Below are 85,221 nucleotides of genomic sequence, written 5' to 3'. Positions count from 1 at the left end.
ATTGTTCGACAGGCACACACGGCCGTCATCGAGGAAGCGCGTGAACGATGCCCAGCGCTTGAGCATGTAGTTCAGCGCCTTGGCCAGGTCACTCCCCTTCGATAGCTTGGCGAGTTGGGCTTCCATATAAGGTTTGAGATCGTCTATCAGCGGTTTGCTCAGCTCTTGGCGGACCGCTTTGCGCTCCTCTGGTGGCTTCCCATTGATGCCGCGCTCGATCTCGAACAGAGCATCGATGCGCTTGACCATCTCCAAGCCGATGGGAGAGATGACGACAGGCTTCTTGCCCTCGGCTTTGCGGCGCGCGGCGGCTTCGTAATCGGCAACAGCAAAGAATGGTCGGCGGGCGTGGACCCAACAGGCAGCTTCATAGATCGGGCCGGGCTGCCTCGCCGGCAGATAGAGCTTATTGTAACCGGCATAAGCGTCGGCCTGGAATAATCCGGTCCAGGTCTTCAAGTGCAGAAGGGGATGCTCTTCTGTTCGGTCCCTTGAGTAATAAAACATCGCTGCGGGTGGAGACGTCCCTCCGAACGGTTTATCGTCCCGCACATAGCCCCATATCCGGCCTGTGATCGTGTGTCCTCTGGCTTGAACAGGGATAGTCGTATCGTCGCCGTGAAGTCGCTCAGCTGCAAAGACATGGCGCTCAAGCGCACTGATCAATGGCTTTAGGGTCGCGCAGCATGCACCAACAGCGTCGGCGGCCGTTGAGATCGAGATATCAACGCCTTCGTTCCGGTACTGGTCGAGCTGCCGATTGAGTGGCTTATGCTGACCAAACTTCTCGACGAGGATCATGGCCAGCAGGCTGGGGCTGGCCCAGGCGCGCGGAATGGCGTGGAACGGCGCCGGCGCCTGGCTGATCTTCTCGCAGTCCCGACAGCTGAACTTCTCGCGCACGTATTGCAGGACGCGGAACTGACGGGGAATGACATCGAGGCTCTCGGTGATATCCTCGCCAAGCTTACGCAGGCGATCCCCACCGCAGCAGCCGCAAACCACAGGCGACGGTACCAGAACACGCTCGCGCGGCAGATGGTCGGGGAATGGCTTCTTGACCGGCTTCTTGCGCTCGAAGCCGGCAACGTTTGTCGTCTTGGCGGCCAGGGCCTGGGAGATCAATTCGTCCTCGGTAGCGGTGGCTTCGATCTCTTCGAACTCGAACTCTTTCTGGTCGAGGAGCCGGGACTGGCGCTCGGAACGCCAGCCGCGCAGTTCGTTCTGCAGTTTGAAGATGACCAGATTCTGGTGCGTAATGGTCGCCAGATCGTCAGCGTTTTGAGCCTTGGCCACGGCCAGTTCGGCGTTCTTGACGTCCAATGCCGCCCGCGCGTCCGCCAGCTGCGCCTGAAGTGCGGCAATGGATTCTGGGGCATGATCCGACGCGGTTTCCATACCGCATGGAATCATAAAACCCTTATTCTGTATAGGCTTTTTTGCAGATGGAGAGCCGTTTCTCGAGACCTTTAGCCCGCCGTCTCAGGCCGCCAGGTAATCTGCGGATTGCGCCAATCAATGCCTTCCAGCAGATAGCCGAGCTGACCGGCCGAGATGCTCACCGACCCGTCCCGAACGGCGGGCCAGATGAACTTGCCGCGTTCCAAACGCTTATAAAACAGACACGCGCCGACGCCGTCGTGCCAGATGATCTTGATCCGGTCACTGGCCCGGCCGCGGAAGACAAACAGGTGTCCGCGAAACGGATCCTGCTTGAGGACTTCCTGGACCATGAGCGCCAGGCGATTGAAGCCACAGCGCATATCGGTGTGCCCGGTAGCCAGCCATACGCGGACGTCGGAACGGATCGGTATCATCGAAGGGCCCTCAACGCCGCCGCCACTAGTTCGGCGGACGCACCGGAAGAAATGCGCACGCGCGCTCCGCAGGGCATATCCACCGAGATGTCAGCATCCGTACTTGCGGGAACCTCCTCGCTGACAGGTGACGATGACGTCACGATGGCTTCAACGAAGCCGACAGAGCCTGGCGCCTCCATCAGCTCCTTGCGCCAAGTGTAGATGCGGCTCGTTGAAACATCATATCGGCGGGCAACCTCTGACACGACAGCCCCGGGCCGAAACGCCTCGGCTAGGATCTCTGCCCGCAACCCGTCGGGCCAGGATCGGCGCCGCTCAGGCCCCGTCAGTATCATTGTTCGTGTCATTTAACCGCTCGGAGTGCTCTTCAGACCGCTCCTAAGAGCGCGCTTAGCTGCACTCTGTCAGATCAAGCCCAATCAAAACAAGGCGGTCCTCGGCGTAGGGTTACTCTGCAGCCAGCATGTTCCACGACAACAGCTCTTCAAGCCTATCTTTCGGGTGATTGGCCGATCGAACCACTTTCTAACCCTATCAAGCTCCCCCTTTGAGGCGACTGCGGACAGAAGCATGTAGCCGCCGAACGGATCAGGGCCTACCATCATTGACACCGTACGTTACAGAAGAGCCGTCCAGCTGATCAGACGATTCGGGACTTCCACGATTTTCCCAAGCGCAACATTGGTTGTTCTACTAAAAACCAAGATATCACGGCCATAGCGACACTGCCAGCCAAAGCAACTATAAATCCCATCCAACCTGCCAAGCCCAGCATTATGACAAGATTTAACAATGGCATGTGAAAAAGGTAAAGACCGTATGAGAAATCGTTTCCTTTAAATAATTTACGTCCAACATTTGGAAATCGATATGCGACCGACAAAACTAGAGCGGCCATAGATATCATATTGAGAAAGCCAACGTCATTACCGTAGGGATTTAGGAGGCCGGGTATTCTGATGAAGTAAGATATCGCAGTGATCGATAAAAATGCAAATACTGATCCAATTATATTATCGCGAAGGAGTTTTATTATTTTATCGAACCATACGCAAGACAATGCACCTACAATAAACATCCAAATCCATGTTACAAAAGACGCCGGGGAAACAGTAAGGAGCTTATATATTGACTGTCCGTGAGGAATTTTGTCGGTTGGCACGCAGTGAATTAGAATACTTATGGAAAGAGACAGTATTAGTACACTAACCAACACGGTATTAATGGCTCTAAGTCGTGCACCAAGTAGGCTAATCAGTATGGCTGCGCCATAGAATATAAACTCAACTGGAATTGTCCATAGCGAGGCGTTGACCACCCCTATTCCGTAGCTTCGTAGGAAATCTGGATTCCAGCTTGTAAGCAAGCACAGCTGTGCTGCCAACCAAATAAAAAGTGTCAAAATGTGATTTCTAGCTGGTTCATTATACGTAAATAATATAATCGATAACGAAAATATAATTGCAAGGTATAAGGCGGGAAATATTCGTGTTACACGTGATATCATATATCTGCAAATATTTGGATCTCTTTGCCAAGAACCAGTTATCAAAAAGCCGCTGATAAAAAAGAATACCGGCACCCCAGGAAAAAAAGACAAAATATTTTTTATTAGTTCTATATTTGACAGCCCGGGCATATGGCTAAGAAAGTGAAATAGGACAACCTGAGTTGCTGCAATAATTCTGATTAGATCTATGGAATTATTGGAATATTTTATGGGTGCGTCTCCACTTATGGACATATGATCTTGACCCTCGCTAATATCGCCATATTTGTCTTTCTCAGCCTTTCTTAACCTTTTGTCGAGTTATTTTCGAACCCCCCATTGGTTTTATTGGGGGGGGGCGGCTCTGCAGTGTCGCCAACCGTCTTTGTCTAGCGGAGATAGATTCGACACGTTGCGCATCAATTCAGTGAGCAGGGCACGGTTGCGCAGCGCTTGCGCTGGATCAAAGGGTGATGAGTGCGGCAAGGCGCCGAACCGACGACATAATACGTAAACATCAATTAGTGATTGTCCCGGGAATTGGGCCAAGCGGTACAAAAGTTGTAACGGGTTTTGTAGCCACTCCATTTGGGCCGGCCGCCTGTACAAGCATTGTCAATTCATTGATATGCATTAAGAAATGCGGCGACAAATATTGTTCTCTTCCTAATCTTAGTTCCTCCGCCATTTCAGCGATTCCTACAAATTTGTCTTGTGAATATACTTCTCGCCTGCGCACCCATTCAATCAATTTCCTAACAAGGGAAGACTTGATCTGCTGGTCTTTCTCAACCGCAATCGACTTCCAGTTTTTTACCAGTTTGATCCTGCGCCCCCCAATACCAAATAGGCGTCCTAATAAAGGATGACTGCGCAAAGTTTTGAATTTTCTAGCATTAAGGCTGGTGCTTGTGTAACGTTCTAGGTAAACTGGTGACTGGTACTGACGGTAACTATCGCCGACGACCTCACCGTCACGCCCTATCACACGCAGGCGGTGATCTCGAGGTGCAACAAAGCTACAAGTTATTCTTGCGACAGCTCCACTTGCGAAGTTAAGGCACGCAACTGAATAGTCTGGCGTACCCACCATTCCAGGCATCCCTTTTGTTTTGTCGGCAATAAGTTCGCTGGAAAAGGCTGTAACCGATGTTGCCGGGCCAAGTAAACCGCAAATCCACACTAGATGATAGCCCAAATGTTCGTAAGTACACCCCTCCTTGAGTTCTTCCTCTAATGGCCAAGGCGCTCCTGTTGGGCTTGTCACTTTGTCAAAATTCATAAGGTGAATGGGGCTGTCATCAAGCTCAGCATATACAAGTAGTGGCTTTCCAATCGCTCCATCTTGGACAGATTTGAATATAGTGCGCACCATGTCACTGAAAATGTTGCATGGCGCCGCATAGAGCCGCACACCATTCTGTTTGGCAATATCAAATAAAATTGCTGATTGCTCGACGCTTTTGGTTATCGGCTTTTCGGAGTAGACGTTTTTACCAGCTTCCAGGGCCTTTTTGCTGACTTCGAAATGCGCGCTAATCCAGGTTAGGTTGATTACGGTGTCTACGCCCGGATCAACAAGTATTGCCTCGTAGCTGCTATATACATTGAATCCGTAATATTCGCCGACGCGCTTTGATCGATTTTCATTTATATCAAACACACCCTTAATATTAATTTCCGGATGAGCTTGAATGGTACGCATATATATGTCGAATACAAAGCCGCAGCCTACAATTGCGATGTTCATTCACTGAGCTTTCAATTTTTTAGCGTGGAAACTTGAAAAAAGCGCCTGTATAGAAACAGTAAAAAGGCAACATTTCTCTCAAAAATTTAAATTATTATTTCTTTAAGGTGATCGACATTCGTGGTGCCGAGTAGTGCTAGGGTTACCCCACGACGCGTTGACGCCTCATCCATTCGCGCCGCCACCGCGTCACCAAGAAGTATCTTTTTGCCAATAACATTTGGCCCCCCCAGAACCTCGCGGGCGACTATGGCGACGCCGCGACTGTACGCGGTCTCAATAATCTCATCATATTCATTTGAACTAGGATGCAGGGGGATTTGTAGCGCTTCAACTCGGTTGTCATCCAGTGCTACCTGAGCCGCGACCGGGTCATCAACTGAAACGCCAATAACTCCAATCTTACCCTCAGCTTTCAGGGAAGCTAAAGCACCAATAGCGTCCCCCCTCTGAAGAAACTCATGAGGCGGGCTATGAAGCATTAATACATGCACGTGATCTCTCTGCAAGCGCCTAAGGCTGCTTTCAACTGATTTTCTAATCTTCGCTGGATTCCAATCTGAAGGTAACCCATTCGAACGTGCTTGTCGCACGCCGCCTCTTACGGCTTTATTTTTACTCGCAAGAAATGAAATGATGGGCTTGAAAGGGACAATAAGCTGCTTAGCTAACGGAAGGTATTTTCCCACCTTAGTGCAAATCACAACATCCGGCACACCCTTTGTCACCTTACCTAAAATTCGCTCACTCTCACCTTGAGCATAAATATTAGAAGTATCGAAAAAATTTATCCCATTATCTAAAGCTACTTTTATGAGCTCTTCTGATTTCTCATGGCGCGCACCTAGAACAGATCCAAGGCGGCTGCACCCTAACCCAATTGGGGAAACCAATAATTCGGATGCGCCAAACGCTCTCTTGCAGTTCATCTATTTCTCCTTAGTTAAGGGCGCTTCGAAGGTTAAATAATAATTCTTTTCCGGCATCAAGAACAACTTTCGAAGGCTCTCCGCGACCAAACCAAGTCAAAGTATGGCAGTATCCAGCGTATTTTTCAGCGGATACAGTTATTCTGTTTGCGGGAGATCGCCTTCCGTAATATAGAGCGTGCTCATCTTTAGTCACATTGTATGATGTGACGCCGGAAATAAAAGAAATGTTCGCGTGTATTGATTTTTGTAGATGCTTTAGTTGAAAACCGCCAGGACAGGGTTCAAGTAGCCATGATTCGGGCAGCAGCCAATTGACTTCGCAATTTCCTTCTCCTTTCCAATAGTCTCCGACTAAAAAGCCTTGTCCATCGAAGATTTGAACCCCTCGGGCTACAATGCCAGGTCGATCTCGAAACTTGCCCGCGATTACGCTGTCATCAAGGTTATTTGTGGAAATGAGTTCAGCTTGGGCGGTTCTACCTACCTTGAAGCATCCTAAAAAATCAACAGGTTCGTACCCCTTCCAAGTGGGGCCGTTGTGTGCCGCCGCGCTACGCTCTCGAGCACGCTCTGGACCTGAATTATAGCGAGACGTGCCTGGATCTACAACAAGGCGTTCATTGTCAATTGAGATTTCAATTGACAGAAAGTCAGAATGCCCGTGACCGGGATTCCAACTTGGCCCGAGGGGGCCGGCATCAAGTAGGCAGAAATCGCCACCGGCATAAAGGCGTGCATAGCCTCCCTGCTCAAGGACAATGCGTCTACCTGAAGGAGCGCCGCCCTTGTAGTGAGGCACTTCCCCATCCCACGCGTCATTAAACATCGCTACGCCTCCATCAGGATGGCAAAGATAAGAAAAAGCCTTACTTACAGAGCTGTGTGTATCTCTTAAATGGTGACGAGTTTTTGCAGTTAGAAACGTAGCATCCTTGATGACATCAAGTGATGCCATACTTAGTCCCTGATACATTGGTGAGCGCTCAATCTGTACACCATCAGATAATATTGTTTTCATAACGATGTGGGAAATGTAGCGTTCTATTTTACAGGCAAATTTAGCTGGTACTTTATCAACGTAAGTAAAGTATAGGCTTATTGCTGCTAGATTTCGTTCGACATGGTTATTGCAGAGTTCGTGTTCTATGTTGTCAATTAAAAATGCTACATTAAGCCGTATGAATTCTTCAACAACCTTAGAAACATCAGGCCTGATTAAGCCCCTGTTTGTCGCTATTAAATAAGCAGAGCAAATTGACAGAATTCGATGAGAGGCCGCGTAAGGAAACCAAAACGAACGAAATGCACCCGGACTAGTCATGCTTGTTTGGCTATGGGCGCTACTTACTATTGTTTTTATGGTATCCTGATAATCTGGCTTCCCCTCAAGTATCATGGCGGCCACAAAGCCCATATGTGCGAGTTTCGTATTCCAAAGTTGGTGGTCTCCTTCGTCTGGAAGGTTAATGTCCCATTCGATGGTACTGGGTGAGCCAAAATCAATTTCCCTGCCCAAAAAAGTAAGGATACCGTCTTTGACCTTGGGGAGAATATTGACGTATTCGCTATGATAAAATTCACCAATATTAATTAAACTACTACGCAAGTTAATCGGACTCTTTAACTTCGGTAGGTTATTTTCAATGTTTTGAATGCGATTACGGTAAATATTAGGTAATATTACAGCCAAGCGGTTGCGCAACGTGCGACGCAGCATATAGATTGCCATACGAGGGGAAATTCGACTGACGGCCAACATCAATATTTTATATTTTCTATACATCTTACATTCTTTCTTAGTACAGAGAATAATATACATTGTATTCTTGCTACACTTGTATATATTCATATATTAAATGGATGCCCTACTTAGTGCGGTCCATACTTAAGTCGGATCCCATTCAGTGTTTTATTAGTTGGGCGTTTATATTTTTTATTGCGAAGCGCAGGTCTCAACGTAAGCCGTTTTCTTTTCAAATTTGTTGAAGTTACGTTGATGTATATTTTGCCAGATTCTTGCGCGACAGGGTTAAAAATAGGGGAAATAAATTCTGGGCATGGTAGGCGCAGAAAAATCGCAGATGTTCGCTCAGGATCATAGCTCAAGTCGGGGGCGGCGGGGAGATTCAGGCAATCTCCAAGTGCTTTCAGATTGCCCTGAAGCCGACCCCGACGGTCGGCCCACGGTTCCTGACTAAATTGTTTCAGCATACCTGAAAACACATTTTGCGCAAAGCGCACAGTGCCGATGCCAAGCGAAACACCACCCTTTTGAATCATGTAAACAAAGTCGGCGACTTGGCTAAAGTCAAGCTTTTGGTTAGGGGCGTGTCTTGACTTCGATTCAATATTGATACCGTCACACGATTGGATCTTATGGTTTTGCCAATTGGAATTAGATGTCTTGAAAAGTTGACATCTTCCCACCGGCCATAGAGTGGGGGCGCCTCATCAAAAGGTACCTTGTTTTGGCGTGTAGCCGCAATTAGCATGATCATGTTACATCTGCACGCATTGAGGGCTGCTGCAAGTATCTCCATGGGCGCCTTAGGCAGTTCCCGATTATCGTGGGTGCCAACTCGAACGTGATGCCACGGCTATTTATGTTGTCGGCCATAACATAAGAGGTTGAAATTTCAACTTCAGAATGTGCATCATAAAGCGCTTCGGTTTCGTTTAGAAAATTGCAGTCAGATAAGAAATCATCATCAAAGAATACTATGCTTGTGAGCTTTGCATTTGACGCTGCATTCTGCTTCCGGGCGTGCAGCGAGCAGATTAGACGGCTTCTGTAACGGGCGGTGTCAAATCTGCGTCCTGGGCAGTCTTACAGCGGATATCACGGATGATGCATTACAGTTGTATTTTTTGCATTGATGTGTGCTTTGCCGCACTGCGGCTTTGTGGCCGCTTCTCCAGATCGACGACGCAATGATGTGAGCGGGTTGGAATTGTCGCCGAGCCAGCTTAATGGCGACGCGCGGTAGTTCTTGAACTGACCATCTTATCAGGAGGATGGCCGCTATTTATACCCAGTTGTTCGTGGGGCGCTTTTTTTTTAAGAAACGGATTTTGATTGATTCCCCAGCGCCAGACCCATTCCATGGGGCCATAGCTGAACCGCTTATGCCACAAGTGAGCGAACCATAGTTGGAAAGCGAAGAGGCCAAGACCTGCGACGGCCAGGACTTCGGTGTTCAGGGTTTTATAGAGCCCCAGACCGCAGCCATAGAGGATCGGGACGAAGACGGCCGATTGCATGATGTAGACAGTCAGGGTCATACGCCCGACTTCTTCCAGACCTATGATGTAGGATCGCTGTATGCGCGTATAGACCCATGTCAACGCTATGACCGTAAAGGTCACAGCAATCATGTTGAAATAGCCGGCCGACAGCGCCTTGATGATGCCAACTACCGGCGTGATCTCATGCGGATTGATGGCGGAGTCGCGTAAGAGATATTTTGAGAGGGCGATGACCGGAAGGCAGACAGCAAGGACTATAAACAGACGGACATGTTTGCGGATATGGGACATGGGATCCGCACAGAAGTTGACACGCCCCAGATAGATACCCAGCAGAAACAAGCCGAACGAGCGGTACAGGCGTCCACTCGAAATCATGTACCACCATTTGTTGGCATTGCCTTCGGTGAGGTTCGTCCAAAGCACCTGTGGCCAAGTGCCACTTTCGTAAACCTGTTGCAGATGGTTCTGGATTCCGATGATGGCTGAGCCATTGGTTTGCAGATATTTCGCCGCAAAGTCGGGCCAGATCGCCGCAACCGGCGCCGAGGCCAACAGAGGCAACTGCAGACAGAAAACAGCCGAAACGCCGAGGATCCAGCGATTGTCTTTTACATTCGCGGCAAACACCAAGGCCATGCCGAGAACAGCCAGGACCTGAAGGACATCGCCACCAAAAATGAGCGAGTTTAGCATGCCGATGATAAACAGAAGGCCGTAACGCCATACACCCGTCCACACCAGGGACTCGCCGGTCCGGCGAGATTTTTCTGAGAGGAAATGATAGCTCAGGCCAAAACACAACGCCAGGATAGCGAAGGACTTGCCGGCGAACAGGATATGGATGAGGCGATGAAGCGTGTCGAGCAGTCCCGGGCCTGCCGTGAGACCAAAACGGTCTGTAACATGGACCATCAAGATTCCAAACACGGCAAAGCCGCGGTAGAAATCTACGATCGTGTGGCGCGCGGGAGCTTTGGGGGTCGGCTCAGGCGATAGCATGCAAAATCCTATTGAGACAAAGGCAGAGCGCTTCTCGCTTTGCCGGTGTTAGTTTAGATGTAGAGCCCTCTCGTCTTCCCCAGGAAACGAAGCGCCCATTCACAGGTCGATCAAATACTTACGCTTAAGACTTACAAGACTCTAGGTAATCGCTATGCCAGTGCCACAATAGCGTGGCAATCTAGCAAACTAGGAGGTTGCAAATGTTACTCTGTCCTTTTGGGAATATACCCAATAAGGCGTTACGGTCGGCGTGTTAATCTAAGGCTGCAGGATCGCATCAGATTCCCTTAAGGTTGAAACCTTGTGATATTCCGTTGCGCACTTGATGAGTTGCTGAACGTGATACTTCAGTTTGTCCCCCCATGAGGCCTTTGGCGCTAGCGGAGCGAGCTCAGGATAGGTCTTTAGCATGACCTTATAAGGCTCCTGCCATTTCCGGCCCCACGGCAAACCTGAATGCAGCCAGGGCCGCGGGTTAGACATGAAGTGGTATATGATAGGACGTACAGCTCTCTCGGCCTCTGTACCGATCAGAAAGCCGGGAAAGTTCCATCTATTGGGGATGTAAAGGCACTTGTCGCCCACGGCCAGGTTCATGGGGTCCTGGTCACCAAACTTGAAGGCGTCGCCCTTGGCGCGGATCGCCTGTAAGGTCGCTGCCGACAGGTTTGTCCAGCTCGTCCGGTCAAAGACCAAAACGCCCGTGTTCAAATAATTGTTGTAGTCACCGCTCAGGCCCGCCTGCACACGATCCGCTTTCGTGCGCGCTTCCCAGTCCGGGGAGATGCGCGCAAACAGGGAGGCGGGATCGCGAACCGCGAGGAAATGGCCCTCAGGGATGAACACGTCCAACAAAGGACGCAAGGAACCAGCGATTTGCGTGTCGCCATCGACATAGGCAATCCGTTGATAATGCTCTGGCAACAGACTGTTGATGAAGAGCCGTCCGAACATCGGATGCATATGCTCAATTGCATCGGTGCCAAAACGCAGAAGTTTAATACCCATGCGACTGGCGACCGACGTGGCCAGATCAATCGCCGCAGAGGCCTCGGCGATGCAAACAATGACCACGTCCCCCGTATCGAGGGGCGTGAACAGTCTGGCTTGATAGGCACTCAGTAGCGTCGGGAACAGGTAATTGTCGTCAATCACATAGCAGACGCAATTGGGCATGTTTTTAGAAGACACGGTCACGCGGAGATGCCCGTTCTCATATAAACGACATCGTCATTCACGAGCTTTTTCTCAGGGGTCGGGACGGAAATCTCATCCTGGTGAATACGCCACTTGGCCTCGACGAGCGTCCTGAATTCGCGGCGGAAGCGTTCGGTCGAGAAACGCAACGCGTGTTCACGGATTATGTTGCGATCAAAGTTGTGGCGTATCGTTTCGAAACGTTCGGTTGCCGCAATGATGGCAGGCACCGTCTGCTGGTGAAAGTGCACGCCTGTAACGCCGTCCACGACGGTCTCGGCAGCACCACCGATCGAGTAGGCAATGACGGGTGTGCCACAGGCCTGAGCTTCAACGGGCACGATGCCAAAATCTTCCTCGGCAGCAAACACGAAAGCACGCGCGGTTTGCATTTTTTCTACAAGCACGGCGTCTGGCTGATAGCCCATAATCTGAACGTTCGGACCCGCGATGGACTGAAGGTGGGCAAGGCCGGGGCCTGCACCGATCACCACCAGCTTCTTGTCTGGCATCTTGTTGAAGGCCTCAACAATAAGCGACATCTTCTTGTAAGGCACGATGCGTGACGCAGCGAGGAAGAAATCCTGCGCAGGCGCGCCGATGGGGAAATTGTCGGTCTCGACGTTGCAGTGGATGACCGTCGAGTCGCGACGGTAAACCTTGCGTATGCGCCGGGAGATATACTTCGATACAGCTACGAAATGGTCGACGCCATTGGCGGTTCGGGTGTCCCAGATGCGGATCTTGTGCAGGAACCAGCGCGCCATCCAGTTACGGAACACACCGAATTTAGAATTCTCAAGATACTGATCCTGAAGATCCCAGGCGTAACGCATAGGCGTGTAGCACATGCAGATATGCAACTGGTTGGGGCCCGTAATAACGCCCTTTGCAACCGCGTGACTGTTGCTGATGATGACATCATAGCCCGACATGTTCAGTTGCTCGATCGCAAACGGAAAAATCGGCAGAAGGCTGCGGTAAAACTTCCGGATACCCGGAATTTTCTGCAGGAAGGTCGTCTTGATTGGTCGCTTCAAGAATTCGGGACGCTCATTCTCAGGAATGACGTCAACCAGAGCAAAAATATCCGCATCGGGATATTCCTTATGCATCGCCTCGAGCACTTTTTCCGATCCGGCGAAGTGCGTGAACCATTCATGTACAAAAGCGACTTTCATAAAGACCTCTTCGTTGACGCATTTTGACGTCTATTCGTGCTGACGATGTAACGTCGTATGGAAATCCCCATTTTAGGGGGCTGTGGGGTAGATTTTCAGACCAACAGACCTGAAGACTTTACGCGACGGGATAGGTACTTACGCTGCATCGTGCAAGATCCTTGCCAGATGCTCACTTGCTGCACTCCAACTGTAATTCGCAGCCCTATGTTGACCTGCGATTGAATAGTGCGCGCGTAGGTCGTTATCTTCAACAAGTTTATCAATAGCCGCGGCCCAAGCTTCAGGATTACTGGCCTCCGCACTCATCGCATCGTCACCGCAGAGTTCAGGCAGCGCGCCCTTGGGCGCGACGATCGCCGGCGTCCCCAAAAGCATCGCTTCGAGAGGCGGCAGACCAAAGCCTTCCGTCAACGAAGGAAACGCAAAAGCTCTGGCCCCTTCAATGACGGCACGCATTTCCTCGTCACGTAAACGTCCCGCCAGAATTATATTGGATCCCAGATCTATCCCGGCGGCTTTGAAGTCCGCCTCAGTCGCGCTCCCGATCAGCACCAGAGGTACATCACGGTTCTTCATGATATCTGCCGCGCGAATGATGGTTCGGACGTCCTTATGGTGCTGGACGCTGGACATGCCGACCAAATAAGGTCGATTAATCAGGCCGAGCGTCGACAGTATAAGGGGGTCCGATGTCACGTTTTTTATGTGATCGACACCATTATGCAACACTTCGATCCGCTCAAGTGGCGCAATGCCTGCTTCCGCAAGACAGGAGCGTGCGTATTCCGAGACGGTGAGAATCCGGGATGCCTTGTGCGCGAGGATGGGAAGAATGGTTTTGTACCAAACGCGGAACGCTTTGGAATAGGACTCAGGCGTTATGAAAATCTGAGCGTCATGAATCATCAAGACGTCGCCCGTGCGACTGACCGGACCGACATTCCCTAGGTTAACCAACAAACCCTTACCGGCCATCGCGGGTAATTCAAACTGCTCCCAAGGAATCCCCTTAAGATGCTTGCCCACCAGATTTTCCAGGTCGAGATGGCTTGTCACACCCTTAGGGCTCGCCATCGCCAAGTCCAGACCAGCCAGAAGAGGGTCTCCAGATCGCTTGCGCGCGATCACGCCACTTATTAGGGCGTGGGCGACGCGCTGAACCCCAGTGGCCTTCTGCCCCTGAAATTTTCCGTTGAAGACAATACGGTGCATATTCTGTTTAAGCCTCAATGAGTCAGGACGCATCGCGTGAGGTCTGGAAATCAACCAAGGTGCCGTCGAGGTAAAAGGCCGCGGTCAACTTCAAACCTTCGGACAGCGAAATCGTTTCTTCGAAGCCTGTCAGAGCTTTAAGACGCGTGAGGTCAGGCAGACGGCGCTTGACGCTGCCTACGGGAGACGGATGCAGCTTGATCTCCCCTTCCATGCCGCGCGCCGCCATCATCTCCTTGGCGAGATCAAGCATGGTGATTTCGCGACCACCGCCCAAATTGACGATCTGACCTTCGCACGCAGGCGTTTCGGCGATTAATCTTGTGCCACGTACGGCGTCATCCACATAGAGGAAGGCGCGTGTGTCTTCGTGGCCGAAGAGTTCAAACACACCTTCCTTGGCGCGGATGTAGAAGTCGGGGACAACATGTCGATCACCCATGCGCGGACCATAGGCGTTGTGGTAGCGAATGATGCTGTACGGCATTTCAAAGCTGCGACCGGCCTGGGCGACGACGACCTCACCATGCATTTTGCCCATGGCGTAAGACCAGCGTGGATTGGTCACATCGTCGACACACAAAGGCACGTCCTCAGCCGTCGGCACGGGCCAGTTAAAGCGTGTCACCGTGGACGCGTAGCTTTCGCTGGTCCCGGCATAGACGAAACGCTGTAACTTCGAACCACGCCCGTAGTGCTCGGCCAGGTAAAGCGTGGGCAAGGTGCAATACTTGATAACGTCCATGGGACGTTCGTAGAAGTTCTGCGTGCCGTTCATGGCGGCGAGGTGATAGACGTAATCCACATCCGTCGGCAGTTTCGCCACCTGGACCGGATCGGACAGGTCCGCCTCGATCAGATCTACGTTCGGCTGACTGACCAGGTTACGCAACGCCTCGTCATGTTCGCCCCGCACAAAATTGTCGACGGCGATAATGTGGTTCTTCACGTCGCCAGCCAACAGCCGTGCCAGGTGAAAACCAAGGAAGCCGGCTGCGCCGGTGATCAGAATACGGGGCATTAAATCATCTCGCGTGTAACATTATAGGCGCCAAGTGCTGCATAGCGCACGCCTGACGGAAGTTCGGAGGCCATCAGCATGTCATGCTGATGGTGGATTTGACGCTCCAGGCGCTCATTCAGACCCACTTCTGAAAAATGAGCCCTCTTCTTGTCCAGACAGTCCAGAATGTACTGGTTCGTCTCAACGCCGTGGATTTGAAGGCCAGCATCCGCCATAGCAACGGTCAATGTGAGGCCGACATGGCCCATACCAATAATGCAATTTTTTTTGTCTTTGTAGTTATTGGGTAGCATCAACGAGTCCTGAAATGGATTTAGACTAGGGAAGGTTGCAAATACTGGGCCAGAATTCTCAAGCCAGACGCTTGGCTAAAAATGCCTGACACAGACATTTAAACCTAATTGTTTTAAGATTTCGATAGTTTAGGCGTCGAATTAACGTAACAGGCGAATTTTTTGCGATCGCTGATGCCACATCGTTTGGTCTTTTTAATCTTTGATTAGCATCAAACAGTGCTGAAATAGCCTTACAAAGGGGGGGGCGGTGTAGAAAGGTAAAGCCCTAACCTCCGCACCTGCGTGTCCGTGTTGGACCACGAACTTTAACCAGAATTGTTATAAGATTTCTATAGTTTATGGGAAAAACTACCGTCTCGTGAGAAATTTATCACAAATCTATGGCTTCATCTGCGCGATCCGGATAGGTGTGCGTAACATGGATGCGATACTGAATGATATCGTCCGTGAGGGACGTTTTTTCTTTATCTTGCCATAATTTTGTACGATTCATTAGGTGTTTTAGGTGCGGTGCCAAAGAAAGTGTCGCGTTTCGAAACGCTTGCCTTATACGGCAAGGCCTGGACAAATAGTGCAGTGCAAAGTATCTCTTATAAAATATAGGCAATTATTTATATTTGTGTGCGAATAGATCTGTGGCGGGGTAATTGCAAGGCAGCGCTCCGAGGCCGTTTTTGATGTATTTGGGAAAGCCATTATGAGAGTTGCGCTAGTTCATTACTGGCTTGTGGGAATGCGCGGCGGCGAGAAAGTGCTTGAGGCGCTCTGTGAGCTTTACCCGGAAGCGGACATCTTCACCTTGGTGGCGGACAAGTCCAGCCTGTCCAAGACCATTCTAAGCCACAAAATCACCACTTCATTCTTGCAACACATTGGCGGACTCAAGAACTACCAGAAAATGCTGCCGCTGATGCCGCTAGCGCTGGAATCGTTCGATCTCTCCGGATACGACCTGGTAATTTCATCAGAATCCGGTCCTGCCAAAGGCATTATCCCGCCGCCCGATGCCCTGCATGTGTGTTATTGCCATTCTCCCATGCGCTATATTTGGGACCTTTATCCTCAATACCGTGCAAGCGCTGGGTTCATTGGCCGCTTCCTCATGTCGCTGACAGCGCCTTGGCTTCGGGCCTGGGACGTCACCACCTCCATGCGGGTTGACCATTTTATTGCCAACTCCAGCTACGTGGCGAAGCGGATAGAGCGCTACTACCGCCGCCAATCGACCGTCATCAATCCCCCCGTGGCTGTGAATCGATACGCCATTTCCGACGAGGTAGAGGATTTCTATCTCTGTGCAGGGCAGATAACGCCTTACAAGAAGATCGAACTGGCTGTGGAGGCGTTCACACGTCTCGGCAAACGTCTTATTGTTGTGGGCGGAGGGGCTTCATCTGCCTTGAAAAAGATTGCCGGACCCACGGTCCAGTTCACAGGTGTCGTCGACGATGCGAGCTTAGCGCGCTACTTCGCCCGGGCAAGAGCCCTGGTCTACCCGGGCCTAGAGGATTTCGGCATCATCCCGTTGGAAAGCCTCGCCAGTGGTCGTCCGGTCATCGCCTTTGCCAAGGGCGGTGCCCTTGAGACGGTGTTGGAAGGACGGACCGGCATCTTGTTCGAAGAGCAGACGGTTGAGCATCTGATCGCAGCGGTTGAACGCATGGAGCTCGAACACGGAACCTTCGATCCTGAGGCGCTTCGTCGTTTTGCCATGGAGTTCGAACGCTCTAAATTCGTATCTCGTCTGAAGAGCCATCTGGACCAGCTCCTTACGGCTCATCGTGGTCGCGGTGGTGCGGGCAGGGAACGCAAGATCACTGCCCCGGTCTCCCCAAAACTTGCGGCGTCTGATGGACAGCTTGCGCGCGTGATCTAACAAGGCTTAGGGTTTGCGGAGTAGGAGCGAGACTTTTGTCAGGCTCATTTGGATGGACAGCGTATTGCTAATGTGCTCACGATTGTCGAGACGGCCAAGATGCGCGACCATAATCCGGAAACCTATTTCACGCACCTCCTGACCGTCATCCGGGATTATCTTAAGGAGAGGCTTGAAGAACGCCTACCGTGGAACTGGGGCCACCATGTCGAAACTGCCGCTTAAGCTACGCCGCCTGGACGCAAAATTGCGTCAATATGAAGGGCTATTACTCTCGGAACTGGATGGTCTCCTGGCCGGATTGATTGTCTGTCCCGAATTCATCATGCCGAGCGAATGGTGGCCGTGCGTATGGGACAGGGAAGATGACGAGGACGATCCCGTCTTCGAAAATCCAAAAGCGCTTCAGGAAACGCTTCGCCTGGTCATGGAACATTACAACCAGATCATTACCGATCTGAATGCCGAGTACCACATACCCATATTCGATGGTATCGAAGGCGACGATGAGGCTACTTTTTGGCAAAACTGGGCGAGCGGCTTCTTGGATGCCGTGGCCCTAAGACCGGCAGCATGGGACGTCTACATGCGTCATGAGGATGAGGTGGTCGTCAACGCCTTCTCCATGCTCGTGACCCTCGGAAACATATCCGAAAGCGGCGAAGACATCGACCATCCTAACTATGAGCTTCTCAAAAACGAGGCGCTTGACCTTATCCCTTCATGCGTTCTCGTCCTATATCAGGAAAGACTGCGGTCCCAGCAAAGCCCTTTTGCGGAACCAAAGGCGAAGCCTGGACTGAAAACGGAGCGCAATGAACCCTGTCCATGCGGATCAGGAAAAAAGTATAAAAAGTGCTGCGGGCTCAACTAAATCGACAAACATCAGCTCACGCGACGCTCACAATGAAGGCGGTTCGCACCACCGAAAGCTACAAGGCCTGCCTTTCGTTGATCCGTCCCTCACGTCGCTCTGGCAAAGAGAGGGGCCGTGGCACAATATGCTTTCTGATCCAACTGGCGAAGTTTTCCGCGCTCAACTCGCCATTGGCCACAACCAAAAGGCCAAGAAAACAGGTCGTGTCGTCGGCGCTTAACGCGTAGCCATTGAGCGACAGTAGAAGCTCGATCGTCGTCAGCGCCGTCGGCAGGTTGGCGTCGAAGAACAACTGATCATGCGCCAAGGCGTAGCCATAACAGGCCGCGAGGCTGGCCAGATCGGTGGCCTTGCTTTCATTGAGCGCCTTCACCCGGGCGTGCATCAACTTCATCAAGCTTCGCTCACGCAACCCCCGTTCAGTACCCATGTCACCGCTAGGGCTACAGGCATGCTGGGTAGCCATCTCGGCCTGCAAGGCTTCAATCACCCCGTCGCGGATCAGGATAAACGGCATCTATTTGCTCAGTTCGTGGAGGACATTGCGGCGCGTCTTCATCAGCTCGCGGGCCTGCTCCATCTGTTCGGCGAAGACAGGATCGTAGGGGGCGATGCGATAGCCGTTCGGCGTCTCGGTGATGAACAGGGGATCGCCCTTGTCGAGCCGAAGGCGTGTGAGCAACTCCTTGGGAAGGATAACACCCAGTGAATTGCCGATCTTGGTGATTTTCAGTTCCATGGCCCCGCCTCGATATCGGATTTTCGAAGAGCCTAGGGGTTAAACGTCAAAATTCAGTGTACGTACGCCTGTAAGTACGGTTATCGCGTACAGGCTTGCGCCGCGTCGGTCAGGCTGTCCATACCAGCGCCTTCCAGGGCTCTCAGGTCGTCCACGGACGGGGGCGTGGCTTGCGTGAACGTGTCCTCCAGCGACTTGCCCAGGGCCAGGGTTGACTCCGCCAGCACCTGATAGTCTGCCACCGTCTTTTTATCCTTGTCCGAGGCGTTCGCACCCAGCTTGTCTTTCAGAAGCGCGGCGACCTCCGCTTCCGCCTTGCCGAGACGCATGAGCGTTTGCCCCACGGCCCGGCAATGCGTCTGCTCAAGTGCAGTGAGCGTGGCGGCGTGCGCAGGCGAGACCGCGAACAAAAGAGCGACGAGGGGGAGGGCTTTGAACATAGGGTCTATTCATCCGTCATGTGGCGAGGGTCGCCGCCGAATTCGGCGATATTGGCGGAAATCCAGTTTCGGGCCGATTGTTTGTCCGCGTCGCGCGACAGGGCACGCGCATTGATCGAGACGAAGACATGACCGCGTTTTACATGGCCGGCCGCTACCTTTTCAATATCTGACGCATTGCCGCGATCCGAGACCACGACCTGAGCCTTGGTCTTGCCCGGTGGTGCCCAGACATTCAGCGTCAGGCAGTCGGTCGTCGTGCCGCAAACTGGACCAAACGCCTTGCCATCCCGGTTTTTCGTCCAGGGCGCGACCGTATAGGGAATGCCCCTGAAGGCGAAGACGTCCTGATCCACCACGCCCGCCAACGGTCCCGATTGCGTCTGGACCAGTACCCGCTCAGGCTCTCTTTCGTCTGAACAGGCGGCAAGGCAGAATGTAGCGATGAGGACGAGCTTGCGGTTCATAGCGCCAGTCTAAGCGCGACCGGCCGGCTATTGCAAACTCTGATCGTCTCCCACAGCCTTATAGAGCGCGACCAGATTGGTAGCGCGCAGGGCCTGCAGACTGATCAGGCTCTGTTGCGCCGTGTAAAGTGTGCGCTGGGCATCAAGCAGGGTCAGGTAGCTGTCGACACCACTGTCATAGCGTGCCTGCGACAGGGTCAGGCTGCGCTGGGCGGCGGTGGTGGCAGCGGCCTGGGCGCTCAGGCGCTCATCAATGCGCGCGCGCACAGCCAAAGCGTTGCTCACCTCTGAGAAGGCCGACTGGATGGCTTTCTCGTAGGCGGCTGTGGCGATGTCGCGGCTCGCTGTGGCGCTTTGCAATCCGGCGCGGTTGGCGCCGCCTGCGAAGATCGGCACCGAAATCGATGGCACGAAGCTCCAGGTGCCGTTGCCCGATTTGAACAGGCCGTCGAGATCGGAACTGGACGAGCCGGTCGAGCCGGTCAGGCTGATGCGCGGGAAGAAGGCGGCACGGGCGGCACCGATATTGGCGTTGGCCGATTTGAGATCGTGTTCGGCGGTCAGTACGTCGGGACGATTAAGCAGGACATCTGACGGCAGGCCAACGGGCAGGGAAGCCGCGACCAGATTATCCTTCAGGCCATCCGGAAGCAGATCAGGGGAGAGGGGCGCGCCAACCAAAAGGGTGAGGGCGGACTTATCCTGATCGACCACGGTTTGCAGTCGGGCGACGTCCGCGCGGGCTGTTTGCGCCAACACCTCGGCCTGGGCGAGATCCAGATCACTGAGCACGCCGATACGGGCGCGGCCTTGCGCGATCGTCAGCGTGTCCTGTCGCGCCGCGTAGGTCTGGCGGGCGAGGTCAAGGGCGTCCTGATCAGAGGCCAGGTTAAGCCAGCTTGTCGCAACCGAGGCAATCAGGCTGATCTGGACGGCGTTGCGGTTCTCACGCTCGGCGAAGAAGCTTTCCAACGCTGCGTCCTTCAGCGAACGGACGCGACCAAACAGATCGACCTCATAGCTGGCCAGCCCCAGATTGGCGCTGTAGCGTTCATTGGTCTCGTTGCGGCTTTGGCTTAAGGTCGCACTGATGTCCGGCAACAAGGACGAACGGGTGATGCCATAGGTAGCGCGCGCCTTGTCGATGTTGAGTGCCGCTATACGCAGGTCGCGGTTTTGCTCCAGCGCCAGCGATATCGTCGATTGCAGGCGCGTATCGGTCAGGAGGTCACGCCACTTAAGCTGCGCATCTGACGTCGTAGTCGCCTCGACAGGCCAGTTGGCGACCACCGGCGAGGCCGGCTGGACGTATTTCGGCGCCAGGGTGCAGGCGGACAGGGCCGATGAGGCCAGGGCGATCAAAGCAAGGCGCTTCATTGTTTTGCCTCTTTAGCGGCCTGTCTGGCGGCAATATCCTGTGGCAGATTATCCATACGAAACAGCTTCTGTACCAGTACGAAGAACAGTGGCACGAAGAAGATGGCCAGGAAGGTGGCCGACAGAACACCGCCGATCAGCCCTGTCCCGATGGCGTGCTGCGAGGCTGAACCGGCGGAATTGGCCAGAGCCAGCGGCAGGATACCGAAGGTGAAGGCTAGCGACGTCATGATGATTGGACGCAGCCGGATACGCACCGCTTCCAGCGTGGCGTCGAGCAGTGTACGGCCCTCTTCGTGCAGCAGCTTGGCAAACTCGACAATCAGGATGGCATTCTTGGCCGACAAGCCCATGGTGGCGAGCAGGCCGACCTGGAAATAGATGTCGTTATCAAGACCGCGGAACCAGGTGGCCAAGAGGGCGCCGAAGACGCCCAGCGGCACCACGAGGATGACAGCGAACGGGATTGACCAGCTTTCATAAAGCGCGGCCAGCAAAAGGAATACCACGAGGATCGACAGGGCATAGAGGGCAGGGGCCTGGGCGCCGGATTCCTTTTCCTGCAGCGAAATGCCGGTCCATTCAAAGCCAACGCCCGCCGGCAGTTGTTTGGCCAGTTCTTCCATCTTGTCCATGGCTTTGCCGTTTGACTGGCCCGCGGCGGCAGTACCCTGGATCTCCATCGAGCCCGCACCATTATAACGCTGAAGCTGAGGGGCACCGAAGGTCCATCTTGAGGCGCCAAAGGTCGAGAAGGGCACCATCTCACCGGCAGAATTACGCAGATACCAGCGGTTGATGTCCTCTGGCTGGCTGCGGAATTCGCTATCGCCCTGCACATAGACGCGCTTGATGCGGCCGCGATCGATGAAGTCGTTGACATAGGTGCCGCCAAGCGCGGTGCCGAGCAGGGAATTGACGTCCGCCACCGAAACGCCCATGGCGCCGGCGCGGGCATTGTCGATATCGAGCTTCAGTTGCGGCGTATCGTCCTGAATGTTGGCGCGGACATTGCTCAGAAGCGGATCTTTCGCCGCCATACCGATAAGCTGGTCACTGGCCGCCGCAAGGGTGTCGTGACCGACGCCGCCCACATCCTTAAGCTGGAGGTCGAAGCCCGACGAATTGCCGAGTTCACGCACCGCCGGCGGGATCATCGGGAAGACGCGCGCGCTGTGGATCTGCGAAAACTGCTTGTTGACGCGTTCGACGAGCGCAAATACCTTCATACCGTCGTCGTGACGCTCCTTGAAATCTTTCAGGCGCACGAATGACATGCCCTGGTTTTCACCCGAGCCGGAGCCGCCGAAACCGGCGATGGTAAAGACATATTTGACGGCCTTGTCTTTCTGATAGACGTCCTGAACCTGCTTTAGCACAGCTATGGTCTTGTCGGTCTTGGAGCCGACCGGCAACTGGACCTGCGTCATCAGGGCGCCTTGATCTTCATCGGGCAGGAACGAGGTTGGCAGGGTCATGGCCAGACCCACCACGGCCGCGATGATGCCGGCATAGACCACCATGAACAGGCCGGGCTTGCGGATAATACCCTTGACCGATTTCTGATAGCGGTTGGAAAAGACCTGGAAGCCGCGGTTAAAACCAGACAGGAAGCCCTTGACCTTGACGTCCTGTTCGGGAGCGTGCGCATCATGCGGCGCCGCGCCTTCAACCTTTTTGGGCGCCTTCAGCAAGGTGGCGCAAAGAGGCGGGGTCAGGACCAGGGCGACGATAACCGACAAAGCCATGGCCGAGACGAGGGTGACCGAGAACTGGCGATAGATGATGCCCTGCGTGCCGCCAAAAAAGGCCATCGGCACGAACATCGCGGCCAGGACCGAGGCGACGCCGATCAGCGCACCTGTGATCTCATCCATCGATTTCTGCGTGGCTTCAAGCGGGCCTAAGCCCTCCTCGTGCATGACGCGCTCGACGTTTTCGACCACGACGATGGCGTCATCGACCAGAAGACCGATCGCCAGCACCAGACCGAACATGGTCAGGGTGTTGATCGAATAGCCAAAGACGGCAAGGATGCCGAAGGTGCCTAAGAGAACCACCGGCACGGCAATGGCGGGTATGAGCGTGGCACGCCAGTTTTGCAGGAACAGGAACATGATCAGGAAGACCAGAACGATCGCTTCGATCAGGGTCTTGACCACGTCCTCGATCGCCAGCTTGACGAAATCGGTCGAGTCGTTGGGGATGGCGTATTTGACGCCGGCAGGGAAGGAAGGTTCCAGTTCAGCGATCTTCTTCTTGACCAGGTCTGCCGTTTTCAGCGCATTGGCGCCAGTGGCCAAGGTGATCTGCATGCCCGACGCCGTATGGCCGTTCAGGCGGGCGATATTGCCGTAGGATTGTGGCCCAAGCTCGACGCGCGCGACATCACGCAGATAGACCGGCGTGCCAGCCGTGTTGTTCTTGACGATGATGTTCTCAAACTGCGCCGCTGTCTGGAGCTGCGATTGCGCCGTGATGGTGGCGGTCAGCGCCGTATCCGGCTTGGCGGGCTCGGCGCCCAGATTACCAGCTGAGACCTGCGTGTTCTGGGCCCGGATGGAAGCCAGGACATCTGCGGGCGTCAGGCTGAAACTGGCCAGCTTGTCGGCATTGAGCCAGATGCGCATGGCATATTGCGAGCCGAACACACGCGTGTCGCCCACGCCTTCAATACGCGAAATCGGGTCATTCAGGTTGGAGGCGATCCAGTCGCCCAGGTCGGCATTGGTAAGGCTTTCGTCTTCTGTATAAAGCGAAATCGCCATCAGGGTCGAGCCGGAGGCCTTGTTGACGCGCAAACCCAGCGTCTGCACATCGGTGGGTAAGCGGCGCAGCACCGAATTGGCCTGGTTCTGGACCTGAACCTGAGCGACGTCGGGGTCGGTGCCGGCCTCGAACACTAGCGTGACCGAGCCTGAGCCCGTTGAAGAGGTCGAGGTCATGTATTTCAGGCCGTCGAGCCCGGTCATGCCCTGTTCGATCACCTGTGTCACCGAGTCCTCAACCACCTTGGCGGAGGCACCTGTGTAGGTGGCGGAAACCGTCACCTGCGGCAGGGCGATCTTTGGGTATTGCTCGACCGGCAGGGTGAAGATGGCCAACGCGCCGGCAAGCATGATGACGATGGCAATGACCCAGGCAAAGATCGGCCGGACGATAAAAAAGCGGGACAGCATGATCTATTGCTCCGTTGCCGGCGCGGCGGGCTTGACGGGCTTGGCCTTGATATCACCCTTGTCCTTCAGCTTCATGGCGCCCTCGGCGATCACCTTGTCGCCGGCCTTCAGACCCTCCATGACCTGCCACTGGCTGCCCTGCATCTGGCCCAGCTTGATGACCTGCTTGTGGGCCTTATTGTCATCGCCGGCCAGCAGCACGCTGGCGCCGCCCTTGGCGTCGAGCACCACTGCGCCCTGCGGTATCAGGATGCCTTGCGCGACCGTCCCCTTGACGATGCGGGCGCGGACATACATGCCCGGCAACAGCAAACCTTCAGGGTTGGCGAAAATAGCGCGCAGGGAGACCGCGCCAGTCGAGGCATCGACGCTGACATCGGAGAATTCGAGACGGCCGGTGAGGGGGTAGGCCGAGCCGTCATCGAGCGTCAGGCTGACATCGGCATGATCAGCCGCGCCCAGTTCGCCGCTTTTTAAGGCACGCTTGAGCTTTAGAAGGTCGGTGGCCGACTGGGTAATATCGACATAGACCTTCGACAGGTCCTGCACGGTGGCCAGGGCTTGTGTCTGGTTGGCGGTAACGAGTGCGCCGGGCGTCACCGTTGATTTGCCGACGCGGCCGGATATCGGCGAGGTCACTTTGGTGTAGTTCAAATTGATGCTGGCGGTCTGGACGGCGGCCTTTTGCAGGGCAAGTGTCGCTGCGGCGGTCTTCAGCGCCGTCTGGGCGTCGTCATAGTCCTGCTGGCTGATGGCCTTGATGGCGATAAGCTGGCTGTAACGGTCGGCCTTCTGCTTGGCGGCATCAAAATTGGCCTGGGCCTGCGCCTGCTGGGCCTGGGCGCTCGAAAGCGCGGCCTGGTAGGTGGCCGGATCGATCTGATAAAGCGACTGGCCGGCGGTGACGAGACCGCCTTCAGTGAACTGCCGTGCCTTGATGATTCCGCCGACTTGCGGGCGCACATCGGAGACCAGGTAAGCCGAGGTGCGACCGGACAGATCCTGCGTCACGCTGAAGGGCTGAGTCGAAACCACGACGTAGCCCACCGTCGCTGGGCCGCGCGCGCCCTTCGGGGCATCATCCTTTTTGGAGCAGCCAGAAAGGGCGATCGCTCCCATAAACAGGGCGGCGAGGGCTGGGGTAACAGGTTTTAACACGGAAGACCTCATACATATCTGGTTTACTAACGTATCAGCAAGGGAAGTCCGGCGGACCTGATGCAGGAAAAAATCGACACAATGCGCTGGTCTCACGTGTCCACTATGCGCTTTTTGCAGACAACGCCACATTTTCGACCGTTATGCATGACCAATTCTGCTTAGTTGTGACAGCCTGATTCAATTTAGGCTCGAAATAACTTGCAGCGCCTATTTTTCGGTCGCGAAGAAAAAAAAATACTAGTTTAATCGTTGAATTGCCGGTAATAGGGCGGCGGATTTTTCGTGCCGCTAAGGGCGATCCTATTGAAGGTCTAAAAGTTGAAAAAGGCTATAAACGACTTACGCCGCGGGCTATTACTATACCATGTTTGGGTTTACCAAGCATATCATGAAATATCTGCAAAATATAAGCGCACTGTATTGGGGTCGATATGGATCTCCGGTGCGATGGTTGCAACCTCAATCGCGCTTGCTATAGTTATGGGGGGCATACAAAAGCAAAGCCTGCCAGACATTCTCCCATATATTATGGCGGGCATATTATGTTTTTATCTGCCTGGGTATGTTCTTACCGAGGCGCCTGAAGTCTATATGTCGTCGTCGAACATTATTAAGAACCACGCGTATCCATTCACCTATTACGCATTCGAGAGTGTCACGAGGGTATTTCTGGTCTTTTTGCATAATCTGGTCGCTTATTATTTAGCGATGGCCATTTTGACGCGGTTAGCAATTCCAGACTGGACCATACTGCCAGCGCTTGTGTTGGTTTATTGCAACTGCTTGGTGTGGGGGACCCTGGCGTCCATGGTGGCCGCTAGGTTCCGAGATTTGCGGTTTTTGCTTCCGTTTATGTCTCAGATTATCTTCTTCATGACCCCTGTATTCTGGCATCCGAACAATATGGACGGTTGGCGGGTATGGTTGGTTCGCGTAAATCCATTTTATGGTCTCATGGAAATCGTCCGATCCCCTTTGTTGGGAACGACGGCACCGTCGCTGGCGTGGGAACTGAGCGCAGCCAGTTTAATAATAGGTTCTCTCTTGTGGCTGTTCTTTTTCTCAAGATTTCGCTCCAAGATTCCTTTTTGGATTTAGGATAAAAAATGTCGGTGCTTATACGCTTAAATTACGTTGATCTTGTTTATCCTGTGTACTCCGTTAGAGCACAGTCATTGCGCAATATGATGGTTAATTTGTCTGTGGGCGGTAAACTGCTCAAGGACGGAAGCGATATCATACATGTTCAAGCACTCTCGCGCCTAAACTTTACCCTCAACGTGGGCGACAGACTCGGAGTAATTGGGCACAATGGCGCTGGGAAGACCACGCTTCTAAAGCTCGTTGCCGGAATTTATGAGCCTACGCGAGGTCATATTGAGGTGAACGGCCGCATATCATCCATGATTGATGTGGGCCTGGGGCTGGATCCGAATCTCACGGGTCGGGACAATATTATTAACATGGGCCGAATGCGTGGGTTCACCACACGTCAAATTCAGCTTCAGATGGACGAACTGATCGAATTCTCTGATCTCGGTAGCTTCATTGACTTACCCGTGAAGACTTTCTCCGCAGGGATGGCATCCAGGCTAGTCTTTGCCGTGTCAACAACTTTGGATCCCGACATTTTACTATTCGACGAGTGGTTGAGCACGGGAGATGCCGATTTCATTGTTAAAGCCAAACAAAGGATGGATAGTCTCTTAGACAAATCCCGCGGTATGATATTGGCATCACACTCCTTCCCAATGATTCAACTGATGTGTAACAAATTGCTTGTCTTGGATGCGGGCGAGCAGGTGTATTTTGGCGAGGTCGATGGCTGGGATTTTAATTCACAAAAGCCTGTCGCGCGAGATGTTGAAGGCCAGATGTCTTAATCTGTTTCGAGTTGCGTTGGATCGACCGAGCGTTCCTTTTTCCCTTATTTTGAGGTTTTTAATCTACACCCTACGATCCTAAGGTCGTGAATATCGCTGATCGATCTAAAGGCGAGGTTGCAGCTCTTTGTGGAAAAAGCGATAGATTATATCGGGGGGACGTCTACAGAAACTGAAATAATTTACCCAAGACTCTGCGGTCTAATGGCCATCGACTTGAGTGGGGGAGAGGTGCCAAGCGACAGAGATGTTTGATCTGCCTAAACTGTCAAGACCGGAATAAATTTCCGCCAAGATCAAGGGGCTACCTTTGACGCCCCAAACAGGACTTCGTAACGACCTCATACCACCGGCGTTGGTAGAACCGAAAGCCCAATTGTCGAAGACAAATGCACGTGACGTGTCAGGGCAGATTGATGCTTCTGTTCCAAGCCCGGCAACAAAAGATCATATGTGTCGACGAAATGAAGACATGGGAACGACGTCGATCATCTGAATCAGGGGCATGCGTTAACTTCGGCGAGGCACCTTTATGGCGGCGGTGCCTCGTGCCATCCGGACCAACGATAACTAACCGCTAGGTCCAGGCGTCTAGTATTCACTGTTCGACACCAACGGCGATGGCTGCATCCTTCCGATGTCTGCCGGCGTACTCAAAGCTCAATTACGAACGTTGCCGCGCAACTGTCGTTTGGCGGTATGTTCTTTCAAAGGACCTTAAACCCGACGCATCGACTTCTAATCGAAACCCTCTTTCAATCGCCAACGCATCTCATTCCAAAGAGCAAAGCAACTGAAACAGCGTTCGTCAAATCTGCGAAGTCATCGGTGAAACGCCAAGTCCGCGGCCTCGCACAATTTTGCCGAGAGTTCCCATCGATTGTGACAAAGGGATGAGTTTTCGATTTGAACCTGTGATGCGGAAACCAACTGGCACGAAGCCTGGCTCCCGCCTGAACGCAGAAAAGTTGGAACCTTTCCTGCGCCCAAGCGGAACAACTATGCTTCTTCCGAGTCTTGTAAGTAATAGGCGGCCGTCTTCTTCAGGCCCTCTTCAAGTGTCCACTCAGGCTCATAGCCTGCGATTTGTCGCAACAGCGATATGTTTGGAGCGCGACGCTTAACGCTACCTTTGGGGGACGGGTGAAGTACGATCTCGCCCTCGAGGTTCGCTGCCTTCATGATGGCGTAACCAAGATCACGAATTGTCATCTCGTCCTCAGAGCCAACATTTACAACCTGGTCTTTCGCACCGTCTGCGTATCCCAGCGCAATGGTAGCCTTGGCAGCATCCTCGGCATATATGAATGAGCGGGTATCTTCATGGCCAAAAAGCTCGAAAACACCGCTACGCGCACGCACCAGGAAATCTGGTATAACGTGCTTATCTCCCATCCGCGGGCCATAGGCATTGTGAAATCTGACAACAGTAAAGGGAATGTCGAAGTGTCGACATCCATTGACCGTCGCTATCTCGCCGTGCATCTTCGATGCACCATATGACCAACGTGAGTTAAAGATGTCGTCTATGCCAAGAGGCACGTTCTCGGCCGTAGGGACCTCCCAGCCAAAACGCGTCACGGTTGACGCATATGCCTCAGACGTTCCAGCGTAAATCCATCGCTTCAGTGTATTAAGCGGACCATATTTTTCAATGAGGTGCATCGTCGGTAAGGTGCAGCACCGTACGACCTCAAAAGGACGCTCGTAAAAATTCTGAGTTCCGTTCAGCGCAGCCATGTGGAAAATAATTTCAATATCGTCCGGCAGCAACGCCACGGCCGCGGAGTCGTTCAAATCTGCCGTTATGGCCTGAACATTCTCCCGACTCGTCAGTTCCTGATACAAACTGTCGTTTTCGCCGCGAATAAAATTATCGACACAGACAACCAAATTGTTGGGGTCTGAGGCAAGCTGTCTCGCGATAAAGAAGCCGAGAAAACCAGCTGCTCCGGTGACAAGTATTTTAGACATGAGACTTCCGTTTTTTTTTTAATAAAGACCACAAAATTTGGCTTTTTGCCAAATCAGCGGCGGAGCAGGCCGTAACTTAGCTTTTGGTGTCAGCGAGACCAGCGGTTCCCGAAATTGACGCCAAAATACGAGTTCCCAAGCCAAAATAAACTGTGTCATCCCGAAGATGGAGCATTTCAGAATCATATTGATTCCACATGTCGTAAATTATCGCACCCGGCGCTAACGACTGACTGAGTGCGGATAAATCCAGGGACTGAAAAATCACGTTGTTATTCTGATAAATAACAAAGCTGGCCCCTTCAAAAGCTTCCGACGCCGATGAGCTTACCTCAACGCCCAGGGACTCAACGTCAGAGTCTGGTACGGAGGGATCGTATGCGACCAGCTTCACATCAGGGAAAACAGTTTTTAATTCTTTGATTAGCGGTATCGCTAAGGTGCCACGTAAGTCGGAGGTCTCGGGCCGGCCTTTGAATGCCACTCCCATGATAACACCTTTCTGAATCTTTTCAGAAGGGCCCCGTTCCAACAACTCATCGAAAACGATCTTGGCAGTGCGGGATGGGAGTGCCTCGTTGACTTCACGTCCCAGAAGCGGCATGCGGACTTCGCCTCCACGAGCCGTAACGCCTTCTGCCAAGATATAGGGATCCTTTTCAAGACAAGGACCGCCGACTGGTCCAGGGATTGGCATAGATGCACGCGGGTAACCCATGTTGCCCGCTTCTATCACCTCAAGAGCGGATACGCCGATGGCGTCACACATTTCCGCAACCTCGTTTGCGAACGCAAACATAAGATCTCGTTGCGTATTGTTGATCAGTTTGATCATTTCCGCCGTCTCGAGATCACGCACTCGAATGGTGGTCGGTGTCAGAAAATTGAAAAACTGGCTGGCCCGCATGGTCGAGGCTGGCGTCAGACCACCTATGATTTGCGGGAGAGTGCGTAACTCGTGAAGGGCTTTTCCCTCAAGAGTGCGTTCGGGACAGAAAGCGAGATCGTAGGGCAAGCCCGACGTATCCAAGGCGGCCTTAACGATATCCCGGCTGACACCTACGCGCACCGTCGAACGGAGAAGTATGAGGTTGTTTGGGCGTAAATTCTCTGACAAACGCTCAGCAACGTGACGAATGGACGTCAAATTCGTTATTTTCTCGCCAGCTCCCAGCGGTGTGCCGACGGTCACAATATAGACGTTTGAAGTGCCAGGTGCTGGCCAATCCAGCGAGGCCGTCAAATTTCCTGCTGATACTTGAGCGGCAAGTCTCAAGTCCAGGCCTGTCTCTTTAAAAGGGGCCCTCCCACTTTGAATGACCTCGACAGTCTTCGGGTTCAGCTCCACACCATGAACTTGGAAACCAACCTCTGCCAGCGCAACTGCAAGCGTCAAGCCCACATAACCAAGGCCAATTACACATACATGACGGTCAGGATAAGTGTTGGCAACTCTCATTTTAGCCTCATAATTACGTAGATTATTGCGTATAGCGAGAGCGGGCAAACGGCGCAAGGCGGATTATGGCGGTAAATCGATTCCACCCAAAATTGTCTGGAAAATACCGCAGATTACGCCATTATTACGCGCCAGGCGCCGATGTTCCTTGCACTCGAAACTGGAGCATAACAGGGCTATCTCGATGCCGATACATGTCTGCGTCGACCGGTACGGGCAAGGGTGGTTGGTTGTTAATCAAGGCGGGTCGGCACAACTTGGATGCCACTCAACTGGATATCGGCATGTCTATCTACCCAAATCCTAAATTCTACCCTAGAACTATTTCTTTCTAAGCTAAATGCGAGTTGAGCGATGACGTTGGTGTTCTCCTCTTTATCCAGTGGCTTTTGAATGAGAACATGCTCGTTTACCGCCACATCTGCGTACGAGCTCGTACCTGGATCGACGACTGATCCTTCGAAAACTACCAAATAGTCTCCCCGTGGCAGATCGCAAAAGGGTCCGTAGGTCAAAAACCCGTCTGCGCCACTTGAGGCCTTCACACTCCCAAGCGGCTGGCCGGTGGTAGAAAAGAGGCGTACATCGGCGGCTCCATAGCGTTTAGCCTCAGACCATTTTATTACATTGACGGTGAATCCATCGGATGCAAACCCGAAACTCGCCAGGTCACTATCGCCTTGCGCCAAAATAAATCGTAGATCGTAAGGGCCCGGCTGGTAGGGCGCCTTGATGTTGATATTGGCAACAAAAGAAGATTGCGCGTCAATCCTGTCGATGATGAAGTGGGGTTTTGGAGCGTCAACCCAGCTATTGTCGCCCGCCATCATCCATTCGTGTTTCAGTTGCAGTGGCTTGTCAATCGTGCCAACCCAATCATGTAGCGAGCGGTTCACGATCTCTACTGGCACCCAAAGTGTTTCATTGGGGTGCATTTTCTCAAACGTTCCGCTAACCGCGGTAAAACCTGTTGCGTCGTCAAAATCCACAATCGGGTCAGAGCTGATCTGATGGCATAGGAATTTTGCCGAGAGTGCGGAATATCCTTTGGTTTCGACTTTACGATCAACTTGGACGCGGAAGCGCAAGTCGTAGTCTACACCACCGAGGTGATGTGAAGAGCCATTGTCGAACTCCTGGAAAGAGAATCTGACAGAGTATTCTCCCTCCGGCAGGTCAGGAACCAGATAAAAATGCGTTTCGTAGACGCCTGGGCACAAATTTGTCGGTGAGGACGAAGAGAGATCAGAGGAACTCTCGAAGGCCAGACGTCCCTCCTCGTCGTAAATAGATATTATTAAGTCGATTTTCTCGATGGACAATTCAGTAGAAAAGGACAAAGAAAAATCTAATATCTCCCGGCTATCAAGCACATAAGATTCAGGCTTTAACTTAACTGCAACAACTTGAATTGTTTTAGGCTTTTCGGTGGGAAGGTGAGGCTCATTGTAAACTTCCCATTTGCGCTCTACTATGTTTTCAACCTTTCGTTTCGAATTGGCGTGAAAATTTACGCTCTTCAGTTTCTGATAAAACTGGAGGTCCAAATTGTTCAGTTCAAAAAGGCGTTCGCGGAGGTTCGTAGAGATCTGCGTTATTTCAGGACGAAAACTAGTTATATTTGTGTGCTCGAGCTTGGTCGCGACGGGAATTTTCAAAAAATTTGAGATGTTGCGAGTAAATTGAGGCAGGTCACCAAAATCACCAATAACGTCGTATTGTTGAATATTTTGCAGCGCCAGTTCCAGCTTCGATTCGTCTGTCATCTGGGCCGTGGAACTAATCGATGAAAAATGATTCACATAGTGATTGTTTAGGTGATAGGGAATCATTTCACCCAACTCATCGCCGGTTCGTAAAAAGACCTCGGCCTGTTCCCATAGGCCTGGCGTCAACTCGTCGGGCCGGTGATTATTTACGATAAAATGAAGCCAAGAGACGGCTCTCTCCACAGGTTCGCGTATGTTCGTGAAGTATGAGTAACGAGGATCTAACCCCGAGCCTTCGAATATGAGGTGTCCGCAAATAATTGGGTGTAGTCCGCCATGCAGACGTAATATGTCGTCGTGTTTGCCGACTAGGTTGCCTGTGACAGTGCCCGTGCCCAATTCCCTCTGCAACCATAAGCGAATGGCTTGACCAGCAGTTTTTGGTACATGATCGTACACTATACGACCGGAAAAAAAACTCTGCTTCCGTTTTACACTCATTATTACTCCAAAAAATGCAGAATGACGCGGATATACTGAATCTTAAACGCTCATATTTTCAGGCGCAAGGTGCTTGGAACACAATCCGGTAAACTAAATGTAATTACGCTATGTGCGATGGATTAGCGACCGGATCATCACACCTAATGCGACCCGCTGATCGGCAGAACGCAGTCGGGCCAAATTAGGTGGTGACCTACTTTGACGCCTTACTAGTGAAATTCTCCACATCGCCCAAACCGGATTTCAATTGGGAAATTCCGGTTTTACGTGAGCTTATCTTTGGGAAAGTCTGTCAAACTTTACCCGAAGACGGGCATTCTATCCCCCGTTTTCGAGTGGAACTCGACAGATAAGTCAAGTTAAATCGGCAGACCTTTCCGAGAAGGTGGCATCACTTCATCGTCCGGACTTTCGTTGTACTCAAGCAGTGAGGTACTTTCCTGGCCGTTTTTGCCTAGCCAGTATCTGTGTGTGTCAGATATGAAGGCGCTTAAGCGAGGTGTTAGTTCACTCCACAGATAGTTCTGCACGTAGTATTCATGTCCCTCTTCGCCCAAAGTCTTAGCCAACTCGGGGTTTGACTGCAACATGTTTAGGCACCAGGCAAAATCACGGTAGTTGCTGAAAACCAAACCGCCGCCACTTTTTCGGACCTGTTCCGAAGTTGCATTGCACGAGGTGGTCACAAGAACGGGGCAGGACATTGCCCACGCCTCCAGTAATACAAGGGAAAAGGATTCGAAATGACTTGGATTGACCAAAACTAAAGCTTGATCAATGATAATCTGCTTGTCTTCGTCAGACACAAATCCAGCGTGTACGATGTCAGGATGCTTTGGAATCTCGATCTGGAACGGTTTGCCGATTAGAACGAGCTTAAGATCACCGGGAAAATCCGCCTTGTACTTTTCGAAGAGGCGGAACAGTTCATCCACAGCCTTGGCTGGCTCAATGCGCCCGACATATACGATGTAAGGCCATGGAAAGCGGTCTTGGCGTTCCAAAGACCGAGTGCCGACAGAATCTTCGTTTATCCCACAGCCGAGGGTAATTTTTTGTGCGTTTTCAATCGGATAGAGCTGGTCTGCAAGGTTGCGTTCTGCATCTGTCTGGAACACAAATCCTTCGTATGCGGCGCATAGATCCTGCATGCCTGGTAGATATGCAAAGTTCTCGTCATGGAAGAAGGGAACGCAGATCAGCGGGACTTTTCCGCTTAATCTCGCCACATACTCCATATTGCTGAATAAGTAGGTCCAGTTCACGACGACGTCAAACTGGTCGTGATGCTTCATCAAATAAGTTGCCATCTCCGGCACCTGGGGGCCGTGGCTAGCCATCCATTCACTGATGTCAATCTCAGATTTAGCAGCTTTGACCGTGCCTGCAGAAAAAGCCTCCCAGTCCCTTTTGTGCCGGGCCGGGAACCTTATCACCTTATATCTTGGGTCAGAGGCTTCATCCTCGTAAAGGGGAACGGAATTTTCCCAGTCCATCGTTAACGATGAAGTGGAGACAACGGTGATATCAAATATGGAAGACAAGCGTTCAGCAAATAGCCGCACAAATGTCTCCGCGCCGCCAGAAACCTGCTTTCCAAACCTTTGAACGACGAAAGCAACTCGAAGCCGCTTCGACGCAAGTGAAGATTTAGAGGTCGTCACAACGCCAGAATTCAAGACAGTGCTGTGATGCTTCTGCGTGAACAGTTTTCCAATATATTGGTTGAAATTTTGAATTGTGTCTTCAATAGAAAATCGTTCCCTCACTGACTGAGAGCCAGCTTCACCCAAACTTTCCTTCAGACCCGACTCAGTGCGTATTCTGCGTAATTCAACCGCATATTTCGCATAGTTGAGAGTATCTATGCTAATCTGAGTAGGGCCCAGAGCCTCGGGAACGCCTGTGTAATAATAAGCGATTACGGGTAATCCGCAATATTCCGCTTCAATAATCGGGATGCAAAAGCCTTCGTGTTCGCTCGTGCATAAGAATACATCGCAATTTTTATAGAAGGCAACTATAGAATCAAACGAACTTTTATCGTAAAATATTACGTTTTCAGTTATATTTAATTCATTTGTTAATGATAAAAGTTCTTCGTTGTATTTCGCCAGCCCGGCATCTTTAGTTCCAACTATATGCAAGACAATATCGCGATCATACATCTCGCAATATTTAGCTATTATTTCGAGTAGATGCTTGTGACCTTTGTTATTGACCCGCCTTCCGACAAATAATACGTGAAGTCTGGAGTCATTTTTCAGACGAGACACGGTTTCAGAATTTTCTGTCGTTCGATCGAAGTCGTCAAGCTTGTGGAAATAGGGAAGATATGTGATCTTCGAAGGGTTTACACCAGCATTTATGAGATCACGAGCGTCATAGTAACTCGGAACTAGAAAATCCGTGCATGCCTTCACCAATTCGTAAGTTACGCGGCGCCCCGTCGCGCAATTGCGAACCCAATCTTCATTATACCCTTCAAAAAAGGCCGGAGGGGTTACGTTGTGGTACCGCATAATTCGCGTTTTGCAACGCGCCGACAGAAGCAAACTCTCAGTCAAATCTGCACCAACTGAGTGATGGTAGATCAATATGGTATCTTCGAGCTGCAGTAGGGCTCGTATTGTCTCGACGGATGTTGTCCAAATCTCATAGTCTTTTTCAGTATGGTAAGGACTATAGACGTATGTCTTGAAGCCGTCGGCAATAAGGGCGCGCGCCATACCCTCAACGTCATGGCCGACACCATCGCCGCGTAGCCAAGCCGGCGTCAATATTACGGCATGTCCGCGCCACATCGAATCCATTTTTAGCCCTTACCCAATTAAACTACGATTTCTACAATTCTGAGGCACACGCCCTTCTCAATCGCAATATACTTCACCGACGATTACACCTAATTTTCTCATATCAGCACCAAGACCCTCTTTTATCGGGCAGGTGACAAACTGCGGCACAATATCGATGTCAATTTCGCGCCCGAGGTAGGGCGACACATCTGCAACCAGGTCCGTCATATCGAACCCTATGGCCTGGTCTTTGACCACACGGCCAGCACATATCAATTGGATACTGTTCTCCCTAAAAGGAGATGCGGCTAAAACGGTAAGCCTACGACCGGTTATTCGCGCTTTTAGAGTGGCGCGGTCGCCGGTCCAGCGAACAGGCCCGTTGCCGTGATCCTCCACAGGAAATGTGCCGTAAAGGAAATCATCTAGTCTCTCTCGCAAGTTCGGAACTGCGTCCCGATCAAGGGGGAGAAACGAACCAAATTTCTCCATCGCGTCTTCATATTGCGCAATTTTATTCAACGGAGAATCCGATACCGGCGTGGACTGTTTGACAAGGCGACGCACAGTACGCGACAATTCCGCTATGTCGCGTTGAATCTGGACGGTCGCGGCCGCTTGTCTATGAAGTATAGACAGGCTGGTTTGGACAGAATCTATTTTTAGTGAGAGTGCGCGAAGATCAACTCTGAGGTTTTGTTCGGCGATACGCCTTCCTCTGAACAGTCGCTTCAACCAGTTGCCATTTGCTTGCTCGGCCTGTATCAACACGCGAGCCCATTCGGGTTTACGGTGCTTTCGTCCTTCTTCAGAATTGCATAGGCTTATAATGATGCTGCTACGAGAAATGCCATTGCGTAACAGTGATCCGTATGTCTCCTTGCCATTCTCGTCTGGGTCTCTGCCCAGAACAAGTTGATACGCCTGCTTCAGGAATTCCGAATCGTTTAGGCTCAAAAGGTGATCTAACTCGGTCGAATATTCGATCTGTGGGGAAGTCATTGCTGCGTATCCGGATTCTTGGCGAAGGGGAACGGTCGTACTCGGTGTTTCGCTCGGGTGCAACACCGACGCCTCCGAGAAGCGTACATTCTTAGCGAATGTCTGATCGAGTGGCGTAAAAAGTTCACCTTTGTATCCCAATGTCTGCCTTGTCACGTCGTTTATCTCACTCATCGCATTTGGAAAGACCGATCTTGATATCCATCGCAACGGGCTTGTGACGCGCCATGAGATGCGGCTCGTCAAGGTTTCATACTGTTGCAAGAAGAACAGCGCGATTTTGGTGTGACGGGAGGAAAGCTCGCGCAAGTTAAGGACTTGATATTGAAGCTGTGCGGCTTGATCTTCAAGTTTTGCGTACTGTGATTGCCGGGACTCAAGTTCACGGGTAAGGGTAGAGATTGTATTAATTCTGCTATCAATCTCGCGCTTGAAATTCGGTATTTCCACACGCTTGACCTTGTCCAGAGACGCTGTGAGGCAGTGTATGCGATATTCTAGGTCGTTTTGAGTGGCTGTATGGTGCTCGGCGAGTTCTGTCTGCTCGACCTGATGCAGGTTTCGCATTTCGTCTTGCCGTCTATCACACTCAGTCCTGATATTGCTTATTTTCTCTTCTGCAGCACGCCGCGCCTCACCTATTTCTTTTGAGTGAATGCGTTTAAGCGAGAGAAGTTCGCTGGATAATTCTTGGCGTTTTTCTTCCAAATTTCTTTCGTGGGTGATTTGTAGCCTGGCGATAGCTTCTAATTGCTGTCTTTCGCTTGCAGAATTTCGATTTTTTTCATGCAATAGTTGCTGGTGGACCTGGTGGAGCTCATTTCTCGCTGCGACTGCATCATCTCGGGCCACCGACGTCTCTGCGTGCAGACGATGACGCGCAGAGGCAAACGCCCACATATCTTCGGTCAATTGAAACCGGTCAAAGTAATTAGGGCCGACAGCGAGCTTTGCGATAAGATCCGAATGTTCGTCAGCGACATAGTATCTATTTAGGCCATCGAATTGAGCGTATGTATATTTTCTAGCAAGTAACTTTGGTTCCCAGACCTGATGGATTTCGCGGCTGGAATTAGGGTAGGTACTTTCTACGACGACTATCCAGGGCCTGACTGGAGACGTGCCCCAACTGTCTATAACTTCATCTTCCAGTCCTTCAACGTCTATCTTTAGCCAGTGTACAACGGGCTCATGCAATAAACTGAAAATGTCTGCCAAAGTAACCGTTGAAACAACGGTCTCTAATATTTGAAAGCCCTGCGAGCGATGAGTCTCGGCTATTTCGCTTGAAGCTGTGGATAGTCCTGTGTCTTGTATCTCGTAAAATTTGAGGAGTCCATGTTGACTGGAAATGGCCGACTGAACCACAATTTCATCAGGCCTCGCATTGCGCAACAGGTTCGCGTACACGTCAGTGGGCTCAACATGAATGCCTCGCCACCCGAGATCGTAAAACGCTTTGCTGACCGAATCTAAGACGGGGTGCTGTGCTCCAACGTCGATATAGGTTCCTTTTTCAATATGTCCGAGGGCGCGATATAAGAGCACATCTTCAAAATTCTGGGCGAAAGATACTATTCCTGACATACTGTCCTCAGAGTTATACAAGTTTTTTAAAACTTAGATTTCCGCGTAAACGCTCCGCCATTAAATGAGCTCGAGGGCTCTTTTGACTTTGCCCCCGGGTTTAATGGCTTTTGAAATGTGCGGGAACGGCTAGTGCTTAGTTACGATGATGCCTATACTGGTAGAAGCATATCCTGCCAGTTCCAGCCGAAGATGAGGGTCGTTAGAAAATGGTGGAAGGTCTACGTACTGATCCAGTTGGTGTGAGCCTGGATAGAAGCTGAGAGGTGCCACGTCATGGCCTTGGGCACGTAGTCGCGCAGCTAGAGCTTTAAAATCACGTTTCCGAAAAAGACTAAGGTGCTCGTGTTCGAAGGTTTTCTCATCAGATGAGAGATTTAACTCGGTAGTATGAATGGACACCCCGCCGCTTCGAAGCGTTTTTAGCGAGTTTGTAATGAAATTTAGCCCATGTTCGATTGAACCGAGATGTTCGAATGCACAAGCACTCCAGCAAAAATCAAATTCCGTCAAATCGGGCGATATATTATTCATATCGCTAACCTGAAATTTCACTTTTTTATCAAAAGTGCTTCGATGCGAAATTTTCTTAGTGTATAAGTCCTCTAATGCAACGCTGTGCTGATGCGTCTCACCCCAACCAGCTTTTTCGGCATCACTTGCCGATTGATCCGTCGCTGTTATGCTGACGCCAAGAGAGGCGAACAGGTCGGCGAGTGGTTCACGCCCGACCCCAAATCCCAACCCCCGTTTTGTCTCGGTTAGCAGGCCTCGTTCGTGAAGCGCCGCGCAGATATAAACCCATTCCCATTGTTTGCGATGGAGGCGAGGGGCTTCCTTAAGTTGCTCGCTCCAATAGCGATATCTTGGTGCAAGAAAGTGATCCAGCCGGCACGTTTCGCTGACAAAGCTATAAGGCGACGCTATTGGTTCGACATCGAAAAGACTCGCGTCGTCAAGCATGCCTTCTTGAATAAGTCTGTTTCCGCTGTGCGCACCAAGAACGATAGGCGCGCTTTTGCTTACGGCCAGTTTATCGGACAATGATGGGACGCGTCTGAACATACGGTCAATCAGATCGGAGAAATTCGTCATGTTTTAAACGCCCGAAGAGTTCGGCCCACTGGCCAGAGATTTGATCGACGCTATAACGATCGAGTGTGAACCTCGTATGTGCATTAAATACCTCTCCTGGTAAGTCACTTTGTTGTGTCAAAAGTAGCTTCATTATTTTGCCCGCGATGTCATCGACGTCATACGGGTCGACATAGGTCGCCGCCTCTCCCATGACCCAACGATGCGCCGCGATATCAGAAACAATTGCTGGTGTACCGCATTGGATTGCCTCCATCGGAGGGAAACCAAATCCTTCGGAAAAGCTTGGGAACACAAAGCATCTAGCATTCTTGTAGAGAGACCTGAGCTCAGGAGATGGTACATCCTGCAAGTGTATGATATTACCCGCCGCGATACCAGGGCGCATGGCACTTAGGGTACTTTCGTATTTCCAGCCGGGACGACCAACAATGATCAGTTTAATATTTGGAAACGCTTCGTTCCGGACACGTTCCCAGGCTCGAACTAAGTTTGAGATATTTTTCCGGGGTTCTAGCGTGCAAACCGCAAGAATATAGCTAAAGTCATCTCCAATCGATACATGTGGTCCCGCCAGCGCGTCGGACTTGCGTATTTTGATTATCTCTCGAATGGGGATACTGCGCTCGGGTATTAATGTCGGCAGCGCGTTTGGAATCGTAATCGTTCTGCCTTTTAAATCCGGAAAAACGCGCAGTAGCTGCTCTTCACTGGGTTTAGAAACGCAGCAGTAGATGGATTTCGGGCCTGATTTTTGAATCATTCTGAAGGCCGTTTTCGTCACGCTGAACTCGTCGAACATATCTGGGTCGGTCAACGGAATTATATCGTGACAGCGCGCTATGTGGCGTGTGCCGGCACTAACTGCTATTGGGCGAGGCTCAGACGTAATCAGAAAATCGTACCCTTCGGTACTCAACCTCGGGGCACGAAAAAATGGCAACCTCAGCCTGTTAGTGAATGACGTGAAGTTCAAATTTGTCAGAGCAAACTGTTGTTTCAGAATTAAATCGCGATCTTCTGCTTCAAGCGTCTTTTGAAAGAACAGTCGCCAGATCGAGTCGTCGAGGGCGTCGAAGTCCAAAGGCGCGATCGCGTATTTTCGCGTCAGAAGACGATAGAGTTTGATGAACCGGCCAAGTGATGAAGGCAGTCGGCGTCGGTTGTTAAGCTCAACCCCTGAGGCAGCTAGTAAAAATAGACTCCCCTGAAGAATGTTGAACTGTTTATTAGTGCTTATTCGGGTTGATATATTGTCGGTATAACCCGGACCCATTTCACTAAGTAGTCCAGTAACCTCAATATCGGGCATATGAGACAGTGTCTTAAACATGAGCCGCGTGTCCTGCGGAATGCCAGAGAAACCCAACATACCCATCGACAAGTCTTGGAGCACACGGATCCGTTTTGAGTTGGTGTTCATAAGTGTCATATCGTACTTCCTTCGCCACGTTGGCGAAGCTCGTTAAGTAAGTCTGACCATTGGTTGGACACGGTGCGGACGCTGTAACGCTCTAAGATATCCCGCCCATTTTTGACGAGTGTGGCCTTTAGCTGTTGTCTCTCTTCGCCATAGACGAGACGTTCTATCTGGTTGGCTATGCTCACATCACTGTATGGGTCTGCGTACAAGACCGAGTCGCCCATGACCCAACGATGCGCTGGTATATCTGACACCACTGAGGGCGTGCCAAGACTAAGTGCCTCCATCGGCGGAAAACCGAAGCCTTCGGCAAACGAAGGAAACACAAAGCACTCGGCGTTTTGATAAAGGGTTTGGATTTCGACGAAAGGCAAGTCCTCGAGATGGAGCAATTCCCCGTCTAAATACCGCGGCTTTATGGCTTTCAAAATTTCCTTATAACGCCAGGCAGGTTTACCTACCAATATCAGTTTTAAGCCGTCACCATGCCGGTATCGAACTTCCTCCCAAGCGCGAATGACGCCAATCGTGTTTTTCTTAGGCTCAATCGAAGTAAGCCACATAATGTATTTGAAGGGCTTGTCAGGGTTGGCGCGCTCCAACACATCCTTCATTATTCCAGCCTTATGCCCTTCATTGTCTACGCAAGCTGAGGACAGACGCGCCCGTATAATGTCGGCTATTTTGATGCCGGAGATTTTGGCGGTAGAAGCTTCAGGCAGCGCGTACGGAATTGTATAGGTTCGACCACTTAGCGTTGGAAAGATGTCCAAAATTTCTCGTTCGGTAGCCTTCGAATTACACACAAACCAACCGATTCGCCGTGTTCGTTCAACGGCTTGAAAATGCATATTCACCGAATCTGAGTTATCCATTGTATCAGGCTGACTCAAGGGAATTGGATCATGATACCTAACAAGCAGTTTGGTTCCCGTTGATAGCTTTACCGGACGCGGATCTGAAGTTATAAAAAAATCGAAACCACGAGTATTCAACTGCGGGGGATTAAAAAAAGGCAAGGCGAGACGGCTGTTGATAACTTGAGAATTCAGGTTAGTAAAGCGAAACTGTTGTCGCACAATGAGGTCGCGATCGGAAGGCGACAAAGTTCTTTGAAAATAATTACGCCAAATCGCGCCATCAAAAAAATTAGCAGGAAGTTCACACGTCTCGAACTTCTTAACAATATCCCAAAGACGATTAAATCTCGCCAACATTCGACTAGACGGTACTACTTTCAAACCGGAGACGGTCGCTAGAAACATGCTTGCGTTGTAAAAAGCTGTTTCAAATTCTTTGTTCGAGGTGCTTGTTCGAATGTAACGTGAATATCCCCCGTTCATCTCGCTCAGCAATCCCGTAACCTCAACGGAGTCCATGAGCGCGAATGTTTTGAACATAAGGCGGGTATCTTGTGGGATGCCGGAATACCCCAGAGACGCAAACGACAAATCCTGCAAAATGCGATGTGGGTGCGAGCCGACCGAGTTGGTTCCATAAGGCGGTGAAATAGATTCCGACTGAGTACTATGCAACTTTTTCAACCTTGAGGCGCGTCTTCGGACATTTTTTACGGGCTTTCGCGCAAACGTTGCTCCGCAATCATGCCTTATCTTTGGCCGTTAAAAACGTCAACGGACTTTAGATATTAGTTTGACGTGCTTGTTCGAAAACACATTTTCCTTATGCTCGAAGTTGAAAATGCTACGGTGAATTCTGTCGGCCCTGATCGCTTAGCCCGCGGTGCGCAAAAACATCCTCGGACGATCATGGGATGTGAAACCCGGAGCCGGGGCCATGAGTGCGTTTTGCTGCTGAATGAAATACAGGCATTCCAATAAATAGAACGACCCTGCGCTCAAAGGCTCTTTTTTCTTTGTGACCGTTGTGGGCAGCGCGCCCATATATCCACTTTTCGTGCGCTTGGGAATCTCAGGCTGGGATCTTCCGGGGATGTCGTCCCGCTTGGTCATCGTAGATTTAAGTGCACCTTTCTCTTGACCGGTACGCGCGTGTACCTCCCCCGGTTTTAAGCGGGTTCAAGTGGTCAGTGGCCTTGAAAGTATCCACTTCTTCAAGAATAGGGTCGCTTTGACGACGACCTGCAGTGCCGGCTTCTTCAAATAAAATTGGCTTTCGTCCGGGCAACTACTCTGAGCTTACGTCTGAAAACAAGCGCCAGGCATTAAATGATATATTCGATATCACTATCTAGGTATCCATTTGAGATCATGAAATTGACGATCTGGGTTGCCGCGACCTCAGGCGAAGTCTCGGTAGTTTCTACGATGACTTCAGGGTTTTCGGGAAATTCATACGGGCTGCTTATGCCCGTAAAATTTTTGATTTCCCCGGTCCGGGCACGAGCATAGAGGCCTTTGACGTCGCGCTGTTCTGCAACCGAAAGCGGAGTGGATACATATATTTCGACAAACTCGCTCGGTCCAAGGAGCTCGCGCGCCATTTGACGCTCGGCGCGGAAAGGTGAGATGAAAGATACCAGCGTGATTAATCCTGCATCGACCATCAGTTTCGAGACCTCGGCGACGCGGCGGATGTTTTCCACACGGTCGGCATCGGTGAAGCCCAAATCCTTGTTCAGACCATGACGGACATTATCGCCATCGAGCAGATAGGTGTGGTGGTTGAGCGAGAGTAGCTTCTTCTCAACCAGGTTGGCGATGGTCGATTTGCCGGCGCCGGACAGGCCCGTGAACCACAGGACAACCGGCTTCTGGCCCTTGGCGCCCGCACGGGTCGCCTTGTTGACGTCGAGTGCCTGCCAGTGGACATTGGTAGCGCGTCTGAGGCCGTGATCGACCATGCCGGCGCCGAGCGTCAGATTGGAGACGCGGTCGATGACGATAAAAGCGCCCATGTCGTGATTTTCGGCATAGGGATCAAAAGCCACTGTCTCCTGAAGCGCGAAATTGACCACGGCCACTTCGTTGAGTTTCAGGGTCTTGGCGGCAATGTGCGCAAAGGTGTTGACGTCGGTCTGGTATTTGATCTCCGTCACCGAAGCCGAGACGGTGCGGGCGCCGATCTTGACCAGAACCGTGCGGCCGGGGATCAGGTCCTGCTCGCTCATCCAGATCAGGCGCGCCTGGAACTGGTCAGAGACTTCGGGACGGGCGTCGATGGCGCATAGGACGTCGCCGCGTGAGATATCAATCTCGTCCTCAAGTGTCAGGGTGACGGCCTGGCCGGCAAAGGCACGGGCCAAGTCGCCGTCATAGGTGACGATCGCCTTGACCTTGGATGACTTGCCAGACCCTGCGACCAGAACTTCATCGCCCGGTTTGACCGTGCCCGAAGAAATGGTACCGGAAAAGCCGCGGAAATTGAGGTCGGGCCGGTTCACCCACTGGACCTGCAAGCGGAAGGGCTTCTCACTCTGGTCCTGGTCGATCTGAACGCTTTCCAGATGCTCAACGAGCGTGGGGCCTTTATACCAATCCAGCTTTTCGCTGCGCGTGAGGACGTTATCGCCATAACGCGCTGAAAGCGGAATGGCCTGCAAGGTCTCGAAGCCGAAATCGGCGGCGAAGGTTTTGTAATCAGCGACGATCTTCTCGAAAACGTCCTGTGAATAGTCCATCAGGTCGATCTTGTTGACCGCCAGAACCACATGCTTGATGCCGAGCAACGACACGATGAACGAGTGTCGGCGTGTCTGAGTGAGGATCCCCTTGCGGGCGTCGATCAATATGACAGCGAGGTCCGAATTGGAGGCACCAGTGGCCATATTGCGGGTATATTGTTCGTGGCCTGGGGTGTCGGCGACGATGAACTTGCGCTTGTCGGTCGTGAAGAAGCGGTAGGCGACATCAATCGTGATGCCCTGTTCGCGCTCGGCCTGCAGGCCGTCAACTAAGAGGGCCAGGTCGATATCATCGCCGACCGTCCCGTGCTTTTTCGAGTCCTTCTCGATGCTGGCCAGTTGATCCTCGAAGATCAACTTGGTGTCGTAGAGCAGACGACCGATCAGGGTCGACTTGCCGTCATCCACCGACCCACAGGTCAGGAAGCGCAGGAGGCTCTTCTGTTCGTGGCTGGCAAGATACTCAACGAGGGCCTTCGTATCGAGCGCTTCTTCCATGGCGATTGCGTTCATTTTAGAAATAGCCCTCGCGCTTCTTTTTTTCCATAGATCCGGCTTCGTCATGGTCGATCAGGCGACCTGAGCGCTCGGACGTTCTCGCCACCAGCATTTCGGCGACGATAGTCTCCAGCGTGTCGGCTTCAGATTCGACGGCGGCGGTCAGCGGATAATCGCCGAGCGTGCGGAAACGTACGGATTTCATTTCAGGCACTTCGCCGGGGTTCAGCGGCAGGCGCTCATCATCGACCATGATCCACTGGCCGCCGCGCTGCACCACCGGGCGCATCTTGGCGAAATAGAGCGGAACGATGGGGATTTTCTCCAGCAGGATATATTGCCAGATATCCAGTTCGGTCCAATTTGACAGCGGGAAGACGCGGATCGATTCACCAGGCTTTACGCGCGCGTTATAGAGGTTCCACAATTCCGGGCGCTGGTTCTTCGGGTCCCAGCCATGGTTGGCGGTGCGGAAAGAAAAAATACGCTCCTTGGCGCGGCTTTTTTCCTCGTCGCGGCGGGCGCCGCCAAAGGCCGCATCAAAACCATGCTCCGTCAGGGCCTGTTTGAGGGCATCGGTCTTCATGATGTTGGTGAAGACGTTCGAGCCATGATCGAACGGATTAACGTTGTTGACCACGCCTTCGGCATTGGTGTGGCTGATGAGGTTGAGGCCCAGACGCGCAGCCGTTTCGTCGCGGAATTTGATCATCTCGCCGAATTTCCACGTCGTATTGACGTGCATGAACGGGAAGGGCGGCTTGGACGGGGCGAAGGCCTTCAGGGCCAGATGCAGCATCACCGACGAATCCTTGCCGATCGAATAGAGCATGACCGGATTTTTGAATTCGGCGGCGACCTCGCGCATGATGAAGATCGACTCGGCTTCCAGTCGCCGTAGGTGTGTAAGTTTGTCTGCGGACACTCAGTTTAGCCTTGGATGCGGCGCAGCCCGATCGGCGCGCAAGAAAAGAAATATGGATGCGTTGTTTAGCTACCACGTGGCATAGCGACAAACCACAAAGTCTAAACTGTGGCGTAAGATGGGGTGTACGGCGAAAACTCGGGACGGATTCCAGATTGCGATCTAACCAGCAAAGCTCTAGAGTTGCGACACTTTTCGGAGCTCTCATGTATATAACGCGCTTCCCTATCGTCGGTCCCGTACTTATCAAACCTAAAATGATCGGTGATACGCGTGGCTACTTTATGGAAACCTTCAAAGACGACTGGTTTCGCCAGCATGTGGCTGATGTGGGTTTCGTTCAGGATAACCAGGCGCTATCGAGCGAGACGGGGACCATAAGAGGCCTACATTTTCAGGCGGATCCTTTCCCGCAAGGTAAGCTTGTGCGGTGCTTGCGCGGCGCTATATTCGATGTGGCGGTGGATATAAGGGATGGCTCGCCCACGTTTGGGCAATGGATATCGGCCACGCTTACCCCCGAGGGTGCCGAGCAATTGTGGGTGCCAGAAGGCTTCTTGCACGGCTATTGCACCCTCGAAAAGGACACGGAAGTTTTCTACAAGGTCACCAACACCTATCGTCCAGACCTTGACAGAGGTATCGCCTTCGATGATCCCGACATTGGTGTTGACTGGCCGGTAGGGCGGGACAAGGCGGTGCTGTCGGATAAGGACAAGACCTTGCCGGCACTCACCTCCCTTTTGAAGGCGTAACAGGACAAAAGTCGTATGCGGATACTTATAACCGGCGGTGCGGGCTTCATCGGTTCGGCCCTGGTCCGCTACCTCGTTGGCGAGGTCGGTGCGGATGTTCTCAATCTCGATAAGCTGACCTATGCCGGCAACCTCCAATCTCTGGGGCCGATCGAAGGCGCAAATAACTATCATTTCGTCGAGGCTGATATCTGCGATCACGCGAAGATCAGCGAGATTTTCGCCGGCTTCAAACCTGACCACATCATGCATCTGGCGGCCGAGAGCCATGTAGACCGCTCGATTACCGGCGCCAAGGCCTTCATGGAAACCAATGTGATGGGCACCTTCTCGCTGCTGGAAGGCGCACGTCATTACTGGAACTCCCTCGAAGGCGAGGCGAAAGCCAATTTCCGCTTCCTGCACGTCTCGACCGATGAGGTTTACGGCTCGCTGGGCGAAGCCGGACTGTTCGAGGAAACCACGCCCTACGATCCCTCTTCACCCTATTCGGCGTCGAAGGCGGCCTCAGACCACCTGGCTAAGGCGTGGTATCGCACCTACGGCCTGCCAGTTGTCGTGTCCAACTGCTCCAACAACTATGGCCCCTATCACTTCCCCGAAAAACTGATGCCGCTCAACATCATCAACGCCATGGAAGGCAAGGCCCTGACCGTATACGGCGATGGCTCCAATATCCGCGACTGGCTCTATGTCGAGGATCACGCCCGCGCCCTGCACCTGATCTGCGCAAAGGGGCGCCTGGGCGAAACCTACAATGTGGGTGGCCGTAACGAGCGCAAGAATATCGACGTGGTGAAGCGGATCTGCGCCATCATGGATCAATTGCGTCCGCAAAATGCCCCGCATGACAGGCTGATTACCTATGTTACCGATCGTCCCGGTCACGATCATCGTTACGCCATCGATGCCACCAAGCTGGAAGATGAACTTGGCTGGAAGGCACTGGAGACCTTCGACAGCGGCATTGAAAAGACGGTGCGCTGGTATCTCGACAATGAGATCTGGTGGCGCCCCTTGCGCGGCGAGGTCTATACCGGTGAGCGCCTTGGCGTTTTGAAAGCCTAAATGATGCGTGTTCTCGTTACCGGCAAACATGGTCAGGTCGATACGGCCCTGCAGGGCCTGGGCGATCAGCTAGGGCTTGAGATCATCCGCATCGGCCGACCTGAAGTCGACCTCGCTCAGACAGATACGATGGAGGACGCGGTCCGCGCGGCCCGTCCGGATGTTATTATCTCATCGGCTGCTTATACAGCTGTTGATAAGGCGGAAGCTGAACCCGAGCTTGCACAGGCCATCAATGGCGAAGCGCCAGGCGAGCTGGCGCGGCTGGCCAAAGAGCTGAACATTCCCATCCTGCATCTCTCGACAGACTATGTCTTCGCTGGTGACAAGGATGGCGCTTACGAGGAAACTGATTTGCCGGCACCGGTCAGCGTTTACGGTAAGACCAAGTTGTCGGGTGAGGAGCAGATCGCTGCACAAACCGACAATCATGTCATCCTGCGCACGGCCTGGGTCTTTTCGCCCTATGGCAATAATTTCGTCAAAACTATGCTTCGCTTGGCCGAAAGCCGTGATGAGGTCAATGTTGTGGCCGATCAGCACGGTTGCCCGACCTATGCGCCGGACATGGCGCGTGTAATCCTGGCCATGGCTCAACAGGTGGCTATCGACGACGATCCGACCTTGCGCGGCATCTTCCACCTGACCGGACAGGGCGAAACGACCTGGGCCCAGTTTGCCGAGGCGATCTTTGAAGGCTCTGCAAACCGGGGCGGTAAATGGGTGCAGGTCAATCCGATTGCCACAACCGATTATCCAACACCTGCCAAACGCCCGGCCAATTCTCGCCTGAGTGGTGAAAAACTTGATCAAACCTATGGACTTGTTCTCGATCCTTGGCGGATTTCACTGGATTCCTGCCTCGACCGTCTTATAACTCAGGGCAATTTAGTGAAGGATGGGTAGCCATGAAAGGCATAATACTGGCAGGCGGCAGCGGCTCGCGTTTGCATCCCATGACGCTTGGCGTGTCTAAGCAAATGATGCCCATCTACGACAAGCCGATGATCTATTATCCTTTGTCGACCCTGATGCTGGCAGGAATTCGCGACATTCTGATCATTTCTACGCCGCACGATCTGCCGCTGTTTCAAAAACTGCTCGGAACAGGGGAACACTGGGGCCTGTCGATTTCTTACGCGGAACAGCCAAAACCGGAAGGCCTGGCCCAGGCCTATATGATTGGCGCGGACTTTGTCGGGTCGGGTCCCTCATGTTTGATTCTAGGGGACAATGTTTTTTACGGGCCCTCCCTCTCCGAATTTCTGGAAGGGGTCGCCGCCATGGAAGCCGGCGCCAGCGTTTTTGCCTATCAAGTGGCCGACCCTGAACGGTACGGAGTTATAGAATTCGATAAAGAGATGCGCGCCATCTCGATCCAAGAAAAGCCAGCCAGGCCTAAATCGAACTGGGCTGTGACTGGTCTCTATTTTTACGACAACCAGGTTGTTGATATCGTTGCCAACCTGAAGCCTTCGCCGCGCAACGAGTATGAAATTACCGACGTCAATCAAGCCTATCTGGAAAAAGGTCAGTTGAACGTTCAGACCATCGGACGAGGTTACGCCTGGCTTGACACGGGCACCCCGGATTCCCTGCTTGAAGCGGCCGAGTTCGTGCGCGTGCTGGAAAAGCGCCAAGGCTTCAAGATTGCCTGTCCAGAAGAAATTGCCTGGCGCAAAGGCTTTATCACCGGTGGAGATCTGGAAGCGCTAGCGGTACGCTTAGGCGCAAGCGACTATGGTCGCTATTTGCATAAGATTCTCCGAGCCTGAACGTCTAACACTCCACCACATTGACCGCCAAACCGCCGAGGCTCGTTTCCTTATACTTGCTACGCATGTCCTCGCCGGTCTGGCGCATGGTCTCTATCACCGCGTCAAGTGAGACAATATGCTGGCCATCGCCGTTGAGCGCAAGATAGGTGGCGTTGATCGCCTTGATGGCGCCCATGGTGTTGCGCTCGATGCACGGCACCTGGACAAGTCCGCCGATCGGATCACAGGTCAGGCCAAGATTATGCTCCATACCGATTTCGGCGGCGTTTTCGATCTGGCCAGGCGTGCCGCCAAGCGCCGCGCACAACCCTGCCGCCGCCATTGAACAGGCAACCCCAACCTCGCCCTGGCAGCCCATCTCAGCCGCCGAGATCGAGGCGTTGTTCTTATAGAGAAAGCCAATCGCGGCTGCCGTCATCAAGAGGGTCCGCGAACCCTCCGCCGTCGCGCCCGGCACGAAGGTCTCGTAATATTTGATCACGGCCGGCAGCACGCCGGCCGCACCATTGGTCGGCGCCGTCACCACGCGGCCACCCGCGGCATTTTCCTCATTGACCGACAGGGCGTAGAGACTGACCCACTCGAAAATCTGCGACGGATCGATGCGCGGGCCACGCTTGATCAGGGTATCACGCATCGCCTTGGCGCGGCGCTTGACATTGAGCCCGCCGGGTAAGGTCCCGTCTATGGCGCAGCCGCGCTCGATACTGGCCATCATAGCCGTTCGCACCGCGTCGATAAACTCATGGGTCTCCGCCTCGGCGCGGAAAGCCTGTTCGTTGCGTGCCACCACCTCAGCTATGGTAAGCGCCTCCTTGTGGCAGATCGCCAATAGGTCAGCGCCAGAGCCATAGGCGTAGGGCAGGGCGATATTGCTTGAGCTATTGATCACAGTATCGCCGGTAATAGCGCCGCCGCCGATCGAGAAATAGGTGGCGATCAGAGGCGCGTTATCGGCGTAGTGCGCCTCAAAACGCAGGCCGTTGGAGTGCTCCGGCAGGAACTCGCCCATCATGAACTGCAGATCGATCTCTGGATCAAAGACGATGTCCGAAACGCCGGCCAGTTTGAGGCTCTGTGTGGCGCGGATCTCGGTGACCAAGGGCGCGATGGCTTCGGGATCAACGCGATCGGGCAGCCAGCCGCAGAGGCCTACCAGCACCGCCGTGTCGGTGGCGTGGCCCTTGCCGGTCAAGGCCAGCGATCCATAAAGCTGGCAGATGACGCGTGTGGGCGTTGCCGTCGCCACCGCCTGCTCGGCGAAATGCACCGCAGCGCGCATCGGGCCCACCGTGTGCGAACTCGAGGGGCCGATGCCGATGGTGAACAGATCCGTGACGCTGAGCGCCCAGGGAAGTTTTGCGGCGGCGGTCATGACAGGACAGATCGCATGGGGGCAGGCTCTTTCAGGCAGGATATCCGAAGATACCTGGCAGACGTGCGGTCAAGCGTGGCCGGTACATCTGCTCAATGTGGCATTATTATTTGTACCACGTTCCCATAAGCGGCCCTCGCGGTCAATCCGGTTTCATTTGCAAATATTTCGGCTCAAACGCCGGACTAGGCGCCCCCCACGGCTCGCCGCATCAGCGGCGGCGGGCGCTTGCCCTTGCCGAGGTGCTCTTATGTGCACCTCGGAGGCTATTTTCCATGCGCCGCGCTCCAGCGACTTTCCGGTAAGGTAATGCTGGTGGCCTGCGAAAGGTTGTCCGAACTTAAGCCCAGCATGACGCGGTAGCTGCCGGCCTTGATCACCCAGCTATCGGTCGCCTCGTCATAGGTGGCCAGAATGCGCGGATCGACGCTAACCTCGACCGCTTGGGAGGCGCCGGGCGCCAGTTCGACCTTGGAGAAAGCCCCCAGCCGTTTGGGCGCTTCCCAGCCCGCCGTCTTGTCTGCGCCGACATAGACCTGCGCCGCGGTCGCGCCTTTGAGCTTGCCGGTGTTCTTCACCGAGAAACGCACCGTAAGGCCCTTGCCAGAGATGGCGGGTTTGAGATCGGCTACCTCAAAAGAGGTGTAGCTCAAGCCATGGCCGAAGGCGAACAAGGGCGTGTAGCCCTTCAGATCATACCACTTGTAGCCGATGGCGGCGCCTTCATCATAGGTGATCGAGACGGGAATGCCGTCGGGCTTGTGAAAGCCCGGAATCTCGGCGTGGGCCAGTTGATCATTCGAGGCCGGGAAGGTGATCGGCAGATGGCCCGACGGATTGACCTTGCCCGTCAGGATATTGGCGATGGCCTCGCCGCCGCGGACGCCGGGGTAAAAGGCCTCGAGCACCGCCGGCACACCTTTTAGCCACGGCATCAGAATGGCACCGCCCGATTCAACCACCACGATGGTTTTCGGATTGGCCCTGGCAACTGCGGCGACCAAAGCATCCTGGTTGCCGTCGAGTTCCAGCGGATTGTCGATGCCTTCGCCCATAAACTGCGTCACAAACACAATGGCGACCTCACTCCTTTTGGCCAGAGCCACAGCCTCGGCGATATCCTCGCCACTGACATAGCTGATCTTCGCCGTCGTTGCCGCCGTCAAGGCCTTAACCGGAGAGGACGGCTGATAAACGACCGGACCTGGCCACGTGGTGGGGGCGACGCCTTTCACCGCACTGCCGCCAATGGGGGTGACGCCGGATGAGCCGCCGCCCGACAGCACGCCCTTGTCGGCGTGACCGCCGATCATGGCGATGGACGTGGCTTTGAGCGGCAGCAGATTGCCGTCGTTTTTCAAAAGGACCAAAGAGGCCTCGGCAGCGGTCTGCGCCACGTCGGCGCTGGCCTTGAAATCGATCGGTCCGACCTTCACCGGATCATCGACCACGCCCTTGGCGAACAGCGCCCAGAGAATACGTTCGGCCATGTCATCGATGCGCGACATCGGAAGCGCGCCCGCCGCGATCTCGGCCTTAAGCGATTTTTCTGAGAAGAAGGCGCCGTGGTGACCGCAGCACGGGTAGCCGGTGAACTGGTCCAGCCCATTGACCGCCGCCTTGGCCGCCGAATGGACGGCGCCCCAGTCGGACATAATATAGCCTTTGAAACCCCAGTCCTGTTTCAACACCTGGTTCTGCAGATAATCGTTCTCGCAGGCCCAGTCTGCGTTCACGAGATTATACGCGCACATGACTGAGCCGGGGCTCGATGTGTCGTAGACCAGCTCGAACGCCAGCAAGTCCGACTGGCGCATGGCCTGTTTGGTGATTTTGACGTCGACCGTAGTGCGCTGCGACTCCTGATCGTTGACCGCCCAGTGCTTCATGGTCGAAACCATATGCTTCGACTGGATGCCGCGGATCAAACCCCCGGTCATGTCGCCGGTCAGGACCGGATCTTCACCCGTATATTCAAAATTACGGCCGTTGCGCGGTTCGCGCGCCAGATTGCCGCCACCGGCGAGGAAAACGTTAAAGCCCGACGCCCGCGCTTCTGTGGCGATCATCTCGCCGCCAGCCTCGGTGATCTTCGGGTCGAACGAAGCCGCCGTGGCCAAGGACGAGGGAAGGGCGGTGCGCTCCATACCCGCGACGCGCACGCCGATCGAGGCGTCGGTTTGCCATTGTGCGGGAATACCGAGGCGGGGGATACCGGCGATATAACCGGCCGAGCCCTTGATGTGGTGAGCTATGACATCGGCCTTGATGGCGGGCGAGACCACGTCATCCGGCTCGTTCGCCAGCTTCTCCGGGTCGGTATAGCCCATGACCAGCCCGAGTTTTTCTTCCAGCGTCATGGCTGAGACCGCGGCGGCGGCGCGCTGTTCGGGTGTCTTTGAACGATCGAGCCACGGCTGGCCTTGTGCCAGGGCCGATGTGGAGACGCAGGCCAGCAACGCTACCCCAAACAGGCTTACCCGGACTTGAGACTTCATGACGTTTTCCTCGAGCTTTGCTTTTGTATGTGGCGCGAAGCTAGTCGGTTCGTCATGTCATGAAAAGGGTGTTTTGCGTTCGCCGGATGGGAAAAGGGGAGCCCTTAAGCTCCCCGCGTCTCTCATACGTCCAGCGAACTGACCTCATCAATGGCGCAGATGATGTGGTAGAGCGTGCTGGCGGGCGCCGGCTCGATCTCGAACTCGCCATTTTCCTTCATGCGGTCGCGATAGAGCCCGACAATCTCCGTGCTGAGATATTTTTCAAGCCCGGCGCTGGCCTCAATCGCCTTGGCGATGGCGGCATGCTTTTCTTCAGGCGTGGGTGCTGCGTGGGCAAGCGCCGTGTAGGCCTTCATGCGCTCGGTCTGCGGCCATAGACGCGCCTTGGCGTCCTTGGGCGTGAAGTCGTCCCACAGCTCATTAAAGGTCACATCGCGAATCGGATCGGTGCCGGCGGTCTCGGCAATGTCGATCAGACGCTGCGCCGTCTTGCGGTAAGCGTCATTGCCGGTCTTGTCGGCCCAGCGCAGGAACAGCCAGGCCCACTCAAACTGATGGCCGGGCTCGATAATGCGACCCATCTCGCCTTCCAGCGGGTTCCAGTCGCCATCGAAGAATTCGCGCAGTGAACCGGTTTCGGGGTGTAGGAATTTCTCAACGCACAGATCGGCGATCATGGCGGCAATCTCTCGCCACTTGTCGTCGCCACCGGCCTCCATCCAGGCCAGTGAGGCCTCGAACATATGCATGTGCGGATTGGCCTTGAGCGGCAGGGTGCGCGGATTGGCTTCTTCGAAACCACGCTCGGGGTGTGAGAAGTCAGCGACGATTCTATCGCGGATCGCGACCGCCGCGCGCTCAAGCGCCTTGTCCTCGGGACGCACACGGTAAGCCGAAGCATAGGCCAGCATGGCAAAGGCATGGTCGTAGAAATCAAATTCGCCGCGCACGACCGTACCGTCGGGCTTGAGCGTGGCGTAGAGCATGCCCGTCTCTTTGTTACGCGCAGGCCCGGAAAGCCAGTTCAGCCCCTGATCGATCGCCGGATCCGTCGGGCCCGCATACCCCATACGGCTGGCCAGGGCATAAGAGAACACCTGTCGGGCGGCGACGCGGGTGCGCCGATCGACGTCGCAAGGCGTGCCGTCGAGATTGATCTTTTCATAGAACCCGCCTTTTTCCAGGTCGCCGCCTGTCGTCCACCACAGGGGCAGGGCATGGTCAAACAACCACTGGCGCAGGCTTTGCTGCTTGGCGTAAAGATTGTCAGAGAGGTTGGGCATGGTGTGTTCACGCTTCTAAAGGAGGAGAATAGGCCTTGGTAGCATTGTCCAACAACCGCTCACAAGGCCATGCAAACGCTTAAACTCTATTTCATAGCGAATTTTTATGCAGACCGTATAGCCACGAGCGAGGCGGCTATGTAAGGTCTTAGCAACCAAGGGGCGGTTCACGCCGTCCCGCCTAAGGGGCGAGACAGTGGAAGAGCACATTCCAGGGCTGCCCTTACGTCAATTCGAAGGTAAATCTATGTCGATCCCCATTCTTCCCGTCATCATGTCCGGCGGCTCTGGCACACGTCTGTGGCCACTCTCGACGCCCGCAGCCCCCAAGCAGTTCCATGCCGTCGCCACGCAGAACACCATGATTCAGGAAACGGCGCTGCGCCTGGTGGGTGATAATTATCTGGCGCCCGTCGCCATCTGCGGCCGCGGCCACCTCGATCTGGTCACCACGCAGTTGGGACAGATCGACAAGGCGCCGCAAGCCGTCATCCTGGAACCGTTCGGTCGCAATACCGCAGCGGTCGCCGCCATGGCCGCCTTGAGCGGACACGAATTCGCGCCGGACGCGCTTGTTCTTCTGGTGCCGGCCGATCACGTCATCACAAAACCGGGCGCCTTCCACGCCGCGGTGGTGGGCGCGTCAGAGACGGCCCGCGAACGCATTGTCACCTTTGGCATCACGCCCAGCCACCCCGAAACCGGCTTTGGCTATATCGAGCGTGGCGCCAAGCTGTCCGAAGGCATTTTCCAGATCGAAAAATTCTGGGAAAAGCCCAATCTTGAAACCGCCACACACTATGTCGAAGGCGGGCGTCACGACTGGAACGCCGGCATCTTCCTGTTTTCGCCCAAGGTCATGCTGGAAGAACTGAGCCTCTATGCGCCCGAAGTCCTGGCAGCCTGCGTCGATGCCTATAAAAAAGGCGCGCGCACGCCCAGCGACGGCGGGGTGATCATCAACCTCGATGAAGAGGCTTTTGCTCAGGTCCCCTCCATCTCGGTCGATTATGCCGTCATGGAAAACACCGCGCGCTCGGCCGTCGTGCCGTGTGATATCGGCTGGGCAGATGTCGGGGGCTTCGCTGAGCTTTGGCGCCTGGGTGACAAGGATGAGCGCGCCAACCACGTCAAGGGCGAGGCGATCCTGATCGATGCCGAGAACAACCTGGTCCATTCCAGCGGTCCCCTGGTCGCCATCATCGGCCTTAGCGATATCATGGTCATCTCGACGCCTTCCGGTATTCTGGTGGCGCCGATTTCACGCGCTCAGGATGTGAAAAAGGCCGCAGAAGAGGCGAAGGCGCGGCTGAAATAGCCGTGGTGTGTGATCCCCCGATGCCCAGGCCGCATTTTGGGGGATTGGCGCGGGCGTCATAAAGCTTTAGGATCCCTCCGCACAAGGAGGATGATATGGCTGATGAGCGCATAACACCCATACATGACGGTATCCTGCCACGCCTCGATATGGCGGAGGTCGGCTACCTCGGCGATGAACTGCGCCAGTTGCGCGAATTGGTCAGTCGCGGCGATACCCTGGCCATTTCGGGCGGCTCCGTCATGGCGTGGTGGGGCCTGGTCCTCAGCCTGGCACACGTCCTCAAAGCCCTTATCTCGGCCCATTTCCTGCCGCATGATCTGCCGGTGAATTTGGCCACCTTTATTCTCGGCTATGGCGGCGCGCTCGTGATTGTCCGTAGGGGTAAACAGCGTCATATCTTCCGCTCGTGGCGTACCCAGGCCATGTCGACCCTGTGGACGTTCGCCGGCATTGGCATCTTCGTCTTTCTGGTCGGCAGCGAATGGGCCCACGTCGCCGAGCCTCACATCACCATGGCCTTTGTGGCCATCGTTTTCAGCCTCGTCCTGGCAGTCATGGCCACCTCAAGCCGACAGCCGTGGTTGCTTTTCGTGGCCGCCGGATGGATCTTGACGGCCTGCGCCATGTTCGTCCTGAATGGCGAGGTGCAACGTTATGTCCTGATGGCGTCGGCCGCACTCCTCTTCATGGTCGTGCCCGGTTTTCTTTTAATGCGGGCCGAAAAACGCGCCCAACCCAAGGAGTTTCGACTATGAGCCTGTTTGCCCACGCCAGCCTGGAAGAAGTGATCCATGGGCGCGCCCGGCTCGCCATTCTGGCTTTTCTGTCGACGGTTGGCAAAGCCGATTTTGTTACCCTGCGCGGCGAGGTTCGTATCAGCGATGGCAACCTGTCACAGCACCTGAAAAAGCTTGAAGACGCCGGCTATATCCGGCTCGACAAGACCATGGCGTCCGGCAAGCCGCGCACCATCGCTAACCTGACCGTCGAAGGTCGCGATGCCTTCTATGCCTATCTCGACCACCTGCAAAGCCTGCTCAACGCCATTCCGGAGCGTGGGGCTGAGGTCTAGGTCAAAAAAAACGTACAAAGATACCACTTGGTGTTGATAAGCGCATTGTCTTCAGCTAGGGTTTACTCTGTCGGACCAGCTCGTTCGGCAAAGCCTTGTTTTTACACGGCTTCCGTGCACACGACTTGGTTCGTACTGCCTGTCCGGGGGGGCTGGTAGAGGGCCGTGGAGTATCGTCTCAGCGCGCTTTGGGGGGCTCTGAGACGATAGCATGGCCTATGTTTCGCCTGAAATGGGCGCGGTGTGTGATCCCCCGAAGCCCAACTATGTCCTGATGCTGTCGTGACCGAACGCGACGAAGTGCGGATTGGCATAATCTCCGTCATTATCCTGGAATCTTTTACCGTATTTGAGCGCCTGACCGTCGAGCGTCTCAACCCGTCCGCCCGCGGCGCGCAAAACGGCGTCACCGGCCGCGGTATCCCACTCCATGGTGCGGCCCATGCGCGGATAGATGTCGGCCACGCCTTCTGCGATCAGGCAGAATTTCAGCGATGATCCCGCCGCAACGAAATCGGCAACGGTGAAGGCTTCGAGATAGGCCTGCGTCTCGGCGCCGCCATGCGAACGACTGCCAACGGCGATCAGGCCTGATTCCGGTGTGCGGACATGAATCGGGCGGGCTTCACCGATCTGTCCGTCCTGGACCTCGGCCATAAAGGCACCCTTGCCGACGCCACCCCAATAGATCTTGTTGAGGGCCGGGGCGAAGACGGCGCCCAGCACAGGCTTGCCGTTTTCAATCAGGGCGATATTGACGGTGAATTCGCCATTTTTTGAGACGAATTCCTTGGTGCCATCGAGCGGATCGACCAGAAAAAAGGTGCCCGCCGTGGTCGGGAATCGTCCGGCGGCGGCCTCTTCTTCGGCGATGACCGGGATGCCCGGCGCGATATGCTTCAGGCCTTCAAGGATGATGGCCTCGGCCCTTTGATCGGCTTCGGTGACCGGCGAGGCGTCCGCCTTGGTGACGACAGCGAAATCGGTGGCGTATATACGCATGATCTCGGCACCGGCCGCCAGCATGATCGGGTTCAGGTCCATGGCAAACTCCTATAGCGCTTTCCGAAAAGTGTGACGCACTCTCGGGTCAAAAAGCGCGCAAAAGCAACAAATAGAGCGCCGATCTGATGCAATCAGATCGGAACACGCTCTTGTGCAGCGGCCTTCATAGCGCGCTTCGCAGGCGACGCAACTGTTTCACTTGTCACCATAAGGAAACTGACGTTACCTTCATGCTTTTGAGGGGCCATCATCATGTCTGTTCGTCACTATTTGCCCGGCTTTGTGGCTGCGTGTCTGCTGGTTGCCTTGCCCTCGGCCAGCCATGCCGCCAGCGGTTATGTGATGGCCAAGGCCGATCTGGCGAACGGCACTTCGGTCAACGCGATCGAAGCCCACCTGACGACCGGGGATTACAGCGCCGAAGACCTGACAAGGGCAGCGCTCGATCAGATCAAGGCGAAGGACGGCGCACTTCATTCAATCATCGCGGTCAATCCCGCGGCTCTGGCGGAGGCCCAAGCGTCCGATAGGGCGCGCAAACGCGGCCAAAAGCTTGGTCCCCTGATGGGTATTCCCCTCCTGATCAAGGACAATATCGAGACGCTTGACGAGGTGGCGACGACCGCGGGTTCGCTGGCGTTGAAGGACAACATCACCCACCGTGACGCACCCGTCGTGGCCAATCTTCGCGCCGGCGGCGCCATTATTCTTGGCAAGACCAACCTGTCGGAATGGGCCAATATCCGCTCGTCCCACGCCATCAGCGGCTGGAGTGCGGTGGGCGGACTGGTCGCCAATGCCCATGATCCGGCACGCACCGCCTGTGGCTCGTCGTCGGGGTCGGGCGCGGCTGTAGCGGCGGGCCTGGCACCTTTGGCGGTGGGCACCGAAACCGATGGCAGTGTCACCTGTCCGGCATCGATGAACGGCCTGGTGGGCCTCAAGCCCACAGTCGGGCTGGTGTCGCGTACCCATGTCGTGCCGATCTCGCATAGCCAGGATACACCCGGACCGATGGGCCGCAGCGTAAGCGACGTGGCGCTCATGCTGGGCGTGATGGCTGGAACAGATCCGGCCGACAAGGCGACCGCCTTGGCCGATGCGCACAAGACAGATTACGCAGCGGCGCTCATAGGTTACAGCCTGAAAAATCGCCGCATCGGCGTGCTGCGCGACCAGATCGGCAATGACCCAAAGACCGCCGCTGTTTTTGAGACCGCCTTGCAGACGCTGAAAAGCCAGGGCGCGGTGCTCGTCGATATCCATGACAGCTCGGTGGAGGGGCTGGGTGACTCTGAAATGACCGTCATGATGGTCGAACTGAAGGCCGACCTTAATACGTATCTGGCCTCTACGCCTCCATCCGTCAAAACGCGCTCGCTCGCAGACGTCATTGCCTTCAACAAAGCCCACGCCGCCCAGGAGATGCCCTATTTCCAGCAGGAGCTCTTTGAGCAAGCCGAAGCCACCAAGGGCCTTGCGGACCCCGATTATCTCAAGGCCGCCGCCCACGCCAAAACCGCATCGTCCTTGCGTATAGACAGCCTGTTGCAGGAAAACGAGGTCGAGGTTTTGATCGCCCCAACCTATGGCCCGGCCTGGCTGTCGGACCTCATCTATGGCGATCAGTATACCGGTCCCTCCGCCACACAATTGCCGGCCACCTCCGGCTACCCGCACCTGAGCGTGCCGATGGGCGCGGTGCAAGGCTTGCCGGTCGGCCTCAGCTTCATCGGTCCAAAATGGAGCGAGTCCTTGTTGCTAAAAGCGGGCTATGCCTATGAGCAGGCTCGGAAAAGCCCAAAATAAAAGGCTTTCCGAGACCGGCTCAAAGGCCCTTCGGTGTGTGATCCCCCGATGATTTGGCGGACCGATCCGCCAGATATGGACCAAGATGGTGGCGACGTCAGTCAGGTTTGAGCCCCCATCCGGCCGTAAGCCTTAGGCTGCGGTCGATGGGGCGGCCGTGAACAGGAGTACGCCAAAGATCATGCCGGTCGAGCGGCCCTCCTTCGGCACGAACTTGACCGTCACCGTGGTTTTTCCCCGTGTCAGCGCTTCCGGCACCGGATATGCCTCATCGAAGAATTCGCCGGGCTTGACCGGCGTCTTGTGCGAGACCGTCGTCAGCGTCTCACCGTCGATCAGGATGTCGAATTCGCAACGGTCATCACCCCAATAGCTCGCCTGCATCACCAGCGGACCTGGCTTTACGTTCATCTTGAACGACATGAAGCCGCCGGAGCGCGCGTCACGACCGTTGCGGCCGCGATAGGTGCCGGGCCATGAGACGTCCGATTCGAGATTGTGATCGCGTTCGGCCTGCATTTCGCCAAGGTGCATGACATCAACCGAGCGCGCGGCGAGGTCGCGCTGACGCGCTTGTTCGGTCAGGAAAGAGGCTTCCTCGATCTTCCAGTCCGCCTCATTGAACGCCTTGAAATAGACGGCACTGCGACGTTCATACTGGCTGTAGAAAGGGACGAATGTCAGCTCGCCAGGGCGGCCGATGCCCACGGTCTTGAACCGCGCTTTTTCGATAGCGACCGGCGCGAAGCCGGCCAGCAAATCATTGCCGACTAGCGCCGGATCCGTGGCCTTGTAATCGTCATCGACCGAGCCGAGATCGGCGGCCAAAACCAGCGGGCCGCGCAGGATAGCGACGACGCCGGGATTGTCGTTGGTGGGCTCGATATTCAGGTCCAGCGGCAGGGAGAGAGCGAGTTTGTCGCCGGCCTGCCAGACGCGATCGATGATCAGATAGCCGCGGTCGCGCGAGGCCTCGACCGGCTTGCCATTCAGCGTAAGCGCAACGCTTTTCGCCCAGCCGGGCACACGCAGGGCCAGTTTGAACCGTGTCGGCCGCCGCATAGCGGTCAGGCTCAGTTTCGCATCGCCCTCATAGGGATAGGCGGTATCAAGCCGAAGGCTGACGCCCTTTTTTGCCCACTTGGCGGTCGAGGGAATATAGAGATTGACGAAGAGCGTGTCGTCACCCTGCCAGTAGATCGACTCGGCGTGCTTGGCGTGGCTCTCCATACCGGTGCCGTGGCAGCAGGTCCAGTTATCGACCGGATCGGAGAAGCCGCGCGCAGCACCCGTGAACAGAGGCGTCATATAGCTGAACATGCCGGTCTTCGGGTTTTGCTGGGCCAGGACGTGATTGAGGTGGGCGCGCTCGAAATAGTCGAAATAGCTCGCGTCCGGTGACCAGCTATAGAGCTGACGCGACATCTTCATCATGTTGTAGGTGGCGCAGTGTTCACACGTCGCTTCGGTGATATGCTTCGAGATGGCGTCAGGCTCGAAGAAATACTCGCGGTCACCGTTGCCGCCGATGACGAAGCTATGGTGCTTGGTGACGCGCTCATAAAAGAACTCGGTCGCCGTCCGGTAATCAGGTTTGCCGGTCACCTCGTAGAGGCGCGCCAGACCCAGCACCTTTGGGATGTTGGTGTTGGCGTGGATATTGGCGAGTTTGTCCTCACGCGCCACCATGGGATCGAGTACCTTGTGATGATATAGGCGTTCGGCCAAGGCCAGCCAGCGCGGATCCTTGGTGCGGGCATAAAGCTCGGCGAACGAATCGTTGATGCCGCCGTGCTCGCAGTTGAGCACCTCCTGCACCTGGGCGTCTGATAGAGAACCGAACACCTTGTCGATATAGACGCTGAGTGCCACGGCGACCGGAATCGCCTTGTCGAGACCGCAGAAGGTCTGGCCGTCGAACAGGCCGCCATAGAGCTTGTGCCAGTTATAGAGAGGCACCCAGCAGCCGTTAAGATCGAAGCCGGCCGATCGGATATCGCCCGCCATAATTTCCGGAAAGATCTCCTTGCCGTCGACCACCGTGCCATCCTTGCGACGGCGTTGGAAGCCGGCGGTGTAGCCATCGCCCTGCGCGCCCTGGATCAGGGCCAGTTCGTCAATGACATAAGACGCGCGTGCTTTGAGCACCGGATCGCCGGTCTGGGCGTACATCAGGGATATGGCCGACATATAATGGCCGAGGCTGTGGCCGGCGATGGTGTCCTTTTCCCAGCCGCCGTAGGATTCACCCTTGGGCTTAAGGCCTGCACCCTTGCGGAAATTATGTAAGAAGCGGTCGGGCTCCAGGGTCACCAGGTAAGCGTGGTTGACATCAAGAGCGGTCTTGAAATCGGACGGTAGCAAACGAACGTCGGAAAGGGGCAGGGCGGTCGCTTTTCGCGGCAGGTCCGCGGCCAGAGCGGAACGGGTGGAAATGAGGCTAAAACCTGTCAAAGCCGCCGATGCGGTTAAAATCTGTCGCCGATTGCCGGTCAAAGTGGCCATGGTACGCTCCTGTTTGTCGGACAATTTGAATACAATAGTACAGACGGGCAAGTCAAAGGTGTCCTGAAGCGGTTTCGAGCCGATCGGGATAGCCACCCTCTTCTAGCGGTTTGGGAGGACATTGCCGCGACAAAAAGTACTATTTTTTGTGCCATTTCATTGCCTTTCAGATTCATTCTGTACCAGTGCCTTGATATATAACGTTATGTTCTTTCAGGGCGCAATCTAATTGGTCGGACAAAACTTCATTGCACACGTGAAACAAATGTTGCAAATCGGCCACTCCCATTTGTCTTGTTATTAAAAATGCCATGAAACAGACGTATATCGTATAAAATATTTTGACGACCCTGAAATTTCATGGCCTGAGTGGCGCATCATGTTTTTGAAATGGGGACTATAGTATGTTTAAGGCACCTAAAAATAAGACTGCCCTGCTGGCCGCTACCGGCTTGGCCGCCGCTATGATGTGCGCGCCAGCCCTTGCCCAAGAAACGACGGCCGAGCCGGCAACCACCGCTGCTGAAAAAGCCGCCACTGCCAAGGCCGAAGCCTCTAGCGATGTCGTCGTTATTGTCCGCGGCGTGCGCGGGTCAATGAAGGACTCGGCCGACAAGAAGCGCAGGTCCAAGCAGATTTCAGATTCGGTCTCCGCGGAAGACGCCGGCAAGCTGCCGGACAACAATGTCACCGAAGCCCTGGCGCACGTCACCGGCGTGCAGATCACCCGCAAACACGGCGAAGGCGCCGATATGGCCATTCGCGGTATCCAGGAAGTTGGCACGACGGTCAACGGTAACGCCGCTGGCGGCGGCAATATGCGTTCGATGAACCACAATGCCGAAAATGGCGCCATCTGTACGACGGCTATCAATTTTGGTGAATGTCAGGATCAGGGGCCGACCCTGAGCGATGTGCCTGCGGCGTTGATCAAGTCGGTAACCGTTTACAAGACCCGCACGGCTGACCAGATCGAGGGCGGTATCGGTGGGGTGGTGAACGTCGAACTCCGCCGTCCGCTGGACCTTAAAAAAGGCTGGACCATCGCTGGCGCCTATCGCAACTCCTATAACAGTATTGGTGATACCGAAAGCCCGACCGCGAGTCTTCTGGTGGCAAACCGCTTTGATACGCCGATCGGTGAAATGGGCTTCCTGGCCAATTTTGGCTATTCGAAGAATAATTACGAAGAGCAGCATTTGGTGACTGAAACTGTTCGTAATTTTTACGGCAATGCGACCATCAATGGTCAACCAGGTTGGAAATATAATCCGATCCTCGGCGGCACATTAACGCCGGCTTATGTCACAGCCTATCGCGTGTGGAATGGTCTTCAAGACGGTACGAACGAACGTCCCACGGCTAATCTTGCTTACCAATGGCGCGTAAATGACAATCTGGACTTTGTTGTTGAAGGTAGTTGGTTTGGCAGCAAGGAGGGCGGCGAAAACGATTATATGTCCGTCATTACCGGGGAAGGCAGTTCCGCTCAGAGGTTTGATGACGTCGTGACACAGGCTGATGGGGTCACGATCAAGTCCATGACAATCAATAATCCCAACGGTGTTCCGTTCAGCATGTGGTCGTCATATTGGGCGCGCAAAATGGATACCTATTCGACCAATTTCGAGACCCACTACCACAAAGACAAGTTGCAAATTAATGGTAGCGTCCAGTACAACTGGACCAACATGACGTCGAACAACCTCTCTCAGCAGCTGGCTGTGACCGGGCTGAATACAATTGGTGTCGACTTTGATAATGGCTCTGCACATGGTGTTTTGATCAGCCTGCCTAATCCAGCGGCTTTGCGAGATCCGGCAAACTATACCTTTACCCAACTTCACCACGAAGTGGCTTGGTCAGACAGTCGTGATTTTAACGGCCAACTTGATCTGACTTACAGCGTCAGCGACGATTGGCTTGTTCGCTCAATCCAGACTGGATTCCGCGTCTCTAGCAAGTTTGTCAATAACTATTTTGCCTATCGGGACGCGACGTTCAAGACGCCTCTGAAAAATATGCCGACGGCGGACACCTTGGTTAATACAACGCTTGGCAACAATGCGTTTTCGGCGTCATCGTTCTATCATTTGAGTGGTGAGGCTTTGCTGGCTAACTTTGATGATGTACGTGCTTTTGCTGTAGCGAACATGACCAACCCAAGCTGGGGTGGCGATTGGTCTCTGCCGGTCCCGTCAGATAGGGATCACAATTCGTATGGAGAAAAAGAATTCACTCGCGCCTGGTATGGCCAGTTGAACCTAGCCTTTGATGCTTTGTTCCCTGTCGATGGCATTATTGGCGTCAGGACGGTGGCTACAGATGGCATGTCCCTCAATACGCGTCTTGTCGATGGAGAGGCGATCTCGAACGACACTCCGGCAAAATCTTTCCATGATGCCATGCCCAATGCGAGTGCGACTATTCACTTTAAGCCCAATCTGCAATTGCGTCTTTCCTATGACGTATCAGTACAACGCCCTGCCTTCAGTCAACTGTCGAGTGCGGTCCATATTGATACAACGAACAAGTCGGGTTGGGGCGGCAATGCGGACCTGAAGCCGATGAAAGGGCCGAACTACGATGCCTCGCTGGAATACTACTTTGGCCATGGTGGGGTCGCTTCGTTTGCCGCCTACCTCAAGAAACCTGAAGGCCAGCTCTTCTGGCAGATCGTAAACAAGACAGCGGGAGAGCTTGGGGTATCTGGTGTTGATCCTGCAACCATCTTCAACTACACGACGCCTTACAATGCGGGGCAAGGCACCTATCAGGGCTATGAATTCAATGTTCAAGGCTTCTTTGAGTTCCTGCCAAGCTTCTGGAAAAATTTCGGAGCCGGATTCAACTATACCTATAATCAGGTATTCAAATTGGACATTCCGAATGATCCTTCGAATGCTTCAGCCGGAAGCTCATCCTTCCATGGTCCATGGACATCTAAGGACACTTATAACTTGCAGGTGTACTACGATACGCCGGAGTTCAATGCCCGTGTTGCCTACAATTTCCGCTCGAAATTCTACGGCGATCCAAATACGGACTTCCCGAACTATACGTATACCAACGGCAATACGTCGCGACTTGATGCCTCTATTGCCTATACCCCTGTAAAATGGATGACCCTGACCTTAGAAGGCACGAACCTTCTGAACAATAACCAGATAGGCTATTACGGGTACGAGTACTTTAACGCCGAAACCCGCCTGCAAGGGCGCACCGTTCAGGTTGGGGCACGTTTCCGCTACTAATCGGAACAGGACTAAAAATGCGAAACACCCGCCGGCTGCCGGCGGGTGTTTTTTGTCTATGCTTTTAGAGGCAGGGACTATGCTTTTCCCGTCGCCAAGGAAGGGCAGGCCTTGGCAATATAGGCCTCATGGCCGGGCATGGCATTGGCCAGGCCCGCCGTGCCTTCCTTGACGCGGTCCATGCGCCAGCGGAATTCGTCTTCCGCTATCAGATCGGCGATCGGATGGTAGGATTTCGGCATCAGGCCCTGTCCGGCCAGGACCGCAAACCAACTCGCCTCCTTGAACAGCTCATCCGCCTTCACCAATGATTGATTGTGCCGTTCGAAACTCTCCAGACGTGCCCTCAGGCTGTCGGGGACATCCATATGCTTGCAATAGGCCCAAAAGGGCGTCTCCGCTCGCTCGGTGACCTTGTAATGGGCGATCAGGAAATCCTTCACGTCGTCATAGGCAAAGAGCATATCGCGATTGAAGCTGGATCGCGCGGACTCAGTGATCTGGTCGCGCGGGAAATAGCGCAACAATTTCATGATGGCTTCCTGAACCAGATAGATCGAGGTCGATTCTAACGGCTCCAGGAAGCCGCTGGCCAGTCCCATGGCGATGACATTGCGATTCCACTGTTTCTTGCGGTGGCCGGTCGTGAACCGGATGACGCGTGGATCGGCCTGGGGCCTGCCATCCAGCCGTTGCAGGATCAGATCCATGGCCTGGTCTTCGGATAAGTAGCTATCACAGAAGACGTAGCCGTTGCCGGTTCGATGCTGGAGGGGAATGCGCCACTGCCAGCCGGCCTCGCGTGCGGTCGAGGTGGTGTAGGGTGTCAAGCCGCTGACCTTGTCACATGGCACGGCGACCGCGCGGTTGCACGGCAGCCATTGCGACCAGTCTTCATAGCCCGTTTTCAGGGTCTGTTCGATCAGAAGGCCCCGAAAGCCGGAGCAATCGATGAACAGATCGCCCTCAATCGTCTTGCCGCTTTCCAGAGCAACGCAGGTGATGTCGCCGTCGTCCGGATGTTGAACGACACTGGTGATCTTGCCTTCGTGGCGGACCACACCGCGCGCTTCTGAGTGACGCCGCAGGAATTTCGCGTAGAGCGACGCATCGAAATGAAAGGCGTAGTTGACCTTCGGCGCCTTCGGATTGATCTCTGCCATGCGCCCGAAGCGGTTCAGACGCGAGGCCAGGGTCTGGGGATTGAAAAGGCCAAAATCCCCTGAACCGCCCGCCAGATGATAGCGCATCCAGTAATGGGTGAAGTTGACATTCATATCGACACCATAGGTGCCAAACGGGTGAAAATAGTCGCTGCCTTCATGTTTCCAATTGAGGAAGCGGATGCCGAGCTTGAAGGAAGCGTTGGTCTCCTTCATGAACTGATTTTCGTCGATTTCCAGAAGTGTGTTGAACTCTTGAATCGTCGGTATGGTGGCTTCACCCACGCCAACCGTTCCGATCTCATCAGATTCAATCAGCGTAATCGCATAGCTCTGCGTACCGAAAACCTTGGAAAGCGCTGCGGCGGCCATCCAGCCGGCCGTGCCGCCCCCCACGATAACCAGATTGCGAATGCCTGCTTTACCCATCATGTCCTCACACGTGAAAGACCGATTATGACGTGCGGCCTTCCGATGTCAAACCGGTGGTATATCGTATAAAATAATTTCGCGCGTGTAGCCGTGTGAGGGAATGCAGACAAATGAAGCCTGGAGCGGCGAAGCGTCGATTCTAAGGCGATAACGGACCAGTCTCCCGATTCCGATCGGTGTCAGTTTCAGCGATAACATTAACGCGCTGAATGTGATGGTGACCCGCCCCACTCCGCGAAGATTAATGAGAAAATTCGGTAATACTTTGAATAAGTGAAGTTTTTAACCCGTTGGCGATGTAAGCGACGAGAGACCCTTGTTGCAAAATAGAAACATAAGAATATTTTAAAATGGTATACCATATAAAATATTTTGACGGCGTGACAACTTCGTGTCCCTTTTGTGTCGGGTTTGTTTTTAAGGGGATTGAGATGATACGTAGACACAACCACAAGACGCTTCTGCTCGCGGCAAGCGGCCTTCTGGCGGCCATGATATGCGCGCCGGCGCTGGCTCAGGAGACCAAGGCCAAGAGCGATAAATCCGATGAGGCTGCAGAGGAAACGACCGTCGTCGTGACCGGCTCACGCATCCGTCACAAAGGTGCGGCCAGCGCTACGCCGACCACGGTCATCAATGGCGACATGGTCCGCAAATCTGGCGCTCGCCAGGTGGCCGATCTGGTCAATCAAATGCCGGCGCTCGTCATTAGCCAGAGCGACCAGACCTCGAACGCCAACCGCGATAAGGATTCGATGGACCAGGGACACCCCGGCCTGAATGCGCTTGACCTGCGCGGCCTCGGCACCAAGCGTACGCTCGTTCTGGTCAATGGCCGCCGCCATGTACCCGGTGCCCCTGGCACCTCGGCCGTCGATATCAGCACCATTCCCGGCGGTCTGATCGAGCGGGTCGAAATCGTCACGGGCGGCGCCTCGGCACAATACGGCGCCGACGCCGTGGCCGGCGTTGCTAACTTCATCCTGAAGAAAAATTATCAGGGTCTCGATGCCAATCTCCGCTACGGCAACTCGACCTATGGCGATATGCCGAGCTATGACGCCGATCTTCTTTGGGGCAAGAATTTCGCTGGCGGCAAGGCAAATGTCACGCTCTTTGGCACCTACGGCCAGTCCAACGGCGTAGTCGCCGGCCAGGATCGTCCGTCGACCTCGCGCGGTAATCCGTGGTGGTATCGCGCGGTTAAGGGGGCGCCCTATACCGTGCTCGACGATCAGCACCTCCTGCAATATTCGCCGCGCGCTGTGGTGCTGCTGGGCTCAAAGCCCTATGTCTTCAATGATGACGGCACGATGCGCGCCCCGATCCTCGGTACGGCGGGGCTGATCTCCACGCTTTCGCCGGCAGATATGGCCAAGAACTCCAGCGTTTCGTCTCTGGTCACCAATAGTGGCGGCGAGTTCGACGGCCGCTACGACAACTGGCTGTTGTCAGTGCCGAGCGACCGCTTCATCACTCACGGTACCTTCGGGTATCAGTTCAACGACAACCTGCGCTATTTCCTCGAGCTCGACTACGCCACCAACAAGTCGCACGGTGAATATGGCCTGTGGTGGGAAGGCGGCGCCAACAAGCTTTATGACGGCAACCCGTTCATTACGCCGGAAATCATCGCGGCCAACGGCGGCCAGGGTTTCCCTGACGGTCTGTCCTTCGCGCGCAACTACCCGGAATTCGGCAAGTCGCGCTCCAACTATCGCCGCGAGCTCAAGCAGGTCGTGACAGGCTTCGAAGGCGAGCTGCCGGCCCTGTTCCGCGAACACGACTGGGCATGGTCGACCTATCTCTCCTACGGCAAGACCGAGGAAACCATTCAGGACCGCAATAATACTTCCAACCTACGCTACATGCGTGCTCTGGACGCGGTGACGGGGCCCGGCGGCACCCCTATCTGCGCGGTCAATTCGGACGCCGATACCTCAAACGATGATCCGAATTGCGTGCCGCTCAATCCCTTCAAGCCGGCGACAAAGGAGGCCATCAACTATCTGCAGTTCGATTCCAGCGCCTCGACGACGTCGCTCGAACAATATGTCTGGTCGGGCTATGTGACCGGCGGCCTGTTCAATCTGCCGGCCGGCGAGGTTCAGGTGGCCCTTGGCGCCGAATACCGCCGCGAGGCCAACAATATTGGCGCTCGTGACGAATATAACCCCGATAGCCCGAAATTCGTGCCCGATTACGGCGTGTCCGAGACGCCGCTGAAGGGAGAATTCGACGTCAAGGAAGTCTTTGCCGAACTGAGCGTACCTATCCTCAAAGATCTGCCGTTCGCTTATCGCCTGACCGCCGACGCCGCCGTTCGTTCCGCCGACTATTCGACCGCCGGCAAGACGACGGCTGAGAAGTTCGGCCTGCAATGGGCACCCGTAAAGGATATCCGTTTCCGCTCCACTTACGGCACAGCCGTGCGTGCGCCCAATATCAGCGAAGTCTTTACCGCCTCGTCGATCAGCGGCCAGTGGCTGAGCGACCCCTGCAACTACTACAATCTGCCGAACCGCACAGACAAGACCCAGTATACCGCCGCCAACTGCGCTGCGGGCATGCCAGCCAACAAAAACGACTACTGGCTGTGGCTGAACGTCATCAAGAAGGGCAACCCGGACCTGAAGGTCGAGACGGCCAAGACCTTTACGCTGGGTGTGGTTCTGCAACCGCGCTTCATGAAGAACTTCAGCGCCACGGTCGATTATTATGACATCAATATGAGCAATGTCATTTCGTCGGTCGAGCCGCAGCAAATTCTCAACAAGTGCATGGACGCACCGACGCTGGACAGCACTTACTGCGATCAGATCGTCCGCGATCCGGTGACCCACAATCTGGTTTCGGTCGTTAAGCAGAACATCAACCTTGCACACCGCAAGACCAGCGGCATCGACACCGAATTCGACTATTCGGTCAATCTGGATGCCTGGGGCTGGGGTAGCAACGCCGGTACGCTTTCGGTCAACAGCATCTGGACGCGTCTGTTCGAAAACAAATACACCCCCGATCCGGACAACCCCACAAACGTCACCGATACGGTCGGCATTTTTGGTTTCCCGAAACTCAAAGGACGCACCTCGTTCAACTACTCGCGCGACAAGCTGTCCCTCGGCTGGACCTCACGTTTCTATTCGGGAATGCGCCAGACCGTGACCATCACGCCGAAAGACTACGCGCCTTACAAGACCAAGCCGATCGCCTATGACGACGTCTACGTGTCGTACTGGCTGAAGCCGACCATCAACCTTAGCGCTGGTCTCTCGAACGCCTTCAATAAGCAGCCACCGCGTTATCCAGGCGCGGAAGCCGGCGGTGCCTTCTTCGGAGACGAAGGCTGGCAGGCCGGGGTCTACGATGTGATCGGCCGCACCGGCTGGGTCAACCTGCGCTTTACGCGCTAGGCAAACCTTGCGGGCTCCGCGCGTATGTGCGGAGCCCGTCTCCCTTTACGCATCTGTCGCTTGCCGCGGCAGGTGTCTTTTTTTCGGTTTTCAACAGTTAAGTGGCCCATGTCCTTCAAGCACATTACCCTCGCTCTCGTCCTCAGCCTGGCCACGGCCGCGCCCGTTTTTGCCGCCGATCCGGTCGCTGTGGTGGCACAGCCGCGCGTCGATATGGCCCAGCGCTATGCCGATAGCGATCAGGTCCTTTCGGGCAAGAACGACAGCCTGATCGTTGATCTCGACCTGTCGGCGCGTTTTGTCGATGGCGGCGTCCTGTTCCGGCGCGGGCCTAAGAAAAGCGGCACGGTCATGTTCGCCGATACGGCCAAGGCCACGCAAACCGCGCTGATCACAGAGGCCGAGCTGACGCAAAAGCTGGTAGCGGCCGGTGAAAAAATCGATGGCGTGACCGATATCCGCCCGACTGGCTATGATGCTGGCAAGAAGACCCTGACCTTCGGCGCGCTTGGCCGTGAATGGACCTATGATTTTGCCGCGGGTACGGTCAGCGCCAACCCGCCTCGCGCGGAGCGCCCAAAGGGTATCACTTCGCCGGACGGCAAGCGCATGGTGGTGGCGCGCAACTATAATCTCTGGCTGATCGATCTGGTGACTGGCAAGGAAACGCCGCTGACCAGCGACGGCACCTACGACCTGCGTTACGGCACCACCTATCCGCTCCTGGGCGAGATGGCCGCTGCCAACAATCCCGCTCTTGAGGCGCCGCTCAGCGCCCAGTGGTCGCCCGATGGCAAATCGCTTGTGACCTATCGCCTGACACGCAACGGCAGCTATATCTGGCATGGCGTTCAGCAAAGCCCTCCAGGCAGCCAGTTCCCGCGCACCTTCGACTACGTTTATCCGACGGCCGGCGCCAAGAACGTGCCGCTGCAACAGCCGGTCCTGGTCGATATCGACAAGGCTACCGTCACCGATCTGAACGTGCCGGCGACCGAGATGCTCTATCCCGGCGATATCTCGATCTATTGGGAAGGCGATCATATCGTCTATGACTGGACCGAGCGCGGCTACGCCCAGTTAAAGCTGTTCGAGATCGATCCGAAGACGAATGTGGCGACGGTGCGCGTGCATGAGGCGGTGAAGCCGCTGGTGACGGTGACCTCATCCTCGATACGTGCAGCACCGGAGCTGAAGGGCGATCTGGTGATCTCCGAGCGCACCGGCTGGGCGCAGCTCTATTATATCGCTAAAGGGTCCAATCCGGACGGCGGCAAGGCCCTGACCAAAGGCAACTGGGAGGTCACCGAGATCCTGCGTATCAGTGAAGGCGGACCGATCCTGATCGCCGGCATCGGCCGTGAACCCGGCGTCAATCCCTATTTCCGCAGCCTCTATCGCGTCGGTCTCGATGGCGCGATCCTCAACCTGACACCGGAGCCGCTCCACCACCAAACCGACATTTCCGACGATGGCAAGTGGATCATCGACCGTATGTCGAGCCCGACCGTGGCGACTGAAACCGTGATCCGTGACGCATCCAATGGCCAGATCGTGCAGACCCTGGGCAAGGCGGACATCTCGGCCCTGCTGGCCACCGGTTTTACCCTGCCGGAGCCGTTCGAGACCCTGGCCGACGACGGCAAGACAAAGCTCTACGGCATGATTCACAGGCCAAAAAACTTCGATTCATCGAAGTCCTATCCGGTCATTGAGAACCTCTATACCGGGCCTACGACCCACCGCTTCAATGAGGATTACAATACCAATATCCGAAGCTCGCTGAACGCCATGGCGCAACTGGGCGCCGTGGTCGTCACCATCGACGGACGCGGCACCTCGCAGCGTGGTCAGGCGTTCCGCTCATCCGCCTATCAGAACCTCGGTGAGGTCGGGCTGGACGACCATATCTGGGTGCTAAAGGCGATGCAGAAAAAGTATCCCTACCTCGATCTCAACCGTGTCGGCGTCTATGGCGGTTCGGCCGGTGGTTATGACGCCGCGCGCTTCATTCTGCGTCGCCCGGATTTTTACAAGGTAGCCGTGGCCTCGTCCGGCAATCACGATCTGCGCCTCGACAAGGCGTGGTGGCCGGAAGTCTCCATGGGTATCGCCGATGATGCGACGTGGGAGCGCAATTCCAACATCTCGGTGGCGAAAAACCTCAAGGGCAAGCTGATGCTGATCCACGGGGATATCGACGATAACGTGCCAGTGGCGGCATCGCTGCGTCTGGACAAGGCGCTGATCGACGCCGGCAAGCCGCATGAACTGGTGATCCTGCCCAACACCACGCACGCGGTCTACCAGCCCTATTTCTGGAAGAAGCTGCGCGACTATTTCACGGTCAACCTGATCGGCGAAACACCACCACAGTAGGCAATATAGCCCATGGATTTAACATGGTGCAGATGGATAGGCCGGTCGGGTGCTACAGGCATCCGACCGGATTGCCCAGACCGACTTCGATGGGGCGATTTCCGTGTCCTTGAGGCGCAAGACGCACACGGCACCGACCGGATGTTTAGCCCTATCTTTACCGATCGGTAAAGATAGGGCGGAAACGCCCATTTGCTAGCCAAATTTTGCCGAGCGGGTAATATTGACGCGATGTACAGCCTCGGGAGAGAGGGCGGCTCGCGTTGAAGGTGTCATTTTCGATGCAGGAAACAGCCGTCGACATCGCTCGTTTTGTCCCAGGACTGCCAATCGATAACGCGTGCCTTGCGTCAGAGGATGAGCGGCCCATCGACACCCCAGCGACGTAAGACCCTTGTCGTACCAGCAACGCGTCATATACTGCAGCGGCCAGGCGTTCCCTGAAACATCGACGTTCTTTGGTGCCCTCGTGAGGCCTGAGGCGTCTCCTCCTGCTCATGACGTGCCGCCGGCTCTGATAGGGCCTGTTGGGCTTATCCAGGCAGGACACGCAGCAGGACGGCGCCGTGTTTTGGCACGGCATAGGAATAACCTTCATCGGCATGGTGATCGCTGCCGGCCCACAGGTCGCGTACCGTCTTGCCGCTCACCTTTATGTCGGCCCAGGAACCGCTGATCAGGGTCGTCGTATCGCCGCGATTGAACAGGCCCACAGCCGTCGAGCCATCGGCCAACTTTTTGGTCCAGACCTCGGTCTGGCCGTCTTTCCTGGCGGGCAGGCCTTGTGCGCCTAACCTATCCTGATCGATGGCGATGACCTCCTTGTTGGTCAGCAGAGACAGGGTTTCCGGTGTCATATGGCGGACGTCATCGCCCAGAACGAGCGGCGCTGACATCAGGGTCCACAGCGTCATATGGGTCTTGTACTCATCAAAACTCATACCGCCATTGCCGATCTCCAACATGTCGGGATCATTCCAGCCGTTGGGGCCGGTATGGTTGGCGACGCCGTTCTTGTCGAAGCCGATCCTGGCCATGACGTCGTAGGTGTCCTCGATATCGCCCGTGGTGCGCCACAGATGGCCACCCACGTCGCGACCCCAGGCACCGACATCGAAACGGCCATACTGGCAGAGCGAATAGACAATGTCGCGCCCGGTGTCGTTCAGGGCTTCACCCATCTCCTGATAGGTGGCGTAGACCGTGTCAGAGGTGTTGTAGAAGGCTTCACCCGAGCACAGATCGTATTTCAGATAGTCAACGCCCCAGTCCGCGAAGGTCTGCGCATCCTGTTTGATGTGGCCGTAGGCGCCGGCATAGCCAGCGCAGCTCTTGGGGCCAGGTGACGAATAGAGGCCGAGCTTTAAGCCGCGCGCGTGAACGTAATCGGCCAGTGCCTTCATGTCAGGGAAATTCGTGTTGGGATGCAGCACGCCTTGCGCATCGCGCTCGCCCTGCCAGCCGTCATCAATATTGACGTAAACATAGCCGGCATCCCGCAGGCCGGACGATACCGATGGCATCGGCGATCTCGCGGATGGTCTGGTCGCTGATGTTGGTGGCGAACTTGTTCCATGAGCTCCAGCCCATCGGCGGGGTGGGGCTAAGCGGCTTTTGCGGCACCACGGCCTTGGCGGGCAGGGGGTAGGTCGGAAAATCCAGCGCCTTCAGTTCCGAGCGCTTGGCCTTGTGCGCGGTCAGGTCAAAATCCTGATACCAGACCTTGCCGGTCATGCGAACCGATGGACCTTCGGGTTTTACCACAATATCCGTCATGGGGACGCGCGGATTGCCGTTATAGAGCTTGAAGACCAGATTATCGCCGTCCTTGTGCAGGTCGGTCAGGGGCAGGTCGCCATACCAGTGCGAGGTCAGTTTGCCGGAAAGCTTGCCAGCCTTGTCCTCGATGATGATGCGGGTGAAGCCCGGGAAGTCAGGCGAGGCATCGAACACCCAGCCCCCCTTGGGGGCTTCGGCAAAAGCCCCAGACGCCAGCAGGAAACCGCCGAGAAGTGTGGTGGTCAACAGTTTCCGCATTGCGATGCCCTCCCGTTAAATGGCTTGCCTGCCAAAAAGTATATAGTATACATCATGACGGGTATCGCAAAAATGGCAAGAGGCAGTTTGATCATGGGCGCACGCGTAAGACTTTTAAGCCTGGCGCTCGCGCTGGCGATAGCGTCGCCGGCCTTTGCCGCAGCGCCTGACGTGGCCGATTATCAGCGGTCGCTATCCCTGCGCGACGACTGGTCGGGCCTGACCGAAAACATCGCCGAACCGGCGCAGTGGATCGACGGCACGCACCGCTTCATCTATCGCAAGACGGTGCCGGGTGGTTTCCAGTTCGTCATGATGGATGCCGATACGAATACAAAATCTCCGGCCTTCGATCAGGACCGGCTGGCGGTTTCACTCAGCCAAGCGCTCGGCAAAACCTATAACGGCCTGCATCTGCCCTTCACCGAGCCCATGACCTCGGTCAGCTTTACCGGGGACGGGAAGGGGCTTTTCGCCTATCTTGGCGACGATGACGCCTGGACCTGCACCCTGACGGATTATGTGTGTGCCCGTGTGCCGCAAGCGGTCGGTCAGCCGCGCGGTTTTGGCGTGGTGCGCGACCTGAGCATCCCTGCCGACAATACGCCCAAGCCATCGCCAGACGGCAAGTGGCTGGCTTTTGTGCAGGGCTTCAATGTGGTGGTAAGGCCTGTCGGCGTTGGTGCGGTGACCGTTCTCAGCACCGATGGCTCCGAGGGCGAGTTCTACGATCCGCAGTCGATCGTCTGGTCGCCGGATTCGCAAAAACTGGCCGCCTATCGCGTGCGTCCCGGCTTCGCGCGTCATGTCACGCGCGTGGTGTCGTCGCCCGAAGGCGAGTTACAGCCGAAGCTGGCCACGCAGCTTTACCCCAAGCCCGGCGATGCCGTCGATATCGACCGGCCGGTGCTGTTCGATGTCAGTACGAAGCAACAGATCCATGTTCCCTTCGATCTGTTCCCTAATCCCTACACCATGTCGGACATCGCCTGGCGGGCGGATTCCTCGGCCATTACCTTTGAATATGATCAACGCGGTCATCAGGCCTATCGTTTGATCGAGGCCAGCGCCAAAACCGGTGCGGCGCGTATCGTTGCTGAGGACCACGCCGATACCTTCGTCAATATCGAGCGCCGCTACAGCCACGATGTGGGCGGTTTGGGCCGCGAACTGATCTGGATGTCGGAACGCGACGGCTGGAATCATCTTTATCTCTACGATGCCAAAACGGGCAAGGTGAAGAACCAGATCACCAAGGGCGACTGGGTGGTGCGCAAGGTGATCAAGGTCGATGACCAGAAGCGCCAGATCTGGTTTGCCGCCAGCGGTATGACGGCTGGCAGCGATCCCTATTTCCAGAAGTTTTACCGCATCGATTTCGACGGCAAAAACCTGACGCCGATCACCACGGCCGACGCCTGGCACGATGTCAGCTTCTCCAGCGACATGGCCTACTATGTCGACACCTATTCACGCATCGACCTGCCCAATGTCGCCGAATTGCACAGTGCCGATGGCGCGCTGGTCACCGAAATCGAGCACGGCGATATCACAAAGCTCTTAGCGGCCGGGTTCAAGGCGCCGGAAGTCTTCACCGCCAAGGGCCGGGACGGCAAGACCGATATCTGGGGCATTATCGTGCGTCCGCGCAACTTCGACCCGAGCAAAAAATACCCGGTGATCGAGAACATCTATGCCGGCCCGCACGATAATTTTGTGCCCAAGACCTTCTGGCCGTTCGGCCTGCACTCCGGAGGCGACAAGGTGGTGGGGATGCAGGCCCAGGCCGATCTCGGCTTTATTGTGGTGCAGATCGACGGCATGGGCACCATGAACCGCTCCAAGGCCTTCCACGATGTGGCCTGGAAGAATGTCGGCGATTCCGGCTTCCCCGATCGCATCCTGTGGCACAAGGCGGCCGCCGCGAAATACCCTTGGTACGACATCACCCGCGTCGGCATTTATGGCGGCTCGGCCGGTGGCCAAAGCTCGCTCGGCGCGCTCGAATTTTATCCGGACTTCTACAAGGCCGCCGTCGCCTATGCGGGCTGTTTCGATAACCGCATGGACAAGATTAGCTGGAACGAAGAATGGATGGGCTGGCCGGTCGATGCATCTTATGCGAAGTCGTCCGGTGTCGATAATGCCTGGCGCTTGCAGGGCCACGTGCTTTTGATCGTCGGTGAGCAAGACTCAAATGTCGATCCGTCCTCGACGATGCAGGTGGTCAATAACCTGATCAAGGCGCGCAAGGACTTCGACCTGATCGTGGCGCCCAATCAGGGCCATGGCGCGCTTCGCAATGTCGGCGATTTTGGCTACGGCCTGCGCCGCCAATATGATTTCTTCGTTCGTCACTTGCAGGGTGAGGCCACGCCCGACTGGAACGCCCTGCCTGAAACAGCCCCCAAGGCTAAATAAAGATCTGTGGCCATCCGCTCACACCGGCAAGATTGAATGACCTCGATCAAGAGCACGCAAAATAGAGCGTCGGATGATCGCCTCTATAACCAACGGGAGGTTAGGAGCATGGGAGCGCTATCATTTTTCTCATTCGGCTCTCAAACAAGCCTTTGAAAATAAAAGGTAAGGATCAGTGTCACATAATCGTATAATTTATATTTGACGGATGCGCGGAAGGGTGTTTTACATTACTCAGTCAATTGACGGGGTGTGTCCCTCTAGAGTCCGTCACTTGATGAAACGCCCCTCCCATGGCGTTTCGTGCCTTGATCTGTTTTCGGATCCCTTTTCCGGTTGCGCTTTGAGGTTTCACTCCCGTGGCCTCAAGCCCGGCGTACCGGGATCAACTTATAGCGTCCGTCCGCGCAAGGGCTTCTTTGCGCGGCGGACGTCTCTTTATGACCATTTCCTGCGAAAGTGCCACCCATGACCCTTCGTTCGTCCTCCGTCAGCCGTCGTTCGAGCCTGCTGGTGCTGGCCACGGTTCTGCTGACAGGTGCGATGGGCGGATCTTTCGCGCTGACCGCGGCAGCTGAAACCGCCGCCATATCGCCCTGGAGCAGCCCGGACGCGGAGGTTCAGGTCTTCGAGACACCGGATTTCATGCTGTCTCTGCAACAGACGTCACAGACCCTTGTGTCGCTCGCACCCAAGGCGGCGAAGGACGGCTTCGATTTCGCGCCGTCGGGTCGCTTCACCCAACGCCTCGGCGACGGCGCCTATCGTATCGGCGATCTCGACCTGCGACTGCGCAGCGTAGGCGCGGCCGACTGGCAGGATTATTCCACCGCCTTCAAGCGCTCAAAAGTGACGCCTTTGAAGGTAAAAGGTACGCTTGCGGCGGCCGATATCACGCACTCGCTTGGCGCAGGGCTACCGCTTAAGGTAACGCGCACCTGGTCGGTGATCGAGGGCAAGCTGGTTTTGCGCTATACGCTTCGCAATCCCGGCAAGACGGCGATCGAGATCGGTGGTCTTGGCCTGCCGATGGTCTTCGATAACATCATCACCGGCCGTCACCTCGACGACGCCCACGAAACCGCGTCTTTTTACGATCCCTATGTCGGCAAAGACGCCGGCTATCTGCAGGTCAATCGCCTGAATGGCGCCGGCCCGTCTTTGCTGGTTCTGCCGGAAAAGAACACGCCGTTTGAGCTCTACAAGCCCATCCTCAACGAGCGCAATGCCGACAAGTCGCTGAAAATCTACAACGATCCCGAACAGCGCAACATGACCTTTGAAGGTTTCTACGACTGGATGGTCGCCTCGAAGGGCTTTGCCGATACCGACTGGAAAGGCATCCAGCAGTGGAACGCGCCGTCCTCGCTGGTGCTGAAAGCGGGCGAGAGCCGCACGATTGGCGTGCGCTTCGTGTTGTCGCCGTCGGTCCGCGAGATCGAAACAACCCTGATCCAGAACGGACGTCCGGTCGCCGTCGGTCTGCCAGGCTATGTGGTGCCGACCGACATGAACGCGGAGTTGTTCGTGCATTCGGCGCAGGCCGTAAAGTCGGTCAGCATCTACCCCGAGGGCGCGCTTGAGGTGGGGGCATCGCAAAAGGTCAAGGACGGCTGGGTCAAGTACGCGGTTAACGGTAAAGCTGAGGGCCGCGCACGCATGACCCTCACCTATGCCGATGGTTCGGTTCAGACCGTGCACTATCTCGTCACCAAGCCGGAACGTGAGGTCGTGGCCGATATGGGTCACTTCCTGACCACCAAGCAGTGGTACGAAAACCCGTCCGACCCCTTCAAGCGCAGTCCGTCGATCATGGGCTATGACCGCGACAAGAACGAGATCATCACCCAGGACAACCGCGTCTGGATCTCAGGCCTGAGCGACGAGGGTGGGGCCGGTTCGTGGCTGGCCACCATCATGAAGCAACTCGACAATCCCAAGCCGGACGAGGTCGCCAAGTTCGAGCGGTTTGCCGATACGACCCTATGGGGTCAGATCCAGACGCCGGATGGCGCTGATAAGTATGGTGTGCGCAAGTCGGTCATGTTCTATGATCCGAAGACCATGCCGGAAGGCACCTATGACCCCAAGCTGAAATGGGATGTCTGGTCGGCCTGGGACCGCGAAGGCGCCGCCGATCTCGGGCGTTCGTACAACTATCCGCACGTCGCCGCCGCCTGGTGGACGCTCTATCGCCTTGGCCGCTATCACGACGGCCTGACCAAGGCCGAAACCTGGCAGACCTACCTGACGCGCGCCGCCGAAACCACCAAGGCGATGATGACCAAGGCGCCTTACTATACGCAGTTCGGCCAGATGGAAGGCGATGTCTTCGTCTATATCCTCGAAGACCTTAAGCGCGAAGGCTATAGCGCCGAAGCCACCGAGATCGAGACGATGATGAAGGCGCGCGCCGATATCTGGAAGACGCTGAAATACCCCTTCGGCTCGGAAATGCCATGGGATTCGACAGGCCAGGCCGAGGTCTATATGTGGTCGCGCTATTTCGGGGACGACAAGGCCGCCGATACCACGCGCGAAGTGATCCTCGCCTACGATCCGACGATCCCACACTGGGGCTACAACGGCTCTGCGCGTCGTTTCTGGGACTTCCTCTATGCGGGCAAACAGTCACGCATCGAGCGCCAGCTCCACCACTATGGCTCGTCACTTAACGCCGTGCCTTTGTTTGACGCCTATCGCGCCAACCCGAAGGATTACCAGCTTCTTCGCGCCGCCTACGGCGGTCTGATGGGCTCGCTGACCAATATTGATTCGGAAGGCTTCGCCTCGGCCGCCTTCCACTCGTTCCCGGATGCCATGCACTGGGATGGCATGAGCGGTGATTATGGCATGAGCTTCTTTGGCCATGCGGTCGCGGCTTCGTCCTATCTGGTCGATCACCCGACCTTTGGCTGGGCCGGCTTCGGCGGCAATGTCACCGAGGCAAATGGTGTGGTGACGCTTATGCCAAAGGACAGCGCCCGCACGCGTGTCTTTATCGCACCGGCCGGTCTGTGGTTGACGCTCGATGCCGGCAAGTTTACCCAGGTCGCCTACGATCCGGCCACAGGCAAGGTCACAGCGACGCTGGCGCCTTCTGATGCCTACACGCCGACCGCCTATCTTAACGTCAAGACGACGACGGCGGAGGGTAAGGCCTACGTTCTGAACGCCCCGCAGGAGCGAGGCGCCTATACCGTCAAATTGGGTGCAAACGATACGACCCTTGAGTTGACGCCGAAAGCGAACTAACACTTAATCAGGCCATGACCGTTGTGTGACGATCGTGGCCTTTTCCTTTTTCTTTATTGGGGATTTTAGCTATGGGATTATTCGGGCCTTTAAAGCCGCTCCACCGTGCTGAGACCGACGGTAAGGCGCTGGCCAAGACGCTGAGCTGGCCACACCTGATGGCGCTGGGCATCGGTGGCATTATCGGCACCGGCATTTATACGCTGACCGGCGTTGGCGCCGGTTTGGCCGGTCCGGGTGTCATTGTGTCGTTCGCGCTGTGCGGACTGGTCTGCGCCTGCGCAGCCCTTTGCTATACCGAGATGTCGACCCTGATCCCAACAGCCGGTTCGGCCTACACCTATAGCTATTCGAGCATGGGCGAGATCGTCGCCTGGGTTGTCGGCTGGGCGTTGATCCTCGAATACTCCCTGGCCTGTTCGACCGTAGCGGTCGGCTGGTCGGCTCACCTTGTGGGTTTCCTCGAAGAAGCAGTAGGCCTGAAACTACCAGCCTTCCTGCTCGCCGGTCCCTATGCCGGCGGCCTGGTCAATCTTCCGGCCGTTCTGGTGTCGCTGGCGGTCATGGGCCTGCTCTTGATCGGCGCGCGTGAAAGCGCCACGCTCAATATCTTTTTGGTCATCATCAAGATCGTTGCCTTGGGCGCCTTCATCTTTCTGGGTATGCCGGCCATTCAGGCCGGTCACTATGATCCGTTCATGCCGTTTGGCTTCTTCGCCCATGAAATTGGCGGCGAAAAGTTTGGCGTCATGGCGGCCGCGGCCATCGTTTTCTTCGCCTTCTTCGGTTTTGACGCCGTCTCGACCTCGGCGGAAGAAGCCAAGAACCCTGGCCGTGACCTGACCATTGGTATCCTAGGCTCCATGGGCGTCTCCACCTTCATCTATATGCTGGTCGCCGCCGTCGCGATCGGCGCGGTCGGCTTCCAGGACATCGCCGCATCGGGTGAGCCCCTGCCACACGTGCTGCGTACCCTCGGTCAGCCGTTCGTCGCCTCGCTCGTGGGTGGCGCCGCCATTGTGGCCCTGCCATCGGTCATTCTGGTCATGATGTATGGCCAGAGCCGTATCTTCTTCGTCATGGCGCGCGACGGCCTTCTCCCGGCTGCCGTCGCCAAGGTTAATGCCAAGGGCTCACCGGCCCTGATCACCCTCCTGACCGGCATCTTCGTCGCCGTTTTCGCTGGCTTCGTGCCGCTGAAGAAGATCGCCGAACTGTCGAACGCCGGCACGCTGATCGCCTTTATCGCGGTGGCGCTGTCGATGATCATCCTACGCAAGAAGCTGCCGGACGCGGTGCGCAGCTTCAAGGTGCCCCTACATTGGCTGGTAGCGCTCATCACCATCGGTGGATGCGCCTTCATCTTCTCCAGCCTGCCGGTACAGAGCCAGGGCTTTACCCTGATCTGGATGGTGATTGGCCTGGTGGTCTATTTCTCCTATGGCCGCTGGAACAGCCGCCTGCGCAAAGAAGCCAAGATAGCGGCTGGTGAATAGCGATGCTTGAGAGACTGGGAGGGACAATCCCTCCCAGTGCGATTGCTTTCTGTGGAATCGTTACGAGGTCAAGCACCTCACGTCTCTGGCACATGCCGGGCGAGGGGCCGTCGCGCCTGCCGTGATCCAAGCCTGTCACAAAGATCGGTTCGGAAAGGTGTCGCAAGGCAAGTCGAAGCCGAAAAATCTTCGGCAATGAGGCGCCCGCCTTCGAAACTAAAGGCCAAGGGTTGAGAATTCTAACGGGCCTGACGTCACAGCGCCCGCTCGGACCCGGCCGTTTGGCAACTCGACGTGGTCGGCTGAGGCGTAACGCTGCTGCCGCTTGGCAACGGCACCGTTGGCTCGTAAACCTAAAAACCTTCCGTGGACAACTCCCTACTGGTTCGAGTCCGAGCCACGCACCCATACCTTTCCGTCCATGGACATTAGGGCAGGCTGATCACCTGGCTTAGTCTCGACACACCGCTTTCGTTGAAGCTTTCAACCGCTACATAGTAGCCGACGCCGACATTGAGGGCGCGCAGATCCAGTCTATTGCCGTGCTGCCGGCCGCCAAATTCGGTGTCGTCATCCTCGGCGAAAAGCTGATAGGTCAGGGTCAGACGATCCGGCCGGATGCCCCAGCGGACATTATAGCCGACCGCGCCGGGCACCGGTTTCCACTCAATACGGGCATTTCGTTGATCGCTATCGCGCTTTGCCGTCACACCTTCGGGTTTGCCAGGTGCCTTGCCATCGGCACTGCCGAACACGCGCAGGTCGGCTATGGCCAGGTTCGGCGCCCCTATATGACCATGGACATAACGGATATAGCGCGCTTTGACGGGCTGGGGCAGCTCGAAATAGGCATTGGGCCGGTCGCGGCGCGGCGGCTCAGTTTCAGCGACCTTCGTCCAGCTTTGACCATCGGCTGAGGCGTCCAGAGTGAACTCGGTGTAGATATCGGGGCTATCGGTATAGAGGCCCGACTTGTAGTCGGCATAATTGACCTGTATGGCCCGCACCGTCTTTTCCGCACCGAGATCGACGGTCAGGGTCTGGCCGGGTTTATTATCCGCCGCCAGCCAGAAACTGCGGGGGTTTTCATCGGTGGCATTTTTCGCATCGAAGGTCTGCCCCTCGACCCTCGCATGCTGCGAGGAAACGCTCACCGGCTTGCGATAGGACAACAGCATCCAGCCGGTGAACAGCTTTTCCGGGTCGTCTATCTTCGAGGTCGGGACATAGTGCGGGAAGTCACCAAAACGCGCCGACACCGCCATCTGGCCGTCGGCGTAGAACTTCGCCGGCAGCATGTCGATCCGGCGCTCGAAGGTCCAGTTATAACCCAGCCACGGGGTGCCGGTATTCCAGTAATTGCCGTACTTGTCCTGGAAGGTGGAGCCATGCCCGGCGCCATTCACAAAGCCGCCCGGCTTGTAGGCCACCGGATTATAGTCAGCATAGGTGAAGGGCCCCAGTGGTTTATCGGCCACATAGGTGCCATTGGCATAGACATTGTATTCCGTGCCCGGCGCACCGTACTGCAGATAGTATTTGCCATTGACCTTGGTCATCCACGCCCCTTCGGTGAAAGGGGTAATGGGCGTGCCGTTGGGCAGCTTGCCGGAATGATCCTGGCCAAAGCGTTCCCAGCCATGCTTTTCCGGTTGGAGGTAAATGAAGCGGTCCGGCTTGCCTTTGTAGGCAAAGGGCTGCGGCGTCATTTCTATACCGTAGATGGGATAGATATTCGATGAGCCCCAGTACATGTACCACTTGCCGTCATCGTCGATGAACAGGCCCGGATCCCACGGGCTGGGTTGCACCTGATCCGGCCCGAGGTGGCTGTCGTCTTTCCCCTCGCCAACTGCGGTCGGCACCGGGGGGGTACGGCGCACCCAGAAATCGAGCTTGCCTGATGCCGGATCGTCACTCTTCAAAAGGGCCGTCTGGCGGGTATGCGACTGCATGATGTAGAGCGTCTTGCCATCAGACACGAGCGCCGGCGCCACGATGCTCTCGAACGGCCAGCGCGACGGCGTAATAAAATTCCAGTGGATCAGGTCTTCCGAGCGCCAATAGCCATCGGCCAGGGTCTGGAACAGATAATAGGCCCCCTGGTGCAGCACCACCGCCGGGTCGGCGCCTGTGCGATAGGAAATTCCCTCGTTTTGCTGCTCGAAATTATAACGGTAATCGATATCGACCGGATTGGCATAGGTGGTCTGTTCAGCGTGAGCCGCCGTGGCTAAAGCCAGAAGCGAAACGGTGAGGATAAGCATTTTCATGGTCAGGCCTTGAGAAGCGTCAGTTCGGCCGCCGTGCCGCCTATCGCTGAGGGGGCGATCCAGACGTCGAACCTGCCGGCTTCCGCCATGGGTTTCAGGTTCGGATGCACAAAAGCCAGTTCCGCCGGCGTCAGGGTGAATTCGACCGTGGCGCTCTGGCCCGGTTCGAGATCGAGGTGCTGGAAGCCCTTCAGCAGCCGGATCGGCTGGACCAGACTGGCCACCTTGTCGTGGATATAGAGCTGCGCCACCTCGTGCAGACGGCGCGCGCCGGTATTGGTGACCGTGGCGCTGACCTTGATCGTGCCGGTCATGCTCAGGGTCGTGGCCGAAACGGTGGTCACGCCATAGGCCACGCTCGAATAGCCAAGGCCGTGGCCGAAGGGATAGAGCGCGTCATTGGTCACTTCGCGGTAACGCGCCTTGAAGTTCTTGTCTTCGCTGATCTGCGGACGGCCAGTGATGCGGTGGCTGTAATAGAAGGGCTCCTGGCCTGACGCCTGCGGGAAGCTGACCGGCAAACGGCCCTGCGGCGCGTAATCGCCAAAGACGATATCGGCGATGGCGTTGCCTTCTTCCGAGCCAAGGAACCAGGTGGCGAGGATGGCCGGTGCGTCCTTTACCGCGCCCGTCAGCGCCAGGGCACGGCCATGCTTGAGCAACACGACGACCGGCTTGCCGGTGGCTGCAATCGCCTCCGCCANAGCCAGTTGCGGCGCCGGCACCGAGATATCGACGCGCGATTGTGCCTCGCCCGACATATTACCCGCCTCACCGATGGCCAGCACAACGATATCCGCCGCCTTCGCCGCCTTGACCGCCGCTTCGATGCCACCTTCGATCGGGGCCTCGACGTCCGAGCCCTTCACCACGGTTAGGGCATCACCCCCAGAATCG

The 85,221-nt window shown here is 55.0% G+C and carries 59 protein-coding genes and 1 pseudogene; 19 read left to right on the top strand and 41 right to left on the bottom strand.

Translation table 11 applies throughout. From position 1 onward, the window contains the following. From tnpC to B060_RS0115110, 14 genes are all read right to left on the bottom strand, one after another. A partial coding sequence (gene tnpC / locus B060_RS0115165) for an IS66 family transposase (protein ID WP_018080772.1) occupies window positions 1-1,398 on the bottom strand: 1,398 nt, incomplete at its 3' end. A 71-nt stretch (window positions 1,399-1,469) separates the two neighbouring features. After that, on the bottom strand, window positions 1,470-1,817 hold the full coding sequence (gene tnpB, locus B060_RS0115160; RefSeq protein WP_018080773.1) for an IS66 family insertion sequence element accessory protein TnpB: 348 nt from the start codon (window positions 1,815-1,817) through the stop codon (window positions 1,470-1,472). After that, window positions 1,814-2,155 (bottom strand): IS66-like element accessory protein TnpA, encoded by a 342-nt coding sequence (tnpA, locus tag B060_RS0115155; RefSeq protein WP_018080774.1) that lies wholly within the window; start codon window positions 2,153-2,155, stop codon window positions 1,814-1,816. Before tnpA ends, tnpB begins: the two co-directional genes overlap by 4 nt. A gap of 305 nt (window positions 2,156-2,460) precedes the next feature. Beyond that, window positions 2,461-3,564, bottom strand: a complete 1,104-nt coding sequence (locus B060_RS26615) for an acyltransferase family protein (RefSeq protein WP_081606876.1) — start codon at window positions 3,562-3,564, stop codon at window positions 2,461-2,463. A 262-nt stretch (window positions 3,565-3,826) separates the two neighbouring features. Beyond that, window positions 3,827-5,059 carry a Gfo/Idh/MocA family protein gene (locus B060_RS0115150; RefSeq protein WP_018082647.1) on the bottom strand — a complete coding sequence of 411 codons (1,233 nt, stop codon included), beginning with the start codon at window positions 5,057-5,059 and terminating at the stop codon, window positions 3,827-3,829. A gap of 86 nt (window positions 5,060-5,145) precedes the next feature. Continuing rightward, window positions 5,146-5,988, bottom strand: a complete 843-nt coding sequence (locus B060_RS0115145) for an aldo/keto reductase (RefSeq protein WP_018082646.1) — start codon at window positions 5,986-5,988, stop codon at window positions 5,146-5,148. A 10-nt stretch (window positions 5,989-5,998) separates the two neighbouring features. Then, window positions 5,999-7,774, bottom strand: a complete 1,776-nt coding sequence (locus B060_RS26610) for a heparinase II/III family protein (RefSeq protein WP_157405650.1) — start codon at window positions 7,772-7,774, stop codon at window positions 5,999-6,001. A gap of 86 nt (window positions 7,775-7,860) precedes the next feature. After that, window positions 7,861-8,271: a hypothetical protein gene (locus B060_RS27255; RefSeq protein WP_155847710.1), complete on the bottom strand. Its 411-nt coding sequence runs from the start codon at window positions 8,269-8,271 to the stop codon at window positions 7,861-7,863. A gap of 687 nt (window positions 8,272-8,958) precedes the next feature. After that, window positions 8,959-10,152, bottom strand: a complete 1,194-nt coding sequence (locus tag B060_RS0115135; protein ID WP_157405649.1) for a DUF418 domain-containing protein — start codon at window positions 10,150-10,152, stop codon at window positions 8,959-8,961. Window positions 10,153-10,500: 348 nt separating this feature from the next. Then, a complete protein-coding gene (locus B060_RS0115130; RefSeq protein ID WP_236621597.1) occupies window positions 10,501-11,439 on the bottom strand; it encodes a glycosyltransferase family 8 protein in 939 nt (312 codons plus the stop codon). Then, window positions 11,436-12,620 carry a glycosyltransferase gene (locus B060_RS24735; protein WP_018082641.1) on the bottom strand — a complete coding sequence of 395 codons (1,185 nt, stop codon included), beginning with the start codon at window positions 12,618-12,620 and terminating at the stop codon, window positions 11,436-11,438. The genes B060_RS0115130 and B060_RS24735 overlap by 4 nt, the downstream gene beginning before the upstream one ends. Before the next feature lie 138 nt (window positions 12,621-12,758). Further along, the gene (locus B060_RS0115120; RefSeq protein WP_035423259.1) at window positions 12,759-13,835 is read right to left on the bottom strand and encodes a glycosyltransferase family 4 protein; all 1,077 of its coding nucleotides are present in this window, start codon (window positions 13,833-13,835) and stop codon (window positions 12,759-12,761) included. A 22-nt stretch (window positions 13,836-13,857) separates the two neighbouring features. After that, window positions 13,858-14,856 (bottom strand): NAD-dependent epimerase/dehydratase family protein, encoded by a 999-nt coding sequence (locus B060_RS0115115; RefSeq protein ID WP_018082639.1) that lies wholly within the window; start codon window positions 14,854-14,856, stop codon window positions 13,858-13,860. Then, the gene (locus tag B060_RS0115110) at window positions 14,856-15,152 is read right to left on the bottom strand and encodes a hypothetical protein (RefSeq protein WP_018082638.1); all 297 of its coding nucleotides are present in this window, start codon (window positions 15,150-15,152) and stop codon (window positions 14,856-14,858) included. The genes B060_RS0115115 and B060_RS0115110 overlap by 1 nt, the downstream gene beginning before the upstream one ends. Window positions 15,153-15,852: 700 nt before the next feature. Here B060_RS0115110 and B060_RS0115100 point away from each other — a divergent pair. The 3 genes and pseudogenes from B060_RS0115100 to B060_RS0115090 all read left to right on the top strand — a co-directional run bounded on the left by B060_RS0115100 (window position 15,853) and on the right by B060_RS0115090 (window position 17,905). Beyond that, complete coding sequence (locus B060_RS0115100) at window positions 15,853-17,031, top strand: glycosyltransferase (protein ID WP_051081092.1); 1,179 nt, start codon at window positions 15,853-15,855, stop codon at window positions 17,029-17,031. 54 nt (window positions 17,032-17,085) lie between these two features. Further along, window positions 17,086-17,256, top strand: a pseudogene (locus B060_RS26605) (transposase domain-containing protein); the annotation flags it as partial. Then, the gene (locus B060_RS0115090; RefSeq protein WP_018082634.1) at window positions 17,237-17,905 is read left to right on the top strand and encodes a UPF0149 family protein; all 669 of its coding nucleotides are present in this window, start codon (window positions 17,237-17,239) and stop codon (window positions 17,903-17,905) included. The pseudogene B060_RS26605 and the gene B060_RS0115090, both read left to right, overlap by 20 nt. Window positions 17,906-17,963: 58 nt before the next feature. Here B060_RS0115090 and B060_RS0115085 read toward each other — a convergent pair whose 3' ends face one another. From B060_RS0115085 to B060_RS0115055, 7 genes are all read right to left on the bottom strand, one after another. Next, entirely contained in the window at window positions 17,964-18,425 is a 462-nt protein-coding gene (locus B060_RS0115085; protein ID WP_018082633.1) for a hypothetical protein, read from the bottom strand. Beyond that, window positions 18,426-18,647: an AbrB/MazE/SpoVT family DNA-binding domain-containing protein gene (locus tag B060_RS0115080; protein ID WP_018082632.1), complete on the bottom strand. Its 222-nt coding sequence runs from the start codon at window positions 18,645-18,647 to the stop codon at window positions 18,426-18,428. Window positions 18,648-18,727: 80 nt separating this feature from the next. Then, a complete protein-coding gene (locus B060_RS0115075; protein WP_023447320.1) occupies window positions 18,728-19,087 on the bottom strand; it encodes a hypothetical protein in 360 nt (119 codons plus the stop codon). Window positions 19,088-19,092: 5 nt separating this feature from the next. Next, on the bottom strand, window positions 19,093-19,554 hold the full coding sequence (locus B060_RS0115070) for a carboxylesterase/lipase family protein (protein ID WP_018082630.1): 462 nt from the start codon (window positions 19,552-19,554) through the stop codon (window positions 19,093-19,095). Between the two features lie 27 nt (window positions 19,555-19,581). Further along, window positions 19,582-20,931 (bottom strand): efflux transporter outer membrane subunit, encoded by a 1,350-nt coding sequence (locus B060_RS0115065; RefSeq protein WP_018082629.1) that lies wholly within the window; start codon window positions 20,929-20,931, stop codon window positions 19,582-19,584. Next, entirely contained in the window at window positions 20,928-24,110 is a 3,183-nt protein-coding gene (locus B060_RS0115060; RefSeq protein ID WP_018082628.1) for an efflux RND transporter permease subunit, read from the bottom strand. The genes B060_RS0115065 and B060_RS0115060 overlap by 4 nt, the downstream gene beginning before the upstream one ends. A 3-nt stretch (window positions 24,111-24,113) precedes the next feature. Further along, window positions 24,114-25,268 (bottom strand): efflux RND transporter periplasmic adaptor subunit, encoded by a 1,155-nt coding sequence (locus B060_RS0115055; protein WP_026172877.1) that lies wholly within the window; start codon window positions 25,266-25,268, stop codon window positions 24,114-24,116. Between the two features lie 321 nt (window positions 25,269-25,589). Here B060_RS0115055 and B060_RS0115050 point away from each other — a divergent pair, with 321 nt between their 5' ends. Beyond that, the gene (locus B060_RS0115050) at window positions 25,590-26,369 is read left to right on the top strand and encodes an ABC transporter permease (RefSeq protein WP_018082626.1); all 780 of its coding nucleotides are present in this window, start codon (window positions 25,590-25,592) and stop codon (window positions 26,367-26,369) included. Between the two features lie 8 nt (window positions 26,370-26,377). Beyond that, entirely contained in the window at window positions 26,378-27,154 is a 777-nt protein-coding gene (locus B060_RS0115045) for an ABC transporter ATP-binding protein (protein WP_018082625.1), read from the top strand. Between the two features lie 999 nt (window positions 27,155-28,153). Here the strand turns inward: B060_RS0115045 and B060_RS0115040 are convergent. From B060_RS0115040 to cysD, 10 genes are all read right to left on the bottom strand, one after another. Beyond that, on the bottom strand, window positions 28,154-29,128 hold the full coding sequence (locus tag B060_RS0115040) for an NAD-dependent epimerase/dehydratase family protein (RefSeq protein ID WP_018082624.1): 975 nt from the start codon (window positions 29,126-29,128) through the stop codon (window positions 28,154-28,156). Window positions 29,129-29,204: 76 nt separating this feature from the next. Next, the gene (locus B060_RS0115035) at window positions 29,205-30,587 is read right to left on the bottom strand and encodes a nucleotide sugar dehydrogenase (protein WP_018082623.1); all 1,383 of its coding nucleotides are present in this window, start codon (window positions 30,585-30,587) and stop codon (window positions 29,205-29,207) included. Between the two features lie 233 nt (window positions 30,588-30,820). After that, window positions 30,821-32,797, bottom strand: coding sequence for a sulfotransferase family 2 domain-containing protein (locus tag B060_RS0115030; protein ID WP_081606874.1), 1,977 nt, complete (start codon window positions 32,795-32,797; stop codon window positions 30,821-30,823). A 362-nt stretch (window positions 32,798-33,159) separates the two neighbouring features. Then, entirely contained in the window at window positions 33,160-35,613 is a 2,454-nt protein-coding gene (locus B060_RS0115025) for a glycosyltransferase family 4 protein (RefSeq protein ID WP_018082621.1), read from the bottom strand. Window positions 35,614-35,670: 57 nt separating this feature from the next. Further along, window positions 35,671-38,184, bottom strand: a complete 2,514-nt coding sequence (locus tag B060_RS26190; RefSeq protein WP_018082620.1) for an FkbM family methyltransferase — start codon at window positions 38,182-38,184, stop codon at window positions 35,671-35,673. Window positions 38,185-38,313: 129 nt separating this feature from the next. Then, window positions 38,314-39,279 carry a class I SAM-dependent methyltransferase gene (locus B060_RS27250; protein WP_155847711.1) on the bottom strand — a complete coding sequence of 322 codons (966 nt, stop codon included), beginning with the start codon at window positions 39,277-39,279 and terminating at the stop codon, window positions 38,314-38,316. Beyond that, entirely contained in the window at window positions 39,254-40,711 is a 1,458-nt protein-coding gene (locus B060_RS0115010; RefSeq protein ID WP_018082618.1) for a glycosyltransferase family 4 protein, read from the bottom strand. Before B060_RS0115010 ends, B060_RS27250 begins: the two co-directional genes overlap by 26 nt. Beyond that, window positions 40,708-42,102 carry a glycosyltransferase family 4 protein gene (locus B060_RS0115005; RefSeq protein WP_018082617.1) on the bottom strand — a complete coding sequence of 465 codons (1,395 nt, stop codon included), beginning with the start codon at window positions 42,100-42,102 and terminating at the stop codon, window positions 40,708-40,710. Before B060_RS0115005 ends, B060_RS0115010 begins: the two co-directional genes overlap by 4 nt. Window positions 42,103-42,887: 785 nt before the next feature. Next, window positions 42,888-44,819: a sulfate adenylyltransferase subunit CysN gene (gene cysN, locus B060_RS0114995; RefSeq protein WP_018082615.1), complete on the bottom strand. Its 1,932-nt coding sequence runs from the start codon at window positions 44,817-44,819 to the stop codon at window positions 42,888-42,890. A gap of 1 nt (window position 44,820) precedes the next feature. Then, window positions 44,821-45,672: a sulfate adenylyltransferase subunit CysD gene (gene cysD / locus B060_RS0114990; protein ID WP_018082614.1), complete on the bottom strand. Its 852-nt coding sequence runs from the start codon at window positions 45,670-45,672 to the stop codon at window positions 44,821-44,823. 263 nt (window positions 45,673-45,935) lie between these two features. Here cysD and rfbC point away from each other — a divergent pair, with 263 nt between their 5' ends. Genes rfbC through rfbA form a run of 4 tightly spaced genes read left to right on the top strand, consistent with a single transcriptional unit; the run spans window position 45,936 to window position 49,327 of the window. After that, window positions 45,936-46,484 (top strand): dTDP-4-dehydrorhamnose 3,5-epimerase, encoded by a 549-nt coding sequence (gene rfbC / locus B060_RS0114985; protein ID WP_026172875.1) that lies wholly within the window; start codon window positions 45,936-45,938, stop codon window positions 46,482-46,484. A 15-nt stretch (window positions 46,485-46,499) separates the two neighbouring features. Next, complete coding sequence (rfbB, locus tag B060_RS0114980) at window positions 46,500-47,552, top strand: dTDP-glucose 4,6-dehydratase (protein WP_018082612.1); 1,053 nt, start codon at window positions 46,500-46,502, stop codon at window positions 47,550-47,552. Next, window positions 47,553-48,458 carry a dTDP-4-dehydrorhamnose reductase gene (gene rfbD, locus B060_RS0114975; protein ID WP_018082611.1) on the top strand — a complete coding sequence of 302 codons (906 nt, stop codon included), beginning with the start codon at window positions 47,553-47,555 and terminating at the stop codon, window positions 48,456-48,458. It abuts the gene before it with no gap. Window positions 48,459-48,460: 2 nt separating this feature from the next. Continuing rightward, the gene (gene rfbA, locus B060_RS0114970; RefSeq protein ID WP_018082610.1) at window positions 48,461-49,327 is read left to right on the top strand and encodes a glucose-1-phosphate thymidylyltransferase RfbA; all 867 of its coding nucleotides are present in this window, start codon (window positions 48,461-48,463) and stop codon (window positions 49,325-49,327) included. 4 nt (window positions 49,328-49,331) lie between these two features. On the opposite strand, the gene B060_RS0114965 is transcribed toward rfbA, so the two are convergent. The 3 genes from B060_RS0114965 to B060_RS0114955 form a co-directional block, all read right to left on the bottom strand. After that, window positions 49,332-50,705 carry an L-serine ammonia-lyase gene (locus B060_RS0114965; RefSeq protein ID WP_018082609.1) on the bottom strand — a complete coding sequence of 458 codons (1,374 nt, stop codon included), beginning with the start codon at window positions 50,703-50,705 and terminating at the stop codon, window positions 49,332-49,334. Window positions 50,706-50,971: 266 nt separating this feature from the next. Next, entirely contained in the window at window positions 50,972-53,203 is a 2,232-nt protein-coding gene (locus B060_RS0114960) for a glycoside hydrolase family 3 C-terminal domain-containing protein (RefSeq protein WP_155847712.1), read from the bottom strand. 122 nt (window positions 53,204-53,325) lie between these two features. Further along, complete coding sequence (locus tag B060_RS0114955; RefSeq protein ID WP_018082607.1) at window positions 53,326-54,489, bottom strand: AGE family epimerase/isomerase; 1,164 nt, start codon at window positions 54,487-54,489, stop codon at window positions 53,326-53,328. Window positions 54,490-54,736: 247 nt separating this feature from the next. Between B060_RS0114955 and B060_RS0114950 the strand changes: the two genes are divergently transcribed. From B060_RS0114950 to B060_RS0114940, 3 genes are all read left to right on the top strand, one after another. Then, complete coding sequence (locus B060_RS0114950) at window positions 54,737-55,807, top strand: mannose-1-phosphate guanylyltransferase/mannose-6-phosphate isomerase (RefSeq protein WP_018082606.1); 1,071 nt, start codon at window positions 54,737-54,739, stop codon at window positions 55,805-55,807. 95 nt (window positions 55,808-55,902) lie between these two features. Further along, a complete protein-coding gene (locus tag B060_RS0114945; RefSeq protein WP_018082605.1) occupies window positions 55,903-56,565 on the top strand; it encodes a hypothetical protein in 663 nt (220 codons plus the stop codon). Then, window positions 56,562-56,882: a winged helix-turn-helix domain-containing protein gene (locus B060_RS0114940; RefSeq protein ID WP_018082604.1), complete on the top strand. Its 321-nt coding sequence runs from the start codon at window positions 56,562-56,564 to the stop codon at window positions 56,880-56,882. The genes B060_RS0114945 and B060_RS0114940 overlap by 4 nt, the downstream gene beginning before the upstream one ends. Before the next feature lie 264 nt (window positions 56,883-57,146). Here B060_RS0114940 and cysQ read toward each other — a convergent pair whose 3' ends face one another. Next, window positions 57,147-57,926, bottom strand: a complete 780-nt coding sequence (cysQ, locus tag B060_RS0114935; RefSeq protein WP_018082603.1) for a 3'(2'),5'-bisphosphate nucleotidase CysQ — start codon at window positions 57,924-57,926, stop codon at window positions 57,147-57,149. Window positions 57,927-58,139: 213 nt separating this feature from the next. Here cysQ and B060_RS0114930 point away from each other — a divergent pair, with 213 nt between their 5' ends. Continuing rightward, window positions 58,140-59,696, top strand: a complete 1,557-nt coding sequence (locus B060_RS0114930) for an amidase (RefSeq protein ID WP_018082602.1) — start codon at window positions 58,140-58,142, stop codon at window positions 59,694-59,696. Window positions 59,697-59,828: 132 nt separating this feature from the next. On the opposite strand, the gene B060_RS0114925 is transcribed toward B060_RS0114930, so the two are convergent. Next, entirely contained in the window at window positions 59,829-62,201 is a 2,373-nt protein-coding gene (locus B060_RS0114925) for a glycoside hydrolase family 127 protein (RefSeq protein ID WP_018082601.1), read from the bottom strand. Window positions 62,202-62,605: 404 nt separating this feature from the next. On the opposite strand from B060_RS0114925, the gene B060_RS0114920 reads away from it, so the two are divergent. Further along, window positions 62,606-65,455 (top strand): TonB-dependent receptor, encoded by a 2,850-nt coding sequence (locus B060_RS0114920; protein WP_018082600.1) that lies wholly within the window; start codon window positions 62,606-62,608, stop codon window positions 65,453-65,455. A gap of 77 nt (window positions 65,456-65,532) precedes the next feature. Here B060_RS0114920 and B060_RS0114915 read toward each other — a convergent pair whose 3' ends face one another. Further along, window positions 65,533-67,050 (bottom strand): tryptophan halogenase family protein, encoded by a 1,518-nt coding sequence (locus B060_RS0114915; RefSeq protein ID WP_018082599.1) that lies wholly within the window; start codon window positions 67,048-67,050, stop codon window positions 65,533-65,535. Window positions 67,051-67,481: 431 nt separating this feature from the next. Here B060_RS0114915 and B060_RS0114910 point away from each other — a divergent pair, with 431 nt between their 5' ends. Next, a complete protein-coding gene (locus B060_RS0114910; RefSeq protein WP_018082598.1) occupies window positions 67,482-70,463 on the top strand; it encodes a TonB-dependent receptor plug domain-containing protein in 2,982 nt (993 codons plus the stop codon). A 108-nt stretch (window positions 70,464-70,571) separates the two neighbouring features. Further along, entirely contained in the window at window positions 70,572-72,842 is a 2,271-nt protein-coding gene (locus B060_RS0114905; RefSeq protein WP_018082597.1) for a S9 family peptidase, read from the top strand. Window positions 72,843-73,375: 533 nt separating this feature from the next. On the opposite strand, the gene B060_RS24720 is transcribed toward B060_RS0114905, so the two are convergent. Continuing rightward, window positions 73,376-74,365: a glycoside hydrolase family 27 protein gene (locus B060_RS24720; protein ID WP_023447323.1), complete on the bottom strand. Its 990-nt coding sequence runs from the start codon at window positions 74,363-74,365 to the stop codon at window positions 73,376-73,378. After that, window positions 74,310-74,879, bottom strand: coding sequence for a hypothetical protein (locus B060_RS28065; RefSeq protein WP_023447324.1), 570 nt, complete (start codon window positions 74,877-74,879; stop codon window positions 74,310-74,312). The genes B060_RS24720 and B060_RS28065 overlap by 56 nt, the downstream gene beginning before the upstream one ends. A gap of 93 nt (window positions 74,880-74,972) precedes the next feature. Between B060_RS28065 and B060_RS0114895 the strand changes: the two genes are divergently transcribed. The 3 genes from B060_RS0114895 (at window position 74,973) to B060_RS0114885 (ending at window position 82,051) form a co-directional block, all read left to right on the top strand. Then, window positions 74,973-77,300, top strand: a complete 2,328-nt coding sequence (locus B060_RS0114895) for a S9 family peptidase (RefSeq protein WP_018082596.1) — start codon at window positions 74,973-74,975, stop codon at window positions 77,298-77,300. Window positions 77,301-77,768: 468 nt separating this feature from the next. Beyond that, window positions 77,769-80,555: a DUF5695 domain-containing protein gene (locus B060_RS0114890; protein ID WP_018082595.1), complete on the top strand. Its 2,787-nt coding sequence runs from the start codon at window positions 77,769-77,771 to the stop codon at window positions 80,553-80,555. Between the two features lie 71 nt (window positions 80,556-80,626). After that, window positions 80,627-82,051 (top strand): amino acid permease, encoded by a 1,425-nt coding sequence (locus tag B060_RS0114885; RefSeq protein ID WP_018082594.1) that lies wholly within the window; start codon window positions 80,627-80,629, stop codon window positions 82,049-82,051. A 428-nt stretch (window positions 82,052-82,479) separates the two neighbouring features. On the opposite strand, the gene B060_RS0114880 is transcribed toward B060_RS0114885, so the two are convergent. Continuing rightward, window positions 82,480-84,324 (bottom strand): family 43 glycosylhydrolase, encoded by a 1,845-nt coding sequence (locus B060_RS0114880; protein ID WP_018082593.1) that lies wholly within the window; start codon window positions 84,322-84,324, stop codon window positions 82,480-82,482. A 2-nt stretch (window positions 84,325-84,326) separates the two neighbouring features. After that, on the bottom strand, window positions 84,327-85,112 hold the full coding sequence (locus B060_RS0114875) for a glycoside hydrolase family 3 C-terminal domain-containing protein (protein WP_425303997.1): 786 nt from the start codon (window positions 85,110-85,112) through the stop codon (window positions 84,327-84,329). Window positions 85,113-85,221: the final 109 nt, after the last annotated feature.

The sequence above is a fragment of the Asticcacaulis benevestitus DSM 16100 = ATCC BAA-896 genome (assembly GCF_000376105.1).
Taxonomy (GTDB): domain Bacteria; phylum Pseudomonadota; class Alphaproteobacteria; order Caulobacterales; family Caulobacteraceae; genus Asticcacaulis; species Asticcacaulis benevestitus.
Note: the sequence above shows the minus strand (reverse complement) of the source record. Positions and strands in the feature narration are given on the sequence as shown.

Excerpts from the sequence above, each read along its gene's own strand:
- cysQ (WP_018082603.1), bottom strand. The coding sequence starts at position 57,926 with ATGGACCTGAACCCGATCATGCTGGCGGCCGGTGCCGAGATCATGCGT.
- rfbA (WP_018082610.1), top strand. The coding sequence starts at position 48,461 with ATGAAAGGCATAATACTGGCAGGCGGCAGCGGCTCGCGTTTGCATCCC.
- B060_RS0114965 (WP_018082609.1), bottom strand. The coding sequence starts at position 50,705 with ATGACCGCCGCCGCAAAACTTCCCTGGGCGCTCAGCGTCACGGATCTG.
- B060_RS0114885 (WP_018082594.1), top strand. The coding sequence starts at position 80,627 with ATGGGATTATTCGGGCCTTTAAAGCCGCTCCACCGTGCTGAGACCGAC.
- rfbC (WP_026172875.1), top strand. The coding sequence starts at position 45,936 with ATGTATATAACGCGCTTCCCTATCGTCGGTCCCGTACTTATCAAACCT.
- B060_RS0115085 (WP_018082633.1), bottom strand. The coding sequence starts at position 18,425 with ATGCCGTTTATCCTGATCCGCGACGGGGTGATTGAAGCCTTGCAGGCC.
- B060_RS24720 (WP_023447323.1), bottom strand. The coding sequence starts at position 74,365 with ATGCCATCGGTATCGTCCGGCCTGCGGGATGCCGGCTATGTTTACGTC.
- B060_RS0114920 (WP_018082600.1), top strand. The coding sequence starts at position 62,606 with ATGTTTAAGGCACCTAAAAATAAGACTGCCCTGCTGGCCGCTACCGGC.
- B060_RS26615 (WP_081606876.1), bottom strand. The coding sequence starts at position 3,564 with ATGTCCATAAGTGGAGACGCACCCATAAAATATTCCAATAATTCCATA.
- B060_RS0115075 (WP_023447320.1), bottom strand. The coding sequence starts at position 19,087 with ATGTTCAAAGCCCTCCCCCTCGTCGCTCTTTTGTTCGCGGTCTCGCCT.
- cysD (WP_018082614.1), bottom strand. The coding sequence starts at position 45,672 with ATGCGCGAGGTCGCCGCCGAATTCAAAAATCCGGTCATGCTCTATTCG.
- B060_RS28065 (WP_023447324.1), bottom strand. The coding sequence starts at position 74,879 with ATGCGGAAACTGTTGACCACCACACTTCTCGGCGGTTTCCTGCTGGCG.
- B060_RS24735 (WP_018082641.1), bottom strand. The coding sequence starts at position 12,620 with ATGAAAGTCGCTTTTGTACATGAATGGTTCACGCACTTCGCCGGATCG.
- rfbB (WP_018082612.1), top strand. The coding sequence starts at position 46,500 with ATGCGGATACTTATAACCGGCGGTGCGGGCTTCATCGGTTCGGCCCTG.
- B060_RS26190 (WP_018082620.1), bottom strand. The coding sequence starts at position 38,184 with ATGTCAGGAATAGTATCTTTCGCCCAGAATTTTGAAGATGTGCTCTTA.
- B060_RS0115100 (WP_051081092.1), top strand. The coding sequence starts at position 15,853 with ATGAGAGTTGCGCTAGTTCATTACTGGCTTGTGGGAATGCGCGGCGGC.
- B060_RS0114915 (WP_018082599.1), bottom strand. The coding sequence starts at position 67,050 with ATGATGGGTAAAGCAGGCATTCGCAATCTGGTTATCGTGGGGGGCGGC.
- B060_RS0115060 (WP_018082628.1), bottom strand. The coding sequence starts at position 24,110 with ATGCTGTCCCGCTTTTTTATCGTCCGGCCGATCTTTGCCTGGGTCATT.
- B060_RS26610 (WP_157405650.1), bottom strand. The coding sequence starts at position 7,774 with ATGTATAGAAAATATAAAATATTGATGTTGGCCGTCAGTCGAATTTCC.
- B060_RS0114930 (WP_018082602.1), top strand. The coding sequence starts at position 58,140 with ATGTCTGTTCGTCACTATTTGCCCGGCTTTGTGGCTGCGTGTCTGCTG.
- B060_RS0115040 (WP_018082624.1), bottom strand. The coding sequence starts at position 29,128 with ATGTCTAAAATACTTGTCACCGGAGCAGCTGGTTTTCTCGGCTTCTTT.
- B060_RS0115065 (WP_018082629.1), bottom strand. The coding sequence starts at position 20,931 with ATGAAGCGCCTTGCTTTGATCGCCCTGGCCTCATCGGCCCTGTCCGCC.
- B060_RS0115035 (WP_018082623.1), bottom strand. The coding sequence starts at position 30,587 with ATGAGAGTTGCCAACACTTATCCTGACCGTCATGTATGTGTAATTGGC.
- B060_RS0114905 (WP_018082597.1), top strand. The coding sequence starts at position 70,572 with ATGTCCTTCAAGCACATTACCCTCGCTCTCGTCCTCAGCCTGGCCACG.
- B060_RS0115145 (WP_018082646.1), bottom strand. The coding sequence starts at position 5,988 with ATGAACTGCAAGAGAGCGTTTGGCGCATCCGAATTATTGGTTTCCCCA.
- B060_RS0114925 (WP_018082601.1), bottom strand. The coding sequence starts at position 62,201 with ATGGCCACTTTGACCGGCAATCGGCGACAGATTTTAACCGCATCGGCG.
- B060_RS0115135 (WP_157405649.1), bottom strand. The coding sequence starts at position 10,152 with ATGGTCCATGTTACAGACCGTTTTGGTCTCACGGCAGGCCCGGGACTG.
- B060_RS27255 (WP_155847710.1), bottom strand. The coding sequence starts at position 8,271 with ATGATTCAAAAGGGTGGTGTTTCGCTTGGCATCGGCACTGTGCGCTTT.
- B060_RS0115120 (WP_035423259.1), bottom strand. The coding sequence starts at position 13,835 with ATGCACCGTATTGTCTTCAACGGAAAATTTCAGGGGCAGAAGGCCACT.
- cysN (WP_018082615.1), bottom strand. The coding sequence starts at position 44,819 with ATGAACGCAATCGCCATGGAAGAAGCGCTCGATACGAAGGCCCTCGTT.
- B060_RS0114890 (WP_018082595.1), top strand. The coding sequence starts at position 77,769 with ATGACCCTTCGTTCGTCCTCCGTCAGCCGTCGTTCGAGCCTGCTGGTG.
- tnpB (WP_018080773.1), bottom strand. The coding sequence starts at position 1,817 with ATGATACCGATCCGTTCCGACGTCCGCGTATGGCTGGCTACCGGGCAC.
- B060_RS0115045 (WP_018082625.1), top strand. The coding sequence starts at position 26,378 with ATGTCGGTGCTTATACGCTTAAATTACGTTGATCTTGTTTATCCTGTG.
- B060_RS0114945 (WP_018082605.1), top strand. The coding sequence starts at position 55,903 with ATGGCTGATGAGCGCATAACACCCATACATGACGGTATCCTGCCACGC.
- B060_RS0115030 (WP_081606874.1), bottom strand. The coding sequence starts at position 32,797 with ATGAGTGTAAAACGGAAGCAGAGTTTTTTTTCCGGTCGTATAGTGTAC.
- rfbD (WP_018082611.1), top strand. The coding sequence starts at position 47,553 with ATGATGCGTGTTCTCGTTACCGGCAAACATGGTCAGGTCGATACGGCC.
- B060_RS0114895 (WP_018082596.1), top strand. The coding sequence starts at position 74,973 with ATGGGCGCACGCGTAAGACTTTTAAGCCTGGCGCTCGCGCTGGCGATA.
- B060_RS0115115 (WP_018082639.1), bottom strand. The coding sequence starts at position 14,856 with ATGCCCCGTATTCTGATCACCGGCGCAGCCGGCTTCCTTGGTTTTCAC.
- B060_RS0114960 (WP_155847712.1), bottom strand. The coding sequence starts at position 53,203 with ATGAAGTCTCAAGTCCGGGTAAGCCTGTTTGGGGTAGCGTTGCTGGCC.
- B060_RS27250 (WP_155847711.1), bottom strand. The coding sequence starts at position 39,279 with ATGACGAATTTCTCCGATCTGATTGACCGTATGTTCAGACGCGTCCCA.
- B060_RS0114950 (WP_018082606.1), top strand. The coding sequence starts at position 54,737 with ATGTCGATCCCCATTCTTCCCGTCATCATGTCCGGCGGCTCTGGCACA.
- B060_RS0114880 (WP_018082593.1), bottom strand. The coding sequence starts at position 84,324 with ATGAAAATGCTTATCCTCACCGTTTCGCTTCTGGCTTTAGCCACGGCG.
- B060_RS0115010 (WP_018082618.1), bottom strand. The coding sequence starts at position 40,711 with ATGACACTTATGAACACCAACTCAAAACGGATCCGTGTGCTCCAAGAC.
- tnpA (WP_018080774.1), bottom strand. The coding sequence starts at position 2,155 with ATGATACTGACGGGGCCTGAGCGGCGCCGATCCTGGCCCGACGGGTTG.
- B060_RS0114910 (WP_018082598.1), top strand. The coding sequence starts at position 67,482 with ATGATACGTAGACACAACCACAAGACGCTTCTGCTCGCGGCAAGCGGC.
- B060_RS0115090 (WP_018082634.1), top strand. The coding sequence starts at position 17,237 with ATGTCGAAACTGCCGCTTAAGCTACGCCGCCTGGACGCAAAATTGCGT.
- B060_RS0115110 (WP_018082638.1), bottom strand. The coding sequence starts at position 15,152 with ATGCTACCCAATAACTACAAAGACAAAAAAAATTGCATTATTGGTATG.
- B060_RS0115070 (WP_018082630.1), bottom strand. The coding sequence starts at position 19,554 with ATGAACCGCAAGCTCGTCCTCATCGCTACATTCTGCCTTGCCGCCTGT.
- B060_RS0115025 (WP_018082621.1), bottom strand. The coding sequence starts at position 35,613 with ATGGATTCGATGTGGCGCGGACATGCCGTAATATTGACGCCGGCTTGG.
- B060_RS0114955 (WP_018082607.1), bottom strand. The coding sequence starts at position 54,489 with ATGCCCAACCTCTCTGACAATCTTTACGCCAAGCAGCAAAGCCTGCGC.
- B060_RS0115150 (WP_018082647.1), bottom strand. The coding sequence starts at position 5,059 with ATGAACATCGCAATTGTAGGCTGCGGCTTTGTATTCGACATATATATG.
- B060_RS0115080 (WP_018082632.1), bottom strand. The coding sequence starts at position 18,647 with ATGGAACTGAAAATCACCAAGATCGGCAATTCACTGGGTGTTATCCTT.
- B060_RS0114940 (WP_018082604.1), top strand. The coding sequence starts at position 56,562 with ATGAGCCTGTTTGCCCACGCCAGCCTGGAAGAAGTGATCCATGGGCGC.
- B060_RS0115005 (WP_018082617.1), bottom strand. The coding sequence starts at position 42,102 with ATGTTCAAAACATTCGCGCTCATGGACTCCGTTGAGGTTACGGGATTG.